A 115343-nucleotide genomic window follows, 5' to 3' on the forward strand; every position below is an offset into this window, starting at 1 on the left:
CTACAAGGTGATGCACTCGCAACCGCCTCATTCACAGCAACCCCATTCTCAACAGCCCAAAGAGGGAAAATAATCCTCTGACCACAGGCGGCAGTTCACACTGACCGCCTGTGCTGTTTTATGGTTCGCGACTGTGATTCCCGGGACAGGATGCACCAGTGTCCATGCCGGCCCTCCCTTATCCCCCCTGCCCCTTTCCCCGTTTTCTGTGCCGGTTGCGGCCGTTATAATGGCCCCCACTTTTTCTTATGGGGAGCCTGCCGTGTCTCATAACGACGAACTCTCGCTATTCATGAATGAAGTGGCCGACGTGCGGCCCATTCGCAGCGACAATATCCATCCCCATGCGGCCAAATCCGCCCCGACCGAGGCGCAGCTCGCTCGCCGTCAGGCTGCCACCGCCGAGCAACTCGCCCTCGACCACCTCACCATGGAGGCCATCGAGATGCGCGATCCGCACGAAATCGTCGGCTTCAAGCGTGATGGGGTGCAGGAGGGGGTCTACAAGAAGCTGCGGCTCGGCAAATACGAGCTGCAGGCGAGCCTGGACTTGCACCAGAAAACCCTCAACGAAGCGCGCCAGACGCTGGTGCAGTTCATTGCGGATTGTGAAGTCCGGGATATCCGCTGCCTGCTTATCCTGCATGGCAAGGGGGAGCGCAGCACCCCGCGCGCCCTGCTGAAAAGCTATGTCAGCGCCTGGTTGCCGCAACTGCCCGCCGTCATGGCGATCCACAGCGCCGAGCGTCGCCACGGCAGCAGCGGTGCTCTATACGTGCTGCTGCGTAAAAGCGAACGCAAAAAAGCAGAAAACCGCGAACGGCACCAGAAGCGGCTCGGCTAATCCGCCGCTCGCCACCACGCCTTTGGCCCACCTGCGCTAAGGTGGTCAACGATGCAGCGGCGGTGTTAGCATCGAACGGCCCCGATCATGCCAGGTACGGGGCGGCATACCATCAGGGACGATAACAAGGACAATCCCATGTCATATCAAAAGCTTGAACAACATCAGCAGCAGATCCACCGCTTTAGCCACCTCGCCGCCATCTGCGGCTGGGATCAGGCGGCCATGATGCCGGAAGGGGGCAACGATGCCCGCGCCGAAGCGATGGCCGAACTCGGTCTGCTGATCCACCAGAAGCGCACCGCTCCCGAGCTGGGCGACTGGATTGCCAAGGCCGAGAGTGAGCCGCTCGATGAAGTGCAACGTGCCAACCTCGGCGAGATCAAGCGCCAGTGGCAAGATGCCAGCCTGCTGCCCGGTGAGCTGGTCGAAGCGCTGTCGCTCGCCGGCAGCAAGTGCGAGCACGCCTGGCGCAGCCAGCGCAAGAACAACGACTGGGCCGGTTTTGCTCCCAATCTCGAGGAGGTGGTGAAACTCTCCCGTGAAGTAGCGCAGCTGCGGGCCGATGCGCTTGGCGTGCGCCCCTACGACGCCATGCTGGCCCTCTATGAGCCGGGCATGACCAGCACACGACTTGATCAAATCTTCGGCGATCTCGCCAGCTGGTTGCCGGATCTTATCCTGACCGTGAGTGAACAACAAAAGGGCGATGCCCTGCTGCTGCCGCAAGGCCCCTTCCCCATCCCGACCCAGCAAGCGCTCGGTCAGGAGGTGATGGGACTGCTCGGCTTTGATTTCGCCCACGGCCGGCTCGATGTGAGCAGTCACCCCTTCTGTGGCGGCGTGCCGACCGACGTGCGGATCACCACCCGCTATAACGAGCAGGAGTTTGTCTCCAGCCTGATGGGCATAGTGCACGAGACCGGTCACGCCCGTTACGAGCAGGGGCTGCCGCGCCATCTGCTGGGTCAGCCGGTGGCCGAAGCGCGCTCCATGGCGATCCACGAGAGCCAGAGCCTGTTTTGCGAGATGCAGCTGGGGCATCATCCGGCCTTCCTCGCGCTGCTGGCACCACGCATTCGTCACCACTTCGGCGAGCAGGCGGCGTTTGCGCCGGACAATCTGGCCAAGCTCTACAGCCGGGTCGAGCCGGGCTTTATCCGGGTCGATGCGGACGAGGTGACCTATCCGGCCCACGTTATCCTGCGCTACGAGCTGGAGCGCGATCTGGTGGAAGGGAAGATCGAGGTGGCCGACATCCCCGAGCTGTGGGACGCCAAGATGCAGCAGTGGCTGGGGCTCTCCACCAAGGGCAACTACCGCAATGGCTGCATGCAGGATATTCACTGGACCGACGGCTCGTTCGGCTACTTCCCGAGCTACACCCTGGGCGCCATGTATGCCGCCCAGCTGCGTTTTGCCCTCGAAAAAGAGCTGGGCAGCATGGGGGAGGTGATCGCGGCGGGTCGCTTGCCGGAGATCTTCGGCTGGCTCGGGCGCCAGATCTGGTCACAGGGGAGCCTGCACAGCACCGACGAGCTGGTGCGCCGCGCCACCGGTGAAGCGCTCAACCCGCACTGGCTGCGCCAGCATCTGGAACAGCGTTATCTGAAGTGATGCTTGCTACACGGGTAACAAAAGACGGGGCCCTTTTAGTTGACCACTACAGGGCCCCGTTTTTATGGCGGTGCATGGCACAGCACGCCGCCACAACCATGCTGTAAAAAGAGAAAATTCAGAGAGGATCAGGGGAACCCAGCAACTCGCGCAGTTGCAGGATATTGCCCTCAGGGTCGAAGGCGTTGCGCACCACAAAGCCGGGCCCCGTCCACTGCTGTGGCAGCAGGCCGCCGCCGAGATCCGCCGCCTTCGCTTCTGCCCAGGCGAGGCTGGAGACGGTGAAGAACAGCTTGATGGCCCCCTCTTCCCGCAATTCCGGCGGCCGCTTGATAACAACTTGCCCGGTATAAGGCTCGGGAATGGCGTGGATCAGCAGCTGGATATCGCTGTTTTCCAGCACCACCAACTGCTCATCCTGACTGCAGACCACCATCTGCAGCAATGTACGGTAAAAGTGGGTCAGCAGGCCCGGATCCTTGGCATAGATCAGGGCACCGGCACGAGCTGGGCCTGGCATGGAGCACTCCTCAACAGTGAACGACTGGGTGGACAGATCTCCACCTTCTCACAGTTGCGCGCCCCATTCGATCCTTTTTAGCGGCTCGCCAGCCTCACTGCACAAAGTGCCACTGCCGCAGTGCCAACGTCGGAGGCGGCCCCTGATCGTCCCCCAGATCTGCCATGCCCAGCGCCTCGTCATAGTGCACACCGCCCGCGCCACTCTCGGTCAAGTGTTTTGCCCGCACCGCCCCGTACAGACCGCCACTTCCGCTGATCTTCATCTCGGTGAGCGGGGCATAGAGAGCGGCATAGAGCGGCGTATTGCCCGACAGCTTGACCCCATCCTTGCCGCTATACGCGGAATAGATAGAGATAGCGGGCGTACCGCCAGCGGTCAGCCCCTGTTTGGCTGCCGTCACCTCGGCACCGGCCCCAAGATCGACCTTACCGCTGACGATCAGGGTCAGGCTGCTCCCCTCGCTCACCGTCAACTTGTTGCTGCCTGTCATGGTGAAATCCTTGTCGATCAGCAGCACCACATCCCCCTTGATGGTGAGACTGGCATCGGCCCCCATATTGAGGCTATCGAGCTTGTAAATGGTCTGTTCCTTGCCAAACAGCTCCCCCTTGCCGGGGAACGGCAGCCCGGGCTTTTGCTGGTTGCTGCTGGTGACCGAGCCGGTGGCAGGATCCGTGGTCAGCACCATCTGCTGGGTGGCCCCGAGCGTCAGCGGGCCATTGATGGGCAATGTTGCAGGGGGGAACGATTTGGGCAGCGCGGCCACATTGAGCGGGTCACACACCTGCCCGGCAACAGGCGGTAGCTTGGGATGAGTTCGGTATTGGGGCTCCAGATACTTCTGATGCTTGGCATCAAGGAATGCCCCGTTCCCACCATAGTTCAACTTGTCGCCAGCAATGCTGGTGCCATGACCCATAGAAACATCCCCATTGATCGCAACAGCTCCGGCAATATGCCCCCCTTGCAAGGCAAAATTTCCACTCCCGTTCACGCTGCCCTCAACCCTGACGACCCCATCAGAGGGAGAAATGGTGATATCGCCGCCAGCAAGTACATTACCCGCAACAGGTGAAGAACCTTTCAAGGTCACCGAGCCGGTCGCCCGCACATCACCCCAGATGGGGGAGTGCCCGGCGAGCACCACATTGGCCTTGTCGCTGACGGTCGCCACCTTGGCGTTCTGCCCCTGATTAAGGGTCCCGGAAACAGACTCCTTGTACGCTCCCTTGCGCGAATCATAGCTGTCGATAAAACCGCTACCGGAAAGGCTTAGCCCTTCGCATGCCACCACCGAATCCTGAAAGATCAGATTGCCGGGCTCGCGCTTGAGGGCAAACAGCGCGTTGAGACTGGCATTGCCCTCCAGATAACGGCCATGGCTCTGCAACGCCAGTTTGCTGCCTGTAGAAGCATCCAGCTGATCGATGCGAAAGCGGCTGCCCGCCATAGCCCCTTCCCCCTTGCCTGGCACCTTCTGCACCAGTTGATCCCACTCTATCCGTGGTTCGGCGCCGAGCGCCTGATGCAGGGCGCGATAACTGTCGTTCATCCCCTGCTCGGCACTGAGCTGTGCATTGATCTTCTTGTGAAAATTGCCGCTCAGGCGGGTTTGCAGCTGGTTCTCCTGAATGCTGGTAAACACCAGCAGGCTCGACAGCAGGCTCACCACCAGCACCACCAGCAATACGGCTCCTCGCTGCCCCTGCAATCCCTTGTTCATCCTGCTCCCCCTGCACCGGATGTGGCCAGCGCTGCCGCCCAGACCGCCTTGCGGCGTGCCACCTGCACCTCTACCCCAGGCGCCAGATAGCTCGGCAGCCCTTCGGGCAAGATGCGGATATTGACCAGCGCCCCCTGCTGGCCGAATTCAAGATCCTGAAGATGGGCCAGCAACAGGCGCGGGCCATCCCCGTCATCGCAACTGAGTACCGGCGGCGTGAAGCGGTACTGCTCGGTAAAATCGGCGGTTTTCTGGTTGCCAAGGCAGGAGAGCACCGGACTGCCCCCCTCTACCTTGAAAGCCAGCGTCAGGCGATCAGGGGTGACCGCTATCAGCTGATCCGCCTGCTTGACGCTGTTGGTAAAGGTGAGAGTGGCAAAGCGCAGCACTTCGTTCGCCTGCTCCAGCGCCTTGCTCTGCTCAACCGTGCTCTTGATAGGCACGTAACCGGCAAAAATAGCCAGCATCAGCATCAGACCGAGCACCATGGAGATCATCAGCTCGACGAGACTGACACCTCGCTGTCGGAAGGGAACGTTCAGCATAGTGGCGGAAACCCTGCGTTCAGCTCAACCCGCCTGGCACCGGAGATCCGCGCATCACGCCACTCGATGGCGACCACAAAGTGGTCGCTGTAGCGACTAGGCAGCACCAGCTGGTGGCCCTCGTGCAGGGTGAAGCGGGCAAGAAAATCGCCCTGGGTGAACCGCTCCGGCTTTCGCTGCACTTCGCACAGCGAACCCCAGATCTGCTCCACACTGTTGCTCGCCTCAATCGTGGCCAACGTACTCTGCAGGCTATAGTGCGCCTGCTGCAACGAGACCACCTGCCCCTTGGCGAGACCGAGAAACACCATCACCGCCAACACCATGGAGACCATGATCTCCACCAGATTGAAACCCTGCTGGCGAGCAGGCGCGGTGTGTCTCATGAGCAGCTCCCGTGCAGCAGCTGGCCGCTCGGCGCCACACAGAGCACGCGCTGATCTCCGAGGCGATTGGCCAGAGTGATCTCGGCGTGGCTGCTACTGCCGGTTGGCGCGATCTTGATGGGGTCAAACGGCTTGATCACCACGCCGCCAGCAGGTGCTGCCGCCTGACGCAGCAACTTGCTGTCAGCCATCACCTCCCAGCCACCGTTCTCGGTGCCCTGCAGTACCACCGGCAGGGTCAGCTTGACCGCTTCGCTGCGGGCAAAGCGGTAGGCTGACGCGAGCTCGGTCGCACTGCGATCGAGTCGTTCGGCCGCGAGGCGCTGACTCATGGAGGGCAACCCGACTAGCAGCAAAATAGCGGCGATGCCGACCGTGATCATCAACTCAATCAGAGTAAATCCGCGCACGTTCATCTTATGATCCCCAGCAGTCATGGCGATTGGCCGCGCGATAACCGGTCTGATCGAGGGTCAGAGTGCCGCATTCATCCTGTTGTCGCGTCGTTGGAATGGCTTTGAGCAGATAGTCGCCAGCATCTTGCTGGCTGTAGCTGAACTGGTAAAAATCCGTGTTGGAAGGGGTGGCAAACGTGTCGGGATAACGGCCCTGTTGGGTATAGATACGTTCGAGGGCGAGCGCCTGCGCCAGCAATTGCTGCTGTGCTTCGTAACGACGTCCCTGTTGCAGATAACCCTGATACGCAGGCAACGCGATGGCCGCGAGAATGCTGACAACCGTCATGGCAATCAACAACTCGATCAGACTAAACCCCCGGCAATGGGGCCATGCCTTACAGTCGTTCACTTATCATCCTTGGCAAGTGTTGTTATTGGTCGGCCTTGGGCCGCAGATGTGATGACTTAATAATCACAAAAAATTAACTGACTCAATTGAACAACACAAAATCACCACATTCAATGTAAAAAAGATAATTATGTGATCTGTTATTAATTTATAAGCAGTTTTCGCCGCTACTAATCTCGCTAAGCAAATAAAGCTAGGCCAATCGAGCCTCCGACCCCATCCGTTATGAGCTCTTCTGCCGAGCCTTGCCAAATGGACAACAACGGAGCGAAGAGTGAAACCCAACCGTGCAACGAAAGAGTAAAAAAACTTCGGCCAATTTTTGCTATCCCTGTCCGTTTCTGGCTAGTCATGGCCCCCGAGCCCCCTTACTCTCTTGCCATCTATTCCAGCAACGCCGCCAACACCATGAATGCAAAGCCAAGCCCTGAGTCGTCACCGGATGAGGTGATCAACACCCTCAGCCGCGAACAGTGTCACGCCGCACGGCTCGCCCGCGATGCTCGCTTCGATGGCCGCTTCTTTACCGGCGTGCTCTCGACCGGCATCTACTGCCGGCCTGTCTGCCCGGCACGGCCACCGCACGAGCACAATGTGCGCTACTTCCAAAGCGCCGCGGCCGCCGAGCAGTATGGGCTGCGACCCTGCCTGCGCTGCCGCCCTGAGCTGGCCCCCGCCGCCCGTGGCGATCTGCCGGTTGAACTGGCACGTCTGCTGGCACGCATCGATCGCGGAGAGCTGGCGGAGGGCACGCTCGCCAAACTGGCCACTGAGGCAGGGATCAGCGAACGCACCCTGCGCCGCCAGTTCGAGCAACATCTCGGCGCCTCACCAAAACAGGTGGAGCAGACGCGCCGCCTGCTGCTCGCGAAACGGCTGCTGACCGAAACAGGGCTGCCCATTACCGACATCGCGTTTGCCGCCGGCTTTGCCAGCATCCGCCGCTTCAATGATGCTTGGCTCAACGCCTACGGACTGGCCCCGCGCTCCCTGCGCCAGCAGGAGCAGCACGGTGACGCGCCAGAGCACATAGGCTCGGAGCCGCGCGGCGCAACGCTGACGCTGCAGTTGCCCTACCGCCCCCCATATGATGTGGCGGCCATGCTGGCGTTCTACCGGCTGCGTGCGATCCCCGGGCTGGAGCGGGTAGATGGCGAGGTGTATGAGCGGCGCTACCAGGTCGGTAATCAGGTCGCGCTGGTGCGCATCGCGCAGGGCAAGGGGCACAGCCTGCAACTCACCGTTCATAATCTGCCGCTCGCGGCGCTGCCCGATCTGCTCTATCGGGTGCGCAGGATGTGGGATCTCGATGCCGATATGCAGCGGATCGGCGATCTGCTCGCTCAGGATCCTCTGCTCTCCCGCTTGCTGGCGCGCTGGCCCGGCGTACGGCTGCCGGGTGGCTGGGACGAGTACGAGGTGATGCTGCGCGCCATCGTCGGCCAGCAGGTCTCGGTCAAGGGGGCCATCACCATACTCGGGCGGCTGGTGGCTCGCTCCGAGGCGCAATTCGGGATGGCGCAACTGCCGCCCCCCGCCCAGTTGTGCGAACTCGATCTCGACGGTATCGGCATGCCCGGCAGCCGCATTCGTACCCTGCGCGGCGTGGCACAGGCGCTGGCCAGCGGCGAGCTGACCCTCACGACAGCCAGTGACGAGCAGTTGCTGGCGCTGCCGGGCATAGGCCCGTGGACGGTCTCTTACTGGCGGCTGCGCTGCGGGCTGGATACCGATGCCTTCCCCGCTTCCGATCTGGTGCTGCAAAAGGCACTCGGCGGCGGCACCAAGCTGCCGGTAAAAGAGGTGTTGGCGCAAAGCGCAGCATGGCAGCCGTGGCGCAGCTATGCGGCCAGCTGGCTGTGGCATGCCATGAGTGAAGCGCCCGATTTGCTGCTCCATGCCACCAGCAATGAACAACAGCCAGATACCCAACAACAGGAGATAACCCCATGATCCGCTACGATATCCTGCCGACCCGCTGCGACGATCTGCTGGTCGCCATCAATGAATCCGGTCTGGTGCACGTGGACTTTGTGGCGGGCCTGCGGGCACTGCCCGATATGAGTGGCTGGCAGCAAGATCACGGGGCACTGGCCCCCTTCCTCGCCGAATTTGACGCCTATTTTGCCGGTCGCTTGCAGCGCTTCTCCCTGCCCCTTGCCGCCCGTGGTACCGCCTTTCAGCAGGCGGTGTGGCAAGCGTTGTGCGACATACCCTACGGCGAGACCCGCAGCTACGGCGATATCGCTCGCGCCATCGGCAAACCCGATGCGGTGCGGGCAGTAGGCGCAGCAAACGGCCGCAATCCGCTCTCGATCATCGTCCCCTGCCATCGGGTGATCGGCCAAAACGGCAGCCTGACCGGCTATGCGGGGGGATTGGAGATTAAAAAAACGCTGCTGGCGCTGGAGAGGGACAATTAAAGGAGGGTAGGCAGAGAACCTGCGATAAAAATTGCCCCTTTCCGGATGGAGAAAGGGGCTCATTGATCAGCGTTTCAGGCTGCCCATCACATGCATTTCGCAGCGGTTGCAGTCAAAGCGCAGGCGGAAGGTATCTTTACCCATCTTGAGCTCCAGCGGCTCGGCCTTGAGACCGGGCACCTCGTTCGGACAGAGGTTCTGGCTATAGCGGATGCAATGCTTGGTGATCATCAGCACCACTTCCCGCTCCTCCTTGTTCGCCTCATAGGCGGGAGCGATGCGCTCCACCCCGTGCTCGCGGAAGAACTGTTCGGCCGCGCTGTTCAGCACGTTGCCAAGGTAGGAGAGGCGGTGCTGGGGATAGTTGATATCCCGCAGGGCGATGCGTCGCTCGGGGCGCTGGTAGCTGGCCACCCGTGCCGCCTCCAGCGCGGCGATGCCGTCCCGGCGCAAACCGTTGAGCTGTGATGCGGCGATAAAGAGCGGGTGAGTGAATGCCAACTCAATCTTGCGCGCCACAAACAGGGTATTGCCGAGTTTACCAAGTTGATCCCGCGCCTGCTGCAGCGCCCGCTCCGGGTTGTCGGCAGGCTGTTTGTCGCAAGGCAGGGTCACCGTGGCACTAATGCCCTGCTCGTCGGTAAGCGTAAGGCACACGCCCTCATCGCACTCAGCCAGCACCATATCGACCCGGATGCGGCGATCCGCGCTCGCCTTCTCCAGCATCTTGCTGAACGCCTGATCGTGGTTGCGGTAGATTTCGGTCCCCACCTTCAGCCCCGGCATGCGTTCTGACAGGAGTAACTGCTTACCTTCGACCTTGTTGAGGCGCATCCCCACCAGCTCGTTGTTCGGCTTGAAGAAGCCCAGACCGTCACCGTTGTTGAGGGTGACCTGTTTGCCGTCAATCTCGATACCGTCACGGGTCACCTTGGTGACACGCCCGAGCGGTTCACCCACATATTTCGGGCTCTTGGTGGAGTCGATCCCCTGCTGGCGGCCATGGAGGAAGTAGTCTGTGCTGCCGCGGTTGAAACTTTTCTTGGGGTCAGGCGTGAAGCTGTAGCTGCAACGACCCGCCGAGGCGGCGACCAGATCGGAGCGGCTATCCAGAATGGCGTCCAGCTTCTGGCGATACCAGGCGGTAACGTTCTTGACGTAGTCGAGCCCCTTGAGGCGCCCTTCAATCTTGAAGGAGCGGATCCCCGCCTCGATCAAGGCCTCCAGGTTATCGGTCTGATCCATATCCTTGAGGGACAACAGGTGGCTGTCTGCCACCAGCACTTCGCCATCCGGCTTTTGCAGCGAGCAGGGCAGACGGCAGAGCTGGGCACACTCACCACGGTTGGCACTGCGGCCGGTACGGGCATGGCTGATGTTGCACTGGCCACTGTAGGAAACGCAGAGAGCGCCGTGGATAAAAAACTCCAGCTGCACATTGGTCGCCGCACTGATCTCGCGGATCTGCGCAAGAGACAGTTCGCGCGCCAGCACCACCTGAGAGAAACCCACATCCTGCAGAAACTTCACCTTCTCCGGCGTGCGGTTGTCGGTCTGGGTACTGGCATGGAGCGCGATGGGAGGCAAATCCAGCGCCAGCAGCCCCATGTCCTGGACGATGAGCGCATCTGCTCCAGCTTCATAGATTTGGTGGGTCAGCCGCCGCGCCAGCTCCAGCTCGTGATCGTGCAGCAGGGTGTTGAAGGCGACAAAGACTTGGGCGCCGAAGCGATGGGCGTGGCGCGCCAGCGCTTCGATATCTTCGATGGTGTTGCCCGCCGCGCTGCGGGCGCCAAAGGCAGGGCCGCCCATGTAGACGGCATCGGCACCATGGTTGATGGCTTCGATGCCGTAGGCGAGGTTCTTGGCCGGAGCCAGAAGCTCCAACCGGTTGTTGTGGCTTAACGGGTGCTTGTTCTGGTGCATGGTCTCGGGATCAGGGCGGACAGCAAATGGGCGCTACTCTAGCCCATTCACCGCCTGCGTGCCTTGATCCCGCTTAAGGTATCCGCAAAATGCAGGATTAGATAACCACCTTGAGTGCCAGCCCGAGCAGCACCAGGCCGCTCACCTTATCGATCACAAAGGATTTGGCTTTAAGCCACGCCAGCACCGGCCCGCGGGAGAGCACCAGCGCCACCAGCACGTACCAGACGGCATCGATCCCGCCCGCGGTGAGCATCATGATGCCCCCTTCGCTCCAGCCGGTATCGGCCCGCACAAACTGGCTGAACAGGGCGATGAAGAAAACCGCCAGCTGGGGGTTAAGGAAGGCAACCATAAAACCTTCAAAGGCCCCTTGCCGACCGCGCAACTGATGTACCTCTTCATTCCCTTCGTCACTGGCTGGTTTTGCCAGCAGGGCTTTCACCCCGAGCCAGGCAAGAAACGCGGCGCCGCCGTAGCGGATCAGATCAAACAGGATCGGTGTCTGGGTGATCAAAATGGAAAGGCCGAGCGCCGTGACCAGCGCATAGATACCAACCCCGAGGCCGTGGCCAAGCGCAGTAGCGACGCCATGCCCCTGCCCGCCCTGCACCGTGTTGCGGATGATCAGCGCCAGACTCGGCCCCGGGCTGATGGCCCCCATCACGCAGATTGCGGCCAGTGCCAGCCAACTCGTCAGTTCCATGCTTTTCCTCTTTTGTGCTCGATATGATGACCTGCACTCAGGGTACGGGCTGAGCCATTATGCCAGTAGTGAAAGTTATGAATAGATTCCATAACCCATGGCTATAACGCCACACAACCGACTGCGGCTAACCGCCGAGATCGAGCAGCTTGCGACTCTCGCCAACGGTGCGTTGCAGATGATCCCGCAGGAAGGGGTAGGCCAGCTCGCGAAACCAGCGGTGGGCTGGATCCTGATGGTGGCGCTGATGCCACAGCAGATGATACTGCTGGTCGCGGGTAGCAAAGGGCAGATCGACAAAGGTGAGCTCATGGCCACAGGAGAGCTGCCAGGCGATATGGGCCGGGGTGGTCATCAGGCAATCGGTGCGCAGCAACACCTCCACTGCCGCCTGAAAGAAGGGAACTCTGGCAAACCAGCGCCGACTCAGTCCCTGCGGCGCCAACACCTGCTCCACCGGGCTGTCCTTGTCGCCTCCCCCGCTCACCTGCAGGTGAGGCCAGGCGAGATAGTCATCGAGACTCAGCGCCTTGCCCGCCAGCGGGTGGTGACGTCCCATCAACACCGCCAGCCGATCTTCCCCCTGATGCAGACCACGGATCTGATCCGGTACCTGCTCGGTGATGGTGGAGACCAGATCCAGCTCGGACTGCCACAACTGCGGCAGCTGACGCTTGTCCCACAGGCTGTACTCCAGCGCCGCCAACGGCGCCTCTTTGGCGAGCGCGGCACAGATATCGGGCAGGATATGCTGGGCCACATAATCGGAGGAGGCGAGCCGAAATACCCGCTCGCAGCGGCTCGGGTCAAATCCGGGCGCCTCGTAGAGCCGCTCCAGCGCACCGAGAGAATCCGCCAGCTGGGCGGCCAACAGTTCGGCCCGTGGCGTCAGCAGCCAGCGTTGCCCCTCCCGCACCAGCAACTCGTCATCAAACTCGCTGCGCAACTGGGCAAGCTGCTTGCTGATGGAGGGCTGACTCAGGTGCAACAGCTCGGCGGCGCGGCTGATATTGCGGGTCTCCAGCAGCACCTTGAGGGTCGGCAACAAGTTGAGATTGGCTCTGAGCAAGGAGATACCCTCATCGGTGGTGAAACGCCTATCTTAGGGCAGATGAGTCCCGCGTTTTAAGCAAAATTTCCAGCCATGTTCCGCGCGTTGCAGCCCTTTGCGACCAGATGGCACAGCTGAGCCCCCTGCACATAACCATGACCACAAGATGACAGTGGTTGTCTCGTACGGCATAATTGCACGATTTTCCGCCCGCGGGCGATCCACTTGAGAAGCGGTAACAAGATGAAATACGCCAATATCACCGGCTGGGGCAAATGCCTGCCTCCCTCCGTGCTGACCAACGACGACCTCAGCACCATCATGGATACATCAGACGAGTGGATCTATCCGCGCACCGGCATCAAGGCCCGCCGGATCTCCCATGTCAGCACCTCGGATCTCGCCACCCTGGCCGGTCGCCGCGCACTGGCCTGCGCCGGTCTGGAAGCCAGCGATCTCGATGGCATCATCCTGGCCACCGCCACCCCGGACAACCTGCTGCCAAGTGCCGCCTCTGCGGTGCAAAAGAAGCTGGGCGCCGTCAACGCCGCCGTGTTTGACCTCAACGCGGCCTGCACCGGTTTCGTCTACTCCCTCTCCGTCGCTACCTCGCTGGTGCAGGCTGGCATGATGAAGAAGGTGCTGGTGATTGGCGCCGAGCGCCTCACCTACCTGCTGGACTGGGCACGCCGCGATACCGCCGTACTGTTTGGCGATGGTGCCGGTGCCGTGGTGATAGAGGCAAGCGAGCAGGAGTGTGGCCTGATCGCCAACAAGCTGGGTTGCGACAGCGAAGCGCGGGAGATCCTGCATGTACCGAACTTCGGTACCGACCGGGTGCGTTTTGCCGATATCGATGGCCTGTTCACCTTCAACTTCGAAGGGCCGGAGATCTTCAAACGTGCTGTGCGCGGCATGGGTGAGGCCACCAGCACTGTGCTGGCGCAGGCCGGTATTGCGCCGGAGCAGGTCGACCTGATCGTGCCGCACCAGGCCAATATCCGCATCATCGAGACCCTCGCCAAACGGATGAATGCGCCGATGGAGAAGGTGATGGTCAACATCGAAAACTACGGCAACACCTCCGCCGCTACCGTACCTATCGCCCTGTGCGAAGCGCTGGAGCAGGGGCGCGTCAAGCCGAATTCCTATCTGCTGACTGCCGCCTTCGGTGCCGGCCTGACCTGGGGCGCAGCCATCATCAAGTGGGGCGATCGTGTTACCCCTATCAACAAGTGCGAGGCCGAGTTGCCACCGTGCGACCAGAGCGCACTGGAACTGATTGCTCACGCCGTCGAAGGGTGTCAGAAGGCCCACGCCAACGAGGCCTGATCCTTATCAGGAGCCTGAATCCTCAGGCTCCTTTCTCCCACACCGCTCTCCCTCCCCCTTCGCAACACTTTTCTAACCTGACCTCTTGAGGCTCCGGCAATGCCCACCACATCCTGAGCAGAGAGCCAACTTCGGCGTGATGAGCCTGAGCGCATAAAAAAGTCCGGCGCCCCAAAGGGCGCCGGACTTTTTACTGCAACCGGAGAATCCGGTTCAGGAGGACAGATTACTCTGCGGCAGGCGCTTCGGCAGCAACCGGAGCATCAGCAGCCGGGGCTGCATCAGTCGGAGCGTTCGCTTCCTTGATGGAGAGACGTACGCGGCCCTGACGGTCCACTTCCAGTACCTTCACCTTGACCACGTCACCGATAGTCAGGTGGTCAGCCACGTTCTGAACGCGAGCATCGGTGATCTGGGAGATGTGTACCAGACCATCTTTGCCCGGCAGGATGTTGACGAATGCACCGAAATCGGCCAGACGGACAACTTTACCTTCATAGATGCGGTTCACTTCGATCTCGGCGGTGATGGCCTCAATGCGACGGATCGCTTCCATGGCAGCTTCGTTGGCCACAGCGGAGATACGTACAGTACCGTCATCATCCAACTCGATGTTGGTGCCGGTCTCTTCGGTCAGCGCACGGATCACGGAACCACCCTTACCGATCACGTCCTTGATCTTCTCAGGATTGATCTTGATGGTGTGGATACGCGGTGCGAAATCGGAGATCTGGGCACGGGGAGCCTGGATTGCTTCATCCATCACTTTCAGGATGTGCAGACGAGCACCACGAGCTTGCTTCAGCGCAATCTCCATGATCTCTTTGGTGATGCCTTCGATCTTGATGTCCATTTGCAGCGCGGTCACACCTTCGGTGGTACCGGCTACTTTGAAGTCCATGTCGCCCAGGTGATCTTCGTCACCCAGAATGTCGGACAGCACGACGAAACCTTCTTCTTCCTTCACCAGACCCATGGCGATACCGGCGACGGAAGCCTTGATCGGCACACCGGCATCCATCAGCGCCAGAGAGGAACCACAGACAGACGCCATGGAGGAGGAGCCGTTGGATTCAGTGATTTCAGACACCACGCGCACCACGTACGGGAACTCAGCAGCACTCGGCATCACGGCAGCAACGCCGCGCTTGGCCAGACGGCCGTGACCGATTTCACGACGCTTCGGGCTACCCATCATGCCGGTCTCACCGACGCAGTATGGCGGGAAGTTGTAGTGTAGCATGAAGCGATCGGCACGGTTGCCGGTCAGCTCGTCGATGTTCTGGGCGTCACGCTCGGTACCCAGGGTCGCAACGACCATAGCCTGGGTTTCACCACGAGTGAACAGGGCAGAACCGTGAGCACGGGGCAATACGCCGGTAGCGACAGACAGGGCACGGATCATTTCCGGATCGCGACCATCGATACGCGGCTCACCACGCACTACGCGGCCACGAACGATGCGGCTTTCCAGGCTGTGGAACTCTTCGCCGATCTTCTTGGCATCTTCTTCCACGCCGGAAGCGATAACTTGCTCAACCACACGACCCTTGATGGCCGCGATGGTTTCGTAACGAACAGCCTTCTCGGTGATGCGGTAGGCTTCACCCAGCTCGGCGCTCGCCAGCTCGGCAACCTTGGCTTTCAGCGCTTCGTTGACGACAGGCGGAGTCCAGTCCCACGGCTTGGTGCCGACGGCAGCGGCAAATTCGTTGATGGCGTTGATAACGGTCTGCATCTGCTCGTGACCGTATACCACGGCGCCCAGCATCACCTCTTCGGAGAGGATGGCCGCTTCGGACTCAACCATCAGTACGGCGTTGGCAGTACCGGCAACAACCAGATCCAGATCGCTCTGTGGCAGTTCGGTGGTGGTCGGGTTCAGCACATACTGACCGTTCATGTAACCCACGCGAGCAGCACCGATCGGGCCGCCAAACGGAATGCCGGAGATGGCCAGCGCAGCAGAGGCGCCGATCATGGCAACGATATCGGGGGAGACTGCCGGATTCACGGACATGACGGTGGCAACCACCTGAACCTCATTGAAGAAGCCTTCCGGGAACAACGGACGAATTGGACGGTCGATCAGACGGGAGATGAGGGTCTCGCCTTCGCTCGGACGGCCTTCACGACGGAAGAAACCACCCGGGATACGACCAGCAGCATAGGTACGCTCCTGGTAGTTGACGGTCAGCGGGAAGAAATCACGGCCATGATCGGCCTCTTTCTTGCCGACTACGGTCACAAATACGCAGGTATCGTCCATGCTGACCATAACGGCCGCAGTGGCTTGACGGGCCATCACACCGGTTTCCAGTGTGACGGTGTGTTGACCGTACTGGAATGACTTAACAATAGGATTCACGTGAATTTCCTTTTTACAATTTGGCTCTTTAAATTCGCGCACAAGTATACTTGATTCGATGCAAAAGGTAAGCGGCGACACAAATTCTGTGAGGATGGCAACAAGCCGCTAAAGAGCAATAAAAAAGGGGAACCCGGAGGTTCCCCTTTTCGCGAAATCTGATGGTCGATTAACGACGCAGACCCAGCTTGGCGATCAGAGCAGCATAACGCTCGGAATCTTTACGCTTCAGGTAGTCCAGCAGCTTACGACGCTGGGAAACCATGCGCAGCAGACCGCGACGACCGTGGTGGTCCTTGGAGTGCTCTTTGAAGTGACCTTGCAGATGGTTGATCTGGGCAGTCAGCAGGGCAACTTGCACTTCGGGGGAACCGGTGTCGTTGGCGCCACGAGCGTGCTCGGCAACGATTTGAGCTTTGATCTCAGCATTTAGAGACATGGTATTACTCCAGTAGAGTGTTTAAAGGTTCACAGCCAATCTCTAATTCAGCCGTGAAATGAGGGCGGTATGATAATCGTCCCTGCCCATTTTCGCAACGAGAAAGAAGCGAGAGAGGGAAAGAGCACGCCGATACCGCCTGAGGATCACTCCTCGTCGTGATAACGCACCAGTCGCTTGGGAGCGACGCGGCCATCATCATCAATCTCGCCAACCCCGATGAACTCGCGCTCCGGGCCGACCGTCATGCGAACCTGACCGCTTTGCGGCGCACCCGCCACCTGCACGGCCTGGCCCTGATTCACATAGGCAGCCACAACCGCCAGCATGTTCACCTCGGGCAAGCTTGCTACGGCGGTGTCCATCGGCAGCAACAGCGGATCCAGCTGCTCGCGCGGCGGGATGCTCTCGGCCTTGGCCTGCTCGAAGATGCACTCGAGTTGCTCCAGCGTCAGCATCCGCTCGTACGGATAGCTGGCCACCTGGGTACGACGCAACTGGGTCACGTGGGCGCCACAACCCAGCACTTCACCCAGATCATCCACCAGAGAGCGGATGTAGGTGCCTTTGCTGCAGTGCACTTCAAGGCGCACTTCATCACCTTCGAAGCTCAGCAGTTTGAGCTCGAATACGGTGATGGGACGGGCTTCACGCTCAATCTCGATGCCTTCGCGGGCATATTCGTAGAGCGGACGGCCGTTGTGCTTGAGCGCAGAGTACATGGAGGGCACCTGCATGATGGGGCCGCGGAACTGGTCCAGCGCCTCAATCAGGGTACCGACAGCCACGTTCACTGGACGGGTGGAGACCACCTCACCATCAGAGTCGCTGGTGTTGGTGCGCTCGCCCAGTTTGGCGGTCACCTCATAGCGCTTGTCCGCTTCCAGCAAATACTGGGAGAACTTGGTGGCCTCGCCGAGGCAGATCGGCAGCATGCCGGTCGCCAGCGGATCCAGTGCGCCGGTGTGACCGGCCTTGGCGGCGTTGTAGATGCGCTTGACCTTCTGCAACACATCGTTGGAGGTCAGGCCGGTCGGCTTGTCCAGCAGCAGAATGCCGTGCACATCACGGCCCTTGAAACGACGTCTTCGAGACATCTCAGGCTTTATCCTCAGTTGTGTCATCCGGTGCGGATTCAGCTTCTTCGTCACGGCCGGATTCGGCCATGCGACGCTTGTCTTCGCGCACAGTGTTGGTCACCAGGTTGGAGAGACGCATCCCCTCGACCAGGGTCTGGTCGTAGTAGAAACGCAGCTCGGGCACCACGCGCAGACGCATGGCACTGCCCAGCAGACTACGGATATATCCGGCTGCTTCGGTCAGACCCTGCAAGCCTTCCTTGATGCGCTCGGCATCATTTTCCAGCTGCAAGAAGGTGACGTAAATCTTGGCATAGTTGAGGTCACGGGACACTTCCACATCGGAAACAGTCACCATGCCGATGCGCGGGTCTTTCACCTCGCGCTGCAGGATCAGCGCGATTTCACGCTGGATCTGCTGTCCGACCCGACGGGTCCGGCTGAATTCTCTGGCCATATTCTATCCTGCGATAAAAGGGGGCCGCGGCCCCCTATTTTGTCTAACTCTCGGCTTACAGAGTCCGTTGGATTTCAACAGTCTCGTAAACTTCGATCTGGTCGCCTTCACGCACGTCGTTGTAGTTCTTGACCGCGATACCACACTCGTAGCCGTTGCGAACTTCGTTGACGTCATCCTTGAAGCGGCGCAGGGATTCCAGCTCGCCTTCATAGATAACCACGTTGTCACGCAGAACGCGGATACGGTTGGAACGCTTGACCACACCTTCGGTAACCATACAACCGGCAACTGCGCCGAACTTCGGAGACTTGAAGACGCTACGCACTTCGGCCAGACCGATGATCTCCTGACGATACTCAGGGGCCAGCTTGCCGCTCATGGCCTGCTTCACTTCGTCGATCAGGTCATAGATGACGGAGTAGTAACGCAGATCCAGGCTCTCGGATTCGATGACCTTGCGCGCAGACGCGTCGGCACGGACGTTGAAACCAACCAGGATGGCGCTGGAAGCAGCAGCCAGGGTCGCGTCGGTTTCGGTGATACCACCTACGCCGGAACCCACGATCTTCACCTTCACTTCGTCGGTGGAGAGTTTGACCAGCGCATCGCAGATCGCTTCCACAGAACCTTGTACGTCGGCCTTGATCACCACGTTTACTTCGGACACTTCGCCCTCGGTCATGTTGGCGAACATGTTTTCCAGCTTGGCCTTCTGCTGGCGAGCCAGCTTGACTTCGCGGAACTTGCCCTGACGATAGAGCGCCACTTCACGGGCTTTCTTCTCGTCACGGACAACAGTGGCTTCGTCACCGGCAGAGGGAACGCCGGAGAGACCCAGGATTTCCACCGGCAGGGACGGACCCGCTTCCTTGATCTCGCGACCCAGTTCGTCACGCATGGCGCGAACACGGCCGTACTCGAGACCACACAGAACGATGTCGCCCTGACGCAGAGTACCTTCTTGTACCAGTACGGTAGCAACCGGACCACGACCTTTATCCAGGAAGGATTCGATCACGACGCCGTTGGCCATACCGTCAACCACCGCTTTCAGCTCCAGTACTTCAGCCTGGATCAGGATGGCTTCCAGCAGATCGTCGATACCCTGACCGGACTTGGCAGATACGTGCACGAACTGGCAGTCTCCACCCCAATCTTCGGACATGACGTTGTAACGGGCCAGCTCGGTCTTGACGCGATCCGGATCCGCTTCAGGCTTGTCGATCTTGTTGACCGCAACAACCAGCGGCACACCGGCCGCCTTGGCGTGCTGGATTGCTTCGATGGTTTGCGGCATCACGCCGTCGTCAGCTGCAACAACCAGGACCACGATGTCGGTCGCCTTGGCACCACGAGCACGCATGGAGGTAAACGCCGCGTGACCCGGGGTATCCAGGAAGGTGATCATGCCACTGTCGGTCTGGACGTGGTAAGCACCGATATGCTGGGTAATACCACCGGCTTCGCCAGCAGCAACCTTGGCTTTACGAATGTAGTCGAGCAGCGAGGTCTTACCGTGGTCAACGTGACCCATGATGGTAACGACAGGTGCGCGCGGCTTGGCTTCGGAGGTCTCGTCACGATCGGACAGTACCGCCTCTTCCAGCTCATTCTCACGACGCAGCACAACCTTGTGACCCATCTCCTCGGCGACCAGCTGAGCGGTCTCCTGGTCGATCACTTGGTTGATGGTGGCCATGGCTCCCATCTTCATCATCGCCTTGATGACTTCAACGCCCTTGACGGCCATCTTGTTGGCTAGCTCGGCCACGGTGATGGTCTCACCGATGACAACGTCGCGGTTCACCACGGCAGCCGGCTTGTTGAAGCCATGCTTCATGGCGTTCGGGGTAGCGACCTTGCCACGTTTGCCTTTACGGGCACGCGGATCACGGGAGTTGCGATCATTGCGATCATCATCGCGACGACCCGCCTTTTTCGGTGCCTTGACCGCGGCAGCGGCAGTACGACGGCTGGTCTCTTCTTTGCGATCCAGCTCGTCTTCTGCAGCTTGCGCATGCTTGTTGGTTGTCAGGTGATAATCGCTGCTCTCTTTGGCACGAGCAGCTTCTTCTTCAGCCCAGCGGGCTGCGTTCTGTTCCGCCATGATGCGAGCCTCTTCGGCTTTCTTCGCGGCGAGTTCTTCAGCTTTTTTCAAAGCTGTCTGTTCCTGTTGGCGCTTCAGTTCTTCTGCTTCGCGCTTGGCCATCTTTTCTGCCTCTTGCTGAGCTGTGCTACTGGCTGCTTTGGCGGGCTGTTGAGCCTGTCGAGCCTTTTGTTGTGCCTCGATCCGCGCCTTTTCCTCAGCTTCACGACGAGCCTGCTCAGCCTCACGGCGAGCCTTCTCTTCAGCTTCGAGGCGAGCCTTCTCTTCGGCTTCGCGACGAGCTTTTTCTTCTGCTTCCAAACGCGCTTTTTCCTCGGCTTCCGCCTGACGCTGTTCTTCTTCCAGCGCCGAGCGTCTTACATAGGTGCGAGATTTGCGAACTTCCACCTGCACTTCTTTGTTCTTGCCGCCGGTTCCCTGAACACTGATGGTGCTCTTGGTCTTGCGCTGCAAAGTCATGCGGGCAGGAGCGGCGACCTCGTCACCTCCATGCTGTTTCTTCAGGTGTGCCAGCAGAGTCTGCTTTTCAGACTCGCTGACCATGTCGTCGGCCTTGCTCTTGCTGATACCGGCATCGACAAACTGCTGGAGAAGACGATCAACCGGTGTGTCGATGTCAGTGGCAAGTTGTTTGACTGATACTTCTGCCATTCATTTTCCTCCGTTTGATCTTACTTAAGACTGCTCTTCTCCGAACCAACAGATATTGCGAGCAGCCATAATGAGCTCACCCGCCTTCTCGGCAGTCAGCCCTTCAATACCAGCAAGGTCATCGATACCTTGCTCAGCCAAATCTTCCAGGGTACCCACGCCGCGGCCCGCCAGAGCGTATGCCAGTTCACGACTCAGACCGTTCAGATTGAGCAGCTCTTCGGACGGCTCGACGCCATCAAAAGACTCCTCTTTGGCCAGCGCCTGGGTAGTCAGGGCATCTTTGGCACGCTTGCGCAGCTCTTCGACCATGTCTTCATCCAGACCGTCGATAGCCAGCAACTCGTTAACCGGCACGAAGGCGATCTCTTCCAGAGTCGAGAAGCCCTCTTCCATCAGCAGACCGGCAAAATCGTCATCGATATCCAGGGTGCTGGTGAACAGGTTCATGATGCGGTCGTTCTCGGCCTGGTGCTTGGCACGCATGTCCTCGACGGTCATCACGTTCAGCTCCCAACCGGTCAGCTGGGAGGCCAGACGCACGTTCTGACCATTGCGACCGATGGCCTGGGCCAGGTTGGCAGCTTCCACGGCGATATCCATGGTGTGGTTGTCTTCATCAACGATGATGGAGGCCACATCGGCAGGTGCCATGGCATTGATCACGTACTGGGCCGGGTTGTCATCGTACAGCACGATGTCTGCACGCTCACCGCTCAGCTCTGCGGAGACAGCTTGCACACGGGCACCACGCATACCGATACAGGCACCGATCGGGTCGATACGACGATCGTTGGTCTTCACCGCAATCTTGGCGCGGGAACCCGGGTCACGGGCAGCGCCCATGATTTCGATCATCTCTTCGCCGATCTCCGGTACTTCGATACGGAACAGCTCTTTCAGGAAGTCCGGGCTGGAACGGCTGACAAACAGCTGGGAACCACGGGCTTCTGGACGTACTGCGTAGAGCAGGCCACGGACACGGTCGCCCGGGCGGAAGGTTTCACGCGGCAGCATGTCATCACGGAAGATCACGGCTTCAGCATTGCTGCCCAGATCCAGAATGACGTTGTCGCGGTTGCTCTTCTTGACGACACCACTGATGATGGTGCCTTCTTTATCTTTAAACTGATCAACTACTTGTGAACGCTCCGCTTCGCGCACTTTCTGCACGATAACCTGCTTGGCGGTCTGGGTAGTGATACGGTCGAAGGTGACAGAATCAATCTGGTCTTCAACATATTCACCGACCTGGATATCCGGCTGATCAATCTGAGCAGCTTCCAGGGTAATCTCGGCGTAAGGGTTCTCCATCGCGGCTTGATCTGCGATTACCAGCCAGCGACGATAGGTGTCGTAGTCACCAGTCTTGCGATCGATTTCGACCCGAACTTCAATCTCGCCTTCATATTTCTTCTTGGTCGCAGTCGCCAGCGCGGTTTCCAGAGCCTGGAAGATCTTCTCGCGGGGTACCGCTTTCTCGTTGGATACTGCGTCAACGACCAGCAAAATCTCTTTATTCATATCCGATAGCCTCGTTAACCAAAGTTCGGCACTATGTTCGCTTTTTGGATATTGGTGAAAGCCAACACGTCGTCCTTACCATCTACTGTCAGGGTGATCATGTCGCCTTGCACAGCTTTGATTACGCCTTTGAACTTGCGGCGGTTGTTTGTTGCCATCCGAAGCGTTACCGCCGCCTCTTGGCCAACGTATTTTTCGAACTGGGCAACCTTGAACAACGGACGATCCAGACCTGGGGAAGATACCTCGAGGTAGTACTCCTCGGTGATGGGATCTTCGACGTCCATGATGGCGCCAACCTGATGGCTGACCTCAGCACAGTTCTCGACAGTCACACCCTGCTCGCCGTCAATATAGACACGCAAGGTGGAGTGTTTACCCGCACGGATAAACTCAATACCCCAAAGTTCAAAACCCAAGGCAACGACCGGAGCCTCGAGCAGATCGGTCAAACGTTGTTCCAACGTAGCCAAAGTCACCCTCCGAAAAACAAAAAAAGGGCATAAAGCCCAGATAGAGATCGATTCAGAGTAAATTGCACATAACAAAAAGCCCCGATGTCAAATCGGGGCTTGGCGCTTTACCCTGATTGTCGCCTCGCAGCGACCGCCTTCCTGAGCGTAGGAAATGCGTGAAATTTGGTTGCGGGGGCCGGATTTGAACCGACGACCTTCGGGTTATGAGCCCGACGAGCTACCATGCTGCTCCACCCCGCGTCCGAAATCGTGCGAGATTATAGCCACTTCACTCTCTCGGTACAAGACTGACTGGCTATAATACACCCGGTCACCCGGGTCACTACTTAATTGGTGCCGTGGGCGGGACTCGAACCCGCACACCCTAGAGCACTACCCCCTCAAGATAGCGTGTCTACCAATTCCACCACCACGGCAAAACTCTTACTCGGGAACGTCAGTATCTTTCTTCACTGGCGCTTTGGTCTGCTCAACCTGTTGGGTTTGTTGCAGATTTTCCCATTCACTACCCTGTTTTACCTTGTTGCTGGACATAGAGCCGAGCACCAGGCTGATTACGAAAAACAGAGTAGCCAAAATCGCTGTTGTTCTGGTCAGGAAACTGCCTGAACCACTGGAGCCGAATACAGTATTCGATGCCCCTGCGCCGAACGAGGCGCCCATATCAGCCCCTTTACCTTGCTGAATCATCACCAGACCAATCAGAGCCAGTGAAACCAGCAGATAAACGACCAAAAGAATCTCGTACATTTAACTTGCACCCTTTGCCGCTTCAACAATTCCTAAAAACGCATCGCTATCAAGACTCGCTCTGCCAATCAAGCCGCCGTCTACGTCGGGTTGGGCAAACAAATCTCTCGCATTGCTCGGCGTTACGCTCCCACCATAGATGATCCTAACTTTCTCACCTATTACCGGAGTATCCTCCGCCAAGCGACCACGTATAAAGGAATGAACCTCTTGTGCCTGCTCGGGTGTGGCGCATTTACCTGTACCTACAGCCCAAATCGGCTCGTAGGCGATGATAGCATTATCGAAAGCCATCGCGCCATTTTTCTCTATGACGATATCCAGCTCTTCAGCGATCACCTCGAAGGTTCTTCTCGCCTGCCTAGCCGCCCCTGACTCACCTAAACAGAGGATGGGAATCAAGCCTGCCGCTCTGGCTGCCGCAAACTTCTCTGCGACGATAAAACTGGTCTCACCAAAGAGACGCCTGCGCTCGGAGTGTCCTACCAATACGTAACGACACCCTGCCTCAACCAGCATCTGACACGAGATTTCTCCGGTGTAAGCGCCAGTAGCGTGCTGACTCACATTCTGAGCCCCCAACTTTATCACCTTCTGCTCATTGAGCAGTGAAGCGCTAAAATCGAGATGCACATGGGAAGGACAGAGAACCACATCTACTTTTTCGTCAACACCGCTCAGGCACTGACTCGTAAACTGCTCTAACTGCGACCTACTACCGTGCAGCTTCCAGTTGGCTGCTACAAACGGCTTGCGATGTCCCATCGGCAACTCCCTTGCGAAAGCGGGGCTGATAATATCCAGAGGATGCTCAGCTGACAAGTGCTATTTTTAAATTTTCGAATCGTTTGAACAAGATACAACCAGAGCGGCTAAAAAGCCGCCCTATTTGTTCATTAAAACGCCGACTCGACCTGTTTGGCGATGCGTTGAGCCATGTCACGCACCTGCTGTTCATGTTCGCCTTCGACCATGACCCGGATCAGTGGTTCGGTACCGGATTTACGCAACAGTACGCGACCACGACCAGCCAGCTCCTGTTCCACCTTGGCAACCTCAGCCATGACAGCATCAGCGGCCAGCGGATCCTTGCCTTCGGCAAAACGAACATTGACCAGTACCTGCGGGAACTTGCTCATGCCGGAGCGCAGCTTGGCTAGCGGCATCTCGGCACTACGCATGGCAGTGAGCACCTGCAAAGCGGCCACGATGCCATCACCCGTGGTGGTCTGATCAAGACAGATGATGTGACCGGAGTTCTCGCCACCGATACGCCAGCCCTTCTCTTCCATCATCTCCAGCACGTAGCGGTCGCCTACCTTGGCACGGGCAAATGGGATACCCAGTGTCTGCAACGCCAGTTCCAGACCCATGTTGGCCATCAGGGTACCGACGACACCGCCCTTGAGACGACCGTTGCGCAAGGCATCCCGTGCGATGATATAGAGCACTTCATCACCGTCGATGAGATAGCCGGTATGGTCAACCATGATCAGACGGTCACCGTCACCATCAAAGGCAACCCCCAGATCAGCCTTGCACTCCAGCACCTTGGCAACCAGAGCGTCAGGCGCAGTCGAACCAACACCATCGTTGATATTGAGGCCATCCGGGGCACAGCCCATGGTGATCACTTCAGCACCCAGCTCGCGGAAAACCGACGGCGCAATGTGGTAAGTAGCGCCATGACCGCAGTCCACCACCATTTTCACCCCATCCAGATTCATGTGGGAGGGGAAGGTGCTCTTGCAGAATTCGATATAGCGACCGGCGGCATCATCAATGCGCACCGCTTTACCAAGTTCGGCCGACTCGACACACTTGAGCTCGTGATCCAACTCGGCTTCGATAGCCAGCTCGACATCATCAGGCAGCTTGGTGCCGTCGGCGGAGAAGAACTTGATGCCGTTGTCATAGAATGGATTGTGGGAGGCGCTGATGACGATGCCAGCTTCGGCACGGAAAGTGCGAGTCAGGTAGGCAACCGCCGGGGTGGGCATGGGCCCCATCAGAATGGCCTTAAGGCCTGCCGCAGAGAGGCCCGCCTCCAGCGCAGATTCCAGCATATAGCCAGAGATTCGCGTATCTTTGCCAATCAGCACCTTTTTGGTGCCCTTCTTGGAGAGCACTTTGCCTGCAGCCCAACCCAATTTCATCACGAAGTCAGGGGTGATCGGGTATTCGCCGACTTTGCCGCGCACACCATCTGTGCCGAAATACTTTCTTGCCATTGTCTGTTCTCTTTATTATCTGGAAATAAAATCTTGTCCCGTCATTGCCAGCCAACCGACGCGCAATGCGTCCATGGTCTCCCGTACATCGTGTACCCTGATGATGCGGGCCCCATGCTGCATGCCGATAAGGGCGCATGCCAGACTGCCCGCCAGACGCTCACCCACAGGGCGGTTCAGCAGGTTGCCTATCATAGACTTTCGCGACATCCCCACCAATAGCGGCAAGCCATAATCAAGCAGTTCCTTTTGGGCCGCCAACAGCTGATAGTTGTGTGCAAGGGTCTTGCCAAAGCCATATCCCGGATCCAGCAACAGATCTTCGCGTTGGATCCCGGCTGCCAGACAAGCGGCAATGCGCTGCTCAAAAAAGGCGCGCACCTCTCCGATCAGATCGTCATAATGGGGCTCGACCTGCATGGTTCTCGGCTGCCCCTGCATATGCATCAGGCAGACAGGCACAGCAGCCTCGGCCGCTGCCTGCAGTGCTCCAGGCTCCTGCAGTGCCCGCACATCGTTGATCAGATGGGCTCCCGCCTTGCAACCCTCCCGCATCACAGCAGCTTTGGAGGTATCAAGGGAGATCATCACATCCAGCTCACGGGCCATCTGCTCCACGACAGGAATGACCCTGTCCAGCTCCTCCTGCTCGCTCACATCGGGCGCGCCAGGGCGGGTAGACTCGCCACCGATGTCGATGAGGGTCGCACCGTCAGAGACCATCTGGCGCGCATGGGCCATTGCCCGTTCAAGCTGGTTGAAATTACCACCATCGGAGAAGGAGTCGGGCGTCACATTGAGGATCCCCATCACATGGGGACGATCGAGGGAGAGGCTAAGCCCCTTGCTGGTTAACTGCATTTTCACGTCCATCTGATAAAGAAAAACCCCGGGCAAGCCCGGGGTCTGGAGAGTCACGATTATTTGGCCGGCGCGTCGTTGGCTTTGTCGATAGTGACATCCGCCACCGGTGCAGCCTCATCGGCAGGCTTGGCCTCGGCAGCCACAGTGGAACCGCCTTGCGGGGTATCACCGTGCTCGTCATGCCAGTTGCTCGGAGCACGTACCTCGCGACGAGCCATCAGATCATCGATCTGTTTGGCGTCGATGGTCTCGTACTTCATCAGCGCATCTTTCATGCTGTGCAACACGTCCATGTTATCCAGCAGGATCTGCTTGGAACGGGCATAGTTGCGGTCGATGACCTGCTTGACCTCTGCATCGATAACGCGAGCGGTATCGTCGGACATGTGCTTGGCCTTGGCCATGCTGCGACCAAGGAACACTTCACCATCTTCTTCCGCATAGAGCATCGGGCCGAGACGCTCGGACATACCCCACTGGGTCACCATCTTGCGGGCAATTTCAGTCGCTCGCTCGATGTCGTTGGAAGCGCCAGTAGAAACCTTCTCGGCACCGTAGATCAGCTCTTCTGCCAGACGACCGCCATACAGACTGGAGATCATTGACTCCAGATGCTGCTTGGAGTGGCTCCAGCGATCCTGCTCCGGCAGATACATGGTCACACCAAGCGCACGACCGCGCGGAATGATGGAGACCTTGTAAACCGGGTCATGATCCGGAACCAGACGACCAATGATGGCGTGACCGGCTTCATGATACGCAGTCATCTCTTTTTCGGACTCTTTCATCACCATGGAGCGACGTTCCGCACCCATCATGATCTTGTCCTTGGCTTTCTCGAACTCGGCCATGGAGACCACTCGGCGGCTCTCACGGGCAGAGAAGAGTGCTGCTTCGTTGACCAGGTTGGCCAAGTCCGCACCGGAGAAACCGGGGGTACCACGGGCAATCAGCGCCGGATTTACGTCATCCGCCAACGGAACTTTGCGCATGTGCACTTTCAGGATCTGCTCGCGACCACGGACATCCGGCAGACCGACCACAACCTGACGGTCGAAACGGCCCGGACGCAGCAGTGCCGGATCCAGTACGTCAGGACGGTTGGTGGCAGCGATGACGATGATGCCTTCATTGCCTTCAAAGCCATCCATCTCGACCAGCATCTGGTTAAGGGTCTGCTCACGTTCATCGTGACCACCACCCAGACCGGCGCCACGCTGACGACCGACCGCATCAATTTCATCGATGAAGATGATGCAGGGGGATGATTTCTTGGCCTGTTCGAACATGTCACGCACTCGGGAGGCACCGACACCAACGAACATCTCCACAAAATCGGAACCGGAGATGGTGAAGAACGGCACCTTGGCCTCGCCCGCAATGGCCTTGGCCAGCAAGGTCTTACCGGTACCGGGAGGACCAACCAGCAGCACACCGGTCGGGATCTTGCCGCCCAGTTTCTGGAATTTACTCGGGTCGCGCAGATAGTCGACCAGCTCCTTCACCTCTTCCTTGGCTTCATCACAACCTGCAACGTCCGCAAAGGTGGTCTTGATCTGATCTTCGCTCATCAGGCGCGCCTTGCTCTTGCCAAACGACATGGCACCCTTGCCACCGCCGCCCTGCATCTGACGCATGAAGAAGACCCAGACACCGATCAGCAGCAGCATCGGGAACCAGGAGATAAAGATAGAGGTCAACAGAGACGGCTCTTCCGGCTTCTCGCCCATCACTTTGACATTGTGATTGAGCATGTCGTTGAGCAGCTGGGGATCCGGCGCAGGGATGATGGTGGTGAATCGTTCACCAGTACGCTTGACGCCATTAATGACCTTACCGTCCATCCGCACTTCACGGATCTGCTCTTGGGTCACCTCTTTAACGAAGCTGGAATAGTCCAGCTGGCGACTGGTGGTATCGCTGGGGCTGAAGCTATTGAACACCGACATCAAAACGACGGCGATGACCAGCCACAGGATTAAGTTTTTCGCCATGTCACTCAAATCAGTAACCTCGCAGACTGACAGTTAACGATGAAGGTTAGGGTACTACAGTTTAAAACCGGTAGCCACAATGTAGACTTCCCGTGAACGAGCGCGGGACGAGTCTGGTTTACGAATTTTGACAGTGGTGAAAAGTTGACGAATTTCATTGAGATAGGCATCAAACCCCTCCCCCTGAAACACTTTCACCACGAAACTGCCGTCAGCTCGTAATACCTGATTGCACATATCCAGCGCCAGTTCGACCAGATACATGGAACGTGCCTGATCCACCTGCTGGGTACCGCTCATGTTTGGCGCCATGTCGGACATGACGACATCCACCTTGTCCGGGCCGACCCGTTCCAGCAGCGCGCTCAGTACAGCTTCCTCCCGAAAGTCGCCCTGAAGGAAATCGACACCAGCGATGGAATCCATAGGCAGAATATCGCAAGCGATCACCCGGCCCTTGTCACCGACCTGGTCGATGGCGAACTGTGACCAGCCCCCTGGGGCCGCCCCCAGATCTACCACCGTCATGCCCGGCTTGAGCAGTTTGTCCTTGCCCTGGATCTCGTCGATCTTGAACACGGCACGGGATCTCAGTCCCAACTTCTGGGCTTTTTTGACGTATTGATCGTCAAAATGCTCTTTTAACCAGCGGGTTGAACTGGGGGAATGTTTTTTCTGGGTCATGATAATCGACTTTAAAAAACCACAAGGGTTATTAGTATTAAGGGCTAAGTGGGGGTAGAATACGCCCCTTTCAACCCTGACTTATGAAGAAATTGCGATGATTCTCAACAACAAACAGAAACAGTACCTCAAGGGCCTTGCCCACAGCCTCAAACCTGTCGTCCTGCTGGGTCAGCATGGTCTGACCGAAGGCGTACTGGCCGAGATCGATCTGGCACTGAACCATCACGAGCTGATCAAGGTTAAGGTTGCCTCTGAAGATCGCGAGATGAAACAACTGGTTATGGATGCCATTGTCCGTGAGACCGGTTCAGTCAAAGTACAGAGCATGGGCCATGTGCTGACCATTTATCGTCAGGCCAACGAACCCAAAATCCAGCTGCCCCGCAAGTAAAAGGAAAGAGCATTGCTCTTTCCTTATTCCACTTCTTCCCGAGTCGCTTGCCAAAGTAGTCGCAAAGCCCTTAACCTGCGATGAATACTTCCGGACACGCATTATGGCTCACCATCCTATTCTGACCGACGATGAGCTGGCCATGCTGCGGGACTTGGGGAGCAATCAGGACGCCCATGTTCTGAGTGGTCACCTCGATGCCCCCATGCTTGGCTTGTTGCAAAAAGCCGACCACCTTGTACTCGAAGCCCGCTTTGCAGGCCATCAGCTGAGATTTCCCCTGACCTTTACCCAAGGGGAAGATGGCTTCGTCGAGCCCCGGTTATCTGCACCGGTCATCAGGGAGCTGGGGTTTGCGCAACCGCGCGCCTGGCGTCTTGCCCAAAAAGCCAAGCTTTGCAGCGAGTTCGGCCTGTTTCAGGTACTCAGCCTCTCCCTTAATGGACTCATAGTGGAAAATTTGCCAATCGACATGGTGGCCGATACCCCCATCAACGGCGAGCTCTGTATCGAGCAAGAGGCCCCTCTTCCACTGCAGGGACGACTGGTAAGGCGCATCAAAGCCAATGCCGACCATGCCACTTGGGCGCTGAGCTTTCAAATGAGCGAGAGCAACATCGAACGGCTGCGCCACTGGCTGTTCCAGCGCCATCAAGACGCCTTTACCGAGGCGTATCTGTCCTGATTTTTATCAACAATCATATAGATAAAGACAAACAGGGGAGCTCCAGCCCCCCTGTTTCATCGTATGTAGCATTCGCTTAGATATAAGCGACTTCCAGTACTTCGTATTCCACATCGCCAGCAGGGGTCTTGACGATTGCGACATCGTCCACTTCCTTGCCAATCAGGGCTCGGGCAATGGGGGAGTTGACAGAGATGAGGTTCTGTTTGATATCAGCCTCATCGTCACCCACGATGCGGTAAACCACCTCTTCCTCTGTCTCGCTCTTGAGCAGAGTCACCGTCGCGCCAAAAATAACGCGGCCGTTGTTGGTCATCTTGGTGACATCGATCACTTGCGCATTGGAGAGCTTGGCTTCAATCTCCTGAATGCGACCTTCACAGAACCCCTGCTGCTCGCGAGCGGCATGGTATTCGGCGTTTTCCTTAAGATCGCCGTGCTCACGGGCATCGGCAATCGCTTCGATAATCTGGGGACGAAGCTCGGTCTTGAGATAATCGAGCTCTTCGCGCAGCTTCTCAGCGCCGCGAACAGTCATCGGAGTATGATTCATAGTCGAAACCTGGGTTGCTTGAAAATAGAAACTGCGGCCATCTGCAAGGATGGCCGCAGCAATCGGTTCGGATGAGGCATCTTAATATGAAGCCAACACAAAATCCACGTCAGCCCCTTGATGCAGATCCCACTTGCATCATCGACATTCCCCTCGCTTACTTCCCTTCCGGTACGGAAATTGGGGCCGAAACGGTCGGTTTGCCCTGCATGATGGCGATCTCGACCCGCCGGTTCATCCGACGATTTTCCGGGGTGGTATTGGGCACCAATGGCTGGGAATCCGCCATCCCCTGCACCACCAGTCGCCCCTGATCAAAACCGGGGACCTTCAGCATCTGGTGCGCCACCGCCACCGCCCGCTGCGATGACAACTCCCAGTTGGACTGGAACAGCTCATCTTCGGTCGCCACGTTGTCGGTGTGACCGGAGATGGTGATTTCACCCGGCACATCCTTGAGCAGGGTCGCGACCTTGCGAATGACTGGCCAGAACTGGGGTTGCAGAAATGCCGAACCGGCCGGGAACGACGCTTTTTCCCTGATCCGGATGATGATCTGCTGGCCCAGCGCCTCAATTTCGATGGCACCGTCCTGGATCTGATCTTTCATCTGCTCGGCGAGGGCTTTGGCCAGGGTATTGGACTGTTCTTGCGCCTTCTTCGCATCCTGCGCGGTATCGCCCCCCGTCTGTTTGCCATCACTCTTGTCCTGACCACCGGCCTGATCCGCCTCACCGGGCAGAAACTCCAGTTCGGTCTGGGTCATATCGATGGTCTGCTGCATCACGGTATCAATCGGCGTGGGCTCAGGGCGACCGGGCCTGAACTCCTGGGCAATCACCGAGGTTCCCTTGGGAATATCTTTCACCTCAAGGATGTTCTGCACTCCGAAAGCATTCTTCATAGAGCCCGCGATCTGCTTGAACTTGAGTACGTCCATCTCGGCAAAGGAGAGCAGCAGCACGAAGAAGCACATCAGCAGCGACATCAGGTCGGCAAAGGTGCCCATATAGGCAGGAAGACCGGGGGGGGGACATTTGCAATCAGACATGGTACCTACTCCGCGCCGGTATTGCGTTTGGACTGGCTCAGATAGTTCTGCAGCATGGACTGGATCACCCGCGGGTTCTGACCATCCTGAATCCCCATTATGGCATCAAGGATCAGGGTACGACTGAGCTTCTCCTCCCCGCTGCGCAGCTCCAGCTTGTCAGCAATAGGAATAGCGATCATGTTGGCCTCAATCGCTCCGTACAGGGTGGTCAGCAAGGCCACCGCCATCGCCGGACCGATCGACTTGGGGTCACTCATATTTGACAACATGGCCACCAGGCCCACCAACGTACCTATCATCCCCATCGCTGGGCCCAGATCCCCAAGGGTACGGAAGACCTTGATGGCAATGACATGGCGCTCGGCTGTCAGGTCGATATCCTTTTCCATCACGGCACGCACCACTTCGGCATCGTGACCATCAACCAGCATGTCGATCCCTTTTTTCATAAATGCATTGGGGATCTCTGCAGCCTCCAGTGCCAGAAAGCCACCTTTGCGAGCCGCGTCAGCCAGTTCAACGGCTTTGGCGATCAGGTCGTCGAGCTTGTCGCCCTTGTACATAAAGGCTTTGCCCGCCACCTTGAAAGCCAGAAAAAACTGCCCGATATTGAACTTCATCATGGCGATGAAGATTGAGCCAAGAATAGTGATATAGACCGATGGCATATCGATAAACATGCTCAACGAGCCACCAAGGATCATGCCGTAAATCACGACACCAAATCCTAAAACGATACCTAACAAGCTCCCTAGATCCACATCCCTACTCCTGTCACCGGTTCTTATGCCTAATTATAGTTTGTTGAATTTTCTGCTATTGCGACCCTAGCGGCAAGCATGCATCCACTGAGAATGATGGCTCATTATCGGCCAGTTTAGCGAGAGTTTGAGGGGGCAATGCTTTTCTGCCTCCCCCCTGTGGACGGTCGATGTTAATATAAGCCGATTTTTTCAATCCCCGAGGATGGACATGGCCAGTAAAAAAATCGACCGTCTGAGTTTTGATGCCACTCTGGAAGAGCTGGAAACCATCGTTCATCAGCTGGAACAAGGTTCCCTACCCCTGGAAGAGGCACTCAAGCAGTTCGAGCAGGGCGTTCATCTGGTTCGGGCCGGTCAGCAGAAGCTGGAACTGGCCGAACAGAAGATCCAGATCCTGCTCAGTCAAGCCGATGGCAGTGACCAGCTCGCCCCCTTCCAGCCAGAACAAGGAGAGGAGTGAGTGGCGCTGGACCATTTTTCCCGTCTGCATCGTCAGCGTATTGACGACTGTCTGTCAGCACAACTTGAATCCTTGCCCGCCATGGCGCCGCGCCTGCGCGATGCCATGAGTTATGGCTTGCTGCTGGGCGGCAAGCGGGTTCGCCCGTTTCTGGTCTACGCGGTCGGCGAGATGCTGGGCGTCAAGAGCGAACTGCTGGATGGCCCCGCGGCTGCCGTGGAGTGCATCCACGCCTACTCCCTGCTGCACGATGACCTGCCCGCCATGGATAACGACGACCTGCGTCGTGGTCAGCCAACCGTTCACAAGGCGTTTGACGAAGGAACCGCCATTCTGGCCGGTGATGCGCTGCAGACGCTGGCGTTCTCCATTCTGGCCGATCACCCCATGCCCGACTCCTTGATGGCCAACCGGGTGCGGATGCTGAGTACCCTCGCCCGCGCCTCCGGCTATCTGGGTATGTGTGGTGGTCAGGCACTGGACCTGCAGGCTGAAGGGCGCCAGATCACGCTTGCCGAACTGGAGCAGGTACACCGCCACAAGACCGGTGCGCTGATTGAGTGCGCCGTGGCGCTCGGCGCCCTGTGCAAAGCCGATGTCGATGACGCAACCCTGATTGCCCTGCAAACCTATGCCGCCGCGATTGGCCTCGCCTTTCAGGTGCAGGATGACATCCTCGACATCACAGGTGATACCGCCACCCTGGGCAAGCCGCAAGGTTCTGACCTGGCGCTGGAGAAAAGTACCTATCCGGCCCTGCTCGGACTCGAAAATGCCCGTGAGCTGGCTCGCGAACTGCATGGGAAAGCCTTAACAGCCCTGCAATCCTTGCCCTACAATACCGACATTCTGGAAGCGTTTGCCGATTACATCATCGAGCGAACCCACTAAACGCTGGATAACAGTAACAATATGAGCGTTGATATTAGCAATTTCCCCAACCTGGCCCTCGCGGACACTCCGGTCGAGCTGCGTTCCTTGCCCAAAGATCGGCTGCCGGTGCTGTGCAACGAGCTGCGCGAATATCTGCTGCGCTCTGTCAGCCGCTCCAGCGGACACTTTGCCTCCGGTCTCGGCACGGTCGAACTGACCGTGGCCCTGCACTACGTCTACAACACCCCGTTCGATCGGCTGATCTGGGATGTGGGCCATCAGGCCTATCCCCACAAGATCCTGACCGGGCGCCGTGACCAGATCCACACCATCCGGCAGAAAGATGGCCTGCACCCCTTCCCCTGGCGCGGCGAGAGCGAGTACGACGTGCTCTCCGTCGGCCACTCCAGCACCTCCATTGGTGCGGCGCTCGGTATGGCGGTCGCCGCCGAGAGTGAAGGGCTGGGTCGCAAGGTGGTAGCGGTAATTGGTGATGGTGCCATTACCGCAGGGATGGCCTTTGAAGCGCTCAACCACGCCGGCGATGTCCATAAAGACATGCTGGTGATCCTCAACGACAACGAGATGTCCATCTCCGAGAATGTCGGGGCGCTCAACAACCATCTGGCCCGGGTCATGTCCGGCAAGCTCTACACCACCATCCGCGAAGGCGGCAAGAAGGTGCTGGCCGGTCTGCCGCCGGTCAAGGAGCTGGCCAAGCGGGCCGAAGAGCACCTCAAGGGGATGGTGGTGCCCGGCACCCTGTTCGAGGAGTTCGGCTTCAACTACATCGGCCCCATCGACGGTCACGATATAGAAGCGCTGGTCGAGACCCTGCGCAACATGCGCAATCTCAAGGGTCCGCAGTTGCTGCACGTCAAAACCAAGAAGGGCAAGGGTTACGAGCCGGCGGAGAAAGACCCCATCGGTTATCACGCTGTGCCCAAGTTCAATCCTGACGAGTGTTCCCTGCCGAAAGCGAGCGCCGCCAAACCCACCTTCTCCGCCATCTTTGGCCAATGGCTGTGCGACATGGCCGCCAAAGACGAGAAGCTGGTCGGCATCACCCCTGCCATGCGCGAAGGCTCCGGTCTGGTGAAATTCAGCCAGCAGTATCCGGATCGCTACTTCGATGTGGCCATTGCCGAGCAACATGCAGTCACGTTCGCTGCCGGTCTTGCCATCGCCGACAAGAAGCCAGTGGTGGCCATCTATTCGAGCTTTCTGCAGCGCGCCTACGATCAGGTGATCCACGACGTGGCGCTGCAAGATCTGCCGGTGCTATTCGCCATCGACCGGGCCGGTCTGGTGGGCGCCGACGGCCCGACCCATCAGGGAGCGTTCGACATCAGCTTCCTGCGCACCGTGCCCAACATGGTGGTGATGACGCCATCTGACGAGAACGAGTGCCGCCAGATGCTCTATACCGGCTATCTTCAGCAAGGCCCTGTCGCCGTGCGTTACCCCCGCGGCAGCAGTCTGAGCGATTCCCCCATCTCGTCAGAGATGCAGGCACTGGAGCTCGGCAAGGGACGTATCCTGCGAGAGGGCAAAGGCACCGCTATTCTGGCCTTTGGTACCCTGCTGCACCACGCGAAAGCGGCCGCAGAGGCACTGGATGCCACCCTGGTGGACATGCGCTTCGTCAAACCGATAGATGAGGCGCTGGTGCTGTCGCTGGCAGCCAGCCACGATCAGTTTGTCACTCTGGAAGACAACGCCATCATGGGCGGCGCCGGTTCGGCTGTGAACGAACTGCTGATGCACAGCAAGCAGTGCAAGCCGGTGCTCAACCTCGGCCTGCCGGATCGCTTCGTCGAACAGGGCACCCAGCAGGAGATCTATGCCCTGCTCGGTCTGGACGATGCAGGCATCCAGCGCAGCATCGAAAGCTGGCTGCAAGCCTGATAACGCTTAAAGCTATCAAGCAAAAGAAGGGCGCCTCACTGGCGCCCTTTTTATTTTGTGTTTCTGACCTAGATTACCCTTTGTAGATCTTGGGGTTAAACACATCCCGCAGCCAGTCACCCAACAGGTTGATGACCAGCACCAACACCACCAGGCAGATGCCCGGGAAGGCGGTGATCCACCAAGAGCCGGAGAAGATGTAGTTGAAGCCGACGCTGATAAGCGAACCGAGCGAGGGCTGATCAACCGGCATTCCCAGACCGAGGAAGGAGAGTGCCGCCTCGCTCATGATGGCGTTGGCCACCTGCACGGTGGAGATCACCAGAATGGGCGACAAACAGTTGGGCAGAATGTGGCGGAACATGATGCGCGGGGCACGGAATCCCATCACCTTGGCTGCTTCCACATACTCCTTCTTCTTCTCCGCCAGCACAGAGGCGCGCACGGTACGGGCATACTGCGGCCACTCGGCGATACCGATGATCACCACCAGCATCATGATGGCGAACTTCGAGTAGAACTCGGAGCCAAAGGTTGCCTGAAATATGGCGGAGATGATGATCGCCACCATCATGGTGGAGAACGACAACTGCACATCGGCAAAGCGCATCAGCAGGTTGTCGATGCGGCCACCGAAGTAACCGGCAATCAGACCGATGACGATACCGAGCACCAGCTGCAGCGCCACCGCAAACAGACCGATAGTGAGGGAGATACGGGCGCCATAGAGGATGGTGCTCCAGATATCCCGCCCCTGGTTGTCGGTACCGAGCCAGAAGCGCTCCTCGCCGCCTTCGAGCCAGGAGGGGGGCAACTCGGCATCCATCAGATCAAAACTGGTCTGGTCATAGACGTTGTGCGGAGCGAGCCAGGGCGCCAGCAGCGCCGCCAGCACGAACACCACAAACACCGCAAAGCTGAACATGGCTACCTTGTCCCGCAGGAAGTAGTAGACGATGTCAGAGTTCTTGAATCGTGCCCAACGGCTTGGGCTTGCAGTTACAGCATTAGTCATGCGCTTACCCCTTGGCAGTCAGGTTAACGGTCGGGTTGATCAACCCGTAGAGCAGGTCGACCAGGGTATTGGTCACCACGAAGATCAATCCCACGAAGATGACGTAGGCGGTGATCAGCGGGGTATCGACCCTGTGGATCGCTTCAAGAAACAGGAAGCCGGTACCCGGCCACTGGAACACACTCTCGGTCAGAATGGTGTAGGCCACCATGGTGCCGATCTGCACCCCGCCGACGGTAATGACCGGCAGCATGGTGTTTTTGAGGGCGTGCTGATAGTAGACCTTGTTGTTATCCAGCCCTTTGGCGCGGGCGAATTTGACGTACTCGGAGGAGAGCTGCTCCAGCATCTCGGAGCGCACCAGCCGGATAAACAGCGGCAGCATGATGGAAGAGAGCGACACCGCCGGCAGGATCAGGTGCAGGATGCCGTCCCAGGTGAAGAAGCCCGACTCCCAGCCCAGCAGGTTACGGGTCTCGCCGCGGCCATAGGCCGGCAGCCAGCCCAGCTGGATGGAGAAGAGATACATCAGCATGATGGCGGTCAGGAACACCGGGATCGAAATGCCGATACTGCTCCCCGCCATGATGATCTTGGTGGGAATGCTGCGCGGGCGGATCGCCGAATAGACACCGAGTGGAATGGAGACCACCACGATGATGAGCGCGGCGGCAAACACCAGCTCAAGGGTAGCCACCAGCTTGTCGAGGATCACCTCGAGAGCGGGTCGCTTGAAGAAATAGGAGGTGCCCAAATCCCCATGCACCGCATTTTTCAAAAAGCGGCTGTATTTGATGAGGAAGGGATCGTTAAGGCCCATCTTCTCGCGCAACTCGTGACGCTGGGCTTCGGAGACGGATTGTCCCACCAGCTCGCGCAACGGGTCACCCAGGTTGTCCTGGATGGAGAAGGCGACCAGGCTGATGACGAACATCACTATCACGGCCTGATAGAACCGTTTCAGCAGGAATGTAAACATGCTTGTCCTTCTACGTGGCCTGTGTCGTGGCACAGGCTTCTGTTAGTGGGCGGAGTGGCCAGCTGACCACCCCGCCCCGTCCTTCCTTGCGACGTTCTCTTACTTGCTGACCACCAGGTCACCCAGGTAAGGGAAGTTCATCACGTTGACCACCGGCTTGATATCGACGTTCTTCTTGGCGCCATAGGCCAGATCTTCCCAGTGCAACGGCACATAGGCAGCATCTTCGATCACCATGGCCTCGACCTTCTTCAGCATCTCGGCACGCTTGGCCGGATCGGTCTCGGCGTTGGCATCCATCACCAGCTTGTCAGCTTCGGCGTTGGCATAACCGGCGCAGTTGTACTGGCCCATACCGGTCTTGGCATCCTTGGTGAAGGTCAGGAACTCGAAGAAGTTCGCAGTATCTTCGGTGTCGGAGTGCCAACCGATCATCTGCATGTCCGCGGCACACTTGTCAAACTCGGGCCAGTACTGGGCTACCGGCATGGTCTTCAGATCCACCTTGATGTTGATCTTGGCCAGCATGGCAGAGACCGCCTGGGCAATCTTGACGTCGTTGACGTAGCGGGCCGCGGGGGCAATGAAGGTCATCTTGAAGCCTTTCTCGTAACCGGCCTCTTTCATCAGCTCCTTGGCCTTGGCCAGATCATATTGGGGCACCAGCGCCTCGTTGTGACCGGCATAGCCTTTCGGGCTCAACTGGCCAGCAGGGGTACCGAAACCCTTGTTGATCTTCTCGACGATACCCACCTGGTTGATGGCGTAGTTGATCGCCTGACGCACGCGCTTGTCTTTCAGCGCCGGATTGGTGTTCTGGTTCAGCTCGATGATGATGGCACGGGTACCGGACAGGGTAACCAGCTGAGAGTCCTTGCCATTCTTCACGCGCTCCAGATCGTTCGGCGCAACCGGATAGATCATGTCCACGTCGCCACCCAGCAGGGCTGCAACACGGGTCGCATCTTCCTTGATCGGCACCACGGTCAGGTTCTCGACGTTACCCTTGGAGGCCTTGTCCCAGTAGTTGGCGTTGCGGGCATAATCGAGCTTCACACCCTGCTCGCGGAACTTGACGGTGAACGGGCCAGTACCGGAGACGTGGGTAGAGGCAAAGGAGTCGCCATTCTTGACGATCTCGGCCTTGTCTTTGCCCGCTTCGGTCTTGCCGGTGTAGAACTTGGAGTCCATCGGGAAGATGTAGGTGACGGTCTGCAGCACCAGCGGGAAGGGCTTCGCGGTAATCAGATCGACGGTGTAGTCATCGACCTTCTTCACTTCGCTGATGGGATCGAAGATCGCCTTGAAGTCGACGGAGGATTTCAGGCGGTTGACGGTCCACACCACGTCGTCAGCGGTGAAGTCGTTACCGGAGTGGAACTTGACCCCTTTGCGCAGGTGGAAGCGGACGGTCTTATCGTCAATACGCTCATACTTCTCGGCCAGACGGGGCTCGAACTGCAGGTCCTGGGTGTAACGCATCAGGGGATCGAATACCAGGTGCGACATCTCCAGGGTCTGACCGGAGAGCTGCTCCTGCGGATCCAGCGAAGTGGCGTCAGAGGCGACACCCACCTTGATATCAGCGGCTGAGACACTGAAGGCGAAACCGGCGGCAAACAGCGCCAGGGCAATCTTGGACAATCCTTTCTTCATCTTGTTCTCCATGCTTTTGGCTTTCTTATGACACTTTTTTTGACAAGCAGACCGGCGCACCGGCGCTCTCCTAGCTTGCGATTTCCAGCCCCTCGCGGGACATTCCCTTGAACTCCGGCATGAGGGAGATCAGCTTGCGGCTGTACTCATGCTCGGCATTGGTAAAGAGTTTCTCGGTCTCGGCCACTTCCACCAGATGACCGTGCTGCATCACCCCGATGCGGTCGCACATCTGGCGGATCACCGGCAGATCGTGGCTGATAAACAGCATGGTGAGCTTGAGCTCCTGCTGCAGATCCTTGAGCAGGTTGAGGATCTGGGCCTGCACCGACACATCCAGCGCCGAAGTCGGCTCGTCGCAGATGAGAAAGCGCGGGCGAGTGGCCAGGGCGCGGGCAATGGAGATGCGCTGGCGCTGACCGCCGGAGAACTCGTGGGGATACTTGACCCCGGCACCACGGCCGAGACCCACGTGATCCAGCAGATCGCCGACAATCCCCTCAATCTGGCTCTCGCTGCTCGCCAGCTGATGGAAGCGGATCGGCTCGGCAATGATGTCGCGCACCTTCATCCGCGGGTTCATCGACGAATAGGGGTTCTGGAACACCATCTGCATCTGGCGGCGCAGCGGGCGACGCTCGCGCTCGCTCTTGAGGGCGGTCAGATCGATCCCTTCGAAGAAGATTTTGCCGGTATCAGGCGGATAGAGACCGGTGATGGCGCGGGCAATGGTCGATTTACCGGAGCCCGACTCCCCCACCAGACCGAAGGTCTCCCCTTCGAAGATCTCGAAGCTGATGTTGTTGCAGGCGCGCACATACTGGCGGCGGCTCGGGAAGATGGAGTCCTTGGTGACGAACTTCAGATCGACGTTCTCCACCCGCAGCAGTGCCCCTTCATAGGCACGCTCGTCCTGACTCTGGCCGAGCCAGTGGGTCTTGAGGTCGATATTGGTATCCGGCGCACTGGCATCCTCGATATAGGAGACCAGCGGGAAACGCACCAGCTTCACATCGGAGCGGGGTACCGCCGAGATGAGGCTGCGGGTATAGGGGTGATTGGGGCTGCCCAGTACCTGTTCGGTCAGGCCGAACTCCACCAGATCGCCGCGATACATCACCGCCACCTTGTCGGTAACGTTGGAGACCACGCCCATGTCGTGGGTCACCAGCATGCAGCCCACCTGACGCTCTTTGCAGAGGGCGCGGATAAGCTGGAGGATCTGATCCTGAATGGAGACGTCGAGCGCCGTAGTCGGTTCATCGGCGATGATCAGCTCCGGATCGCAGGAGAGCGCAATGGCGATAACCACCCGCTGACGCATGCCACCGGAAAACTGGTGCGGATACTGTTTGATGCGCAGCTCCGGCTGCGGAATACCCACCGCCCCCATCAGCTCCAATGCCTTGGCAAAAGCGGCTTCGCGAGAGAGGTCGGTATTGGCCAGAATGGTCTCCACCAGCTGATGCTCAACGGTGAACAGCGGGTTGAGGGAGGTCATGGGGTCCTGGAAGATGAACCCGATACGGGAGCCACGGATGGCCCGCATCTCGTTTTGGCTCTTGCCGGAGATGAGCTCGCCATTGAGATAGATATCGCCACGGGCGATGCGACCCGGCGGGCTCAGGAGATCGATAACGGCGTTGCCGATGGTGGACTTGCCGGCGCCGGATTCACCGACCACTCCGACAATCTCACCCTTTTCGATAGAGAAAGAGAGATCCTTCACCGCGGCCAGCACCCCGTAGCGGGAGGGGTACTCGATCCGCAAGTTCTTTACTTCGAGCAAGGACATGTTTACCTCTGCGGGGGACATCCGTCCCAAATAATTCGTCCGTAAATCAGCCGCAGATGCCGGTTGTTACCTTGGGCAATATTTGCTCAATCCATGAGGCAGCGAAACCAGCGATCCGGGCGGGTTTTTTGCATTTTTTTGGAATAACCCGCGAGTAACTTAGACGGTTTGACCACGGGTGTAAATGATTGAGTTATACAATTCCGCAATGTTTTGTGCAGATAACCACCAATTCGGCAGAGATAAATGATGATTTTCATCACACAAATGGCCGGTGCGTCCGTACTTCTATTGGTATCATTACTTTAATTTCAACAACAACGCAACAAGCAGCATTTATCACTATTTCCAAAACAATCACCAGCCCCGAATGAGTAGTGAATATTTATGTGAAATGGATGATAAACGGCAGCATATGCCGATGAATGAAAATTAAGCAGATATAAATCGGGGGATGCCAGAACGGTCATCCCCCGGAAGGTGGCTTTCAACCGAGCCAGAATGCCAGTAATTGCATACAAAACAGGGCGAACAGGCCGGCGATCAGATCGTCCAGCATGATGCCCAGGCCACCGTGGATCCGGCGATCAAACCAGGAGATGGGCCAGGGCTTGAGCACATCAAACAACCGGAACAGCGCGAAGCCCGCCACCACCCACTCCCAACCGGCTGGCGCGGCGATCATGGTGACGCCAAAACCGATCACCTCGTCCCAGACGATGGCGCCGTGATCCGGCATGCCGATGGCATCGGTGGCGCTCTGGCAGATACGAATACCGACCACAAACCCAACCGCCAGCAAGGCGATAAACCAATAGGTCGGCAGACCGCTCACCAGCAGATAGAGCGGAATCGCCGCCAGGGTGCCCATGGTGCCCGGCGCCTTGGGGCTGAGACCGGAACCAAACCCCACCGCCAAAAAATGAAGCGGATTTTTCAGATCCAGTCGTGTCAGCTCGGGCTTTATCCTGAACAAACTCATGCGAAGTGATCCCACCCTTTCAGTTGCAGCTCGACCGCTTGGTCGCCACGCAGGTAGTCGATGCCCGGCTCGCCCGCCACGATGCGGCCGATGCGGCTGAACTTGACCCCGCTGTGGGCCAACGCCGTATCGAGCGCGCCGCGATGCTCCTCCGGTACGGTAAAGCAGAGCTCGTAGTCATCGCCACCGGCCAGCGCCAGTTGCCACGCCTCCTGCTCGCTCACCGCATCCTGCAGCACCGGCGAGAGTGGCAGCAGATCGAGATCGATCTGGGCCCGCACACCGGAGGCCTTGAGGATATGGCCGAGATCCGATGCCAGCCCGTCGGAGAGATCCAGTGCACTGCCCGCCAGCCCGCGCAGCGCCTGACCGGCCAGAATGCGGGGATGGGGGTGGTCGAGCCGTGGCAGCACGGCGGCCAACTGGTTCTCGTTGAGGGTGCGTTTGCCCAGCAGGTGGGAGAGCGCCAGCGCGGCATCACCCAGAGTGCCGGTCACATAGATGCCGTCACCGGCTTTGGCACCGCTGCGCATCAGGGCGCGACCGGCAGGCACCGACCCCTTCACCGAGATGGTGATGGAGAGCGGCCCGCGGGTCATGTCTCCGCCCACCAGCGCCACATTGTAGTACTCGGCCAGCTCCAGAAACCCTTCGGCAAAACCGGCGACCCAACCTTCGTTAATGGCAGGCAGGGTCAGCGCCAGCGACACCCAGCGCGGCTCGGCCCCCATGGCGGCGAGATCGGAGAGATTGACCGCCAGCGCCTTGTAGCCGAGATCCACCGGATCCATGTCGGGAAAGAAGTGTACGCCGCTCACCAGAGTGTCGGTGCTCACCGCCAGCTGGGTATCGGGGGGCAGGGTCAGCAGGGCACAGTCATCTCCAGGGCCCATCACCACGTCCTTGCGGGCGTGGGGGACCTTGAAGTACTTATCAATCAGCTCAAATTCACCCATACAGTAAAAAGCCAGCAATAAGCTGGCTCCTCTCTTAGATGCTGACGGACAGCAGGATCAACGCTTGTTCAGCGACTTGATCACCTTGTCCAGTACACCGTTGACAAACTTGTGGCTGTCATCGGCAGCAAAAGCTTTGGCCAGCTCGATCGCTTCGTTGATGACCACGCGCGGCGGTACATCATCACGACGGGTCAGCTCGTAGGTCGCCAGACGCAGGATCGCCTTGTCCACCATGTCCACTTCTTCCAGCGGACGGGAAAGGAAAGGTGCAAACACCTTGTCCAGCTCGCTGCAGTGGAGGGCTACCCCGAACAGCAGATCGCGGAAATAGTTCAGGTCTACACCCTTGGTGTCCTGATCGATCTTGAACTGCTCTTCGATGTCACCCACGTTAGCCTTGGTCATCTGCCACTGGTAGATGGCCTGGGTGGCGCAATGGCGGGCTTTACGGCGCTCAGACGGTTTCAATGTACTTCTCCTCGTTACACGTCCAGTTCTTTCAGGACGTTGATCATTTCGAGCGCTGCCAGTGCAGCCTCTGCACCCTTGTTACCCGCCTTGGTACCTGCACGCTCGATGGCTTGTTCAATGTTTTCAGTGGTCAGCACACCGAAGGCAACGGGAATTTCATATTCCATCATTACCTGGGCCATGCCCTTGCTGTTCTCGTTTGCCACCAGGTCGAAGTGGTAGGTACCGCCACGGATGACAGTACCGACCGCCACGATGGCGTCGTATTGACCACTCTTGGCCAGCTTCTTGATGACCAATGGCATTTCAACCGCGCCCGGCACTTTTACCAGTGTCAGGTTGCTGTCCTGCACTTGACCTTGACGCTTCAGTACGTCCACCGCGCCGTTCACCAGACTGTCGTTGATGAAGCTGTTGAAACGGGCAACAACAATAGCAATGCGCGCCTCAGGAGCGGCGATATTTCCTTCGATAACCTTCATTGGAAATCCTGTATCTGTGCAATCAAAAGGGCCGGAGTCAAAAGTGCGCACATTCTAGCACAACAGACCCACGACAAAAACCATGGCCGCAATAGACGGCCATGATCGCGATTTAACCAGTCCGGCGCGCTTACTCGCCGGTAAATTCCACGACTTCCAGACCGAAACCGCCCGGAAGGGGATGGTACTTCTCTGGTGGAGCTTTACTCGCCGACGTACTCAACCACTTCCAGACCGAAACCACCGAGGGCATGGTACTTCTTCGGCGAGCTCAACAGGCGCATCTTGCTCACGCCAAGGGCCTTGAGGATCTGGGAACCGACACCCACCCGGCGCGAGGTGCCCTGCCACTTGGCTCCTTCCGGTGCCAACCCCTTGTCAGCGGCTTCAAAGCCCTTGACCCGGGCCAGCAGCTCGGCGCCGTGTGCTTCCGCTCCCAAGATCACCAGCACGCCGCCTTCGTCAGCGATGCGGGCCATGGATTTAGGCAGCGGCCAGCTGCGTGCTGCATGGCGGTCGGTCAGCAGCAGATCGCTCAGCACATCGTGCAGGTGGACGCGCACCAGGGTCGGCTGATCAGCCTGCACCTCACCCTTTTTCAGGGCGAAGTGAACCTGATTGTCGATGGTGTCGCGGAAGGTGATGAGGTCAAACTCGCCAAACTCGGTGGGCAGCTTGCACTCGGCCACCTTCTCGACCGTGGTCTCGTGCTGGTTGCGGTACTCGATAAGGTCGGCGATGGTGCCAAGCTTGATGCCGTGCTCCTCGGCGAACAGCTCCAGATCCGGACGGCGCGCCATGGTGCCATCTTCGTTGAGGATCTCGACGATGACGGCGGCAGGCTCGAAACCGGCCAGACGGGCCAGATCGCAGCCCGCTTCGGTGTGGCCGGCACGGGTCAGCACGCCGCCATCCTGCGCCATCAGCGGGAAGATGTGGCCCGGCTGCACCAGATCGGCTGCCTTGGCATTGGGCGCCACTGCCGCCTGCACGGTCACCGCACGATCGGCGGCTGAGATACCAGTGGTCACCCCTTCCGCCGCCTCGATGGAGACGGTAAAAGCGGTGGAGAACTGGGCATTGTTGCGATCCACCATCAGCGGCAGCGCCAATTGCTTGCAGCGATCCCGGGTCAATGTCAGGCAGATGAGGCCACGGCCGTAGCGGGCCATGAAGTTGATATCCTCCGGACGGACGCAGGAGGCGGCCATGATGAGGTCCCCTTCGTTCTCCCTGTCCTCGTCATCCATCAGGATCACCATCTTGCCAGCCTTGATATCGGCAATGATTTCCTGGGTTGTGCTCAGCGCCATGGGCTACTCCATCAGTGTGCTTGGGGGTTGAGCCCGCAGGCTCAACGCAAATGCGTGTGTATGTTGCTCTAGATTGGGGCGCATGGCCCCATTTCAATCGGAGCGGGATCACAGAAAATCGTTTTGGTCGGGGCCAACACCCCGACCATCAGAGAAAACCGGCCTTGGCCAGCTTGTCCAGAGTCAGGGTGGAGGCGCTGCTCTCCTGACTCTTGCCCATCATCAGCCGCTCCAGATAACGGGCGATCTGATCGACCTCGAGGTTGACCTTGTGACCCGGCTTCCAGCTGGCGATGGTGGTCTCCTGCGCGGTGTGGGGCACGATAGTCAGGCGGAAAAGGTCCCCCTGCACCGCGTTGACGGTGAGGCTGATGCCATCCACCGCAATGGAGCCTTTCTCGGCGATGTAGCGGGAGTGTTCCCCCGGCGCCTTGATCCAGTACTCGATGGCGCGGCCGCTGCTGGAGACGCTTTTCACCTCCCCTACCCCATCCACATGGCCGGAGACCAGATGGCCGCCGAGGCGGGAGGTGGGCATCAGCGCCTTCTCGAGGTTGACCCGATCGCCCACTCTGGCGGCGGCAAAACCGGTACGGGAGAGGGTTTCCAGCGACACATCGGCGGTATAACTCTTGTCGCCCAGCGCCACGACGGTGAGGCAGACGCCGTTGGTGGCGATGGAGTCGCCCAGTTTGACGTCGCTAAAATCCAGACCTGGTGCGTGGACGGTGAGGGCCATGTCGTCGCCCTGACGGCGCAGCTCGGCCAGGGTTCCCACCGCTTCGATAATTCCGGTAAACATGCAGATCACCTTGCTGATGACGGGGGCTGATTATGCCCCCTTGAACATTGATAAATCAGGCTATTTTGGCGGTAATGCGAATATCCGGCCCCACCATGCGCACATCCTTGATGGCGAGCTTGGGCGCCTGGAACAGCCGGGTCAGGCCGGGCAGATGGAACAGGCCACGCCCCTCGTCACCCATCAATTTTGGAGCCTGATAGAGCACCAGCTCATCCACCAGCCCTTTTTCCAGCAGAGCGCCGCACAGCCGCGGGCCCGCCTCGACCAGCACCGAGTTGACGTTCTGTTTGGCCAGCAGCATGAAGAGGCTGACCAGATCCAGCTTGCCATCCAGCAGCGGCAGCTCCAGCTGCTGCACCCACTCGGGCCACTCGCCGGACGCCTTGTGACGGGCCAGCAGCACCGGACTCTCGCTCTGGAACAGCGGCAGATCCGAGGTAAGGCGGTTTTGCGAATCGACGATGACCCGCAGCGGCTGGCGCAGGGTCTCTTTGGGATAGCTCGCCTTGACCGAGGGGGGAAGCTCGTCCCAGCGCACGGTCAGGGAGGCACCGTCGGCCAGCACGGTTTCAGCGCTGGAGAGTACCGCATCGTGGCGGGCCCGCAGTCGTTGCACATCGCGGCGCGCATCGGGGGAGGTGATCCACTGGCTCTCGCCGCTCGCCATGGCGGTGCGGCCATCGAGGCTGGCTCCCAACTTGACGGTCACCCGCGGGAAGGCGGTACGCATCCGCTTGAAAAAGCCCGAGTTGAGCGCTTCGGCTTCGCTCGCCAGCAGGCCGAAATCGGTCTTGATGCCCGCTTCGGAGAGCATACGCAGGCCACGTCCGCCCACCTGGGGATTGGGATCGACCATGGCTGCTACCACCCGGGCCACGCCGGCGTTGATCAGCGCCTCGGCACAGGGGGGAGTACGACCGTGGTGGGAGCAGGGTTCGAGGGTCACATAGGCGGTAGCGCCACGGGCGTTGTCACCGGCGGCGCGCAGGGCGTAAACCTCGGCATGGGGCTCGCCCGCCTTCTGATGCCACCCTTCGCCAACCACCACGCCATCTTTCACCAGCACGGCGCCGACGCAGGGGTTGGGGGCCGTGGTGTAGCGGCCGCGGCGGGCCAGTTCGAGGGCCCGACTCATCCATTGGTAATCATCTTGACTAAACATTCGGGCTCCTTTGACAACACATCTCGGCTTTACGCAGTATCGTAGGTTCGATTAGCGCAGCGTAATCGGACGCGGCAACATGGGTGAGAATGGCGGTTTACTTCTCCAGCTTGGCAATCTCTTCGCCAAACTAGCGAATATCTTCGTGTCCTGAGGTAGAGAGGGGCGAAGTGGATATCCACTTGCCCATCCGATACCATCATTTCTCCAATTTGGCGATCTCTTCACCGAACTCGCGAATATCTTCGAAGCTGCGATAGACGGAGGCAAAGCGGATATAGGCCACCTTGTCCAGACTCTTGAGTTCATCCATCACCAGATTGCCCACCAGCTCGGAGGCGACTTCGCGCTCGCCGGTGGCACGCAGGCGGGATTTGATATGGTTGACCGCTTTTTCGATGGCCTCCATGCTCACCGGCCGCTTCTCCAGCGCCCGCAGGATGCCGGCGCGCAGCTTGTCTTCATTGAACGGCTCGCGGGAACCGTTGGACTTGATGACGCGGGGCATCACCAGCTCGGCCATCTCGAAGGTGGTAAAACGCTCGTGACAGAGCAGACACTCACGACGGCGGCGCACTTGATGGCCTTCGGCCACCAGACGGGAATCGATCACCTTGGTATCAACCGCACTACAGAATGGGCAATGCATCGGACCTCCGGCGTTAATGGAACAGGGACCGGCCCGGCGGGCCAGGATCTAGGTCGGCCAGTGTAGCACGGCCATCCAAAACCGGTAAAAGCCAGAAAAAACAATGCCACCCGCAGGTGGCATTGGTCTCAAACCGGATGGTCTGACTTATCAGCCATAGACCGGGAAGCGGCGGCAGATATCCAGCACCTTCTCGCGTACGGTGGCCAGCACGGCATCGTTGTCGTGGTTGTCCAGTACGTCACAGATCCAGTGGGTCAGCTCGATGGACTCGGCTTCCTTGAAACCGCGGCGGGTGATGGCCGGGGTACCGATCCGCACACCGGAGGTGACGAACGGGGAGCGCGGGTCATTGGGCACGGAGTTCTTGTTGACGGTGATGTTGGCTTTGCCCAGCGCAGCGTCAGCGTCCTTACCGGTCAGCTCGCGACCGATCAGATCAACCAGCATCAGGTGGTTGTCGGTACCGCCGGAGACGATCTTGTAACCGCGCTCGATGAAGGTCGCAGCCATCGCCTTGGCGTTTTTCACGACCTGAGCCTGATAGGTCTTGAACTCCGGCTCCAGCGCCTCTTTGAAGGCAACGGCTTTACCGGCGATGACGTGCATCAGCGGGCCACCCTGACCCCCCGGGAAGACGGCAGAGTTGAGCTTCTTGTAGAGCTCCTCGTCGTCAGCGGCGGAGAGGATCAGACCACCGCGCGGACCAGCCAGGGTCTTGTGGGTGGTGGAGGTGACCACGTGAGCGTGGGGAACCGGGTTCGGGTAGACGCCAGCGGCAATCAGACCCGCCACGTGGGCCATGTCGACGAACAGGTAGGCACCGACCTTGTCGGCGATTTCGCGCATGCGGGCCCAGTCAACGATGCCGGAGTAGGCGGAGAAGCCACCGATCATCATCTTCGGCTTGTGCTCGACAGCCTGACGTTCCATGTCGTCGTAGTCGATCTTGCCGGACTCATCGATACCGTAAGGCACGATGTTGTAAAGCTTGCCGGAGAAGTTGACCGGAGAGCCGTGGGTCAGGTGACCGCCGTGTGCCAGGTTCATGCCCAGTACGGTGTCGCCCGGCTGCAGCAGAGCCATGTAAACGGCGCTGTTGGCCTGAGAGCCGGAGTGCGGCTGCACGTTGGCGTAAGTGGCACCGAACAGCTCTTTGGCGCGCTCGATAGCCAGGGTTTCGACCACATCCACATACTCGCAACCACCGTAGTAACGCTTGGAGGGGTAACCTTCAGCGTACTTGTTGGTCAGCTGGGAGCCCTGGGCTTCCATGACACGGGGGCTGGTGTAGTTCTCAGACGCAATCAGCTCGATATGCTCTTCCTGACGACGGGTTTCGTCTGTGATGGCCTGCCACAATTGCGGATCATAATTGGCGATGGTCATGTCACGTTTCAACATCCGTTTCTCTCCTGAAAATCGTTTGCGCGTTAGGTGAAGTGGGCGCGGGCATTGTAACGTGAGCTGGATCAAAGAGACAGTCCAACCACCTAAAAAAATGTTGAATTTATGTTGTAAAAAGCAAGATTCCCTCCCCGTTCAATCCCCTGGCCGCTCCGCCAAACGATACATTTTTCATCCCGCGGCGGGCGGGCAAAACCCGAAGGGGATCACAACGCCCTCTTTATCCATCCTGTAACATATTCATTCGAAACAAATTTAATGATGATGGAGCTGATTGCAGCCATGCATCCGAGGGGCTGCACCTAACCGAAGGAGTTCAAGATGGACCATCTGCTGACATTCGTGATCCTGGCTGTCTTTTTTCTGTTCTACTGGGTCTACTACACCAGCCAACGCAAGCATGTCCCCACCACCTCGTGGGAGCAGCTCCCCACCAAAGCCGACTATCTGGCGGCCCACCCTGAATCAGTCGATGGCGACATCATCTTCTGTTATCACTGCGGCCACCACGAGTTGCTGGAGGTGGGCATGGTGCACCTGACCGATTTTCGCCGGGAATGGGTCTGTGCCAAGTGCAAGCAGGTGCTGTTTCGCGAGAGCGAATAACGGCGCAGTGGCTGGCCACCCTCCCTAAACGCCGTACATCGCCAGCAGGGATCAGAACGGCGCATCCCTGTTGGCCGCCAGCCACTGCTGCAACCCGCTCACCGCCGCGTCAAATTGCCCGCCGATTGCCGCAGCCTCACCGCCCCCCGCCTCAAGGGCCGCGCAATGGCTGGCAAATTCGGTCAACCCCAGCGCCAGCGCACTCCCCTTGAGCTTGTGCGCCAGCTGACGTTGCTCACTTCCCTCCCCCTGAGTCAACTTATCCACCAACACCCGCCCTTGCGACTCAAACAGCGCGACCAGCTGGCGGATCCGCGCCATGCCGAGCAGGGGCAGATCGGCATCCAGCACCGGATTGGCCCACCTGGGCTGGTTAGTTGGGGGCACGGCTACTGATAACTGCACCTGCGGCTCGATAGAGGCTCCTTCTTGCCGAAACAGCTGATCGATAGCGTTCGCCAGCACCGCCAGCCGCACCGGCTTGCCGACAAAATCGACAAAGCCGGCGGCAAGGCAGTGGCGGATATCCTCCGGATACATCTGGGCCGAGATGGCGATGGCGGGCAGCGGCCGCTCATGCATCTCCTCGCTGATGGCGGCCAGATCCTCGCGCAGAGTCATGCCGTCCATATCGGGCAGATTGATATCGAGCAGCGCCAGCTCGAAGGGATGCTCGGTCACCAGCGCCAGTGCGCTGCGACCATCCTCCGCCAGGGTGACGCGATGGCCGAGGCGGGTCAGCATGCCGTGCGCCACCAACCGGTTGATCTCGTTATCCTCCACCAACAGGATGTCGCGGGACTGACCAAGATGCAGCGGCTGTGCCTCGGCAGGCAGCTGGGCGCTCGAGCGTTGCAAGGGCAGGCTGAAGCTGAATTCACACCCCTTGCCCGGTTCGCTGACAAGGATCAGCTCGCCCCCCATGGCGGCCACCAGCTTGCGGCTGATCGCCAGACCCAGCCCGGTGCCGCCCTGATGGCCTATATCACGTTTGCGCTGGCGAAACGCCTCGAACACCGCCTCCTGCTCATCGGCCGGAATGCCGGGGCCGGTATCGCGCACCACGAAGCGGATGCAGGGCTCGGCGCAAGGGCCTTGGCAGGCAAGGGGCGCCACCGTCAGGGTAATCTGGCCACGGGCGGTAAACTTGACCGCATTGCCGAGCAAGTTGCCGAGCACCTGCCGCAGCTTGCCTAGATCCCCCTCGACCACAGGCGCCAGCCCGGGCGCATATTCCAGCGCCAGGGTGACCCCCTTGGCCGCTGCCTTTGGCCGAAACAACGCGCTCAGCTCATCCACCAGCTGGAACAGGGGGAAGGGTTCGCGGCGCGCCTCCACATGGCCCGCCTCGATCTTGGAGTAGTCGAGAATGTCGTTGAGGATCTCCAGCAGGGATTCACCGCTGTGCTCGATGGCGGCCAGATAGTGCTGCTGGGTATCGCTGAGGTGGGTATCTTCCAGCAGCGTCAGGCCCCCGAGAATGCCGTTCATGGGGGTGCGGATCTCGTGGCTCATGGTGGCGAGAAACACCGACTTGGCGCGGTTGGCCTGCTCTGCCTCGGCGCGGGCCTGCCGCTGCTTCTCCACCTCCTCATTGAGCCGCTCGTTGGCGTGGCTGAGCTGGCCGGTGCGCTCCTCGACCCGCGACTCAAGCTCGCGCTGATAGCGGCCCAGCTCCACCGCATTGTCACGAAACACCTGTAAAGCTCGGCCCAGCTCCGCCAGCTCATCGTGCCCGGTGCTGGCGATCGGCTCAAGAGGTGCCAGATCCCCGCGCGCCAACCGGCTCATCCCCGCCACCGCCCGTTGCAGCGGCCAGACGATCCGGCCGTAGACCATGCGCCACATCAGCAGCATCAGTAGTAGCAGCGTGAGCAGGCCAATGCCCATCAACGCCTGCTCCAGCAGCCTGAGGCGCTGGCTTAGCGCCTGCTGGCTCTGCCCCAGCGAATCGCGAGCACGGCTGACCAGCTCTCCGACCTGCTGGTTGAGGCTGCTCATCAGGGCTTCATTGGCATTGGCCAGCACCCGCAGCGCCTCCCCCTTGCCGAGCCAGTCGCTGCGCAACTGCACCAGCTTGTCGCTCTGCGTCAGCACGGTCAGCGCCTGCTCCACCGCCTGACGGCGAGCCGGATCGGTCACCGCCCCGGCCCGCAGTTGCAAGATGGCCAGCTCCCGCTGCCCCTCTTGCAATAGCGTTTGCAACTGTTCCTGTCGTTCGCTGCGCCACATCTCTTCGATGCGCTGCTGCTGCATCAGGGTGCGATGACGCAGCTCGGTCATCTGCTCCAGCCAGTCGAGATCCTGTTCTAGCAGGCGGTCCAGCGTCCGGGCCACCTGCGTACTTTGCTGTTGGTAGAGGGAACCCAACCCCGCCACCATCACGGTTTCGGCGTTCTCCATCTGGCTGCGCGCCAGCTCGGCGATCTGCCCGGCCGCCGCCACCAGACGGGCCCGCTGCGCCTCGCCCTGCGCCATCAGGGTCAGTCGCTCTCCCACCAGCCAGCCCTGCTGACCCAGATTGCCGATGATGCTCTGACTGAGCTGATCGAGGCTTGTTGAACCCTGCCCACGGCCGAGTTGCGCCAGTACCTGTTGTAGCTGTTGCCCCTGCAGGGTGAGCAAGCGTCCCTGATGCTCCCGCTCCTGCTCGCTGGTTGCGGTGGCCAGCAGCCGTGACGCGCTCTGGATCTCGCCGCTGAGGCGAGAGAGTGTGCGGGCCAGCTCCTGATCGGCCAGAGTCTGCTGCACCCCTTGCTCCAGCTGGCGCAGATGGCTAAGCCCCACCCAGCCCAGCAGGGAGGCACTCAGGGTCAGCAACGCCATCAGGGAGAAGGCCAGCAGCAACTTGCCACCCAGGCCGGAAAAGATTCTCACGGGAAGTCCCTTGGTTGTGGTCGACTTTGACCGGATAATATGGCCCCACACTTTAACAAAACCCCCGGCCATGCGAAGCGTCTGTCTCTCCCTGTTGCTCCTGCTGCTCCCGGCCTGCGCCCTCGCCTTCGAGGTGGATCACTGGCCGGACGGCGCCTTCGGCGGCAAGCCGGCCCGTCTGAACTGGCAGGGGCCTGCCCCCGTCACGCGCCCCCTGACCCTGTGCGCCCTCTACCCCCACCTGCGCGACGCCTACTGGCTGTCGGTCAATCAGGGCATGGTGGAGGAGGCCAAGCGACTCGGCGTGAAGCTGCGTATCCACGAGGCGGGGGGCTACGGCGCCCTTGCCGAACAGCGCCGCCAGTTGCAGCAGTGCGTGAGCGAGGGGAGCGATGCCATCCTGCTCGGCGCGGTGAGCTACGACGGGCTCGGCGAGGCGATCGTCGCCAGCCCGCTGCCGGTGTTCGGCCTGGTCAACGATCTGCCCGCCGGTCTGGTCAAGGCCAAGGTGGGGGTCTCCTGGTATCAGATGGGCTGGCGCATGGGCCACTGGCTGGCGCAGCATCACCCCGCCGGCAGCAAGCCGGTCTCGGTCGCCCTCTTCCCAGGCCCGCAGGCAAGCGGCGGCAACAACTTCGTCGAGCCGGGCTTTGCCGATGCCATCAAGGGGAGCGCCATCAAGCTGGTCACCACCGAGCGCGGCGACAACAGCCGGGAAATCCAGCGCACGCTGGTGCAGCAGACGCTGGCCCGCTATCCCGACCTCGACTATCTGGTGGGCGGCGCCATCGCCGCCGAAGTAGCGGTCAACGAGCTGGCACAGCGCCATCTCGACAGGCCTCAGGTGCTGAGCACCTACTTCAGCCACGGGGTACAGCGGGGCCTGCGCCGGGGCAAGATCCTGGCCGCCAACAGCGATCAGATGCGGCTGCAGGGGCGCCTTGCGGTCGCTCAGGCGGTCTGCCTGCTGCAACACCCTGATGCCAAGGCCGAGCAGTGCCCGCGGGTGATGGGGCCACCCATTCTGACGCTGTCTGCGCCGCTGGCCGACCCCGCCGATTCCCTCTCGGATGGCGCTTTTCGTCCCGTCTATCGGGTCGAATAGCCGTTCCAAATCCGATCAGCACACTCAAGGAGAAGAGATGAAAGAGTTACATGCCAGCTGCCTGTGCGGCGCCGTCGCCCTGACCCTGCCGGATCAGTTCGACTATATGGGGAACTGCCACTGCAGCGAATGCCGCAAATTTTCAGGGGGAGATTACGCCTCGGTCGGCGGACTGGATGGTGACAAGGTGACCATCGCGAAGGGGAGCGAGGCCATCGGCCGCTACCAGAAATCGGACGAGACCAGCCTCGCCTTCTGCCGCCACTGCGGCTCCAGCCTGTTCAGCCAGAAGAGCAGCAGCGGCAAGATCAACCTGCGCCTCGGGGTACTGGACGATGTGCCGAGCCAGCGGCCCGCGTTTCACATCTTTGTCGGCTCCAAGGCGCCCTGGCACCAGATTGGCGACGACTGCCCGCAATTTGATACCCGCCCGCCGGTCTGACACCCGGTCAAACAGGTCAAGGCCACCGCAACGGGATCAGGAGGCTATCTCACCGGCAAACAGATAGCCTTCACCATGGACGGTGACAAACAGCTGGGGATCCCGCGGATCCGCTTCCATCTTGCCGCGCAGCCGCCGGATCAGCACGTCTATGGTGCGATCGCTCGGGCCATCGCCGCGATGGCTGATGAGGGTCAGGATCCGCTCCCGACTGAGCACCCGTCCGGCATGGGCGACAAAGGCCACCAGCACTTCATATTCGGCCTTGGTCAGACGCACCGGCACTCCGTCCTTGCTGAGCTGGCGGCGGGGAATATCAAAACGCCAGGGGCCAAAGCGCACCGCATCGTCAGCCACCGCAGGCTCGCTCGGCGCGGCGGCCGCCAGCGAGATCCGCCACAGCAGATTCTTGACCCGCACCAGCAGTTCCCTGAGCTCGAACGGCTTGGTGACATAGTCATCGGCCCCCATCTCGAGGCCGACAATCCGGTCCACCGCATCGCTGCGGCCGGTGACCAGAATGATCCCCACCGTGCTGCGCGCCCGTAGTTCACGGGTCAGCAGCAGACCATCTTCCCCCGGCAGGTTGATATCCAGCATCACCAGATCGACCGTCTGTTCCGCCAGCACGGCGCGCATCTCCTGGCCATTTTCGACCGCCGTCACCCGATAGCCCTCCCGCTCGAAATAGCCGGTCAGCTTCTCGCGGGTAACCGCATCATCTTCAACAACCAGAATGTGGTAACTCATGGGCAGGGTTCACGATGGTCGACAAGGGAGAATTATTCTATTCACATTTTGTCATAAATACCCCTATTTCATTAATTTGTGGCGGCAGCCCTGTTCACAACGCCTCCCTATCATGGCTCCCATCAAAAAAGTGATGTGAGAGAGCATGATGAAAAAACTGTGGCACTTCCTGCGCACCCCCAGCCGTCGCTGGTCGGTACTGGCGCTGCTTCTGGTGGGCGTCGGCGTCACCCTCGCGGGCACCGTCGGCCTGCACTATGGCTTTGAGAAAACCAGCAGCCTCGAATTCTGTATCTCCTGCCACTCCATGAAAGACACCGTCTATCCGGAGTACAAGGAGTCCATCCACTTCAAGAATGCCTCAGGGGTACAGGCGGTCTGTACCGACTGTCACCAGCCGAAGGATTTTGTCGGCAAGGTGGCCCGCAAGATGGAGGCAGCCAACGACCTCTATCAGGAGTACATAGGCCACAGCATCGACACCCAGGAGAAGTTCGAGGACCGGCGCCTGCATCTGGCCGAGAAGGTTTGGGCACGGATGAGCAGCCAGAACTCCAAGACCTGCAAGTCCTGCCACAGCTACGACAACATGGATCACGCCAAACAGTCCCCGGCGGCAGCGCTGGCGATGAAAGACGCGGCGGCGAAGAACATGAACTGCATCGAGTGCCACAAGGGCATCGCCCACGAACTGCCCAACATGGCGGGCGGCTTCCGGGCCACTTACGCCACTCTGGTCAACGACGCGCAAGAGGCGCCAGCCACCGAGACCCTCTACAACCTGGGTGAAAAAGATCTCTATGCCAGCGAACAGAGCAGCGACCCGGTCGGCAAACTGCTGCCCGCCTCCCGTATCGACGTGGTGGACCGCAGCGGCGATCGCCTCAAGGTGACCATCGAAGGGTGGCGCGAGAGCGATGGCAAGGGCCGGGTGCTGAGCGAATACATGGGCAAGCGGGTCTTCGTCGCCACCATCCGTGACGAACTGAAAGCGAGCGAGAAAGTGCTCAAACAGGAGACCGACAGCGCCACCCATATCAAGTGGGAACAGGTTCAGGTGCAGGCCTGGGTCGATGGCAAGGGCTTTGAGTCCTCGCTCAAGCCGATCTGGGATTACGCCGGCGAGATGTACAAATCCACCTGCAACTCCTGCCACGGCGCGCCGGATCCCGCTCACTTCACTGCCAACGGCTGGATCTCGGGGCTCAAGGCGATGTCTGCCTACTATCGCCTGAGCAAGGAAGAGGAGCGCACCCTGCTCAAATACCTGCAAAACCATGCCGCCGATACCGGTGGTCAGGGCAGCCACTAAGTCCGGATTCGAAAGAGGAATAACAAGATGATCAATATTTCCCGTCGTGGTTTTCTGGGTGGCTTGCTGGCCAGCGGTGCCTCTGCCCTGATCGGCCCTTCCCTGCTCGGTCGCGCCGTGATGGCTGCCGAGTCTGGCGACAAGCTGGTGCAGTCCGGCTCCCACTGGGGCGCCTTCCGTGCCCGGGTGGTCGATGGCCGCTGGGTCGAGACCCTGCCGTTCGAGCACGACAAGCACCCTACCGACATGCTCAAGGCCTTGAGTGAAGTGGTCTACAACCCCTCCCGTATCCGCTACCCCATGGTGCGGCTGGACTGGTTGCGCAAGGGCCACCAGTCCGACACCAGCGAGCGCGGCCAGAACCGCTTCGTGCGGGTGACCTGGTCCCAGGCGCTGGACTTCTTCTATCACGAGTTGGAGCGGGTGCAGAAGACCTATGGCCCGAGCGCCCTCTATGCCGGCCACTCCGGCTGGCAGTCGGTGGGCAAGCTGCACTCCGCTGGCGCCATGCTGGGACGCGCCATGAACCTGCACGGCACCTATCTGGCCAAGGCCGGTGACTACTCCACCGGCGCCGCCCAGGTGATCCTGCCCCACGTGGCGGGCGCCATGGAGGTGTATGAACAGCAGACCTCCTGGCCGCTGGTGCTGGAGCACAGCAAAACCATCGTTATCTGGGGCTCCGATCCCATCAAGAATCTGCAGGTGGGCTGGCTGGTGCCGGATCACTGCGTCTACGACTACTGGGCGCAGCTCAAAGAGAAGGTGGCCAAGGGCGAGATCCGGGTGATCAGTGTCGATCCGGTCAAATCCAAGACCCAGAAGTACCTCAATTGCGATCAGGTGACCCTGAATCCGCAAACCGATGTACCGCTGATGCTGGGCATCGCCCACACCCTCTACAGCGAGAAGCGCCACGACGAAGCGTTCCTGAAGAACTACACCACCGGCTTTGACAAGTTCCTACCCTACCTGCTGGGCACCAGCGATGGTCAGGTGAAGGACGCCGAGTGGGCCGCCGCCATCTGCGGCGTACCAGCCGAGACCATCCGCGAGCTGGCCCGCGCCATGAGCAGCGGCCGCACCCAGCTTATCGGCGGCTGGTGCGTGCAGCGCATGCACCACGGCGAGCAGTACGCCTGGATGCTGGTGGTACTGGCCTCGATGATTGGCCAGATCGGCCTGCCGGGGGGCGGTTACGGCTTTGGCTGGCACTACAACGGGGCGGGTACCATCACCTCCAGCGGCCCCATCATGTCCGGTTTCAGCTCGGTCATTCCCGGGGTCAAGCCGCTCCATGACGGCGACTGGAAGGGCTACTCCAAATTCATTCCGGTGGCCCGTTTCGTCGACTGCATCCTCAATCCGGGCAAGCAGATCGCCTTCAACGGCCAGACCATCACCTACCCCCACATGAAGATGGCGGTGTTCTGCGGCAACAACCCGTTCCACCACCAGCAGGATCGCAACAAGATGGTCGCCGCCTGGCGCAAGCTGGAAACCGTGGTCAGCATCGATCACCAGTGGACCGCCAGCTGCCGCTTCGCCGATATCGTGCTGCCCGCCACCACCACTTATGAGCGCGATGACATCGAGCAGTGGGGCTCCCACTCCAACGCGGGCATTCTGGCCATGTACAAGGTGGTAGAGCCGCTGTTCGAGGCGCGCGATGACTACGACATCTTCGCCGATCTTTGCCGTCGCTTCGGTCGTGAGGCCGAGTTCACCGGCGGCAAGAGCAAGCTGGAATGGATCCAGAGCATCTATGACGACGCCCGCCTGCAGGGTCGCGGCATCGGCATTCGACTGCCCCGTTTCAGCCAGTTCTGGCACGGCGAGGGCTTCGTCACCTTCCCGGCGGGCCAGCCCTGGGTGCGCCACGAGTCGTTCCGTCAGGAGCCGGACCTGGAACCCCTCGGTACCCCGTCTGGCCTTATCGAGATCTACTCCAAGACCATCGCCGACTACGGCTATGGGGACTGCCCGGGCCACCCGGTCTGGATCGAACCCTACGAGCGCTCTCACGGCGGGCCGGGCAGCAAACAGTACCCGCTGCACCTGCAATCCTGCCACCCGGACAAACGGCTGCACAGCCAGCTCTGCTCCTCCGACAACTACCGCGCCACCTACACGGTGCAGGGTCGCGAACCTGTCTACATGAATCCGCAGGATGCCAAATCCCGCGGCCTCAAAGACGGCGATCTGGTGCGGGTGTTCAACGGCCGCGGTCAGGTATTGGCTGGTCTAGTGGTGAGTGATGACTACGCCCCCGGCGTGGTGCGCATTCAGGAAGGAGCCTGGTATGGTCCACAAGAGGGTGGCAAGGTAGGGACTCTCTGTACCTACGGCGATCCCAACGTGCTGACCGCCGACATCGGCTCCTCCAGCCTGGCGCAGGCCACCACGGCCCATACCGCGCTGGTGGAGATCGAGAAGTTCCGCGGGCAGGCACCTGCCGTCACTGCCTTCGGCGCGCCGGAATCGGCCAAGGGCATCGACCCCATGTTCCCGGCACTCTGACCTCGGGGGGACGAAAGCGCCCCCTTGAGTTTCCTTTATTTTTAAAGTCGTTAGAATCGGGAGCCATCAAGGCTCCCGATTGCCATCCACGGAGGAAAAATGCAGGAATTTATGGCTACCAGCGAACGCCGGGCCGAACTCTACTGGTGGTTCTCCACCCTGTTCGCCGCCGAACTCAGTGATGAGCAGATCGCCGAATATGACACCTATGACGTGCGAAGCTTCCTGAAAAGCCTCTCCACCCTGGATCCGATGCGTGAAGCCGTGGCCGAGCTCAACGATGCCATCGCCCGCCTGCTGGTGCGCCCGGATCGCCAGCTGGAACTGGCCGCCGACTTCGCCGGCCTGTTTCTGGTGGATCCCAAACAGGGCGCCCTGCCCTACGAATCGCTCTATCGTGGCGATGCCAAGCTGCTGATGCAGGCCCCGATGGCCGAGATGCAGGCCCGCCTCGATCGCCTTGGTATCAATGTCAGCGACAAATACAAGGAGCCTGCGGATCATCTGGCCATCGAGCTGGATCTGATGGGCAATCTCATCATCCGCGCGGCGGAAGCCAAGAGCGCAGCCGAGCGGGAACGCTGGCTCGACGAGCAGGAAGCACTGCTGCACGGCCATCTGCTGGGCTGGTTTGACAAGTTCGAAAGCGCCTGTCGCGCCGCCGACCGGTTTGGCTTCTACGGCGCCAGTGCCCGTCTGCTGGGGGTCTTCCTCAAGATGGATGCCAACTACCTCTCTCTGGTCAAACCGGCACCGTCCGCCGACTGAGGCCGCGATGAAGACAGCCCTGCTTCTGATTGCATGCTGGCTGCTGGCCCTGATCCCGCTGGATCAGGGCATTACTCCCCTGATCGCGCTGCTGTTTAACCCGGATCGCGAGCTCTACGGCACCGCCCAGCTCACCGGATTTGCCGGCATCCTGCTCACCCTCTACCTTGCCAATCTCGGCGTCGAGGTGGTGTTGCGCCGCCGCTTCCAGATTGCCGGCATGCTGGCGCTGCTGGCCGCCTGGATCGACTTCATCAACAGCAGTGGCAGCGAGTCACACTTCCTGCTGCTCTATCTGCTTGCCCTCCCGTTCCATCTGCTCGGCTGGCTGGTGCTGGTGCGCGGTATTCAGGCGTTTGGCCGAGAGAAAGGCTAAAAAATAGCCAATAATATTGCAAATCATGACAGCCAGGTCAGGCACTTCCCAGTCATTACAAGCACATCGGTACAGCTCCCCGTAATATTTGCTTACATTCAGCTCCCGTTCAGTTTTAAAAAAGCCTATATAGTGCCGCTCCTTTCGCCACACTACACAGGAGCAATCGTATGCCTCCACAGGATGCGCGCATCACAGGCCTCGATCTGTTGCGCGGGCTTGTCATCTTCATGGCCGTCTTCGAGCACTACACCGGTTACCTCAACTACTGGTACATCGATTTCTTCAATCGGGAACATGCCTTGTGGGACAGCTTCTATGTATCACACAAGGCAATGGCGGGACACCTGCTCCCCATGGATCAGCTGACAGCACACGCATCAGCCTGGTTAATCCCCTGGGTCAGCCAGATCTACCTGGCCTTGGCCGCATTCAACCTGAGCCGCCGCGATCAGGCCAGCTTCAAGCCGCAGCTGGGCAGCAAGCTGGCCCTGTTTGCCAGCATCATACTGATGCTCTATGTCGAAGGGTTGGTCATCGCCCCCAACTTCGGCGAGGCCATCTCGTTCTACCCGGTCATGCTCTGGATGTGCCTGCTGGCGCTCTTCTCCATGGTGTATGCCTGGTTCGGCATCCGCGGCATGCTCCTGCTGACCCTTCTAAGCCTGCTACTGGATCAACTCGGCGTACAGGATCTGCTCGGCCATATCGACAGCTGGATGAAGCTGCACGTTCACCCCGACTATGAGCTGGATGCCCGTCTCGACCTCTTCATGGCCAGTGGCTGTTTCGGCTTTCTCTATGGCTGGTGCTGGCATCAGCGCCCACAATGGCGAGATCGCCTCAACCGTCTGGTACTGACGCTGTCGCTGGTGGCGCTGGCCATCTATCTCATGTTCGGCGAGACAAGCACGGTCGAGCTCAACGACATCTACGCCAATGAACACGAACTGGCGCTGGACATGATCGGCCGAGCCGGGATCTGGGGTATGGAGTTTCTGGTGATCGGTACCGTGCTCTGGCTACACCAACACAATATCCGTCTCTGCTGGCGACCACTCAACTGGATCGGTATGTACTCGCTGACCGTATTCATCTTCCACAAGAGCATCTTCGTCCATCTGTGGGGCCCCTTGCTACTGTGGTGGACTGCCCGTCAGGGCACCATACTGCCCAACAGTTTTGGCCTTATCATGTTGCTCTGCACTGCCAGCGTACTGCTTATTTATGCTTTCCAGCGCTCCGGCATCATCTGTCATCTGATGGGAATGCATCAGGATCGGGACTGGCAGAGACTGTATGGCAAATAAGAGCGGGTTACTGCTGCTCATTCCCCTGATGCTGCCTTTCTCGGCCAGGGCGCTGGTTGTGGGTAGCCAATGGCAACTCGACAGCAGCAACGCGGGAGCGGGGGCCGACTCCACGGTACAGCTCTGGCTCGGCTATGAACGGGAAACACAGATGGGGCTTGTCTTTATTGATGGCCAAAGCGCAGGCGTTGCGTTACCCCTTTATAAACAGAGCTTTATCGCCTTAGGGATCAGTCCGATGGTGGTGGCGGATCACTCCCGCTTTGGTGCGTTATGGCGCATGGGCTGGCAACTGGATGACGAACACCAGCTCAGCATTGGCCAGCTTTATGATGTAACCGGTCGCTATGGCCAGCTGTGGTATATGGAACATTCGCTTCCGCTGCCTGCCAGCGTATCCTTCAATCTATGGCTGACAAGAGGCGACCAGGCATACATGTCCGCATATGAGAGCGAAGAGGGATGGCGCGAATGGGGAATGACGCTGGAACGTAGCTGGACATGGAATCTGTGGAAGCTTGGCTTGGAAGCGGGCGCGAAACAGTGGCTGATGAAAGAGCGTGACTGGCAACCCACCATCAGCCTGACCCTGCGCTATCAATTAAGCCTTTAATACATCTTGAGCGGAAATCGCGCCGCTGTGATTGCCTTTCACACCTCACCGCCTCCAAATGGATTTCATCACCAAGACTTACCATATATAACAATGAGATAAGGTTATTCCTCCCCCCCAAAAAAAGGTTCGTGCCATACTTAAAACCGTTAAATGATAAATAAATCAATGCCGGGAGCCATCATGGATGGAATGCTTTTCAAGGCCGATACCGAAACAATTCTGCCCACGCTGTCAGATCAGAGCATACTCGAACAACTACTGAATACAGCCCCCTTGGGTATAGGTGTCTTTGACTGCCATTTCCGTTATTGCAAAGTCAATCAGGTACTGGCTGATATCAATGGCAAGACCATAGAGGAACACAAGGGCAAACATCTGAGAGAGATTGTGCCCAAGCTGGCTCCAGTACTGGAGCCCATGTTCCGGCAAATCCTGCGCCACGGTAGGCCCTACGTGAATATCGCCATCACGGGGCAAACAGCGGCACATGGCAGCAGCGCAAGACGGTGGCAGGCAACCTATAGTCCGATGTGGAACGACAGTGGCAAGCCGAGCGGTATCCTCGCCATAGTGCGCGATATTACCGAACAGTACGAAACAGAGCAGCGGCTGCAACTGGCTATGAGAGCGGCACAAATTGGCGTGTGGGAGTGGTATGTTGCAGAGGATAGATTGCTGTTTAATGGAGAAATTGAACCACTGCTTGGCATACCAGCTCACCAGTTCAAGGGAGGGCTGCAGGCTTTCATTGACTGCTTTGAACCTGAATCAGGCCAGCAGCTCAGGACAGTTCTGCAAGGGAAAGAGCCCATCCATCTCACCCTGAGCTTCATCACTCCCTTAAATGAACGTCACTGGGTTGATATTCATGCCGATCATGTTGCAGCCACGGAATCCATCGGCCACAGAGTGATGGGCGTGATCCACAACGCGACGGCCCGGCGGCGTCAGGAGGAGCGACTCCATCAGGCCAACGTGGTTTTCGATACTACGGCCGAGGGAATTATTATTCTGGACAACAATCACCGTATCATTTCGGTCAACCCGGCTTTCACCATGCTGACGCAATATGATGCCGAGGAGGTAATAGGCCAAGATCCTGGAATCGTTATACATCCGAGACGCTATACCGACCTCGACTCACCATGGCATCAACTGCATCCGGACAATAATGCCTGGCATGGCGAAATGGCCTGTTTACGCAAAGATGGCAGCTACTTCTCTTCATGGCAGCAGATTAGTGCCGTCTACGACAACTTCAACAACACCACTCACTATGTAATTGCCCTCTCCGACATCAGCGCCATTCGCAAGGTGGAAGCCGAGCTGAATCATCTCGCTTATCACGATCCCCTGACCGAACTCGGCAATCGCCATCTGCTGCAGGAGCGACTGACTCTTGAACTGAAAACCGCACAACTCAACAACAAGCGGTTGGGACTACTCTTTATCGATCTGGATGGTTTCAAACTGATCAACGACAGTCTGGGGCACGGGGTGGGCGATGAACTGCTCAAGCGACTGGCAGAACGGATCCGAAATTGCCTGCAACCGAATGAGCTGGCTACCCGCTTGGGTGGGGACGAATTTCTGGTGCTCATCCCCTATCTGGAAGCACCTGACGAGCTGATAACACTCGCCAATACCTTGCTGACTGCGCTGCGTGAACCGGTCGAACTGTCCCATGAGCAGGTTGCTATCTCGGCGAGCATCGGCATCGCTATCTATCCGGACCACGCAACCACCCCTGAGACACTGATCAGTGCCGCCGACAACGCCATGTATGAAGCGAAGAGCCAGGGTCGTAACGGCTTCCAGTTCTACACCCCATACATGGCGGAACAGGCTCGAGAACGAATGCAAATTGAACAGGGATTACTCAAAGCTCTTGAGCTTGAACAGCTTTGTATTCTCTATCAGCCCATGACTCATCTTGCCGGCGGTCATCTGAGTGGGCTGGAGGCACTCTTGCGCTGGAAGCACCCCAATGAGGGACTGATCAATCCAGCCCGTTTTATTCCGGTTGCAGAAGAGTGCGGCCTCATCGAAAAAATTGGCGAATGGGTAATGCGCAATGCCTGTGCACAGGGAAGAAACTGGCTGGCCGCCGGCCTGCCGGTGCCCCGCTTGTCAGTTAATGTATCGGTGCGAGAGATGCGCTCACCCGGCTATGTGGAACAGGTCGCAACTATTCTGGCCGAAACAGGGTTTCCGCCTGAGCGACTGGAGATTGAAGTAACGGAAAGCATCATACAACGGGTTGATCAGAGCCTGGATCTCTTTACCCGGCTGAAAAATCTGGGGGTTCAAATTGCCATCGACGACTTTGGCACCGGATTTTCGTCGCTGAGCCTGCTCAAGACTCTGCCGATTGATCGCATCAAGATCGACCGGGCATTCGTGCAGGCTTTACCGGAGGACAAGAATAGCAGGGAGCTCTGCCGCACCATCATCAGTCTGGCAGACAGTCTGGAGATGGAGGTTACGGCAGAGGGTATTGAAACTCGAGCACAATATACCTTCTTGCAGTCACTTAACTGTGGTGAGGGGCAGGGCTACCTGTTCAGTAAACCGCTGCATGTAGAACAGATGCACGAACGCTTGCATTGCCAAAGCGTTCAGCAGTAGCAATATCAGGGAAACGAACGGCCAACGACTGGACAATCAAACTATTTTCCAAACGTCAGGGTAGGAACACCACCGTTATCCCGGTCATTGGCCATGCGAGTGAGCGGTGAGTCACCCGAGTAACGGGAGCCTGGCTCACTGAGGGAAAACCTGGCTCCCGGCTTTTTGTCCTGCCATGCATGACCAAGCTGCTCAGCAACCCGATCCCGTACAGTCTGTGACGGCTCCTGGTGTGTAATAGCAAACTCTTTGGGAGGCTTGTCTGCAAGAACAGGCGCATCAAACTGCCACAGGGATGCACAGAGCAACAGAGAGAACATAACAACCTCTATCAATCAAAAACACCTTTTTACCCACTCACCGCGTGAGTGTCACCCATTACCCTGTAACCAAATGTTGCTGTCTATCCAAAAGTCTAATTGTCCCCCTCGACCAAAGGTATAAGTTGTTACTTAATTATTAAAAGTATGTATTCAAAGGAGTGACAGATGAGCGAGAGCAAGGTCTACCCGGTCAAACCCCACATCAGCAGCAATGCACTGCTAGACAAGGGCGACTACGCCGCCATGTATCAGGCCTCCGTCGAGGATCCCGAGACCTTCTGGGGAGAGCAGGGAAAAATCCTCGACTGGATGAAACCCTATAGCAAGGTCAAAAACACCTCCTACGATCCGGGCCATGTCTCCATCAAATGGTTTGAAGATGGCCAGCTCAACGTCTCCGCCAACTGCCTCGATCGCCATCTCGCCGAACGGGGCGACAAGGTTGCCATCATCTGGGAAGGGGACAACCCCGCCGAAGATCGCAAACTCACTTACCGCGAGCTGCACGCCGAAGTGTGCAAATTTGCCAACGTATTGAAAGCTCAGGGGGTACACCGCGGCGATGTGGTCTGCCTCTACATGCCCATGGTACCGGAAGCAGCTATCGCCATGCTGGCCTGTACCCGCATCGGCGCGGTACACAGCATAGTATTCGGCGGCTTCTCGCCGGAAGCGCTGGCTGGTCGCATCATCGACTCGGGCTCCCGCATCGTGATCACCGCCGACGAAGGGCTGCGTGGTGGCCGCCCGGTGCCACTCAAGAAGAATGTGGATGAAGCGCTCACCAACCCGGATACCCAGGTCAACAAGGTGATCGTGCTCAAGCGCACCGGTGGTAATATCGCCTGGCACAGCCACCGCGACATCTGGTGGCACGAAGCAACCGCAGCCGTCAGCAGCGACTGCCCACCCGAAGCGATGAATGCCGAAGATCCGCTCTTTATCCTCTATACCTCCGGCTCCACCGGCAAACCCAAAGGGGTGCTGCACACCACCGGCGGTTATCTGGTCTATGCCACCCTCACCTTCAAATATGTGTTCGACTACCACGAAGAGGATATCTACTGGTGTACCGCCGACGTGGGCTGGGTCACCGGTCACTCCTATCTGGTCTACGGGCCGCTCGCCAACGGCGCCACCACCATCATGTTCGAAGGGGTGCCCAACTACCCGGCCACCAACCGCATGAGTCAGGTGGTGGACAAGCATCAGGTCACCATCCTCTATACCGCACCGACCGCCATCCGTGCCCTGATGGCCAAGGGCAACGAAGCGGTCACCGGCACCTCCCGCCAGAGCCTGCGCATCATGGGGTCAGTGGGTGAACCCATCAACCCAGAAGCCTGGGAGTGGTACTACCGCACCATTGGCGACGAGCGCTGCCCCATCGTCGATACCTGGTGGCAGACCGAGACTGGCGGCATCCTCATCACCCCGCTGCCCGGCGTCACCGACCTGAAACCGGGTTCGGCTACCAAACCGTTCTTCGGCGTACAGCCTGCGCTGGTCGACAACATGGGCGAACCGCTGGAGGGAGCCACCGAGGGCAACCTGGTGATCACCGACTCCTGGCCGGGTCAGATGCGCACCGTGTTCGGGGATCACGAACGCTTCGAGCAGACCTACTTCTCCACCTTCCCGGGCCGCTACTTCACCGGCGATGGTGCCCGTCGCGACGAGGACGGCTACTACTGGATCACCGGTCGGGTGGATGATGTACTGAACGTCTCCGGCCACCGCATGGGTACCGCCGAAATTGAATCGGCGCTGGTGGCCCATCCCAAGATCGCCGAAGCGGCGGTGGTAGGGGTTCCTCACGAGATCAAGGGTCAGGGCATCTACGCCTATGTCACCCTGATCGCCGGGGAAGAGCCGAGCCGCGAGCTGCACAAAGAGGTGAAGGAGTGGGTGCGCAAGGAGATTGGCGCCATCGCCACGCCAGATGTCATTCACTGGGCGGAGGGGCTGCCGAAGACCCGCTCCGGCAAGATCATGCGCCGGATCTTGCGCAAGATCGCCACCGGCGAAACCGACAGTTTGGGGGATATCTCCACCCTGGCGGATCCGGGTGTGGTGGACAAGCTGATCCGCGAGAAGTCGGAAGCAGCCTGATCTCCTGCCAACTCTTGTTCAAAGCCGGCCTTGTGCCGGCTTTGTTGCTTCTACAGCGGTACAAACAGCCTGAGCCGCTGAAACTGGACGCACAGGGAGGGGAGTTCAATAAATAGTCAGATGTAGAGATTAGACCAGTAAAATGCTGCTAATTTTCACGAAATCAATATAATTGCGAAATCTGTGTGCCAGGGCACACCGATTTGCGCAGAAAATGGCTAGATTTCTGGTAGTCCACAAGATAGCTGACAGATAGCAGCATTATCATCGAGGATGCACTCAATATGTCGCAAAATCACCGTATTCTCCTGCTCAACGGACCAAACCTGAATCTGCTGGGCAAACGGGAACCGGGCATCTACGGCAGCAAGACGCTTGATGAGATCGTCGCCGATCTGAAGCTCAACGCCAGCGAACTCGGTGTCACTCTGGAACATCTGCAATCCAACGCCGAACATGAGTTGGTCAGCCGCATCCATCAGGCCATGGGTCAGGTGGATTTCATCATCATCAATCCAGCCGCCTTCACTCACACCAGCGTCGCCATCCGCGATGCGCTGCTGGGTGTCGCCATCCCCTTTATCGAGGTTCACCTGTCAAACGTTCATGCCAGGGAGCCATTCCGTCATCACTCCTATCTGTCTGATGTCGCCAAAGGGGTCATTTGTGGTCTGGGGGCCGATGGCTATCAATTCGCTTTAACCGCGGCCGTGCGCCATCTGCACGCGGCTTGATAATCACTGATCAGATAAAGAAGAAAGAGAATGCTAATGGATATCCGCAAAATCAAGAAGCTGATTGAACTGGTTGAAGAGTCCGGCATCGCCGAACTGGAGATCTCCGAAGGTGAAGAGTCCGTTCGCATCAGCCGCAACTTCGCAGGCCAGGTCACTGCCGCACCGCAGATGATCATGCAGCAAGCAGCCGCTCCGGTTGCCGCTCCAGCCGCCGCCCCGGTTTCCGCTGCGCCGGCCGCAGATGCCGCACCGAGCGGTCACCTGATGCGCTCTCCCATGGTTGGCTCCTTCTACCGCTCCTCCAGCCCGGAAGCCAAGCCGTTCGTGGAAGTGGGTCAGCAAGTCAATGTCGGCGATACCCTGTGCATCGTCGAAGCCATGAAAATGATGAACCAAATCGAGTCTGACAAGGCCGGTGTGATCAAAGCGATCCTGGTTGAAAATGGTCAGGCCGTCGAATTTGACGAGCCGCTGTTCATCATCGAATAAGGGAAATCGCCACCCATGTTGGACAAAGTAGTCATCGCCAACCGCGGTGAAATTGCCCTGCGGATCCTGCGCGCCTGCAAAGAGCTCGGGATCAAGACAGTGGCCGTTCACTCCACCGCCGACCGGGAGCTCAAACATGTGCTGCTGGCCGACGAATCCATCTGTATCGGCAAACCAGCCAGTACCGACTCCTACCTCAACGTTCCGGCTATCATCGCCGCCGCCGAGGTGACCGGTGCCGTGGCCATCCACCCGGGTTACGGCTTCCTCTCCGAGAACGCCGATTTTGCCGAAGTGGTCGAAAAATCCGGCTTCATCTTCATCGGCCCGCGCGCCGAGACCATCCGCCTGATGGGTGACAAAGTCTCCGCCATCGAAGCGATGAAGAAGGCAGGCGTACCGTGTGTACCGGGCTCTGACGGTCCGGTGGACAACGACACCAAGCGCAACGCCGCCATTGCCAAGCGCATCGGCTATCCGGTGATCATCAAGGCCGCCGGTGGCGGCGGTGGTCGTGGCATGCGCGTGGTACGCAGCGAGGCCGAGCTAGCCTCCGCCATTGCCCTAACCAAATCCGAAGCAGGCCAGTTCTTCAAGAACGACATGGTCTACATGGAGAAGTACCTGGAAAACCCGCGCCACATCGAAATTCAGGTGTTGGCAGACGGCCAGGGCAACGCCCTCTATCTGGGCGAGCGTGACTGCTCCATGCAGCGTCGCCACCAGAAAGTGGTGGAAGAGGCGCCGGCACCCGGCATCACCGCCGAAATGCGCAAGTTCATCGGCGAGCGCTGTGTGCGCGCCTGTATCGAGATCGGCTACCGCGGTGCGGGTACTTTCGAGTTCCTGTACGAGAACGGCGAGTTCTATTTCATCGAAATGAACACCCGTATCCAGGTTGAGCATCCGGTCACCGAGATGGTCACCGGTATCGATCTGATCAAGGAGCAGCTGCGCATCGCCGCCGGTCAGCCCCTGTCGATCACCCAGCAGGATATCCGCATCCGTGGTCATGCCATCGAGTGCCGGATCAACGCCGAAGATCCGGCCACCTTCATGCCCTCTCCGGGTCTGGTGCAGCGCTTCCACGCGCCGGGTGGTCTGGGCGTGCGTTGGGACTCCCACATCTATGCCGGTTACAAGGTACCGCCCCACTATGATTCGATGATCGGCAAGCTGATCTGCTACGGCGAGAATCGTGACATTGCCATCGCCCGCATGCGCCATGCGCTGGACGAGCTGGTAGTGGAAGGGATCAAGACCAACGTACCGCTGCAAAAAGAGATCATGAAAGACGAAAACTTCCAGCACGGTGGCACCAATATCCACTACCTGCACAAGAAGTTAGGTCTGTAAGGATCGCTGATAGAGACCCGATGACATTGCACGGTGGCAGTACCAACGCCCACTATCTGCACAAGAAGTTGGGTCTGTAAGGATCTCTGATAGAGACCGGACTTCCGGTGGAAGTCTGCTCCGCAAGGAGCCTCTGCTGAAAAAGGGCCATGGCGACATGGCCCTTTTTTGTTATCCTTGCGCCCCTCAAAATTGTCGGAGGCCAAGGTGAACCGTTTTGCTCTCGCCCGCCGGGAAGCAGCTTTCTGCCTGCTGCTGACCCTACTCTATTTTCTTGCCTGGTATGGCACGGCTTATCTGATCCCGGAAGAGATCGAATGCTGGGACATTCCCCTTTGGTTCCTGCTCAGTTGCGTGGCGATGCCACTGCTGTTCATCGCACTATGTGCCCTGATGGTGGATCGACTGTTTGTGGATATCCCCCTCGATACCCCAGCCCCTTCCGGCAAGGAGTCATCCCATGAATCTTGAGCTGATGCTGCCGCTCTTCATCTATCTGGTGCTGGTGCTGGGGGTGGGTTTCTGGGCCAGCCGTCATAGAGCTGAAGGCAACTTCGTGCAGGAGTACTTCATCGGCAACCGCAGCATGGGCGGGCTGGTGCTGGCGATGACGCTAGTGGCCACCTACACCTCGGCCTCCTCCTTTATCGGTGGGCCGGGCGCGGCCTACAAGATCGGTCTGGGCTGGGTGTTGCTGGCGATGATCCAGCTGCCCACCGTCTGGCTCACTCTGGGAGTACTGGGCAAGAAGTTCGCCATCATCGCCCGCCGGGTCAATGCGGTGACCATCAACGACATGCTGTGGGCCCGCTATCAGAGCAAGGCAGTGGTGATCCTCGGCTCCGTTACTATCATCCTCGCCTTTATCGCGACCATGGTGGTGCAGTTTATCGGCGGTGCCCGCCTGCTGGAGACCGCCACCGGGCTCTCCTACCAGCAGGGGTTGATGCTGTTTGCCAGCTGTGTGCTGCTCTACACCATCATCGGCGGCTTCCGCGCCGTGGTGATGACTGATGCCCTGCAGGGGATCATCATGCTGATCGGCACCGGCGCCCTGCTGGCAGGAATTCTGATTGCCGGTGACGGCCTGCCGAACCTTATCCACCAGCTCAGGGAGATCGATCCCAAGCTGGTAAGCCCGCAAGGGGCCGGCGACATGCTGACCCAGCCCTTTATGCTGAGCTTCTGGATCCTGGTCTGTGTCGGGGTGGTGGGGCTGCCCCACTCGGCATTGCGCTGTTTTGGCTATCGCGACAGCAAGGCGCTCCATCGTGGCATTCTGATCGGCACCGTGGTCAGCGCCCTGCTGATGTTCGGCATGCATCTGGCTGGCGCCCTCGGCCGCGCCATCCTGCCCGGCATGGACAGCCCGGACAAGATCATGCCCTCCCTGATGATGGAAGTGCTGCCCCCCTGGCTGGCCGGGGTCTTCCTGGCTGCGCCGATGGCGGCCATCATGTCCACCATCGACTCCCAGCTGATCCAGGCTTCCGCCACTCTGGTGAAGGATCTCTACCTCAACTATCTGAGTCCAAAGCAGGAGAAGCTGGAAGTGCGCATTCCCCGCCTCTCTCTGCTCTGCACCCTGATCTTGGGCACTCTGGTGCTGCTAGCGGCGTTGCAACCGCCCGAGATGATCATCTGGCTCAACCTGCTCGCCTTTGGCGGCCTGCAGGCGGTGTTCCTCTGGCCGCTGGTGCTCGGTCTCTACTGGTCACGGGCCAACGGCCCGGGCGCGCTGGCCAGCATGGTCAGCGGCATCGTCTGCTATGGGGTACTCAGTCAGTGGGGGATCAAGCTGGCTGGCCTGCACGCCATAGTGCCAAGCCTCACGCTGGCACTGGTGGTCTTTATCACGGTCAGCCTGCTGACGGCACCGCCCTCGCGGGAAGTGCGCGAGCTTTTCGGGCAGAAATAATAAAAATATAAATTAGGGGTTCCAAAACTATCCCCAAATAGGTGTTTTCCGGTTAAACTGTGCGCCAAGTCACAGAACGTAGCCGCTGTATGCCCGTTAAAGCCACTCGACAAGTCGTTACTCAAGCCCTGCAGCGGCTCGGTTATGCCCTGCTGCTGCCCGTCTCCATCCTGCCGATGGCGGCGTTGATCTACCGGCTTGGACAACCCGACGTGCTCGATTTGGCGGTGCTCTCCCTCACCGGTCAGGCGATCTTCAGCCAGATGCCGCTCATCTATGCGGTGGCGATCGCCTTTGGTCTGAGTCGGCAGGAGCTGGGCGGACAGACGCTGGCGGGGGCGGTCAACTTCCTGCTGCTCAGCACAGCTTTCAATACTCTGGCCCCCAACCTGCACGCCGACATGATCTGCGGCCTGCTGGCGGGGCTCACCACCGCCATCATCTACCCCTGGGTTCACCAGCAAACCCTGCCCCGCTGGCTGCAGATCGCCAGGGGAGAGTTTCCCAGCCTGCTGGTGTCGGCCTTGGCCTGCTTGCTGATCGCCATCCCCCTCTCGCTGCTGTGGCCGCCACTGGAGCGCGGGCTGACCATGCTCACCTCCGAGCTGCTTACCACGCCGTTTGGCGCCTTCTGCTACGGCACCCTCAACCGCTTGCTGATCCCGCTTGGGCTCCATCAGGTGCTGGGCAGCGTCATCGGCCTTGGCGAGAGCAACCTGCAGGCGCTGGCCACCGCCCAACCCCTTCATGAAGGGTATGTGGCCGGTCTTTACCCCATCATCATGTTCGGCCTGCCGGGCGCCTGTTTTGCCATCTGGCTGCACCGCCAGCGGATGCAGCGGCTGCCGCAGGGCGGGCTGCTGCTCACCCTGGCGCTCACCTCGGCACTGGTGGGTATCACAGAGCCTATCGAATTTCTGTTCGCCTTTACCGCCCCCTGGCTGTTTCTCGCCCACGCCCTGCTGACCGGACTGTCGCTCGCTGTCTGTAGCGGGCTGGGGATCAAGGTGGGCAGTTACTTCTCCGCCGGTCTGCTGGATCTGGTGCTGAGCTATCAGGCTGGGGAGCACAGCTTCTGGCTCATCCCGGTCGGTATCCTGTTTTTCGTCGCCTACACCCTGCTGTTCTATCAACTGCTGGAGCACGCCCCCCTCAGCATGCCGAGCAAGCCCATCGCGGTGGAGCATCCGCGCCTTGCCAGCGTTGCCCCCTCAGACCCGCAGATGCTGGCGATCCAGTACCTCAAGGTGCTGGGCGGGATGGACAATCTGGTGGCGATGAGTGTCTGTATCACCCGCCTCAGCCTGCGGGTGCGCGATATTTCACTGGTGGATGAATCCCGCCTGCTGGGTCTGGGCTGCCTCTCCTGGATCCAGCTCAACGACCACCAGCTGGTGCTGGTGCTGGGCCCCAGCGCCAGCCTGATTGAAGGGCAGATCCGCATGCTGGCGGAGCGCCAGTCGGTCCCCCTCGGCCTCAAACCCAATCAGGAGTCGGCCAGCCAGAGCAGCTGGTAACTCAGGCGAACGGCAACCGCTCGGCCACGAAATCCATCAGGGTGCGCAGAGCGGGGGCCAGATGCTCCCGACTCGGATAGATTAGGTAGAACGGGTTGGCCGGAATGGGCTGATCCGGCAACACCTTCTGCAGCCGCCCCGCCGCCAAATCCCCTTCACAGACATGGTGGGGCAACAGGGCAATCCCCCCGTCATGAAGCGCCATCTCCCGCAGCGCCAGCAAGCTGTTGCTGACACAGGCCCCCTGCGGCCGCCAGCCCCCCTCCTGCAATGGCCACACCGGCATGGCCGAGTGCACCAGACAGGCATAACGGCCCAGCTCGCTCAACTGCTGCGGCATGCCGTGGGCCGCCAGATAGGCGGGCGCAGCCACCAGATGACGCGCCACCTGACCGATACGCCGACAGATGAGGCTGGAGTCTTTCAGCGGCGCCGCCCGCAGCGCCAAATCATAACCTTCCCCCACCAGATCGAGCTGTTCATCGCTCAGGGTCAGTTCCAGCACCACCTCGGGATAGAGGGCGCGAAACTCGGCGAGGATCCGGCCAAGCAATAGAGTACCGGTCGCCTCGGGGGCAGTGATCCGCACCCGCCCCGCCGGGGCAGATCGCAGCCGTGCCATCGCCAGATTGGCGCTGCGGGCCAGTGCCAGCAGCCCCTGACAGTGCTCCACATAGAGCTCCCCCTGCGGGGTCAGGCTCAACCTGCGGGTGGTGCGCTGCAACAGCCGCACCCCGAGCTGGGATTCGAGCCGCGAGATCTTCTGGCTCACCGATGACTTGGGCATACCGAGCAGCTCGGCGGCCCGGGTAAAGCTCCCCTGCTCCACCACGGTGGCAAACAGCCCCATCAACGCCAGATCGACATTGTTCATATATTCAAACAGTCTTTACCTATTACCCATCTTAATATTGATAATCAACCAGACTAGAGTGAGTGGCAATCCCGAAAACAGCGATTTGAAAGGAAAAACCATGAAAGCCATTGCCCTGACTCACTATCTGCCAAGCCACCACCCCGACTGCTTTATCGCCGCCAACCTGCCCGATCCGGTTCCGGGTTCGCGGGATCTGCTGGTGCGGGTCACCGCCACCTCCGTCAATCCGGTGGATACCAAGGTGCGTTCCCCCAAGGCCAAAATTGAAAGCTCGCCCCGGGTACTGGGCTGGGATGCGGTGGGGGAAGTGATCGCCACCGGCAGCGAAGTGACCCTGTTCAAGGCGGGCGACCGGGTGTGGTATGCCGGCGATATCAGCCGTCCGGGCAGCAACAGCGCCCTGCAACTGGTGGATGAGCGCATCGCCGCCATCGCCCCCACCAGCTTGAGCGATGTGGAGGCCGCCGCCCTGCCGCTGACCGCCATCACCGCCTGGGAGACCCTGTTCGAGCGCTTTGCCCTCACCCGCGAGAGCCGTGGCAAACTGCTGATCATCGGCGGCGCCGGTGGCGTAGGCTCCATCGCCATCCAGCTGGCCCGCCAACTCACAGGCATGGAGGTAATTGCTACCGCCTCCCGCCCCGAGAGCCGCGAGTGGTGCCTCGAAATGGGCGCCCATCAGGTTGTGAACCACCACAAGTTGCAGGAGGAGCTGACCGCCCTTGGCATCACTCAGGTCGATGCTATCTTCTGCACCAACGCCACCGCCGAACACTGGGCCACCATGGCGGGGTTGATCCGCCCGTTTGGCCATATCTGCACCATCGCCGAATCGAGCGAGCCGTGGGATCTCTCCCTGCTCAAGAGCAAGAGCGTCACCTTCAGCCAGGAGTTCATGTTCACCCGCTCCCTGTTCCAGACGCCGGACATGATCGAACAGCACCGCCTGCTCGGCCGGGTGGCGGCACTGGTCGATGAAGGAGTACTGCAGACCACCCTGACCAGAACCATCCCCTCGCTGACCCCGATCACGCTGGCTCAGGCCCATGCCGAGGTGGAAGCGGGCCGTATGGTTGGCAAGCTGGTGATCGACATGAGCAGCTTTGCCAACTAAGCCCTCAAACGCACCATGATGGGATAAGTTCACCAAGGAGATGCCCCAAACGGGCACAACCAGCGGCACTCATGACAGCCAGTAGCAGGCCAACGTCCAACAATCAGCCAAAAAAGAGGCCATTTCGCGAGAAATGGCCTGAATACCTGAACATTGGGGTAACAATCACACACATATCCTTATGCAGGACATATTAGTCTTTGCATCTGGCGTGCCAACAGCAGCATGAATGCGCCAAAACGGCGTCAGCCCGTCCTTGAGCAAGGTGCCGACCTTGCTCTTTTTTTGTCTGGCAGACTGTTTACCAGGCAAACAAGTGCAGATAAAAAAATGCCACCCGAGGGTGGCAGTGAAAGATGACGGAACTTGAGCAAAGCGTTCAGCGAAAACCGGTCGTCTTCGCCTGCATAGAGCAATACAGGAACCGTGCCAATCCGGCAAAAGCCCCCGTATCCCTCCACGTCATGGGCAAACCACGACAGCACTGCCCCATGATGGTAGAATCTCGCGGTTTCACATTTATGAAGAGTCGACGCCATGCCCTGGATACAAATTCGAATCAACGCCACTGCCAAGACCGCAGACAAGGTGAGCAACATGCTGCTGGGGCGTGGAGCCCAGGCGGTGACCTTTATGGATGCCAAGGATGTGCCCGTCTATGAACCCATGCCCGGTGAAACCCCGCTCTGGGGCGAGACCGAAGTGATGGGGCTGTTCGATGCCGAAACCGATCCGGCCCCCACCATCGCCTTCTTCCAGCAGATCTTCGGCGAAAACGTCGGCTACAAGGTCGAGCAGCTGGAGGACAAGGACTGGGTGCGCGAGTGGATGGATCACTTCCACCCCATGCAGTTTGGCGAGCGCCTCTGGATCTGCCCGAGCTGGCGCGATGTGCCGAACCCCGATGCGGTCAACGTGATGCTGGATCCGGGTCTGGCCTTCGGTACAGGTACCCACCCCACCACCGCACTGTGCCTGCAGTGGCTGGACAGCCTCGATCTGACCGGTAAAACCGTGGTCGACTTTGGTTGCGGCTCCGGCATTCTCGGCATCGCCGCCCTGAAACTGGGTGCTGCCCGCGTCATCGGCATCGACATCGACCCGCAGGCCATTCAGGCCAGCCGCGACAACGCCGCGCGCAACGGTGTCGCCGACCAGATTGAGCTCTACCTGCCAGCAGACCAGCCACAAGACGTCGAAGCGGACGTAGTGGTCGCCAACATCCTGGCCGGCCCGCTGCGCGAACTGGCTCCACTTATCGCCGGCCACGGCAAGCCGGGCAGCCTGATGGCCCTCTCCGGCGTGCTGGAGAGCCAGGCTCCGGAGCTGGAAACCATCTACGGTCAGTGGTTCGAGATGGACCCGACCGCCGTCAAGGAGGAGTGGTGCCGCCTCTCCGGCCGCAAGCACGGCTAAGCGCGGGCAACATAGACGCCAACCTCATGCCATCAGGGCTCCCGTTCGGGGGCCCTGATTGTTTTGGCCTGTCAGGCTCTTCCCGGTCCGTGGACATGGGCTTGATCGCCCTCCCTTCTGATTGTGTTCGTTTGAAAACAACAGACACCTTTAATTCCGGTAAGATAGCGGTCCGAGCCAACGCAACCGAGAAGGATTTCTTATGCGGATTGCCATTCTGGATGACTATCAGGATCAGGTGCGCCACCTCCCCTGCTTTGCCCTGCTGGCGGGTCATGACGTCACAATCCTCAACCAGAGCGAACCAGATCCAACGCGCCTTGCCGCCCTGCTGGAAGGAATGGAAGCACTGGTGCTCATCCGCGAGCGTACCCGCATCGACGAACAGCTGTTGATACAGCTTCCCACCCTTAAACTCATCAGCCAGACCGGCAAAGTCAGCCGGCATATCGACCCGGCACTATGCCAGCAGTACGGCGTTGCCGTGGCAGAAGGGATCGGCAGCCCTATTGCTCCCGCCGAGCTCTGCTGGGCGCTCATCATGGCAGCCTCCCGCCATATACCTGTTTACAGCAAGGCGTTAAGCCAAGGCCAATGGCAGCAATCTGGTGACCTCGGTTTGGGACGCACGCTGCATGGGCTGACGCTCGGCGTCTGGGGCTACGGCAAGATAGGCCAGCGGATCGCCCGCTATGGCAAGGCATTTGGCATGTCGGTACTGATATGGGGCAGTGAGGCTTCGCGCAGGCAGGCCGAGCTGGATGGCTATGCCTGCGCCTCCAGCAAGGAGGCGCTCTTCAGTCAAGCCGATATCCTCACGCTGCATCTGCGCCTGAGCGAGGCAACCTGCGGCGCTGTTACCCGCGCAGATCTGGCCCGCATGAAAGTTGACTCTCTGCTGGTCAATACCAGCCGTGCCGAACTTATCGAGCCGGGCGCCCTCTATGCAGAGCTCAGTAACCATCCTGAGAAACGAGCCGCGCTCGATGTATTTGACATCGAGCCGGCGACACAGGAAAGCGAGCCCCTGCTGCGCCTGCCCAATGTACTGGCGACGCCTCATCTCGGCTATGTGGAGCAAAACAGCTACGAACTCTACTTTCGCGTGGCGTTCGAGAATGTGCTGGACTTTGCCGAAGGCAGACCTGCCAACCTGGTTCTGCCCGTATCGGGTGGATGATCACGTTACTTCTGCCGTATTGGCGCCAATATCCAAATCCCTGGCAGATAAAGGAAAGCAACCTTCATGAGCGAATACCAGAAGATGATTAGCAGCCAACCGTACAACTGCATGGCACCCGAGCTGGCCCAGTTGCGCCGGGAGGCGGCCCAGCACTATCGCCGTTTCAATCAGGCGGAAGATGAGGCTGAGCAGCGGGCACTACTGGCGGAGCTGATTGGCGAACTGGCAGAGAACGCCTTTATCTGCCCGCCCCTCTACTGCACCTATGGCCGCCACATCCACCTGGGCAAGGACTCCTACATCAATATGGGAGCGACCCTGCTGGACAATGCCCCCATCCGCATCGGAGCCAACGTGATGATTGGGCCAAACGTGCAGATCTATACCGCAGCCCATGCACTGGAGGCCGACGAACGGATTCAGGGCACAGAGACGGCACTGCCGGTCACCATTGAAGACAAGGTCTGGATTGGGGGCGGTGCCATCTTGCTGCCCGGCGTCACCATAGGGCGGGAGGCGATCGTCGGCGCGGGCGCTGTAGTCACCAAAGATGTACCGGCCGGTGCTCGGGTAGTCGGCAACCCGGCCCGGATCCTGCCAGCCAAAAACAGGTCATAAGGCTGCCAACCGGGCTGCATCTTGATGCCGCCATCAACTCACAACAACCCCGACACCCCATAAAAAAATAAAGCCCAATGTCACGAAGACGTTGGGCTGTTAAAAGGTGCTACGGAATTGCGACTCTCATCGCAGAAAAATTAGAAGGAGTGCCCTTCTAAACTGGCAGGGAGATATTAGCGAACGCGCAAACGTTTTACATAGTGAAATACCACAGGATTGCGAGGTACATCGCACTATTTAAATAATTACCTGCTATGGCGCGCGAAGCCTCTTTGAGCCATTTATTTTCCCCAATCACTCTGGTTACTATTCAGGGTTAAACAGAAAAGCCCCGATTTCTCGAGGCTTTGCTTCTCTCAACCGCAACGTGGCCAAAAAGTCAGAAACGGCGGACAAACTCATCGATGGGCAGCTCGCGCAGTTTACGCGCTTCCAACATGGGGGTACCGAGATAGAGGAAACCCACCAGCTGATCCTCTGCCGCCAGTCCCAATCCTTTGTTGATCTGCTCATCGAAGATAAACCAGCCGGAGCGCCAGATACCGTTGAAGCCCTGCGCCTGCGCCGCCATCTGCATCGCCATCAGGGCACAACCGGCAGAGAGCTCCTGCTCCAGTTTCGGCACCTTGGGGTGATCCTGATAACGGGTTGCCACGGCGACGACCAAGGGTGCCCGCAGCGGCGCTTCGTTGCACTTCTTGATGCTCTCTTCATCTTCGCCACGGGCACGGGCGGCGTCCGCCAACAGCTTGCCCAGCCGCTCGCGCCCCTCTCCTTCAAACAGAATGAACTGCCAAGGGGTCAGGGTGCCGTGATCCGGCGCGCGCAGGCCCGCCTTGAGGATATTGTCGAGCACCTCACCGCTCGGAGCGGGATCGGCGAGACGGCCACAGGAGTGGCGATTGAGCAACAGGGTGAGGGCATCCATGGGCAATTCCTTCTCTGGGGCAATGATGGCGCTACCTTAGCACAGCACCGAATGAAGAAAACCCCTGAGGCTCAGGGGTTTATCGCACTATAAAGGGCAGGATGGCACAGTTGGCTAGATGACCGCAGCCAGTTCGGCGCCCTGTCTGATCGCTCGCTTGGCATCCAGCTCGGCAGCCACGTCGGCTCCGCCTATGATATGCACCGGCTTGCCTGCCGCCTGCAACCCGGCCTGCAGTTCTTTAAGGGGCTCCTGCCCGGCGCAGACGATAACCTGATCCACCGGCAGACACTGCTTGGTCTCGCCCACCTGAATGTGCAAGCCCTCGTCATCGATCCCCAGATATTGCACCCCGGAGAGCATCTGCACCTTGCGGTTCTTGAGCACGGTTCTGTGGATCCAGCCGGTGGTCTTGCCAAGTCCGTCACCCACCTTGCTCTCCTTGCGCTGGAGCAGCCAGATCTGGCGCTCGGGGGCGTCGATTTCAGGAGCCGTGAGGCCACCGCGCTCGCCAAGCTGTTTGTCGATGCCCCACTCCTTGAGCCAGTGATCACGGTGCCCATCGGCATCCATCTCCACTTTCTTCTCTACCAGATACTCAGCTACATCGAAGCCGATGCCGCCGGCACCGATCACCGCCACCTTCTGGCCGACCGGTTTGTGATCCCGCAATACATCGAGATAACTCATCACCTTGGGATGCTCGATCCCCGGAATATTGGGGGTGCGCGGACGAATACCGGTAGCGAGGATCACCTCGTCAAAACCGCCGCCGAGCAGGCTCTCGGCACTCTGGCGCTGGCCCAGATAGAGCTCGACGCCGCACTTCTCCAGCCGTTTGGCGAAATAGCGCAGGGTTTCGTGAAACTCCTCCTTGCCCGGGATCTGCTTGGCGAAGTTGAACTGGCCGCCGATTTCGCTGGCTTGATCGAACAGGCTCACCTGATGACCGCGCTCGGCAGCGTAGCAGGCAAACGCCAGCCCGGCCGGGCCCGCCCCCACCACCGCCAGCTTCTTGGGCTGGGGCACGCGGCCAAACGTCAATTCGGTCTCGAAACAGGCTCGAGGATTGACCAGACAGGAGGCCCGCTTCTGCTTGAACACATGGTCAAGGCAGGCCTGGTTGCAGGCGATGCAGGTGTTGATCTCGTCCGCCCGATTTTCGGCCGCCTTGATGACAAATTCGGGATCAGCCAGGAAAGGGCGCGCCATGGAGACCATATCCGCCTCGCCCCCCGCCAGAATCCGCTCTGCCACCTCCGGGGTGTTAATCCGGTTGGTGGTGATAAGCGGCACCTTGAGATGCTTTTTCAGCTCGGCGGTCACCCAGCTGAAGGCGCCGCGCGGCACGCTGGTGGCGATGGTGGGAATGCGCGCCTCGTGCCAACCGATACCGGTGTTGATCAAGGTCACCCCCACCGCTTCCAGCGCTTTGCCAAGGGCGATCACCTCTTCCAGGGTCGAGCCCTGCTCCACCAGATCCAGCATGGAGAGGCGGAAGATAATGATGAAGTCGGTGCCGACCCGCTCGCGGATGGCGCGGACAATCTCCACCGGGAAGAGCATCCGGTTTTCGCTGCTGCCACCCCAGCCATCGGTGCGTTTGTTGGTGCGCTCGCAGATGAACTGGTTGATGAGATAGCCTTCCGAGCCCATCACCTCGACGCCGTCATAACCGGCCGCCTTGGCAAGCGCAGCTGTAGCCGCGAAGTCGCGAATGGTGCCGCGGATCTGCCGCTCGCTCATGGCGCGTGGCTTGAACGGGGAGATGGGGGCCTTGAGGGCGCTCGGCGCCAGACTGAACGGATGATAGGCATAACGACCGGCATGGAGGATCTGCAGCGCAATCTTGCCCCCCTCCTGATGCACGGCGCTGGTCACCTTCTTGTGCTTGCTCACCTGCCAGGGGAAGCTCAGCTGCGAGCCGTGAGGCACTAGCCGACCGCGCAGGTTGGGGGCAATGCCGCCGGTGACGATAAGGCCAACACCACCACGGGCGCGCTCGGCATAAAAGGCGGCCAGCTTGTCAAAACCGCCCTTCTCCTCTTCGAGGCCGGTATGCATGGAGCCCATCAACACGCGATTGCGCAGCTGGGTAAAACCGAGGTCAAGGGGCTTCAGCAGATGGGGATAGCGACTCATGATGCCTTCCTCTTTAAGGCCAGGGTGCATGGAACAACGCCCAACACCCGGTTGCGCAGCTGGGTAAAACCAAGGTCGAGCGGGGTCAGCAGGGTCGGATAGCGGCTCACAATGCCTCCAGTTAATTTTTTGTTATCAAACTGAGGCTAGAGTAAAGAATCGAAAATTCTTTTTCAAACAAATGTTTGGACAATTTTTCAGCGAACAGCCGTGCCCTGAACGAAGATAGGCGGGATCCGCCAGTCGGAAATGGCAATTTCGCCCGCAACTGGTTAATAATGGCTCTTCTCTACCCATTAACAGGGCGATAACGCGACTATGTCTATTTTCAAAGGTCTGGGTTGGTTGTTCCGCAGCCTGTGGCGCCTGCTCAATTTCACCCGGCTGATGCTGGTCAATCTGCTGTTTCTCATCGTAGTGCTGGTCATCGTCTTCAGCGTCAGCCAGAAAGAGGCGCCCAAGGCGCCCATCGAGGGGGCGCTAACCCTCAATCTCAACGGCGTGCTGGTGGAGCAACGATCCCAGACAGATCCCACCGTACAACTGCTGCGCCAGATGGACAGCAGCGACGAGCAGCCAAGCGAGATCGTTCTCTCCGACCTGCTGTGGGCCATCAAGAGTGCCAAGGATGACGAGCGCATCAAGGCGCTGGTGATCAAGCCGCAAGGGCTGCAGGGAGCCAACTTCACCAAACTGCAGGAGGTGGCGAGTGCCATCGACTCCTTCCGGGAGAGCGGCAAACCGGTGATCGCCATGGCTGACTTCTACACTCAGGGGCAATACCTGCTGGCGGCCCACGCCGATCACGTGCTGCTCAACCAGAGCGGCGCCGTGGTGATCGAGGGGCTTGGGGTCTACCAGACCTACTTCAAGTCGGCGCTGGAGAAGCTCAACATAACCCCGCATGTATTCAAGGTCGGCACCTACAAGTCCTTCGTCGAGCCCTATACCCGCGACGAGATGTCTCCCGAGAGCAAAGAAGCGAACCAGCGCTGGCTGGATCAGCTGTGGCAATCCTATGTGGTTGACGTAGCCGAGCAACGGGAGATCGAACCCGATGCGGTCGCGCCGGGCAAGGAGCGCTTCCTCGAGCTGCTGCGCAAGGCCGGTGGCAATGCTGCCAACTACGCCCTCGACAACGGTCTGGTGGATCAGCTGGCAACCCGCGACGAGATGACCCAGGCGGTCATTAAAGAGGTGGGTGAAGCGGACGACCACGGCTGGAAAGGGGTCGGCCTGAAAGAGTATCTGGCTGCCATTCCGGAACAATATCCCCAGAGCGGCAAGGATGAGGTGGGTCTGGTGGTCGCCAGCGGCGCCATCATGGATGGCGTCCAGCCTGCCGGTACCATAGGCGGTGATAGTCTCTCCGACCTGCTGGCAGATGCCCGCCGCGATGACAAGGTCAAAGCAGTGGTCCTGCGGGTCGACAGCCCGGGCGGCAGCGCCTTCGCCGCCGAGCAGATCCGCGCCGAGCTGCTAGCCCTGAAACAGGCAGGCAAACCGGTAGTGGTCTCCATGGGCAGCTATGCCGCCTCCGGTGGCTACTGGATCTCCGCCGATGCGGACAAGATCTTCGCCTCCCCCACCACCCTCACCGGCTCCATCGGGGTATTCGGCATGTTCGCCACCATCGACAAGGCGTTGGCCCAGTTCGGCGTCCATACCGACGGGGTTGGCACCACAGATTACGTCGGCGTCGGCCCGACCCGCGCCCTGCCGGATCACGTCGGTCAGGCAATCCAGCTGAGCGTGGAAGATACCTACCAGCGCTTCATCGGTCTGGTCAGCAAGGGCCGCGGCCTGAGCCCGGAAGAGGCCGAGAAAGCGGCCGAAGGTCGGGTCTGGACCGGCGAAGATGCCAAGGCCCTGGGGCTGGTGGACGAGTTCGGCAATCTGGATGACGCCATCAAGGCCGCCGCCGAGCTGGCCAACCTCAAAGAGTGGCAGGTGACCCCCATCGAGCAGGAGGAGTCCACCAAGGACAAGTTCCTGCGCCAGCTGTTTGACAGCAGTGCCCAAGTGCTGGCCCCCCAGTTGCAAAGCTGGCTGCCGGCTGGATTTGGCAAGGCCTTGGTGGAAGTGAACCGCAGTCTCGACCCGCTCACCCGCTTCAACGACCCACAAGGCACCTACGCCTTCTGCCCGGTCTGCGTGCAGTAAGCAAGCTGCGAATGCCCCATAAAGAAAACGGCAACCATCTGGTCGCCGTTTTCTTTATTCAGCCAGTGCGCGCGGCACCGCCAACTTGCTCAATCAGGGATTGAGACGGGTCGGCATACCGGTACGCTGTTCCAGCACCTGCTTGACCACGTTGGAGTCAGACTCGGCGTGGGCGATGAAGCGGGTGATGGCCGGTGTCATCGGGAGCGGCACGGAGGCGGTGGAGTTGAACTCCTCCTCGGTGCGCGACAGCGGCTCATGTACTTCCATGTAGCGACCGCCATCCGGCTCGACCGTGGTCTTGACCGGCTGGTTGACGAACTGGACGCGGGTACCGACCGGCACGTTGTCGAACAGATACTTGATGTCGTCGGCACGCAGACGTACGCAGCCGCTGCTCACCCGCAGACCGATGCCGAAGGTGGCGTTGGTTCCGTGGATGGCATAGAGGTTGCCGATGTAGAGGGCGTGCAGGCCCATGGGGTTGTCCGGGCCGGCTGGCCAGACCGCAGGCAGTGTGATTCCCTTCGCGGCGTAGCGACGACGAATGTTTTCGGTCGGGGTCCAGGTCGGGTTGGCGCGCTTGCGCTCTACCTTGGTGATCCAGTTCTCCGGGGTGTTCACCCCCAGCTGACCGATGCCGATGGGCAATACCTGTACCACGTTCTTCCCTTTCGGATAGTAGTAGAGGCGCATCTCGGCAACGTTGATGACGATCCCTTCGCGGGGCGCGTTGGGCAGGATCAACTGGTGAGGGATGATCAGGGTGCTGCCCGCTTTGGGCAGATAGGGATCAACGCCCGGGTTGGCTTCCATGATATTGGTCAAACCCAACTGAAACTCGGAGGCAATCTGCTCCAGCGGACGATTGTCCGCAGGCACCACATATTCCAGATTCTCACCGATCAGACGGCTGTTGGCCGCAGGCAGACGGTACTCGACGGCGGCAGCCTGCTGGCTGATCAGCGCAAGTGTGCATAAAAGGGCCGAAGCGGCAGTGCGAAGGGGGTTCATAAAATTCCTGTGTGGTTTCCTGTACCAAATGGGCCGGAGGCCATCTTATCTTCGGTCTGCCGGTGGCGGGTCAACCTGCACCACGGCGCCAAATAACCGAGCGCGCATTCTTTCCCGAGTCGGCCAAAATTTCAACTTCCATATGTTGCTTTTCTTGTTAAAAGTAGCCGTTTTCGGAGTGACGCTTATCAACAGAGCAAAAGCCACACTGGCAAGTCGCAGCTGAGTGAAAGATGAATGGCACTGCCAGCCTGTCAGCGAGCCACCCGAGCCCCCGTCAACCACTGCGCAGCGCCACCTTGCTTCACGGTTGCAGCCCTAGCCGAAACGTTTGTCACATCCGGGGAGATAGACCAATGTCGAGGGAGGCTCTTTATTGGCATGAAGAGGGATAAAACCGCGCATCGGCCACCAGCCGGTGCCGGTTTCAGCTATAAAAAAACCGCTCCGAAGAGCGGTTAATGGAGCCACCAGGCAACCATAAAAGGGACTACAGGTAGTTGTCATTGGAATTACTGGACGGCGGCCTCCCCTCCACCACTCTGCTCCTTGAGGAAGCTGATCCACGGAGATGCCCGACCGCTGACGTTGCCATTCTGAGCCGCCTGGGTGAAGGCGTTGAGGGCCTCCTTCGGCTTTTGTTGCTCAAAATAGGCGACCCCGGTCAAGAACTTGAGATCCGCACGTTGTTCACCATTGGCATTGGCTGCCGGTTTGGCGGCCAGCGCCACCAGATCCTGATAGCGCTTGCTCTGGATCATCATGCGCGCCATTTTCAGCTGCAATTCGGCGCTCGGGGCCAGCTGGTAGGACTTGGCCAGGGTGTCGATGGCCGGATCCAGCTCCTTGGCCTGATGCCAGTAGTTGGCCAGGGTCTTGTAGTTGCTGGCGCTCTGCTCAATCACCCCGTCCTTCATCCCCTTCTCCATCACCCGGGCGGCGCGATGGGGAATACCGGTGAAGGCGAGGTAGTTGGCGAGGCGCTGCAGCTCGGCGGCCTCGGTCAACATGCCGAGGTTATAGGCAGACTCCAGCGCAGCCAGCGCCTTGGTATCGTTGCCTGCCTGCATATGCATGGCCGACAGCTGGGTCCAGTACTTCTTCTTCTCCGGGAACATGTTGACCAGAGAGGTCAGCACCTCGGTCGCCGGTTTGTACTGTTTCAGCTCGTAGTGAGCGCCCATCTTCAGCAGATACCAGGACTCCGGCGCTTTACCTGCCGACAGCTTGATCGCCTGATCCACCGCCGGGATCGCGTCACGGTACTGCTTGAGCTGCACGTGGGCGTTGGCCAGCGTGATATAGGCATGGGAGTTGGGCTTGTCATCCTTGCCCTGGTTGGCAAACCACTCCTTCATGGTCTTGATCGAGCCTTGATAATTACCCTCCGCCATATAGAGCTGGGCCAGGTTGTAGCGCACCTGCTGGGCCACCGGTGGCGGCAGGCCGCCTGTCGCGATGGCATCGGCAAAGTACTTGGTCGCCTGACCGTATTTCTCCTGCTGGGCGGCTACGAAACCGAGAGTCTGCAATATGACCCCCTTGTCGTAGACCCGCTCGCCCGCGCCGGAGAGCGCATCTTGCAGCTTGGCATTGGCCTCACCGTATTTCTTCTCGGTGATCAGCTCCTGCGCCTTGTTGACCGCCCGATAGGCCCGATCCGACAGGGCCGGCTGCTCGGCGGCCCAACTGGCGGTGCTAAGCAGCACCGCCATGGCGACCGGGGCGAGGATCATCTTGTGTAACTTGTTCATCGCCACCTTCCTTAGTTGACCGCAAACTCGATCTCTTGCTGCATACGGCTCGCCTGCGGCTTGCCATCCACCATGGCCGGTTTGAACGTCCACTTGGCGATGGTTTTGCGCGCCTCTTTGCCGAGGTCATAACTGCGCGGCTCTTCCTTGACGATCCGCACGTTGCTGACGGTACCGCGCTCGGTGACGGTGAACTCCACCAGCACCTTGCCGGAGGCCAGCCCCGCCAGTGCCGCCTTGCGGGGCATCATGGGCTCGAAGGTTGCCAGCGGAATGGCGCCGTTGTTGCCACCGACGCCGCCACCACCGCCGCCGGTGCTGTAGGCACCCAGCGCGTTGCCACCACCGATGTTGACCGGGATGTCGAGCTTGGGCATGTCCATCGGCGCGCTCTCCATCTTCGGCCGATCCGTGCTGGCCACCTCCATCTCGGGAGGCGGCGGCGGACGCTTGGGCGGCGGCGGTTTGGGCAGCTCCCGCTGTTTCTCTTGCAGGGTCTCCTGGGGCTTGAGGCGGATGAAATCGGTCATGGTGACGTCATCCTTCTCCACCAGCTCCCGGTGATCCGGCGTGATGAGCTTGTTCATTCCCAGGAACAGGAAGAACACCACCACGCAGGAGACCGCCAACGATATCAGGTATCTCATAGGGCTCGCTCCGGCATCAGCTGCTCTTGCTTGCCGCGATGGAGATGTTCTGGACACCGGCCATGCGGATCTGATCCATGACCTGGACCACCAGCCCGGAACGGGACTCGGTATCGGCCTGGATCACCACGGCGCTCTCCGGGTTCTCGGCCCGCAGCCGCTCGATGTTGGCGCGCACCGCGCCCACCTCGACGACCCGTTTGTCGACCCAGACCTGACCGTTCTCGCGGACCGCGACCATGATGTTCCCCTTCTTCACCGTCTCGGCCGTGCTGGCACTGGGACGGTTGATCTCGACACCGGACTCCTTGACGAAGGAGGTGGTGACGATGAAGAAGATCAGCATGATGAACACTATGTCCAGCATGGGGGTCAAATCGATAGCCGCCTCGTCAGCACCGCTGTCGCTGTAACGTTTTCTCATAGCAGAAACTCCTTGCTTGTTCTGTGCCCCCGACAGGCCATGCCTCGCCGGGGGTATGCATCCTGCATCAACCGTGTTTCAGGTTGTCTTCCAGCTTTTGCACCGCCAGTTTGGCCTTGTGATCGAGCTGGTTGACAAAAAACAGGCCGGAAAGGGCGGCGATCATGCCCGCCATGGTCGGTACCGTTGCTTTGGAGATCCCCGATGCCATCGCCCGCGGCGAACCGGTGCCGGTGATGGCCAGGGTGTCAAACACCTGCACCATCCCCACCACGGTCCCGAGCAGCCCCATCAACGGGCAGAGAGCGATCAACACCTTGATGACCGGCATCCCCTTGTCCACCGCCATGGCAACCCGTGAGACCAGCTCGCGCCGGATCTGCTTGGCAGACCAGGAGAGGTGATCGGTACGGGCCAGCCAGGTAGCCTTGGTCTGCTTCACCTGCTTGGGGTAGACCGCCATGAAGTAGAACCAGCGCTCCAGCAACAGGGCCCACATCATCAGGGTCAGGAAGAACAGGGCGACCAGTACATCGCCCCCCAATCCCAAAAACCGGCGGACCGACTCGACTTCTTCAATCAACCAGAACCACATGGGTGACTCCTTACGCTGCGGCTTTGGAGGCGTGCAGACGTTCCTGATAACGGGCGACGAAACCGGCGCTCTGCTCTTCCAGCACCTGGATCAGACGACGGCTCTGGGTCTGCACTATGGTGTAGAGGAACAGCATGGGCACCGCGACGACCAGACCCTGCATGGTGGTCACCAGCGCCTCGGAGATACCGCCCGCCATCAGCTTGGGATCGCCGGTACCGAACAATGTGATGGCCTGGAAGGTAGCAATCATCCCCACCACGGTACCGAGCAGGCCCAGCAGCGGCGCGACGGAGGCGATCAGCTTGATGAGGCTGATGCCCTTCTCGAACTTGGGCACGTTGCGCAGGATGATCTCGTCGAGCTTGGACTCCAGATCCTCGATGTTGTCACCGCGATGGTTCTGGTAGGCCCCCAGCATGTCACCAATGGGGTTGCCCTTGATGATCTGATCGGATTTCAGCTGCTTGCGCATGGACGAGCCGATCAGCGACAGGCGGATACCGCAGAAGATGGCCAGCAGGGTACCGATGACCCCCAATGCCAGGATCACATAACCCACGGAACCACCCTGATCGATACGCTCCTTGAGGGTCGGTGACTGCACCAGCAGGGAGAGGATCACGCCGCGAGACGGGTCGATAAAGATGGGCTTGACCCCGCCACCGCCCTGTTCAAACTCGGCGATGGGAGCGAGCACACTCTTCTCCGGTTGCCGGGAGAGCTGCTCGAACTTGCCGGTCTCCGGCACGAAGGTGAGGTACTTGCCTTCGGAGACGGTATTGAACTCGCCGATCTGGGTGACGGTCTTCTCGGCCTGGTTGCCTTCGCCATAGACCACGGTCGCCGGGATCTGGCTCACCTTGCCACCGTCCACCATGCGGCTGAGGGTGGTGGTCCAGAACGCTTCCAGATCATCGCTGGAGGGGAGCTCTTTACTCTCGGCCAGACGGGTTAGCAGGGCGGATTGCTCCGGATGCTCGACCCGACGAGCGGAGGCGTTGAAGATCCCCTTGAACTCCCCGGCAAACTGACGCAGCACACCAAACATTTCGCCCATGTTGCCGGAACGCTGGCGCAGGGTTTCGGTCAGTTCGGTCAGCTGCTTGTCGTTGGCATCAAAGGTCGCCTTGAGCTGCTCGCCCTTGGCTGTTTCGGCAGCCAGCTCGGCCTTGGCCTTGGCCAGCAGCGCCCCCTGCTCGTTCTTGTCAGCCAGGAAGCGGGCTTCCCGCTCCTTGTTGAGTTGGGATTCGCTCAGGCTGGAGGCCTTGACCTGGTTCAGCAGCGCATTGAGATCCACCGGTTTTTCGGCGGCGGTCACCGGCAGGGTGACCAGGGTTGCTCCCGCAATCAGGGAGGCAATAGCAAGTTTGATTCCTTTCATGATGCTTTCTCCGCAGTTTGAACCGGCAGCTTGATCAGCGCGGGAGGCGCCTGCTTCTTGGCGATGCGAAGGCCCTGTTCAACCGCACTGCGATACTCCTGGGGCAACTCTTCCCACTGGCGAGTCTGCTTGTTCCACATCCCGGTTTCATTGCCATCCGGGGATTGATAAAGCAGCGCGATGCGGCCAACGCGCAGGAACTCGTAGGTCTTCTCGCTGCCATCCTTGTCCAGGCTCGCCTTGTAGGCCTCAATGGTGCGGCTGAAGCCCTCCTCGATCTGGTAGGCCTCCAGGATCTTGCGGTATTTCTCGGAGATGGTGACATCGGCCCGGTTCATCAGGTCGGTCAGAGCCGCCACGCGGTCCTCGCGCTCGACCTTCTGGAACGGCAGATCCAGTGACACAAACTGCTCAAGGGAGTCGATCATCTTGAGCATCAAGGGCACCACTTCGGTGCTGGTCTGATCAATCTGGGCGATCTGCTTTTGCATCGACGCCAGCTCGGCGCTCTGGGACTCGACCATCTTGCTCACCTGCTCGTTGTAGGTGCGCAGACTGTCGACCTGACGCAGGGCAGCCTTGTACTGGGCCAGTGCGGATTCGGCAGATTCGGCATAGCTGTCGATTTTCTGCTGGGAAACTTTGGATGCGTTGTCGGTGGCGGCTTGAGCGTCCACGGCCTGACCGGCAGTGGCGGCACTCAGATTGAAGCTGGTCAACAAGGCGGCCGAAACCAGGCTGCCAAGGAGCGCTTTCTTCATTGTAATGGTCCTTGTCTTCATAGGATTACCCTATCTCCGTAACTTCCTTGGACGTTGGGCACAGCCGACCCGACCGGGCCGGCTGAGGTTGTATATCAACAGGGTTGATTAGAACTTCTGGGTGTAGTCGATGTAGTAGATGCGACCGTCGATGCTGTAGAGGTCTTCATCGTAAGTGAAGCCATCGTTGGACAAGGAGGGGCCACGGTTGAACATGTTCTTCACACCGGTCTGGATCTTGCCATTCCAGCTGGTATCGACCGCCACGTTCAGGTTCCAGACGGTGTTGGAAGCGATATGACCCTCTTCCTGACCATCAACATAGTCCTGGCTCTGGGAATCGATATAGTTGGCGCTCAGGTAGGTATCCAGATTCCACAGCTGCGGGAAGTTGGCACCGATCCCGGAGTTGAGGCGCAAGTCGGGTTTACCATTCCAGCCCTTCTTGTCGATCATCGGACCACCGGCAAACAGCCCCTCTTCGTACTGCAGGATGTAAGTACCACCGAAGTCATAACGCAGGGTGAAGGTGTTGAAGTCGTACTTGTAATCGGCTTTAAAATCTACACCACTGGTCTTGAGTTGCCCCAAATTGACCATGCCAGCCTTGATCTCCTTGATGGTACCGTTGGGGAGACGAATTACGTTCGGGTTGCTGCCACTGTTCAGTTCCTGATAAATCTGGGTCTGTGCCGTGGCTAGCTGGATCACATCATCAATCTTGATGTAGTAGTAATCGAGTGACAGATTCAAGTTGTCCAGCGGGTTGTAAGCAGCCCCGATAGTGAAGGTATCAGCTGTCTCCTCCTTCAGATTTTTATTGGACTGACGGGTAACGTCATACTGTTTCTCAGGACAGTTAGCTGTGCCGGTAGCATTGCAGCGTACATAGTCCTTGGCATAGTCAGCAGAGAATGAGTCTGCGGCATAGAGATCATCCAGCCCCGGCGCCCGGAACGACTGGGACCAGGAGGTCCGGAACATCAGGTTGTCTAGCGGCTGGTAACGCAGGCTCGCTTTGGGCGAGAAGGCGCTGCCAAAGTCGCTGTACTTGTCATAACGACCCGCCAGGTTCAGCTCGACCTGCTCGGTGATGGGGATCAGGCTCTCGATGTAGGTGGCAAACACATCGCGCACACCACCACCGGAGTTGCCAGATGAACCTATGACGTTGCCTGCTTCAGACTGACTGTCATAGGTATCGGAGTAAGTCCAGTCGTTATACTCGGAGCCCCAGTACCAACCGATTGGACCGGCAGGCAGTTCGCCCATTTCCCAACCCAAACCGCCATACCACTGGAAAAAGTCCATCTTGGAAGTACGCGAGGTATCGTAGGACAACAGATCATTTACTGACTTATCAAACTCACCATTGGTGAACTTGCCATCTTTGATTGCATTACGGGCAGCACTTTTGAGGATATAACCGCTACCATCGCTGGTATTGTCAGTCTTGGAGTACATGTAACCGGCGTTCCATTCAACATCCCCAACGGCCTCGGTAGGTAGTACACCGTCAAAGCCCAGGTTCATGCTGCCGGTAAAGTCAGTCACATCGTTATCACGGGGACCAATATTGTTAAATCGATAGAAAATTGCAGCCTGACCGCCAGTGATTCCGTTCGCAGCCAACAACGCAGGATCATCACTCACAAACGAGCCCGCAGCAGGGGCAAAGCGGCCAAAACTGGTCACCCGAGAGCCGATAAACTGAGGAACAAAATCCACGCTGTCATTGATGTGATAGCGACCATTCACATAGACAGTATCGCGAGAACGAGAGGCTGTTTTAGCTGCGACCTTGGCGAAATCAAAGTTGCACAAACCATCCTGCTCAACAAAGCCGGTCCCGACATTGGCACAGTTGATACCTGCAAGCTGCTTCAGATCTCCTGTATCTAAATCCATGATGTTACGGCCAGCAACGCTGGGGGACATTGCACCTTGTAAAGCCAGATAGTCACGGTCACGATAGTAGATCACGTCCTTCTCATCGTGCTCGTAAACCATCATCAGGGACCCTTTCTCCCCATTGACGCCCGCAACCACAGAGCCACTCTTCTCATCACCGCCCTCTTCGGTTGGTGAGCCAAGACGCCCTTGGAATGTCAACCCTTCGAAACCCTCCTTGAGGATCACGTTGATAACACCGCCGATGGCATCAGAACCATAGAGTGCGGAGCCGCCGTCCAGGTTAACTTCCACCCGCTCAACAGCAGCCATGGGGATGGTGTTAAGGTTGATGGAAGTGCCCCCCATGGAGGGGGATCCAGCAACACGTTTGCCATTGAGAAGCACCAGGGTACGTTCTGAGCCCAAGCCACGCAGCCCTACTGTGGCTTGTGACTGGGCAGAACTACCGGAGGATGGGGAGAAACCACCAAAGGAGTTGTAGGAGGCCTGTTTCAGATAATCCGCCACAGTCTGCTGACCAGACTGTTCAATTTGAGCCTTGCTGACAGAGACAACCGGAGTCGCCCCCTCAACATCAACACGGGAGATACGGGAGCCAGTGACTTTGATTTTCTGCAGTTTTTCGACGTTCTGCCCTTCTTCGGCAGATACGGATGGGGCCGCCGCAAGGCTCGCCAAGGCGAACGCAATCGCAGCAGAGATTCTGCTCTTCCTAAGCATCGCTTATATCCTTCCTGGTTGTTTATTGTTTGCTTCCTGATACCGCCCTCTTTGGAGCGATGCGTAAGGCTTATCAATCTTTGACTAGCGGCGTCAATGGAGCCGGGGGGGTGGCGAGGTCAGGCGTAGAATAAGCGAAGTGTATTAATTTTGACCGGCATAATTAGTGAATAATTCTACTAAAAACAACCAGTGCAATGTAAAAACATTGTTAAATGACATAAATGGCGCTGAATTAAAATTTGATGAACTTATTAGTTAACGTGCTGTCCGTTTATATCTTATTTTGATTTATCGGCATTAATAAGAATAAAACACTAACTTCATGAGAGTTTCACCTGACCGTTCTCATGGGGATAACAGATAAAATCGTCGAGATGATATCGTTTTCCTTCAATTTCACCCACCAAACAAAAACATTATTAATCAACAACTTAAAAGCAAGTGAAGCTCAAACAAACAGCTGTTTATATTTTTTAAAATAATGTTGAACAGTAGCGTTTTGTTTTGATTTTCACTTTTCAGATAAAAAACGTCATTTTTCGGTGCTTTTGGTCTCAGCAGGTCATTTGTCCCAGTTTTCCATTTCCTTGTACTTGATTTTTGTTGCAGAGCTTTTACAGTGGCCAAGCGGATTGTCTGCTGTTTGGCAACCAATCCAGCGCGTAATGCCAGGAAGGAAAGGCCCGTCACCGGATTTGACTGGCCGTAAAAAAGAACAACAAGGACGAGGTTCCACCATGCTGTCGTATTTCCTACGCCGGATGCTTCTGATCATCCCGACGTTTCTCGGTATCACCCTGCTCGTCTTCACCATCACCCGTTTCGTGCCGGGCGGACCGGTTGAACGCATGCTGCTGCAAGCCCAGGTTTCCCAGAATGAATCTGGCCGCTCCAGTGGCAGCAAGGGGGCACAGGCCCTCTCAGATGAGCAGATCGAGGAGCTCAAGGCCTTCTATGGTCTCGACAAGCCCATGCTGGTCGCCTACTGGGAGTGGCTGCAGAAGCTGGCGGTGCTGGATCTGGGCGAATCAACCCGCTACTACGAGCCGGTGTGGGATCTCATCAAGGATCGACTCCCCGTCACCGCCTTCTTCGGGCTGGCGACCTTTCTGCTGAGCTATGCGGTCTCCATCCCGCTGGGGGTGGCGAAGGCGCTCAGGCACAACAGCCGCTTCGACTCGTTAAGCTCCATGCTTATCTACATGGCCTATGCCCTGCCCGCCTACGTGGTGGGGATCTTCCTCATCACCGTCTTCGCCTTCCATCTGGAGTGGCTGCCGATGGGCGGTTTTCCGGGGGATGATTTTGAGTACATGGAGAGCAGTTGGGATCAGATCCGCACCGTCTTTGCCCATGCCCTGCTGCCGCTTATCGCCTACGCCATCGGCGATTTCGCCATCCTCACCATGACCATGAAAAACAGCCTGATGGAGAACCTGTCGGCCGATTATGTGCGTACCGCCGTGGCCAAGGGACTGCCGTTTCGCAAGGCGGTCACCGACCACGCCATGCGCAACAGCCTGATCCCCATCGCCAGTCACTTGGGGTCTGTGCTCACCGTTTTCTTTGGCGGCTCCTTCCTCATCGAGACCATCTTCAACATCGACGGCATCGGCCTGCTCGGTTACGAGGCGATCGTCGAGCGGGATTACCCCACCGTTATGGGCATTCTGGCCATCACCTCCATGCTGATGCTGATTGGCAATATCCTCTCCGATATCTGCGTGGCCCTGGTTGATCCGCGCGTACGGTTTGGAGACTGACCATGAACCAGACCTCTATTGCCATGCCGATGCTGATATCACGCCATATCGTCTCCGATATCTGCGTTGCGCCTCCTGTTGATCCCCGAGTGCGGTTTGGAGACTGACCATGAACCAGACCTCTATTGCCATGCCGATGCTGATATCACGCCATATCGTCTCCGATATCTGCGTTGCACCTCCTGTTGATCCCCGCGTGCGGTTTGGAGACTGACCATGAAGCTCAATCCGGTTACCTTGAAAAAACTCAAGCGCTTCAAGTCGATCAAGCGCGGTTACTACTCCTTCATCATCTTCACCACCCTGGTGCTGCTCTCCCTGCTGGCGGAGCTGCTGGTCAACAGCCGGGCGCTGATAGTGAGCTATCAGGGCCAGTTGCACTTCCCCACCTATGGCGATGTGATCCCCGGCCAGCAGTTCGGGCTCGATTACGAGTACGAAACCAACTACCGCCAGCTCAAGGCCAAGTTTGCCGCAGAGGGCCAGGGCGACTGGGTGCTGCTGCCGCCGGTCCCCTGGAACCCCTACGAGCAGGACTTCAAGGAGGATGCCTACCCGCCATACGCCCCCAGCGCGGCCGAGCGCCACTTCCTCGGCACCGACACCAGCGGCCGCGACGTACTGGCGCGACTGGTCTACGGCTTTCGCATCGCCATCGGCTTTGCCTTTATCGCGCTGGCGGCCAGTTACGCCATCGGGGTCACCATCGGCTGTCTGATGGGCTTTCTCGGCGGCCGCTTTGACCTCATTCTGCAACGCTTTATCGAGATCTGGTCCCAGGTGCCGTTTCTCTACGTCATCATGATCCTGGTGTCGCTGGCCAAGCCCAACTTCGGCTTGTTTGTCGCCATCAACGTGCTGTTCGGCTGGATGGGGATCACCTGGTATATGCGCACCCTCACCTACAAGGAACGGGCACGGGACTATGTGATGGCGGCGCGGGCGCAAGGAGCGACCACCGGGCGGATCATCTTCAACCACATCCTGCCCAACACCCTGATGATGATCGTCACCCTGGCGCCGTTTGCCGTGGTGGGCAATATCTCGACCCTGACGGCGCTCGACTATCTGGGCTTCGGGCTGGCTCCGCCGACCCCGAGCTGGGGAGAGCTGCTCTCCCAGGGCATCAACAATCTGGATGCCATCTGGATCGTCAGCTCGGTGGTGGCCGCGGTGAGTCTGGTGCTGATCATGGTCTCCTTTATCGGCGAGGCGATCCGCGAGGCGTTCGATCCGCGCAAATTTACCCGTTACCAATAAGCCAGCCGATGCCAGCGCATCGGCAGGCGTCGGGTAACGAACAGTGATTAATGAAGGACGGGCCGCAGCCATCGGCGGTCCCAGGAGCAAGGGATAATCCCGTTATCAATCAAGACCCCCAGTGCAGGGGCCAGACCTGGAAGTCAAACATGAAAAATAAAATCAAATGGATAGGTGCTCTCTTTGTGCTGGTAAACGGATCCTGGGTCTGGGCGGCCAGCCTGCCCGCGGATCTCAAATGGGAGACCAATGAGACGGATCCTGTGTTCGCCTCCCCCAAGGCACTGCCGGGCGGCAGTCTCAATATGTTTGTGGAGAGCTTTCCGCTGACGTTCCGCACCGTGGGGCCTGACTCCAACGGATCGTTCCGCTCCTTTATTCTCGATAACCAGTTGCGACTCATCAGCTTCCACCCCAATACCGGCAACCCCATTCCGTCGCTCGCGACCCACTGGGCCATCGCGCCAGACAGCCAGACCGTCTACTTCAAGCTGGATCCCCGCGCCAAATGGTCGGATGGCAAGCCGGTCAATGCTGACGACTACACCTTCGGCTACGAGATGATGCGCTCCAAACACATCAAGGGGCCCTGGTTCAACAACTACTACACCACTGAAGTGGTAGCGGTAGAGAAGATCGATGATCACACCATTATGGTCAAAGCGGGCAACCGCAAGGCCAAGATGGACCTGCTCAACACCACCGAGCTGTGGCCCCAGCCCAAGCACTACTACAAGCTGACCCCCAACTGGGTGAAGCAGTACAACTGGGCCGTGGTGCCCACCACCGGCCCCTACGTGATCAGCGACGTCAAGAAGGGCAAGTCGGTCACCTTCAGCAAACAGAAGGATTGGTGGGCAAAAGACGATCGCTACAACCAGCACAGATTCAACATCGACACCATCAAGGTGCAGGTGATCCGCGACCACAACATCGCCTTTCGCCACTTCCTGAAAGGGGAGATCGATACCTTCGAGATGATCCTGCCCAACTGGTGGCATGAAAAAGCGGTCACCCCGGAGTACAAAAAAGGCTACGTGCAGAAGGTAATGGCCATGACCGACACCAAACAGGGCGGTCAGGGGGTGCACCTCAATGTGGCCAACCCCAAGCTGGCGGACGTGAACGTGCGCCTCGGCATCCAGCACGCCTTCAACATCGACAAGATGATCGAGACCGTGCTGCGCGGCGATTACGACAGAGCCACCACCTTCGACTCGGGCTTTGGCGAGTTCACTGACATCACGCTGCCGGAGCGGGCTTATGACATCGGCAAGGCGCGGGAGTACTTTGCCAAGGGCGGCTACAACAAGCCGGGGCCGGACGGCATCCTGCAAAATGAGAAGGGTGAGCGGCTGACGCTGGCGCTCACCTACACCAGTCAGGAGCACTCCAAGCGACTGACCGTGCTGAAAGAAGAGGCCAAGAAAGCGGGTCTGGATCTGGAGCTTAACCTAGTGGATGGCGCCACCGGCTTCAAGGTGATGCTGGAGAAGAAACACGAAGCGGCCTGGCTTGGCTGGGGCGGCGGCGGTCTCTATCCGCAATATTGGGAGTTTTTCCACTCCGCCAACGCCAACAAACCGCAGACCAACAACCTGTTCAACGTGGCTGACAAGGAGCTCGACGCGCTGATCGACGCCTACAACGTCGAATTCGACATGGCCAAGCGGGCCAAGCTCTCCCAGCAGATCCAGCAGCGCATCTATGATCTCGCCATCTTCGTGCCCGGGGTGCAGCTCAACTATGTACGGGCCAGCAGCTGGCGTTATGTGATGCTGCCGGAGGTGCCTGCCACCAAGAACACGCCGGATCTGCTCTACTGGCCGATGGACGGTTATCCTCATAGTAGTGGCGGTTTGCTCTGGCTCGATCCCAAGGTGAAGGAAGAGACCCGCAACGCCAAGGAGGCAGGGGAGGCGCTGGCGCCCATCAACCTGCTCGACAAGACCTATGCACGTCATTGATATTCAGGCCATTGCGAAGGGAGCAGCCGTTATGCCCAACACCCAGGCCTCCATTCTTGACGTACCGGATAACGGGGGGGAGTTCGCCGTTGATAGCGGCCAGCACCCAGCCCCAATCCTCGAAGTACGCGATCTCGAAGTGGAGTTCGCCGTCGACGACGGCAAGATCAAGGTGCTCGACGGGGTCAGCTTCAAGGTGGCCCCGGGTCAGACTCTGGGGATCGTCGGCGAGTCCGGCTGTGGCAAGAGTGTCACTTCACTCGCCATCATGGGGCTCTTGCCCAAACCCCATGGTCAGGTGGTAGCCGGCTCCATCCGCTTTCAGGGGGAAGAGCTGCTGTCGCTTGCGCCGGATCAGATGTACAAGGTGCGCGGCAACCGCATCTCGATGATCTTTCAGGAGCCGATGACGGCCCTCAACCCGGTGCAGACGGTGGGGGAGCAGCTGATGGAGGTGTTTCGCCTCCACCGCCCCGAGTATGACAAGGCCCAGCGCAAAGCCGCGGCCATTGCCATGCTGCAGAAGGTGGGGATCCCGGAACCGGCCCAGCGCTTTGCCGTTTACCCTCACAACCTCTCCGGCGGTATGCGCCAGCGGGTGATGATCGCCATGGCGCTCTCCTGCGAGCCAGACCTGCTTATCTGCGACGAACCGACCACGGCGCTGGATGTCACCATTCAGGCCCAGATCCTCGAACTGATGAAAGAGCTGCAGGCCCAGACCGGGATGGCCATCATCTTTATCACTCACGATCTGGGGGTAGTGGCGGAGCTGTGCGACGAAGTGGTGGTGATGTACGCCGGGCGGGCGGTAGAGCAGGCCGACGTGTTCGAGCTGTTTGACCACCCCCGTCACCCCTATACCCACGGCTTGATGAGCTCGATCCCGCGACTCGAGGATGAGCCCAAGAGCCTGCTCAAGACCATCAAGGGACAGGTGCCAGCCCTGCACGAGATGCCCGCTGGCTGCCGCTTCTCCAACCGCTGCCCCCATGCGACCGATCTCTGCATCAGCGCCATTCCGGCGGTGGAGCAACTCAATCCGCGCCACCATGTCGCCTGTCACTACTGGAAGGAGTTGACCCCATGAGCACTCTGTTATCGGTCAGGGATCTGAAACAGCACTTCCGGCTGGGAGGCGGGTTCCTGCGCAAGCAATATACGGTTCACGCGGTGGATGGCATCAGCTTCGACCTGAAACAGGGGGAGACGCTGGGGCTGGTGGGTGAGTCGGGCTGCGGCAAGTCCACCCTCGGGCGCAGCCTGCTCAAGCTGTTCGAGCCGACCGCGGGCACCATCACTTTCGAGGGGCGCGATATCACCGCCCTCAGCCCGAAGGAGATGCGCTCCCTGCGTCAGGAGATGCAGATGGTGTTTCAGGATCCTGCAGAATCCCTCAACAGCCGCCACACCGTGGGCCAGATCCTAGAGGAGCCCTTTATCATCCACGGTAAAGGCAACACTGAGCAGCGGCGCGGGTGGGTGCAAGAGCTGCTGGCAAAAGTGGGCCTGCCGGGCAGCGCGGTGGATCGCTACCCCCACGAGTTTTCCGGCGGTCAGCGCCAGCGGATCGGCATCGCCCGCGCCATCGCCCTCAAGCCCAAGCTGCTGGTATGCGACGAGGCGGTCTCGGCCCTCGATGTCTCGGTGCAGTCGCAGATCGTCAACCTGCTGCTCAGCCTGCAGCGGGAGATGAACCTCTCCATCATCTTCATCGCCCACGATCTGTCGGTGGTCAAACACATCTCGGATCGGATTGCAGTGATGTATCTGGGACGGATCGTCGAACTGGCGGATGCCCAGTCGCTCTATCTGGCGCCGCGCCACCCTTACACCCAGGCGCTGATCTCCGCCATTCCGGTACCGGACCCGCGCAGGCGCAGCCAGCGCATTCTGCTGACCGGCGATGTGCCCTCCCCCATCTCGCCGCCAAGCGGCTGCCACTTCCACCAGCGCTGCCCCCATGCGACCGAGTTGTGCAAAAGCAAGGCGCCCAAGCTTGAGGTGTGTGATGAGGCCCATCATCAGGTGGCCTGCCACACCCCGCTCGCCGTCGGTGGTCACGCTATCAGCGGCAACGCCATGAGCGGCGACAGCAGGCTGGAGCAGGCGAGCTAGGCGCAGCGAACAAACCCGAGGGTAGAAACAGACGAGGCGGCCATCAGGCCGCCTCGTGCTATCGGGTCACGCTTGTCTTATCGAGCCACTGCCGCAGCTTGTCAGGCAATCTGGTAACGGCCGGGCTTGTGGTTGAGTGTCAACACCAGATTACAGATAACCGCCGCCACGATGGAGAGCGCCAGGATCCAGGGCTGCACCACGAAAAACGAGGCGACAACAATGGCGCAATCAAGCCCCATCTGCAGCTTGCCCGCCCGGATGCCAAAACGATCCTGAATAAAGAGCGCCAGAATGTTGAAGCCCCCCAGACTCGACTTGTGACGGAACATGATGAGCAGCCCCATGCCAATCAGGGTGCCGCCGATCAGCGCCGCATAGAGAGGCTCTATCTTGCCGATCTGCAACACCCCGTTGAGGTGATCGGTCATGTAGGAGACCGCCGCCACCGAGACAAAGGTGTTGAAGGTAAAACGTGGCCCCATCCGCAGCCATGCCAGCGCATAGAAGGGCAGGTTGATGCCGAAAAACAGCAGGCCGAAGCTGATGCCGGTCACCTTTTGCAGCAGCAGCGCCAGCCCGGCAGTCCCGCCGGTGAGCAGGCCAACCTGATGAAACAGAAAGATGCCGAGGGAAACAAAGCCGGCCGCCGTCAGCAGGGCCAGCACATCCTCATAAATAGGATGAGCAGTGCGAATCGAGGTGTTGTCCATAACCTGTATCCAAGCGAAGTAAAGAGAGAGTGTCTGTCGCCTGCCGTTGCGGGCGGGCTGCGAGCCCTGTCCACAGGGCTTCGTTATGGGGTCCAGTCTATTTTTTGTGAAAAGGATCACAACAGTCAGGCTGAACGCCCCATTCTGGTGCCTGTCATCTGGCATTGACACCTGCTGCACCAAGATGCAGCATGCCGCGCCGACAGAGGCGGTTTGCCATGGCGCAAACGCGCCGGCTCTGCTACAAAGCGCGCAACCCCCTTTTCTCATCACTGTCAGGAGCCCCATGATCTGCACAGGACCCCAACCATGACCTATCTGGTCACCGGTGTTGCCGGCTTTATCGGTTTTCATGTGGCCAGCCGGCTCTGCGCGGCGGGTCATCAGGTGGTGGGCATCGACAACCTTAACGACTACTACGAGGTGAGTCTGAAAGAGGCGCGGCTGGCCCAACTGGCCAGTTTCCCCCATTTTCAATTCGAGCGGCTGGATCTGGCGGATCGCGAGGCGATGGCGGCTCTCTTTGCCAGCCACCGTTTCGAGCGGGTGATCCATCTGGGGGCGCAGGCGGGGGTGCGTTACTCCATCGAAAATCCGTTCGCCTATGCCGACAGTAACCTCACCGGCATGCTGACGGTGCTGGAGGGATGCCGTCACCACGGGATTCAGCACCTCATCTACGCCTCCTCCAGCTCGGTCTATGGCATGGGGGATCAGATGCCCTACTCCACCGCGCAGCAGGCGGATCACCCGGTCTCCCTCTACGCCGCCACCAAGAAGAGTGGCGAGCTGATGGCTCACGCCTATTCCACGCTCTATGGCCTGCCCACCACAGGGCTGCGCTTATTTACCGTCTACGGCCCCTGGGGGCGGCCCGACATGGCCATCATCAAGTTCACCCGCGCCATCCTCGCGGGCGAGCCTATCGACGTCTATAACCACGGCGATATCAGCCGCGACTTCACCTTTATCGACGACATCGTCGAAGGGATCCTCGCCGTGGCCGACCAGCCGCCCCGCCCCAATCCCGATTGGCACGCCAGCGAGCAAAGCCCGGCCGAGAGCGCCGCGCCCTACCGCATCCTCAACATCGGTCATGGTCAGCCGGTACGGCTGCTCGACTTTATCGAGGCGCTGGAAGAGGCCCTCGGCAAACCCGCCATCAAGCGAATGCTGCCGATGCAGGCGGGCGACATGCACGCCACCTGGGCCGACAGCGAGCCCCTCCACACCCTCACCGGCCTGCGCCCCACCACTTCCATCAAGGAGGGGGTCGCCGCGTTCGTCCGCTGGTATCTCGACTACTACCAACCCGGCGCGTGAAATTGTCGCGCTGCAGCCCTTGGTCGCCGATGAGTTAATCCGGTACCACTGGCTTGCCACGCGTTTTAGGATGGCTGAACGCACTGTCTGCGCACTATAGCGAGGATTTGAGATGCAATCACAGGAACAGGGTCTGATCGATGGACTGTTCGACCGCCTCAAGCAAGCGCAAGCCAGGGATAGCAAGCGAGACCCACAAGCGGATCAGCTGATCCGCCAGCATCTGGCCCAGCAGCCCGATGCCCCCTACTACATGGCCCAGGCGCTGCTGATCCAGCAGGCAGCCCTTACTCGCCTCAACGAGCGGGTCAAGGAGCTGGAAGCCAGCCAGAGCGCCCCGAGCAGCGGCAGTTTTCTCTCCGGCCTGTTTGGTAGCGAAAGCAGCCCGCCCCCGCGCTTTACGCCTCCACCGGCAACTGCGCCTGCCCAGCCCGCGTCCCGTGCCAGCTCATTTTTAGGGGGCGCCCTGCAAACCGCCGCGGGTGTGGCCGGTGGCGTCATGTTGGCCGATATGATCGGCGGACTGTTTCATAGCAACCGACCCGAGGAGATCATCGACATCATAGAGCCTGCCCCCATCGCCAATCCGGTCGATGCGGAACCGGTTCGCTGGGACGGCTGGGATTCACCTCCCGATGCTGGCAGCCGTTTTCTCGACGACGATAGCCAGAGTGGCGGCTGGACCGACAGTGACGATAACAACGGCGGTTTCTTCTGACCGTCAAACCATTACTGGCCCCGCATCTGGCGGGGCCCAACTCGATACGAAACCCATGACTATGGAAAGTGTGATGACACCACGGATCGGCAGCGGCATGACGCGATATACTCAGCGCGCTTCGTGCCACCCGGGAACAACTCCCGACCCCAGGCGCTCTGTCCGTGGCCACGCAACCCCCCCATGACGACAAGGAGCCACCTCATGATCCGAACCCTGCTTTTGACCGGTGCCGCCATTGCGGCCTATGCCCTGACCCAGAGCCACTCTCTGCTTCCCCTGCTCAGCCTGCTGGCCCTGCTTTCGATCTGGGTTGTCAGCGAAATTGGCAGCTTCTATCGCACGCTTCCGCCTGCCGTGCTGGATGAGCATGAGTATCACCACGACTTCTAACCCGATGAAAATGGTGTGAAACTGTCGACAGACCGTTAGTTCCATACCGTTTTGCTCTCTGAAATAAACCGGCTATAACAACAGGATCCACTGGGTTCGTGGCGATAGCTACCATGTTCCTCTATATCTTCTGTACTCAAGCAGGAGATCACCCATGGGGAACATCAGTGAAAACGGTCTGTTTTTGCTGCTTTTTTTGTCGTTGTTACTGGCAGGTACGCCGCAGGCGATGGCACAAGGCAGGGATTTCAGACAGGCCCCCAAGGCACTGACGGCGATCAAGCAGGGTCAACTGGCCCAGCAACACGGCAATCTGCAACAGGCCATCGCCCTCTACTGTGTCGCGGCCAGCACCGGCAACCCCGAAGGTTACTTCCGGATCGGTCGTCTGCTTGCCATCGGCCCCGCCTCGGTGCGCAGCGCCAAGCTGGCCAACAGCTACCTCGCCATGGCGATGCGCCTTGGTAACCGACAGGCTGCCCGTTACTACAACGCCCGTATCGGCAATGCCCCCATGGGGGATCAGTGCGGTGTCGGGATCCGTGGCGGACAGGGTGGCTATCTGGCACAATTCCCCTCCACCCCCTTCAATGTCGACACCTGGATTGCCCACCAGCCACCCGCAAAGCAAAAACTGGTCATCATGCTGCGCCACGCAGCCAAACACCATAAGGTGGATGCCAGGCTGGTACTGGCCATCGCCATTGCCGAATCCAACCTCGAAAGCCGCGCAGTTTCACCCAAGAATGCCCAGGGGCTGATGCAGCTTATTCCCGAGACCCAGCAGCGATTCGGGGTAACTCGTCCATTTGATCCGGCACAGAACATCAAGGGTGGCGTCAGTTATCTCAAGTGGCTGGATCGCCGCTTCAATGGCGACTGGGTGCGGATCTCGGCGGCCTACAATGCCGGGGAAAAAGCGGTGGAACGCTATGGTGGGATCCCCCCCTATGACGAGACCCGGGAGTATGTCAAACGGGTGCTCTACTTCGCTGGCCATAAACAGCCCTGAACCTGTTCGACTAGCTGCACGCTATTGACAAAAAACGTACCACCATTTGCGCAATCGTTTTCCTTTCGGTAGGATCCGGCGCTTTCTTGCCAGACCAACAGGTATCCCATGAATTTCATCAAACGTTGCTCGCGCCTGCTCACGCTGTTTGCACTCTTTTCCTCCTCCATCATGGCGGCCACTCCGGCGCCAGCACCCATCCTGATCCAGGGAGCGATGGACGTCGAAGTCGAGACGCTGGTGGCCGCCCTCAAGGACAAGCAGGAGCTGACCGTCGGCGCCTGGACCTACTGGCAGGGTACCCTCTCGGGTTATCCGGTAGTTGTCTCTCGCACCGAAGTGGGGCTGGCCAATGCCGCTGCTGCCACCACTCTCGCCATGGAGCGCTTTCATCCGCGCCTCGTCATCAATCAGGGCACGGCAGGCGGCCATGATCCGGCGCTACACCGGGGCGATATCGTTATCGGTACCAAAAGCTTCAACATGGGGGCCTATCGCAGTGATCTGACGTCGGCCGAGCAGGGTGTCGACCCAAGCAAATGGCACAACTTCGAGGTCACCATGCGCCTGCGTGACAAAGGCAAGCTGGTAGAGCACTCCTCCTTTGGCGGCGATCCCGAGCTGGTTGGCCGCGCCCTTGGCATGGCCGACCGTTATCGCCACGGCCGCGTAGTTGCCGGCATCATAGGCACTGCCGATGAGTGGAACCGCCAGGTGGCCCGCATCAACTGGCTGCATCAGACCTACAACACTGCAGCAGAAGAGATGGAGACCTCCTCCGCAGCGCTGGTCGCCGAGGCCTACAAGGTGCCCTTTGTCGGCATCCGGGTGCTCTCCAATACCGATCTGCATGGCGAGGAGTTCGATCCGCAGACCGCCATCCACTGCCAGCAGTTCGTCATTGATTACGCAAAAGCACTCATCAACAGCTTCAACAAAGCCTGATGAGCCAGAGAGGCCGCCACTATGGCGGCCTCTCTGCGTTGTAAGCTCTATCAGACAGGACTTACCCCGCGCTCTCTTCCACAGCCGATATCAACCCCCCGGACATGCCCTGCGCCCATAGTGGCGGTAGTAGCCCACCAGATTGCTGACCAGAAACAGCCCCTCCATCAGTGCGGCGACCGGAGAGCCCACCAGCAGGTTATTGCCAAGCCAGCAGAGGGTGCCGAGCAGCATCCAGCGCCGCAGTTGGTGATCATCCGGGCAAAACGCGGCCCGGGTTTGCAGCAGGCTGGCCAGCAGCCCGATCAATGAGAGTTCGCCCTGATAGGTCGCCAGCGCAGCCGCACAGGCCAACCCCATGAAAAACCACATCAAGATGCGGCGAACCAGCCAGATACTCACCAGAAAGCGCACGCTGGCCAGCAGCAACAGGCAGGCGGCCGACCACTGCCCGAGCAGGGCAAAGTGACCGGCATTGAGCGCGCAGGAGAGGGCCAGGCAGGCCAGGATCCTGCGACGATCCCGCAACTGAAACGACAACAGATCGAGCAACAAGGCCAGGCTCACCACCAGTTGCGACCACAGAAACAGCGACATCATCCACCCCTCGTCCGTCATTTGGATGGCGCAGCATGAGGGGATGGCCGGAGAGCGGCATTAACCCGTGTTAATGCGCCTGCGGATCCGTGACAAGGTGACCGGGCTGATGCCGATGTAGTTGGCGAGCTGTACTTGGGTCAGTCGTGCAGGCCAGTGGGGGAAGGTGTGGCAGAGCTCCCGATAACGCTCTTCGGGGGAGTGGAGCAGCAAAAACGCCTCCTTGCGCTCCTTGTAACCGAGCTGCTGGCGCAGCAGGGCCATGCAGACCGGCTGCCAGATGGGCTCATCCAGCAGGGCGATCGGCACCCGCACCACCTGCAGCTCCGTCAGCGCCTCCAGCTGATAGCGGGCGGGCAACCCCGTAAGCCAGCTGTCATAGAGCAGGCAGAGCTCCCCTTCGAAGTAGAACTCCTTGCAGCGCTCCTGCCCGTCCTGATTGTAGTGGCAGGCACGGGCGATGCCCGTTTCGATATAGAAGGCCCCCTCCTGTTCGGCCCCTTGCGCCAACAGTGCCTGACCGGCGCGCAGCGTCTGCCGTGGCAAACGCTGACAGAGGGCTTCGCTCAGGGCGGCATCCAATCCCATGGAGCAGAGAAAGGTGGCCAGTGAGGGAACTTGAGGAGATGGGATCATGACGGCTCCTGGACAAAACAGCAGCCCACATCATGCCCAAATTGCACGGCTGATGCAGCAAGGCGTGACCCTGTTGGCAAAGGGAGGACATAGCCGGGTGCCGCCTTTGCCCCCCCTCGTCCGTTGGTTTACAATCGACGGGTTTTTTGGAACCCGGTTGACGGCGTGTCGACCTGGCCCCACCACGACATCAGTCTGTTAATGCCAAGACATTAACCTGCTGAAAAGGAAGAGAATTAGCCAATGGCTCAATTTATTTACACCATGAACCGGGTCGGCAAGGTAGTGCCGCCCAAGCGTCATATTCTCAAGAACATCTCCTTGAGCTTCTTCCCGGGCGCCAAGATCGGCGTGCTGGGTCTGAACGGCGCCGGTAAATCGACCCTGCTGCGCATCATGGCGGGCATCGACACCGAGATCGAAGGGGAAGCCCGCCCGCAACCCGGCATCAAGATTGGCTACCTGCCGCAGGAGCCGAAGCTGGATCCGGAGCAGACAGTACGCGAAGCGGTCGAAGAGGCCGTTGGCGAAGTGAAGCGCGCCATGGCCCGGCTGGACGAGGTCTATGCGGCCTACGCCGACCCGGATGCCGACTTTGACAAGCTGGCCCGCGAACAGGGCGAGCTGGAAGCCATCATCCAGGCTCAGGGCGGCCACAACATGGAAAACCAGCTGGAGCGGGCGGCCGATGCCCTGCGCCTGCCGGCATGGGATGCCAAGATCAAGCACCTCTCCGGTGGTGAGCGCCGCCGTGTGGCACTGTGCCGTCTGCTGCTGGAAAAGCCGGACATGCTGCTGCTGGACGAACCGACCAACCACCTGGATGCGGAATCCGTGGCCTGGCTGGAGCGCTTCCTGCACGACTACGAAGGCACTGTAGTGGCCATCACCCACGACCGTTACTTCCTCGACAACGTGGCGGGCTGGATCCTGGAACTGGACCGCGGCGAAGGTATCCCGTGGGAAGGCAACTACTCCTCCTGGCTGGAGCAGAAGGACGCCCGTCTGGCGCAGGAAGCAAGTTCTGAAGCTGCCCGTCGCAAGTCCATCGAGAAAGAGCTGGAGTGGGTTCGTCAAAACCCGAAAGGGCGTCAGGCCAAGTCAAAGGCCCGTATGGCTCGCTTCGAAGAGCTCAACACCAACGACTACCAGAAGCGCAACGAGACCAACGAGCTGTTCATTCCGCCCGGACCGCGCCTCGGCGACAAGGTGGTGGAAGTGGCCAACCTGCGCAAATCTTACGGTGATCGGGTGCTGATCGACGATCTCTCCTTCTCCATTCCGAAGGGTGCCATCGTCGGCATCATCGGCCCGAACGGTGCCGGTAAGTCGACCCTGTTCCGCATGATGTCGGGTCAGGAGCAGCCGGATTCCGGCACCATCACCCTGGGTGACACCGTGGTGCTGGCCTCTGTGGATCAGTTCCGCGACAGCATGGATGACAAGAAGACGGTATTCGAAGAGGTCGCTGACGGTCAGGATATCCTGCGCATCGGCAACTACGAGTTCCCGAGCCGGGCTTATATCGGCCGCTTCAACTTCAAGGGTTCCGACCAGCAGAAGCGGGTTGGCGAACTCTCCGGTGGTGAGCGCGGTCGTCTGCATCTGGCCAAGCTGCTGCAGACCGGCGGCAACGTGCTGCTGCTGGATGAACCGACCAACGATCTGGATATCGAAACACTGCGCGCCCTCGAGAACGCCCTGCTGGAGTTCCCGGGTTGCGCCATGGTCATCTCCCACGACCGCTGGTTCCTCGACCGCATCGCCACCCACATCCTGGACTATCAGGACGAGGGCAAGATCGAATTCTTCGAAGGCAACTTCACCGAATACGAAGAGTGGAAGAAGAAGACCTACGGCGCCGAGGCCATCCAGCCGCACCGCGCCAAGTACAAGCGCATCGCCAAGTAAGCTGTCAGTCGGTACAAGCCGTACCATCGCAGCTGCGACCAACGTCACAAGGGGAGCTCCGGCTCCCCTTTCTGTTGTCTTTTGGCTTACAATCCTAGACGGATGCCTTTGCATGGATGTAGCACGATGACGACCCCCATAGAGAAAAAACTCACCATCCAGATCCGGGTTGAACCGGGTTGCCTCGGGCCGGATGGCAAGGAGCACATAGAGACCTTCTGTGCCGCTGCCGCCAAGATTTTTGCCGCCGTGGATCCAGAGCTGGTGAGCTGGGTGCTGATCCCCCGCTACGACAAGCAACTGCCGGAGCAGGAGTTCTTTATCGAGGGGCGCAAGCTGACCGAAGAGCAGGCCATCCTCTTTCTGCGCCGCTTCGGCCGCGAACTGGGTGAGGTACAAGACCGACTCGACTCGGTGCTGGCCCAGCTGGTCGAGCGCTACTTCAAAACCCTGTAAGCCCCCAATTTTCGATAAAAGGTTCTCTGCTGAGAACCTTTTTTCATGCTCAAAAAGCAAACGTTTGAATTTTTGCTCTATTCATTGATCTGCTTCGCAGATCCGGGGTTTGTAAACGGCGCCGCCTGTGTAAAAATGTGCGCGCTGTCACGGTATCAGGATGAGTCTGGTTACTTAACCGCCAGAAACAGGGCAATTTACCCCGCATGGATGGGATAGCCCGTTCCCCTGCTGCTTATTTCACGTCACCTATTGGAATCCAACATGAATCAACAACACCAAGCTGCCAATCAGGCCGCCGGGCAAGGATTGCTTGAGCGCCTGTTTGCCCTGCAAGGCCATGGCACTACCGCCCGTACCGAAGTGATTGCCGGTATCACCACCTTCCTGACCATGGTCTATATCGTGTTCGTCAACCCGCAGATCCTCTCTGCGGCGGGCATGGACACCCAGGCCGTGTTCGTCACCACCTGCCTCATCGCCGGTATCGGCAGCATCCTGATGGGCCTGTTGGCCAACCTGCCGATCGCGCTGGCCCCCGCCATGGGCCTCAACGCCTTCTTCGCCTTCGTGGTGGTCGCGGGTATGGGCTACTCCTGGCAAGTGGGCATGGGCACCATCTTCTGGGGTGCCATGGGTCTGTTGATCCTCACCCTGCTGCGGGTGCGTTATTGGCTGATCGGCAACATCCCGCTCACCCTGCGGGTCGGCATCACCGCCGGTATCGGTCTGCTGATCGCCCTGCTCGGCCTGCACAACGCAGGGATCGTCGTGGCCAGCCCTGCGACTATGGTGACCGTGGGCAACCTCACCTCCCTGCCCTGCCTGCTGGGTCTGCTCGGTTTCTTCCTGATCTGCATCTTCTCCGCTCGCGGCGTCCACTCCGCCGTGCTGATCGCCATTGTGGTCACCACGGGTCTGGGCTGGCTGTTTGGCGATGTCACCTTCAAGGGCTTTGTCTCCATGCCCCCCAGCATCGAACCGGTGTTCGGCAAGCTGGATCTGATGGGCTCGCTCGATATCAGCCTCGCCGGGATCATCTTCTCCTTTATGCTGGTCAACCTGTTCGACTCCTCCGGCACCCTGATCGGCGTCACCAACCGCGCCAAGCTGGCCGATGACAAGGGCCACTTCCCGCGCATGAAACAGGCGCTGATGGTTGATAGCGTGAGCTCCGTCGGCGGCGCCTTCATGGGCACCTCCTCGGTTACCGCCTTTATCGAGAGCAGCTCCGGCGTCGCCGTCGGCGGCCGTACCGGTCTAACCGCCATCGTGGTCGGCCTGCTGTTCCTGCTGGCGATCTTCTTCTCCCCGGTCGCCGCCATGGTGCCGGCCTATGCCGCCGCTGGCGCCCTTATCTATGTGGGCGTGCTGATGTGCTCCGAGCTGACCCGAGTGAAGTGGGAAGATCTGACCGAAGCGGTACCGGCCTTTATGACCGCCGTCATGATGCCGTTCAGCTTCTCCATCACCGAGGGGATCGCAGTTGGCTTTATCTCCTACTGCGTGATGAAGGCGGGCACCGGCCGCTGGCGCGAAATCAACCCCTGCGTGCTGGTGGTTGCCCTGCTGTTCGTCCTCAAGTTCTTCTGGGTCGATAGCCACTGATAATGACCAGCGCAATCCGATGGGCTCCCGACAGGGAGCCCATTTTTATTTGCCGGATCATGCTTCTCGCCCCTGCGCTGTGACGCGGGGGCCCGACAGTGCTAGATTGGCAGCCAGCGTTTTATCCGGCAGTTTCGTTAATCACAAGGACGGCAACCGTGGCCCAGCACTCTCCCTCTCTCTCCGCCTTCTCTCCCCTGCTGCAAGAGCTGGCCCAGCGCCATTGGCAACGGCTGATTGAACTGGCCCCCGACTACGGCACGCTGCCCGAGTCGGTGCACCAGACCCTGTTGACCCTGCTTGGCCTCTCCGATTTTGTCGCCGATTCCCTCTTCAAACAGCCTGAGTTGCTGACCGAGCTGCTCGCCTCCGGAGAGCTGGAGCGCTCCGAACGCTGGCCCACCTACCAGCATGATCTGGCCGCCATGCTCGCCGAGGTGGACGACGAAGAGGTGCTCAAGCGCATCCTGCGCCAGTTCCGTCGCAGCCGCATGCTGGTGATCGCCTGGCGCGAGCTGCTGGGTCACGCGGCGGTGGAAGAGAGCTTTATCCACCTCACCAGACTGGCGGATGCGCTTATCTGCGCCGCCCGCGACTGGCTCTACGCCAAGCAGTGCGGCGAGCTGGGCACCCCGATGGACGGCAACGGCAACCCGCAGCCGCTGCTCATTCTCGGCATGGGCAAGCTGGGGGGCGGCGAGCTCAACTTCTCCTCGGACATCGACCTTATCTTCACCTTCCCCGAGAACGGCTACACGGTCGGCGGGCGACGCGAGCTCGCCAACCAGCAATTCTTCATCAAGCTGGGCCAGCGCATCATCAACGCCCTGCACCAGAGCACGGTCGACGGTCAGGTGTTTCGGGTCGATATGCGCTTACGCCCCTTTGGTGACGCGGGGCCGCTGGCCATCTCGTTTGCCGCCATGGAGGATTACTACCAGCACCACGGCCGCAACTGGGAGCGCTACGCCATGGTCAAGGCGCGGGTGCTGGGGCCCCAGTGCGAACATGCGGTGGAGCTGGCCGAGATGCTGCGCCCCTTCGTGTTTCGCCGCTATATCGACTTCGGCGTCATCGACGGCCTGCGCCAGATGAAGGCGATGATCGCCGCCGAGGTGCGCCGCAAGGGGCTGGAGGGCAACATCAAGCTGGGGGCTGGCGGCATTCGCGAGGTGGAGTTCATCGCCCAGGCGCTGCAACTTATTCGCGGCGGGCGTGAGCCGGCGCTGCGGGTGCGCCATCTGCCAGAGGCGCTGGCCGCCATCGCCCAGTGCGGCGCCCTCGAATCCACCCATTGCAACCGCCTGCTGACGGCCTACCGCTTCCTGCGCCGGGTCGAGAACATCTTGCAGGAGATCGGCGATCAGCAGACCCAGACCCTGCCCACCGAGGAGCGGGATCGCCAGCGGCTCGTCGCCGCCCTCGGCTTTGCTGACTGGGGCGCCTTCATGGCTCATCTGGACGAGGAGATGGCGGCCGTCCATCAGGAGTTTGCCGCCGTGGTGGGGGAAGAGAAAGAGGCCCCCGCCCATCTGGAGCAACTCTGGCTCGATCTCTGGCGCACCGAGCTCGACGCCGCCGAGTTGGAGCAGCTGCTGACCGCGCAGGGGGTGGCCGAGCCCGTTCCGCTCTGCGGTGCCCTGCTGCGCTTCAAGGAGGAGTACAAGCGACGTCAGGTAGGGCCGCAGGGGCGCATCGCGCTGGACTGGCTGATGCCGGAGCTGCTGCGACTGGTGGTCGCCAGCGAGCAACCTGCCCGCCTGTTCGAACGGGTGTGCGAACTGCTGACCCGCATCTTCACCCGCAGCGCCTATCTGCAGCTGCTGGCGGAGAACCCGGGCGCCCTGCGCCAGCTGGTGCGGCTGTGCGACGCCAGCCATCTGGTGAGCGAGCAGCTGGCCCGCTACCCCATCCTGCTGGACGAGCTGCTCGATCCCCAGCACCTCTATCACCCCACCCCGCTCGATCAGTACAAACCCCAGCTGCGCCAGTTCCTGCTGCGCATCCCCGAAGAGGATGTGGAGCAGCAGATGGAGGCACTGCGCCAGTTCAAGCAGGTGCAGCTGCTGCGCATCGTGGCGGCCGACATCGCCGGCGCCCTGCCGCTGATGAAGGTGAGCGACCACCTCACCTGGCTGGCGGAGGCGATCACCGAGGAGGTGGTCAATCAGGCATGGGCCCAGATGAGCGAGCGCTACGGGGTACCGCCCGAGGTGGCGGTGAGCGGTCAGCGCGGCTTTGCGGTAGTGGCCTACGGCAAGCTCGGCGGCATCGAGCTCGGTTACGGCTCGGATCTCGATCTGGTGTTCCTGCACGGCGGCGACCCCAACAGCTACACCGACGGGCGCAAACCCATCGACAGCCGCCAGTTCTACCTGCGCCTGGCACAGCGGATCCTGCACCTGTTCAGCACCCGCACCCCCTCCGGCATTCTCTACGAGATCGACATGCGGCTGCGCCCCTCCGGCGACTCCGGCCTGCTGGTCTCGTCCCTCTCGGCCTATGAGCAGTATCAGCAAAACGAGGCCTGGACCTGGGAGCATCAGGCACTGGTGCGGGCCCGCCCCATCTATGGCGATGACGCCATCGTTGCCGAGTTTGCCCGCATCCGCCGCGCCGTGCTGGCCAAGGAGCGCGAACTGCCGACCCTGGCCCGCGAGGTGCGCGAGATGCGCCACAAGATGCGGGATCACCTGCTCAAGGCGGGCGCCGGCGAGTTCGACCTCAAGCAGTCCCCCGGTGGCATGGTGGACATCGAGTTCATCGCCCAGTACCTGGTGCTGGCCCACGCCTGCGGTGAACCCGAGGCGCTCACCCGCTGGTCCGATAACGTGCGCATCTTCGATGAGTGCGTGCTGGCGGGGGTACTCACGCTGGAGCAGGCGGAGGGGCTCAAGCACGCCTATCTGGAAATCCGCAACCTCGGCCATCGCCTCAACCTCTCGGAGATCTCCCGCAAGGTGAGCGACGACCAGTTACTGACCGAACGAGGCCATGTGCTGGCAGTCTGGCAACTGCTGCTGGGGGAGTAATTCCCGCTAGCGGCAATGAAAAAGGGCCCGCACGAGGCGGGCTCTACATGGAGATAAAACGAAAGGCTGGGGCTATTTGAACAAGCCCTTGAGCAGCTGGTCGGCCACCCCTTTGACGGCCTCGTTGTCGGCCTTGTCCCCCAGCAGCTTCTTGAGGCCGCGTTCGGCCTCCTTGCGCGCCTTCTCCTCCAGCAGCTTGTTGTTGCTGAGCAGCGCCTTTACGTCGAGCTGGTAGCTGGGCGCCTGCCAGTGGCCGCCGATCCGCACCGGAATGGTGATCTCCTTCAGCTCGTCCACGTCCTTGCCTCCCTGCCCCTTGCTGCTCTCGACGATGGAGGTGAGGAACAGGAAGTCGAGGCTCTCCGGCACCAGCGCCGTCTGCCCCTCGCCCTTGACCCGCAAGGCCGGGGCAAAGAGCTGGATGTCGTTGCTGCGGGCGATGCCATCGGCAATAAGGAAGCTGGCGGTCAGGGCGCTGAAGTCGGTCTTGCGCGCCTCCTTCACCTGCTCGGCTCCCTTGCCGGTGAGGGTGGCCCGCGCCTCGCGGATCATCTCCGGCAGGTTGATGCCGTGCAGGGCGCCGTCACTCAGCTTCAATGTCACCTTACCCTGCATCCCGTTGCGCAGCGCCAGCGCGGAGAGACCACGGCCCTGCACCTGCACATCGAGATCGCCCTTGCCCTCCAGCAGATCGCTCTGAGCCAGAGTCTGAAGCAAGGGACGGATGTTCACTCCGGCCACCTGCTTGTGCACCTTGTAGGTGGCGGGTTGCTGGCGTGCATCGAGAACTCCGTTAGCGTTTACCTGACCGCCAGCTACGGTCGCGCTGAACTGTTTGAGCGTCAGCAGTCCCTTAGCCAGAGCCACCTGCAGATCGACTGCGCCAAGATCCAGCCCTTTCAGACGCAGGCTGCCGAGTTGCAGCCGACCATCCAGATCCACCCCTTTGAGCGCGCCCAGATCCGGTTCGACAGTGGAGAGGGCTTCGCTCTTACCGCTTACCGCTTTATTGCCACTTGTAGCGGCATTGGAGGCTCCGGCCGCCGGTTTGCTCTCTTTCGCCTGCGCAGGTGTGGTCGGTGTCGCTTTGGCGAGCCATTTGTCGAGATCCAGCTTCTCCCCCTTGAGATCGAAAGTGATCGCGGGAACAGTACCAAGCTGCACGGATCCATCACCACTCAGCAGCGCCTCATCGGCACTCATCACCAGCTTGCTCAGGGTAATCAACTGCTTGTCGAGCTCGGCGCGGGCAAACCCGGCCAGTTTCAGCTTCATCTGCGGGCGCGGCAGCGTACCACCTTCCAGCGCAGCCGTCAGCAGCACATCGGAGAGCTCGGCCAGCTTCATCTCTTTATCGAGCCGTCCCTTGAGCGTTCCTTCCAGCGAACCTGCCAGTAAAGCTTGCTGCCCCTCGACCTTGGCTCCTTTCAGCGCCAACGTGAGATTGCTCCACTCACCAAGGGCCAGTCGGTCTCCCTTGATGGAGAAACTGTCGAGTCGCAGGGACGGGGCACTCAGGCTGCCACTGAGGCTCAGATCTTTCAGTTCACTGGCCATCACCTCCTGCGCCAGCTTGATCTGGGTCTGCCCTTT

At 59.4% G+C, this 115343-nt stretch carries 102 protein-coding genes and 2 tRNA genes (2 of these 104 cut by a window edge); 47 read left to right on the forward strand and 57 right to left on the reverse strand.

Translation table 11 applies throughout. The features are described 5' to 3' along the window. The 3 genes from I6L35_RS01610 to I6L35_RS01620 form a co-directional block, all read left to right on the forward strand. Positions 1-73: the end of a DUF3149 domain-containing protein gene (locus I6L35_RS01610; RefSeq protein ID WP_005338733.1), read on the forward strand. Its footprint begins 107 nt before the window's first position; the window shows 73 of its 180 coding nt (coding positions 108-180); its start codon lies beyond the left edge, outside the window; the stop codon is at positions 71-73. 189 nt (positions 74-262) lie between these two features. Then, entirely contained in the window at positions 263-844 is a 582-nt protein-coding gene (gene smrA, locus I6L35_RS01615; RefSeq protein WP_216979364.1) for a DNA endonuclease SmrA, read from the forward strand. Positions 845-982: 138 nt separating this feature from the next. Further along, positions 983-2461, forward strand: coding sequence for a carboxypeptidase M32 (locus tag I6L35_RS01620; RefSeq protein ID WP_201944365.1), 1479 nt, complete (start codon positions 983-985; stop codon positions 2459-2461). Between the two features lie 118 nt (positions 2462-2579). On the opposite strand, the gene I6L35_RS01625 is transcribed toward I6L35_RS01620, so the two are convergent. The 6 genes from I6L35_RS01625 to I6L35_RS01650 form a co-directional block, all read right to left on the reverse strand. Then, positions 2580-2981: a VOC family protein gene (locus tag I6L35_RS01625; RefSeq protein WP_159143128.1), complete on the reverse strand. Its 402-nt coding sequence runs from the start codon at positions 2979-2981 to the stop codon at positions 2580-2582. A 94-nt stretch (positions 2982-3075) separates the two neighbouring features. Continuing rightward, complete coding sequence (locus I6L35_RS01630) at positions 3076-4707, reverse strand: hypothetical protein (RefSeq protein WP_216979365.1); 1632 nt, start codon at positions 4705-4707, stop codon at positions 3076-3078. Further along, on the reverse strand, positions 4704-5252 hold the full coding sequence (locus I6L35_RS01635; RefSeq protein WP_216979366.1) for a PilW family protein: 549 nt from the start codon (positions 5250-5252) through the stop codon (positions 4704-4706). The genes I6L35_RS01630 and I6L35_RS01635 overlap by 4 nt, the downstream gene beginning before the upstream one ends. After that, positions 5246-5638: a prepilin-type N-terminal cleavage/methylation domain-containing protein gene (locus tag I6L35_RS01640; RefSeq protein WP_159143122.1), complete on the reverse strand. Its 393-nt coding sequence runs from the start codon at positions 5636-5638 to the stop codon at positions 5246-5248. The genes I6L35_RS01635 and I6L35_RS01640 overlap by 7 nt, the downstream gene beginning before the upstream one ends. Further along, the gene (locus I6L35_RS01645) at positions 5635-6054 is read right to left on the reverse strand and encodes a GspH/FimT family pseudopilin (protein WP_204385147.1); all 420 of its coding nucleotides are present in this window, start codon (positions 6052-6054) and stop codon (positions 5635-5637) included. The genes I6L35_RS01640 and I6L35_RS01645 overlap by 4 nt, the downstream gene beginning before the upstream one ends. Position 6055: 1 nt before the next feature. Continuing rightward, complete coding sequence (locus I6L35_RS01650) at positions 6056-6445, reverse strand: type IV pilin protein (protein WP_204385146.1); 390 nt, start codon at positions 6443-6445, stop codon at positions 6056-6058. 408 nt (positions 6446-6853) lie between these two features. On the opposite strand from I6L35_RS01650, the gene I6L35_RS01655 reads away from it, so the two are divergent. Next, positions 6854-8398 (forward strand): AlkA N-terminal domain-containing protein, encoded by a 1545-nt coding sequence (locus I6L35_RS01655; RefSeq protein ID WP_216980229.1) that lies wholly within the window; start codon positions 6854-6856, stop codon positions 8396-8398. Then, positions 8395-8868, forward strand: a complete 474-nt coding sequence (locus I6L35_RS01660; RefSeq protein WP_216979367.1) for a methylated-DNA--[protein]-cysteine S-methyltransferase — start codon at positions 8395-8397, stop codon at positions 8866-8868. The genes I6L35_RS01655 and I6L35_RS01660 overlap by 4 nt, the downstream gene beginning before the upstream one ends. Positions 8869-8934: 66 nt before the next feature. Here I6L35_RS01660 and I6L35_RS01665 read toward each other — a convergent pair whose 3' ends face one another. The 3 genes from I6L35_RS01665 to I6L35_RS01675 form a co-directional block, all read right to left on the reverse strand. Next, the gene (locus I6L35_RS01665) at positions 8935-10794 is read right to left on the reverse strand and encodes a U32 family peptidase (protein WP_216979368.1); all 1860 of its coding nucleotides are present in this window, start codon (positions 10792-10794) and stop codon (positions 8935-8937) included. 97 nt (positions 10795-10891) lie between these two features. Then, complete coding sequence (locus tag I6L35_RS01670; protein ID WP_058057313.1) at positions 10892-11500, reverse strand: LysE family translocator; 609 nt, start codon at positions 11498-11500, stop codon at positions 10892-10894. A 127-nt stretch (positions 11501-11627) separates the two neighbouring features. Next, positions 11628-12569 (reverse strand): LysR family transcriptional regulator, encoded by a 942-nt coding sequence (locus I6L35_RS01675; protein WP_115522808.1) that lies wholly within the window; start codon positions 12567-12569, stop codon positions 11628-11630. A 225-nt stretch (positions 12570-12794) separates the two neighbouring features. Between I6L35_RS01675 and I6L35_RS01680 the strand changes: the two genes are divergently transcribed. Next, on the forward strand, positions 12795-13883 hold the full coding sequence (locus tag I6L35_RS01680; protein ID WP_216979369.1) for a ketoacyl-ACP synthase III: 1089 nt from the start codon (positions 12795-12797) through the stop codon (positions 13881-13883). Between the two features lie 226 nt (positions 13884-14109). On the opposite strand, the gene pnp is transcribed toward I6L35_RS01680, so the two are convergent. From pnp to rlmE, 15 genes are all read right to left on the reverse strand, one after another. Next, positions 14110-16251, reverse strand: a complete 2142-nt coding sequence (pnp, locus tag I6L35_RS01685) for a polyribonucleotide nucleotidyltransferase (protein WP_216979370.1) — start codon at positions 16249-16251, stop codon at positions 14110-14112. A 169-nt stretch (positions 16252-16420) separates the two neighbouring features. Then, the gene (rpsO, locus tag I6L35_RS01690) at positions 16421-16690 is read right to left on the reverse strand and encodes a 30S ribosomal protein S15 (protein ID WP_216979371.1); all 270 of its coding nucleotides are present in this window, start codon (positions 16688-16690) and stop codon (positions 16421-16423) included. A 146-nt stretch (positions 16691-16836) separates the two neighbouring features. Further along, positions 16837-17787 carry a tRNA pseudouridine(55) synthase TruB gene (truB, locus tag I6L35_RS01695; RefSeq protein ID WP_005343551.1) on the reverse strand — a complete coding sequence of 317 codons (951 nt, stop codon included), beginning with the start codon at positions 17785-17787 and terminating at the stop codon, positions 16837-16839. Between the two features lies 1 nt (position 17788). Further along, positions 17789-18226: a 30S ribosome-binding factor RbfA gene (gene rbfA, locus I6L35_RS01700; protein WP_005338799.1), complete on the reverse strand. Its 438-nt coding sequence runs from the start codon at positions 18224-18226 to the stop codon at positions 17789-17791. A gap of 55 nt (positions 18227-18281) precedes the next feature. Next, positions 18282-20987 carry a translation initiation factor IF-2 gene (gene infB, locus I6L35_RS01705; protein WP_005343549.1) on the reverse strand — a complete coding sequence of 902 codons (2706 nt, stop codon included), beginning with the start codon at positions 20985-20987 and terminating at the stop codon, positions 18282-18284. Positions 20988-21011: 24 nt separating this feature from the next. Next, positions 21012-22511: a transcription termination factor NusA gene (gene nusA, locus I6L35_RS01710; RefSeq protein ID WP_216979372.1), complete on the reverse strand. Its 1500-nt coding sequence runs from the start codon at positions 22509-22511 to the stop codon at positions 21012-21014. 14 nt (positions 22512-22525) lie between these two features. Beyond that, the gene (gene rimP, locus I6L35_RS01715) at positions 22526-22984 is read right to left on the reverse strand and encodes a ribosome maturation factor RimP (RefSeq protein WP_033137779.1); all 459 of its coding nucleotides are present in this window, start codon (positions 22982-22984) and stop codon (positions 22526-22528) included. 166 nt (positions 22985-23150) lie between these two features. Further along, a tRNA-Met gene (locus I6L35_RS01720) sits at positions 23151-23227 on the reverse strand. Between the two features lie 91 nt (positions 23228-23318). Next, a tRNA-Leu gene (locus I6L35_RS01725) sits at positions 23319-23403 on the reverse strand. 7 nt (positions 23404-23410) lie between these two features. Further along, a complete protein-coding gene (secG, locus tag I6L35_RS01730) occupies positions 23411-23737 on the reverse strand; it encodes a preprotein translocase subunit SecG (protein ID WP_005343541.1) in 327 nt (108 codons plus the stop codon). Beyond that, complete coding sequence (gene tpiA, locus I6L35_RS01735; protein WP_216979373.1) at positions 23738-24502, reverse strand: triose-phosphate isomerase; 765 nt, start codon at positions 24500-24502, stop codon at positions 23738-23740. Positions 24503-24633: 131 nt separating this feature from the next. After that, positions 24634-25968, reverse strand: coding sequence for a phosphoglucosamine mutase (gene glmM / locus I6L35_RS01740; RefSeq protein WP_005338823.1), 1335 nt, complete (start codon positions 25966-25968; stop codon positions 24634-24636). Positions 25969-25983: 15 nt separating this feature from the next. Continuing rightward, positions 25984-26829 carry a dihydropteroate synthase gene (gene folP, locus I6L35_RS01745; protein ID WP_216979374.1) on the reverse strand — a complete coding sequence of 282 codons (846 nt, stop codon included), beginning with the start codon at positions 26827-26829 and terminating at the stop codon, positions 25984-25986. A gap of 59 nt (positions 26830-26888) precedes the next feature. Beyond that, positions 26889-28835, reverse strand: a complete 1947-nt coding sequence (ftsH, locus tag I6L35_RS01750) for an ATP-dependent zinc metalloprotease FtsH (protein ID WP_042060094.1) — start codon at positions 28833-28835, stop codon at positions 26889-26891. A gap of 45 nt (positions 28836-28880) precedes the next feature. Next, positions 28881-29510, reverse strand: coding sequence for a 23S rRNA (uridine(2552)-2'-O)-methyltransferase RlmE (gene rlmE / locus I6L35_RS01755; RefSeq protein WP_216979375.1), 630 nt, complete (start codon positions 29508-29510; stop codon positions 28881-28883). A gap of 97 nt (positions 29511-29607) precedes the next feature. On the opposite strand from rlmE, the gene yhbY reads away from it, so the two are divergent. After that, positions 29608-29904 (forward strand): ribosome assembly RNA-binding protein YhbY, encoded by a 297-nt coding sequence (yhbY, locus tag I6L35_RS01760; protein WP_033114153.1) that lies wholly within the window; start codon positions 29608-29610, stop codon positions 29902-29904. A 103-nt stretch (positions 29905-30007) separates the two neighbouring features. Further along, a complete protein-coding gene (locus I6L35_RS01765) occupies positions 30008-30589 on the forward strand; it encodes a PilZ domain-containing protein (RefSeq protein WP_216979376.1) in 582 nt (193 codons plus the stop codon). 76 nt (positions 30590-30665) lie between these two features. On the opposite strand, the gene greA is transcribed toward I6L35_RS01765, so the two are convergent. From greA to pomA, 3 genes are all read right to left on the reverse strand, one after another. Beyond that, positions 30666-31142 (reverse strand): transcription elongation factor GreA, encoded by a 477-nt coding sequence (gene greA, locus I6L35_RS01770; RefSeq protein WP_005343528.1) that lies wholly within the window; start codon positions 31140-31142, stop codon positions 30666-30668. A 157-nt stretch (positions 31143-31299) separates the two neighbouring features. After that, positions 31300-32193 (reverse strand): flagellar motor protein MotB, encoded by an 894-nt coding sequence (locus tag I6L35_RS01775; RefSeq protein WP_031227624.1) that lies wholly within the window; start codon positions 32191-32193, stop codon positions 31300-31302. Positions 32194-32198: 5 nt separating this feature from the next. Next, entirely contained in the window at positions 32199-32957 is a 759-nt protein-coding gene (pomA, locus tag I6L35_RS01780; RefSeq protein WP_005338837.1) for a flagellar motor protein PomA, read from the reverse strand. Positions 32958-33168: 211 nt separating this feature from the next. Between pomA and xseB the strand changes: the two genes are divergently transcribed. Genes xseB through dxs form a run of 3 tightly spaced genes read left to right on the forward strand, consistent with a single transcriptional unit; the run spans position 33169 to position 36201 of the window. Further along, positions 33169-33420 carry an exodeoxyribonuclease VII small subunit gene (xseB, locus tag I6L35_RS01785; RefSeq protein ID WP_005338838.1) on the forward strand — a complete coding sequence of 84 codons (252 nt, stop codon included), beginning with the start codon at positions 33169-33171 and terminating at the stop codon, positions 33418-33420. After that, a complete protein-coding gene (gene ispA, locus I6L35_RS01790) occupies positions 33421-34311 on the forward strand; it encodes a (2E,6E)-farnesyl diphosphate synthase (protein WP_216979377.1) in 891 nt (296 codons plus the stop codon). Positions 34312-34332: 21 nt separating this feature from the next. Next, positions 34333-36201, forward strand: a complete 1869-nt coding sequence (dxs, locus tag I6L35_RS01795) for a 1-deoxy-D-xylulose-5-phosphate synthase (protein ID WP_216979378.1) — start codon at positions 34333-34335, stop codon at positions 36199-36201. A 73-nt stretch (positions 36202-36274) separates the two neighbouring features. Here the strand turns inward: dxs and I6L35_RS01800 are convergent, their stop codons facing one another. The 13 genes from I6L35_RS01800 to glyA form a co-directional block, all read right to left on the reverse strand. Then, positions 36275-37216, reverse strand: coding sequence for an ABC transporter permease (locus I6L35_RS01800; protein WP_019445927.1), 942 nt, complete (start codon positions 37214-37216; stop codon positions 36275-36277). A 4-nt stretch (positions 37217-37220) separates the two neighbouring features. Then, complete coding sequence (locus I6L35_RS01805) at positions 37221-38195, reverse strand: ABC transporter permease (protein ID WP_005349514.1); 975 nt, start codon at positions 38193-38195, stop codon at positions 37221-37223. A gap of 99 nt (positions 38196-38294) precedes the next feature. Next, entirely contained in the window at positions 38295-39851 is a 1557-nt protein-coding gene (locus I6L35_RS01810; protein ID WP_164536188.1) for an ABC transporter substrate-binding protein, read from the reverse strand. Between the two features lie 70 nt (positions 39852-39921). Then, positions 39922-41646, reverse strand: coding sequence for an ABC transporter ATP-binding protein (locus tag I6L35_RS01815; RefSeq protein WP_005358467.1), 1725 nt, complete (start codon positions 41644-41646; stop codon positions 39922-39924). A 487-nt stretch (positions 41647-42133) separates the two neighbouring features. After that, positions 42134-42628 (reverse strand): phosphatidylglycerophosphatase A, encoded by a 495-nt coding sequence (locus I6L35_RS01820; protein ID WP_021230380.1) that lies wholly within the window; start codon positions 42626-42628, stop codon positions 42134-42136. Continuing rightward, a complete protein-coding gene (thiL, locus tag I6L35_RS01825; protein ID WP_026034998.1) occupies positions 42625-43584 on the reverse strand; it encodes a thiamine-phosphate kinase in 960 nt (319 codons plus the stop codon). Before thiL ends, I6L35_RS01820 begins: the two co-directional genes overlap by 4 nt. Positions 43585-43641: 57 nt before the next feature. Further along, positions 43642-44055, reverse strand: a complete 414-nt coding sequence (nusB, locus tag I6L35_RS01830) for a transcription antitermination factor NusB (protein ID WP_005343514.1) — start codon at positions 44053-44055, stop codon at positions 43642-43644. Positions 44056-44069: 14 nt separating this feature from the next. Then, complete coding sequence (gene ribE / locus I6L35_RS01835) at positions 44070-44540, reverse strand: 6,7-dimethyl-8-ribityllumazine synthase (protein WP_019445931.1); 471 nt, start codon at positions 44538-44540, stop codon at positions 44070-44072. Positions 44541-44743: 203 nt separating this feature from the next. After that, positions 44744-45853, reverse strand: a complete 1110-nt coding sequence (ribBA, locus tag I6L35_RS01840; protein ID WP_216979379.1) for a bifunctional 3,4-dihydroxy-2-butanone-4-phosphate synthase/GTP cyclohydrolase II — start codon at positions 45851-45853, stop codon at positions 44744-44746. 148 nt (positions 45854-46001) lie between these two features. Beyond that, a complete protein-coding gene (locus I6L35_RS01845; protein ID WP_216979380.1) occupies positions 46002-46655 on the reverse strand; it encodes a riboflavin synthase in 654 nt (217 codons plus the stop codon). Positions 46656-46710: 55 nt separating this feature from the next. Then, complete coding sequence (ribD, locus tag I6L35_RS01850) at positions 46711-47820, reverse strand: bifunctional diaminohydroxyphosphoribosylaminopyrimidine deaminase/5-amino-6-(5-phosphoribosylamino)uracil reductase RibD (RefSeq protein ID WP_216979381.1); 1110 nt, start codon at positions 47818-47820, stop codon at positions 46711-46713. A 199-nt stretch (positions 47821-48019) separates the two neighbouring features. Next, a complete protein-coding gene (nrdR, locus tag I6L35_RS01855; RefSeq protein ID WP_005338880.1) occupies positions 48020-48469 on the reverse strand; it encodes a transcriptional regulator NrdR in 450 nt (149 codons plus the stop codon). Between the two features lie 150 nt (positions 48470-48619). Continuing rightward, positions 48620-49873, reverse strand: coding sequence for a serine hydroxymethyltransferase (gene glyA, locus I6L35_RS01860; protein WP_005338884.1), 1254 nt, complete (start codon positions 49871-49873; stop codon positions 48620-48622). Between the two features lie 324 nt (positions 49874-50197). Here glyA and I6L35_RS01865 point away from each other — a divergent pair, with 324 nt between their 5' ends. Beyond that, positions 50198-50482 carry a hypothetical protein gene (locus I6L35_RS01865; RefSeq protein ID WP_201938297.1) on the forward strand — a complete coding sequence of 95 codons (285 nt, stop codon included), beginning with the start codon at positions 50198-50200 and terminating at the stop codon, positions 50480-50482. Positions 50483-50533: 51 nt separating this feature from the next. On the opposite strand, the gene torS is transcribed toward I6L35_RS01865, so the two are convergent. Continuing rightward, on the reverse strand, positions 50534-53359 hold the full coding sequence (torS, locus tag I6L35_RS01870) for a TMAO reductase system sensor histidine kinase/response regulator TorS (protein WP_216979382.1): 2826 nt from the start codon (positions 53357-53359) through the stop codon (positions 50534-50536). Positions 53360-53429: 70 nt separating this feature from the next. Here torS and torT point away from each other — a divergent pair, with 70 nt between their 5' ends. After that, positions 53430-54464, forward strand: a complete 1035-nt coding sequence (gene torT, locus I6L35_RS01875) for a TMAO reductase system periplasmic protein TorT (RefSeq protein ID WP_216979383.1) — start codon at positions 53430-53432, stop codon at positions 54462-54464. 37 nt (positions 54465-54501) lie between these two features. Beyond that, positions 54502-54906 carry a GFA family protein gene (locus I6L35_RS01880; RefSeq protein ID WP_216979384.1) on the forward strand — a complete coding sequence of 135 codons (405 nt, stop codon included), beginning with the start codon at positions 54502-54504 and terminating at the stop codon, positions 54904-54906. 36 nt (positions 54907-54942) lie between these two features. Here I6L35_RS01880 and torR read toward each other — a convergent pair whose 3' ends face one another. Further along, complete coding sequence (gene torR / locus I6L35_RS01885; RefSeq protein ID WP_042080622.1) at positions 54943-55656, reverse strand: two-component system response regulator TorR; 714 nt, start codon at positions 55654-55656, stop codon at positions 54943-54945. 145 nt (positions 55657-55801) lie between these two features. Here torR and torC point away from each other — a divergent pair, with 145 nt between their 5' ends. From torC to I6L35_RS01955, 14 genes are all read left to right on the forward strand, one after another. Next, positions 55802-56968: a pentaheme c-type cytochrome TorC gene (gene torC, locus I6L35_RS01890; RefSeq protein WP_083243727.1), complete on the forward strand. Its 1167-nt coding sequence runs from the start codon at positions 55802-55804 to the stop codon at positions 56966-56968. A 27-nt stretch (positions 56969-56995) separates the two neighbouring features. Beyond that, positions 56996-59488 carry a trimethylamine-N-oxide reductase TorA gene (torA, locus tag I6L35_RS01895; RefSeq protein WP_216979385.1) on the forward strand — a complete coding sequence of 831 codons (2493 nt, stop codon included), beginning with the start codon at positions 56996-56998 and terminating at the stop codon, positions 59486-59488. A 99-nt stretch (positions 59489-59587) separates the two neighbouring features. After that, positions 59588-60256, forward strand: a complete 669-nt coding sequence (gene torD / locus I6L35_RS01900; RefSeq protein WP_005358423.1) for a molecular chaperone TorD — start codon at positions 59588-59590, stop codon at positions 60254-60256. Positions 60257-60263: 7 nt separating this feature from the next. Further along, positions 60264-60632 (forward strand): hypothetical protein, encoded by a 369-nt coding sequence (locus I6L35_RS01905; protein ID WP_216951965.1) that lies wholly within the window; start codon positions 60264-60266, stop codon positions 60630-60632. 170 nt (positions 60633-60802) lie between these two features. Beyond that, positions 60803-61942, forward strand: coding sequence for a hypothetical protein (locus tag I6L35_RS01910; RefSeq protein ID WP_216979386.1), 1140 nt, complete (start codon positions 60803-60805; stop codon positions 61940-61942). Then, a complete protein-coding gene (locus I6L35_RS01915) occupies positions 61932-62555 on the forward strand; it encodes a hypothetical protein (protein WP_216979387.1) in 624 nt (207 codons plus the stop codon). Before I6L35_RS01910 ends, I6L35_RS01915 begins: the two co-directional genes overlap by 11 nt. A gap of 183 nt (positions 62556-62738) precedes the next feature. Then, complete coding sequence (locus tag I6L35_RS01920) at positions 62739-65186, forward strand: EAL domain-containing protein (RefSeq protein WP_216979388.1); 2448 nt, start codon at positions 62739-62741, stop codon at positions 65184-65186. Positions 65187-65674: 488 nt separating this feature from the next. Further along, positions 65675-67621 carry an acetate--CoA ligase gene (gene acs / locus I6L35_RS01925; RefSeq protein ID WP_216979389.1) on the forward strand — a complete coding sequence of 649 codons (1947 nt, stop codon included), beginning with the start codon at positions 65675-65677 and terminating at the stop codon, positions 67619-67621. A gap of 284 nt (positions 67622-67905) precedes the next feature. Then, entirely contained in the window at positions 67906-68355 is a 450-nt protein-coding gene (aroQ, locus tag I6L35_RS01930; RefSeq protein ID WP_216979390.1) for a type II 3-dehydroquinate dehydratase, read from the forward strand. A gap of 36 nt (positions 68356-68391) precedes the next feature. Beyond that, a complete protein-coding gene (gene accB / locus I6L35_RS01935) occupies positions 68392-68847 on the forward strand; it encodes an acetyl-CoA carboxylase biotin carboxyl carrier protein (protein ID WP_216979391.1) in 456 nt (151 codons plus the stop codon). A 15-nt stretch (positions 68848-68862) separates the two neighbouring features. Further along, positions 68863-70203, forward strand: a complete 1341-nt coding sequence (gene accC, locus I6L35_RS01940) for an acetyl-CoA carboxylase biotin carboxylase subunit (RefSeq protein ID WP_216951972.1) — start codon at positions 68863-68865, stop codon at positions 70201-70203. Between the two features lie 207 nt (positions 70204-70410). Next, on the forward strand, positions 70411-70674 hold the full coding sequence (locus tag I6L35_RS01945) for a DUF997 family protein (RefSeq protein ID WP_254204220.1): 264 nt from the start codon (positions 70411-70413) through the stop codon (positions 70672-70674). Beyond that, a complete protein-coding gene (gene panF / locus I6L35_RS01950) occupies positions 70664-72121 on the forward strand; it encodes a sodium/pantothenate symporter (protein ID WP_216979392.1) in 1458 nt (485 codons plus the stop codon). Before I6L35_RS01945 ends, panF begins: the two co-directional genes overlap by 11 nt. An 89-nt stretch (positions 72122-72210) precedes the next feature. Further along, entirely contained in the window at positions 72211-73638 is a 1428-nt protein-coding gene (locus I6L35_RS01955; protein WP_216979393.1) for a PTS transporter subunit EIIC, read from the forward strand. A 1-nt stretch (position 73639) separates the two neighbouring features. Here I6L35_RS01955 and I6L35_RS01960 read toward each other — a convergent pair whose 3' ends face one another. Next, positions 73640-74512, reverse strand: a complete 873-nt coding sequence (locus I6L35_RS01960) for a LysR family transcriptional regulator (protein ID WP_216979394.1) — start codon at positions 74510-74512, stop codon at positions 73640-73642. Between the two features lie 100 nt (positions 74513-74612). Between I6L35_RS01960 and I6L35_RS01965 the strand changes: the two genes are divergently transcribed. The 4 genes from I6L35_RS01965 to I6L35_RS01980 all read left to right on the forward strand — a co-directional run bounded on the left by I6L35_RS01965 (position 74613) and on the right by I6L35_RS01980 (position 78846). After that, positions 74613-75629 carry a zinc-binding alcohol dehydrogenase family protein gene (locus I6L35_RS01965; RefSeq protein WP_216979395.1) on the forward strand — a complete coding sequence of 339 codons (1017 nt, stop codon included), beginning with the start codon at positions 74613-74615 and terminating at the stop codon, positions 75627-75629. Between the two features lie 537 nt (positions 75630-76166). After that, the gene (gene prmA / locus I6L35_RS01970) at positions 76167-77045 is read left to right on the forward strand and encodes a 50S ribosomal protein L11 methyltransferase (protein WP_159157543.1); all 879 of its coding nucleotides are present in this window, start codon (positions 76167-76169) and stop codon (positions 77043-77045) included. A 202-nt stretch (positions 77046-77247) separates the two neighbouring features. Beyond that, positions 77248-78225, forward strand: a complete 978-nt coding sequence (locus tag I6L35_RS01975; RefSeq protein ID WP_216979396.1) for a D-2-hydroxyacid dehydrogenase family protein — start codon at positions 77248-77250, stop codon at positions 78223-78225. A gap of 66 nt (positions 78226-78291) precedes the next feature. Beyond that, a complete protein-coding gene (locus tag I6L35_RS01980) occupies positions 78292-78846 on the forward strand; it encodes a sugar O-acetyltransferase (protein ID WP_216979397.1) in 555 nt (184 codons plus the stop codon). A gap of 382 nt (positions 78847-79228) precedes the next feature. On the opposite strand, the gene I6L35_RS01985 is transcribed toward I6L35_RS01980, so the two are convergent. Both I6L35_RS01985 and I6L35_RS01990 read right to left on the reverse strand, forming a co-directional pair. After that, the gene (locus I6L35_RS01985) at positions 79229-79777 is read right to left on the reverse strand and encodes an NAD(P)H nitroreductase (RefSeq protein ID WP_216979398.1); all 549 of its coding nucleotides are present in this window, start codon (positions 79775-79777) and stop codon (positions 79229-79231) included. Positions 79778-79891: 114 nt separating this feature from the next. Continuing rightward, the gene (locus I6L35_RS01990) at positions 79892-81919 is read right to left on the reverse strand and encodes an NADPH-dependent 2,4-dienoyl-CoA reductase (RefSeq protein ID WP_216979399.1); all 2028 of its coding nucleotides are present in this window, start codon (positions 81917-81919) and stop codon (positions 79892-79894) included. Between the two features lie 318 nt (positions 81920-82237). On the opposite strand from I6L35_RS01990, the gene sppA reads away from it, so the two are divergent. Further along, positions 82238-84082, forward strand: a complete 1845-nt coding sequence (sppA, locus tag I6L35_RS01995; RefSeq protein WP_216979400.1) for a signal peptide peptidase SppA — start codon at positions 82238-82240, stop codon at positions 84080-84082. A 93-nt stretch (positions 84083-84175) separates the two neighbouring features. Here sppA and I6L35_RS02000 read toward each other — a convergent pair whose 3' ends face one another. From I6L35_RS02000 to I6L35_RS02035, 8 genes are all read right to left on the reverse strand, one after another. After that, the gene (locus tag I6L35_RS02000) at positions 84176-85096 is read right to left on the reverse strand and encodes a L,D-transpeptidase family protein (RefSeq protein ID WP_216979401.1); all 921 of its coding nucleotides are present in this window, start codon (positions 85094-85096) and stop codon (positions 84176-84178) included. 512 nt (positions 85097-85608) lie between these two features. Further along, positions 85609-86850, reverse strand: a complete 1242-nt coding sequence (locus tag I6L35_RS02005) for a lipopolysaccharide assembly protein LapB (RefSeq protein WP_216979402.1) — start codon at positions 86848-86850, stop codon at positions 85609-85611. Between the two features lie 11 nt (positions 86851-86861). Next, positions 86862-87497, reverse strand: coding sequence for an energy transducer TonB (locus I6L35_RS02010; RefSeq protein ID WP_005343441.1), 636 nt, complete (start codon positions 87495-87497; stop codon positions 86862-86864). 16 nt (positions 87498-87513) lie between these two features. Continuing rightward, positions 87514-87921 carry a biopolymer transporter ExbD gene (locus tag I6L35_RS02015; protein ID WP_216979403.1) on the reverse strand — a complete coding sequence of 136 codons (408 nt, stop codon included), beginning with the start codon at positions 87919-87921 and terminating at the stop codon, positions 87514-87516. A gap of 67 nt (positions 87922-87988) precedes the next feature. Continuing rightward, the gene (locus tag I6L35_RS02020; RefSeq protein ID WP_005338936.1) at positions 87989-88516 is read right to left on the reverse strand and encodes a MotA/TolQ/ExbB proton channel family protein; all 528 of its coding nucleotides are present in this window, start codon (positions 88514-88516) and stop codon (positions 87989-87991) included. 10 nt (positions 88517-88526) lie between these two features. Beyond that, positions 88527-89900 carry a MotA/TolQ/ExbB proton channel family protein gene (locus I6L35_RS02025; RefSeq protein WP_216979404.1) on the reverse strand — a complete coding sequence of 458 codons (1374 nt, stop codon included), beginning with the start codon at positions 89898-89900 and terminating at the stop codon, positions 88527-88529. Beyond that, entirely contained in the window at positions 89897-90661 is a 765-nt protein-coding gene (locus I6L35_RS02030) for a DUF3450 domain-containing protein (protein ID WP_115522840.1), read from the reverse strand. Before I6L35_RS02030 ends, I6L35_RS02025 begins: the two co-directional genes overlap by 4 nt. Before the next feature lie 108 nt (positions 90662-90769). Continuing rightward, positions 90770-93295: a TonB-dependent receptor gene (locus I6L35_RS02035; RefSeq protein WP_058057271.1), complete on the reverse strand. Its 2526-nt coding sequence runs from the start codon at positions 93293-93295 to the stop codon at positions 90770-90772. A gap of 740 nt (positions 93296-94035) precedes the next feature. On the opposite strand from I6L35_RS02035, the gene I6L35_RS02040 reads away from it, so the two are divergent. The 5 genes from I6L35_RS02040 (at position 94036) to I6L35_RS02060 (ending at position 100406) form a co-directional block, all read left to right on the forward strand. Further along, positions 94036-95061, forward strand: coding sequence for an ABC transporter permease subunit (locus tag I6L35_RS02040; RefSeq protein ID WP_216979405.1), 1026 nt, complete (start codon positions 94036-94038; stop codon positions 95059-95061). A 216-nt stretch (positions 95062-95277) separates the two neighbouring features. Continuing rightward, a complete protein-coding gene (locus I6L35_RS02045; RefSeq protein ID WP_005343430.1) occupies positions 95278-96321 on the forward strand; it encodes an ABC transporter permease in 1044 nt (347 codons plus the stop codon). Between the two features lie 149 nt (positions 96322-96470). After that, positions 96471-98288 carry an extracellular solute-binding protein gene (locus tag I6L35_RS02050; protein WP_216979406.1) on the forward strand — a complete coding sequence of 606 codons (1818 nt, stop codon included), beginning with the start codon at positions 96471-96473 and terminating at the stop codon, positions 98286-98288. Positions 98289-98319: 31 nt separating this feature from the next. After that, positions 98320-99378: an ABC transporter ATP-binding protein gene (locus tag I6L35_RS02055; protein ID WP_216979407.1), complete on the forward strand. Its 1059-nt coding sequence runs from the start codon at positions 98320-98322 to the stop codon at positions 99376-99378. Further along, complete coding sequence (locus tag I6L35_RS02060) at positions 99375-100406, forward strand: ABC transporter ATP-binding protein (RefSeq protein ID WP_216979408.1); 1032 nt, start codon at positions 99375-99377, stop codon at positions 100404-100406. Before I6L35_RS02055 ends, I6L35_RS02060 begins: the two co-directional genes overlap by 4 nt. A gap of 101 nt (positions 100407-100507) precedes the next feature. Here I6L35_RS02060 and I6L35_RS02065 read toward each other — a convergent pair whose 3' ends face one another. Then, positions 100508-101119 (reverse strand): YitT family protein, encoded by a 612-nt coding sequence (locus I6L35_RS02065; RefSeq protein ID WP_005349421.1) that lies wholly within the window; start codon positions 101117-101119, stop codon positions 100508-100510. Positions 101120-101428: 309 nt separating this feature from the next. On the opposite strand from I6L35_RS02065, the gene I6L35_RS02070 reads away from it, so the two are divergent. The 5 genes from I6L35_RS02070 to mtnN all read left to right on the forward strand — a co-directional run bounded on the left by I6L35_RS02070 (position 101429) and on the right by mtnN (position 105510). Beyond that, positions 101429-102442, forward strand: coding sequence for an NAD-dependent epimerase (locus tag I6L35_RS02070; protein ID WP_216979409.1), 1014 nt, complete (start codon positions 101429-101431; stop codon positions 102440-102442). A gap of 112 nt (positions 102443-102554) precedes the next feature. After that, positions 102555-103160, forward strand: coding sequence for a DUF2076 domain-containing protein (locus I6L35_RS02075; RefSeq protein WP_216979410.1), 606 nt, complete (start codon positions 102555-102557; stop codon positions 103158-103160). Positions 103161-103364: 204 nt separating this feature from the next. Beyond that, positions 103365-103553 (forward strand): hypothetical protein, encoded by a 189-nt coding sequence (locus I6L35_RS02080; RefSeq protein WP_216979411.1) that lies wholly within the window; start codon positions 103365-103367, stop codon positions 103551-103553. Positions 103554-103707: 154 nt separating this feature from the next. Next, a complete protein-coding gene (locus I6L35_RS02085; protein WP_216979412.1) occupies positions 103708-104565 on the forward strand; it encodes a lytic transglycosylase domain-containing protein in 858 nt (285 codons plus the stop codon). A 108-nt stretch (positions 104566-104673) separates the two neighbouring features. Further along, positions 104674-105510 (forward strand): 5'-methylthioadenosine/S-adenosylhomocysteine nucleosidase, encoded by an 837-nt coding sequence (mtnN, locus tag I6L35_RS02090; RefSeq protein ID WP_216979413.1) that lies wholly within the window; start codon positions 104674-104676, stop codon positions 105508-105510. A 90-nt stretch (positions 105511-105600) separates the two neighbouring features. Here the strand turns inward: mtnN and I6L35_RS02095 are convergent, their stop codons facing one another. After that, the gene (locus I6L35_RS02095; protein WP_216979414.1) at positions 105601-106110 is read right to left on the reverse strand and encodes a YgjV family protein; all 510 of its coding nucleotides are present in this window, start codon (positions 106108-106110) and stop codon (positions 105601-105603) included. A gap of 57 nt (positions 106111-106167) precedes the next feature. Next, the gene (locus I6L35_RS02100) at positions 106168-106743 is read right to left on the reverse strand and encodes a Crp/Fnr family transcriptional regulator (RefSeq protein WP_216979415.1); all 576 of its coding nucleotides are present in this window, start codon (positions 106741-106743) and stop codon (positions 106168-106170) included. Between the two features lie 243 nt (positions 106744-106986). Here I6L35_RS02100 and ettA point away from each other — a divergent pair, with 243 nt between their 5' ends. The 4 genes from ettA to glnE all read left to right on the forward strand — a co-directional run bounded on the left by ettA (position 106987) and on the right by glnE (position 113750). Beyond that, positions 106987-108654: an energy-dependent translational throttle protein EttA gene (gene ettA / locus I6L35_RS02105; protein WP_216979416.1), complete on the forward strand. Its 1668-nt coding sequence runs from the start codon at positions 106987-106989 to the stop codon at positions 108652-108654. A 126-nt stretch (positions 108655-108780) separates the two neighbouring features. Beyond that, the gene (locus I6L35_RS02110) at positions 108781-109110 is read left to right on the forward strand and encodes a hypothetical protein (RefSeq protein WP_216979417.1); all 330 of its coding nucleotides are present in this window, start codon (positions 108781-108783) and stop codon (positions 109108-109110) included. Between the two features lie 264 nt (positions 109111-109374). Then, positions 109375-110718: an NCS2 family permease gene (locus tag I6L35_RS02115; protein WP_216979418.1), complete on the forward strand. Its 1344-nt coding sequence runs from the start codon at positions 109375-109377 to the stop codon at positions 110716-110718. Between the two features lie 158 nt (positions 110719-110876). Next, a complete protein-coding gene (gene glnE / locus I6L35_RS02120; RefSeq protein WP_216979419.1) occupies positions 110877-113750 on the forward strand; it encodes a bifunctional [glutamate--ammonia ligase]-adenylyl-L-tyrosine phosphorylase/[glutamate--ammonia-ligase] adenylyltransferase in 2874 nt (957 codons plus the stop codon). Between the two features lie 72 nt (positions 113751-113822). On the opposite strand, the gene I6L35_RS02125 is transcribed toward glnE, so the two are convergent. After that, positions 113823-115343, reverse strand: partial view of an AsmA family protein gene (locus I6L35_RS02125; RefSeq protein ID WP_216979420.1) — the 3' portion only. Its footprint extends 642 nt past the window's final position; only the last 1521 of its 2163 coding nucleotides appear in the window; its start codon lies off the right edge, out of view; it ends in the stop codon at positions 113823-113825.

Origin of the sequence: Aeromonas sp. FDAARGOS 1405 (genome assembly GCF_019048265.1) — a bacterium.
GTDB lineage: Bacteria > Pseudomonadota > Gammaproteobacteria > Enterobacterales > Aeromonadaceae > Aeromonas > Aeromonas veronii_A.

Coding starts and splice junctions, on each gene's coding strand:
- aroQ (WP_216979390.1), top strand. CDS start 67,906: ATGTCGCAAAATCACCGTATTCTCCTGCTCAACGGACCAAACCTGAAT.
- I6L35_RS01655 (WP_216980229.1), top strand. CDS start 6,854: ATGAATGCAAAGCCAAGCCCTGAGTCGTCACCGGATGAGGTGATCAAC.
- I6L35_RS01990 (WP_216979399.1), bottom strand. CDS start 81,919: ATGAGTCGCTATCCCCATCTGCTGAAGCCCCTTGACCTCGGTTTTACC.
- I6L35_RS02095 (WP_216979414.1), bottom strand. CDS start 106,110: ATGATGTCGCTGTTTCTGTGGTCGCAACTGGTGGTGAGCCTGGCCTTG.
- thiL (WP_026034998.1), bottom strand. CDS start 43,584: ATGGGTGAATTTGAGCTGATTGATAAGTACTTCAAGGTCCCCCACGCC.
- I6L35_RS02110 (WP_216979417.1), top strand. CDS start 108,781: ATGACGACCCCCATAGAGAAAAAACTCACCATCCAGATCCGGGTTGAA.
- I6L35_RS02060 (WP_216979408.1), top strand. CDS start 99,375: ATGAGCACTCTGTTATCGGTCAGGGATCTGAAACAGCACTTCCGGCTG.
- panF (WP_216979392.1), top strand. CDS start 70,664: ATGAATCTTGAGCTGATGCTGCCGCTCTTCATCTATCTGGTGCTGGTG.
- I6L35_RS01915 (WP_216979387.1), top strand. CDS start 61,932: ATGGCAAATAAGAGCGGGTTACTGCTGCTCATTCCCCTGATGCTGCCT.
- I6L35_RS02040 (WP_216979405.1), top strand. CDS start 94,036: ATGCTGTCGTATTTCCTACGCCGGATGCTTCTGATCATCCCGACGTTT.
- yhbY (WP_033114153.1), top strand. CDS start 29,608: ATGATTCTCAACAACAAACAGAAACAGTACCTCAAGGGCCTTGCCCAC.
- torD (WP_005358423.1), top strand. CDS start 59,588: ATGCAGGAATTTATGGCTACCAGCGAACGCCGGGCCGAACTCTACTGG.
- I6L35_RS02015 (WP_216979403.1), bottom strand. CDS start 87,921: ATGAGAAAACGTTACAGCGACAGCGGTGCTGACGAGGCGGCTATCGAT.
- I6L35_RS01920 (WP_216979388.1), top strand. CDS start 62,739: ATGGATGGAATGCTTTTCAAGGCCGATACCGAAACAATTCTGCCCACG.
- prmA (WP_159157543.1), top strand. CDS start 76,167: ATGCCCTGGATACAAATTCGAATCAACGCCACTGCCAAGACCGCAGAC.
- I6L35_RS01800 (WP_019445927.1), bottom strand. CDS start 37,216: ATGACTAATGCTGTAACTGCAAGCCCAAGCCGTTGGGCACGATTCAAG.
- ribE (WP_019445931.1), bottom strand. CDS start 44,540: ATGAAGGTTATCGAAGGAAATATCGCCGCTCCTGAGGCGCGCATTGCT.
- I6L35_RS01670 (WP_058057313.1), bottom strand. CDS start 11,500: ATGGAACTGACGAGTTGGCTGGCACTGGCCGCAATCTGCGTGATGGGG.
- torT (WP_216979383.1), top strand. CDS start 53,430: ATGCGAAGCGTCTGTCTCTCCCTGTTGCTCCTGCTGCTCCCGGCCTGC.
- I6L35_RS01630 (WP_216979365.1), bottom strand. CDS start 4,707: ATGAACAAGGGATTGCAGGGGCAGCGAGGAGCCGTATTGCTGGTGGTG.
- I6L35_RS01910 (WP_216979386.1), top strand. CDS start 60,803: ATGCCTCCACAGGATGCGCGCATCACAGGCCTCGATCTGTTGCGCGGG.
- glmM (WP_005338823.1), bottom strand. CDS start 25,968: ATGGCAAGAAAGTATTTCGGCACAGATGGTGTGCGCGGCAAAGTCGGC.
- I6L35_RS01905 (WP_216951965.1), top strand. CDS start 60,264: ATGAAGACAGCCCTGCTTCTGATTGCATGCTGGCTGCTGGCCCTGATC.
- rlmE (WP_216979375.1), bottom strand. CDS start 29,510: ATGACCCAGAAAAAACATTCCCCCAGTTCAACCCGCTGGTTAAAAGAG.
- I6L35_RS01980 (WP_216979397.1), top strand. CDS start 78,292: ATGAGCGAATACCAGAAGATGATTAGCAGCCAACCGTACAACTGCATG.
- acs (WP_216979389.1), top strand. CDS start 65,675: ATGAGCGAGAGCAAGGTCTACCCGGTCAAACCCCACATCAGCAGCAAT.
- I6L35_RS01625 (WP_159143128.1), bottom strand. CDS start 2,981: ATGCCAGGCCCAGCTCGTGCCGGTGCCCTGATCTATGCCAAGGATCCG.
- sppA (WP_216979400.1), top strand. CDS start 82,238: ATGTCTATTTTCAAAGGTCTGGGTTGGTTGTTCCGCAGCCTGTGGCGC.
- xseB (WP_005338838.1), top strand. CDS start 33,169: ATGGCCAGTAAAAAAATCGACCGTCTGAGTTTTGATGCCACTCTGGAA.
- torA (WP_216979385.1), top strand. CDS start 56,996: ATGATCAATATTTCCCGTCGTGGTTTTCTGGGTGGCTTGCTGGCCAGC.
- I6L35_RS02055 (WP_216979407.1), top strand. CDS start 98,320: ATGCCCAACACCCAGGCCTCCATTCTTGACGTACCGGATAACGGGGGG.
- I6L35_RS02010 (WP_005343441.1), bottom strand. CDS start 87,497: ATGAGATACCTGATATCGTTGGCGGTCTCCTGCGTGGTGGTGTTCTTC.
- I6L35_RS02020 (WP_005338936.1), bottom strand. CDS start 88,516: ATGTGGTTCTGGTTGATTGAAGAAGTCGAGTCGGTCCGCCGGTTTTTG.
- I6L35_RS01640 (WP_159143122.1), bottom strand. CDS start 5,638: ATGAGACACACCGCGCCTGCTCGCCAGCAGGGTTTCAATCTGGTGGAG.
- I6L35_RS01960 (WP_216979394.1), bottom strand. CDS start 74,512: ATGAACAATGTCGATCTGGCGTTGATGGGGCTGTTTGCCACCGTGGTG.
- tpiA (WP_216979373.1), bottom strand. CDS start 24,502: ATGGGACATCGCAAGCCGTTTGTAGCAGCCAACTGGAAGCTGCACGGT.
- truB (WP_005343551.1), bottom strand. CDS start 17,787: ATGTCTCGAAGACGTCGTTTCAAGGGCCGTGATGTGCACGGCATTCTG.
- I6L35_RS01985 (WP_216979398.1), bottom strand. CDS start 79,777: ATGGATGCCCTCACCCTGTTGCTCAATCGCCACTCCTGTGGCCGTCTC.
- I6L35_RS01765 (WP_216979376.1), top strand. CDS start 30,008: ATGGCTCACCATCCTATTCTGACCGACGATGAGCTGGCCATGCTGCGG.
- accC (WP_216951972.1), top strand. CDS start 68,863: ATGTTGGACAAAGTAGTCATCGCCAACCGCGGTGAAATTGCCCTGCGG.
- I6L35_RS01975 (WP_216979396.1), top strand. CDS start 77,248: ATGCGGATTGCCATTCTGGATGACTATCAGGATCAGGTGCGCCACCTC.
- I6L35_RS01660 (WP_216979367.1), top strand. CDS start 8,395: ATGATCCGCTACGATATCCTGCCGACCCGCTGCGACGATCTGCTGGTC.
- ettA (WP_216979416.1), top strand. CDS start 106,987: ATGGCTCAATTTATTTACACCATGAACCGGGTCGGCAAGGTAGTGCCG.
- I6L35_RS02030 (WP_115522840.1), bottom strand. CDS start 90,661: ATGAAGAAAGCGCTCCTTGGCAGCCTGGTTTCGGCCGCCTTGTTGACC.
- I6L35_RS01665 (WP_216979368.1), bottom strand. CDS start 10,794: ATGCACCAGAACAAGCACCCGTTAAGCCACAACAACCGGTTGGAGCTT.
- infB (WP_005343549.1), bottom strand. CDS start 20,987: ATGGCAGAAGTATCAGTCAAACAACTTGCCACTGACATCGACACACCG.
- secG (WP_005343541.1), bottom strand. CDS start 23,737: ATGTACGAGATTCTTTTGGTCGTTTATCTGCTGGTTTCACTGGCTCTG.
- I6L35_RS02080 (WP_216979411.1), top strand. CDS start 103,365: ATGATCCGAACCCTGCTTTTGACCGGTGCCGCCATTGCGGCCTATGCC.
- greA (WP_005343528.1), bottom strand. CDS start 31,142: ATGAATCATACTCCGATGACTGTTCGCGGCGCTGAGAAGCTGCGCGAA.
- torR (WP_042080622.1), bottom strand. CDS start 55,656: ATGAGTTACCACATTCTGGTTGTTGAAGATGATGCGGTTACCCGCGAG.
- I6L35_RS01680 (WP_216979369.1), top strand. CDS start 12,795: ATGAAATACGCCAATATCACCGGCTGGGGCAAATGCCTGCCTCCCTCC.
- I6L35_RS01820 (WP_021230380.1), bottom strand. CDS start 42,628: ATGAGTTTGTTCAGGATAAAGCCCGAGCTGACACGACTGGATCTGAAA.
- I6L35_RS01810 (WP_164536188.1), bottom strand. CDS start 39,851: ATGAAGAAAGGATTGTCCAAGATTGCCCTGGCGCTGTTTGCCGCCGGT.
- I6L35_RS01865 (WP_201938297.1), top strand. CDS start 50,198: ATGGACCATCTGCTGACATTCGTGATCCTGGCTGTCTTTTTTCTGTTC.
- accB (WP_216979391.1), top strand. CDS start 68,392: ATGGATATCCGCAAAATCAAGAAGCTGATTGAACTGGTTGAAGAGTCC.
- I6L35_RS02025 (WP_216979404.1), bottom strand. CDS start 89,900: ATGAAAGGAATCAAACTTGCTATTGCCTCCCTGATTGCGGGAGCAACC.
- dxs (WP_216979378.1), top strand. CDS start 34,333: ATGAGCGTTGATATTAGCAATTTCCCCAACCTGGCCCTCGCGGACACT.
- nusA (WP_216979372.1), bottom strand. CDS start 22,511: ATGAATAAAGAGATTTTGCTGGTCGTTGACGCAGTATCCAACGAGAAA.
- rbfA (WP_005338799.1), bottom strand. CDS start 18,226: ATGGCCAGAGAATTCAGCCGGACCCGTCGGGTCGGACAGCAGATCCAG.
- ribD (WP_216979381.1), bottom strand. CDS start 47,820: ATGTTTAGTCAAGATGATTACCAATGGATGAGTCGGGCCCTCGAACTG.
- I6L35_RS02035 (WP_058057271.1), bottom strand. CDS start 93,295: ATGCTTAGGAAGAGCAGAATCTCTGCTGCGATTGCGTTCGCCTTGGCG.
- I6L35_RS01880 (WP_216979384.1), top strand. CDS start 54,502: ATGAAAGAGTTACATGCCAGCTGCCTGTGCGGCGCCGTCGCCCTGACC.
- I6L35_RS01955 (WP_216979393.1), top strand. CDS start 72,211: ATGCCCGTTAAAGCCACTCGACAAGTCGTTACTCAAGCCCTGCAGCGG.
- mtnN (WP_216979413.1), top strand. CDS start 104,674: ATGAATTTCATCAAACGTTGCTCGCGCCTGCTCACGCTGTTTGCACTC.
- folP (WP_216979374.1), bottom strand. CDS start 26,829: ATGCAGTTAACCAGCAAGGGGCTTAGCCTCTCCCTCGATCGTCCCCAT.
- I6L35_RS01635 (WP_216979366.1), bottom strand. CDS start 5,252: ATGCTGAACGTTCCCTTCCGACAGCGAGGTGTCAGTCTCGTCGAGCTG.
- torC (WP_083243727.1), top strand. CDS start 55,802: ATGATGAAAAAACTGTGGCACTTCCTGCGCACCCCCAGCCGTCGCTGG.
- rpsO (WP_216979371.1), bottom strand. CDS start 16,690: ATGTCTCTAAATGCTGAGATCAAAGCTCAAATCGTTGCCGAGCACGCT.
- I6L35_RS02000 (WP_216979401.1), bottom strand. CDS start 85,096: ATGAACCCCCTTCGCACTGCCGCTTCGGCCCTTTTATGCACACTTGCG.
- I6L35_RS02085 (WP_216979412.1), top strand. CDS start 103,708: ATGGGGAACATCAGTGAAAACGGTCTGTTTTTGCTGCTTTTTTTGTCG.
- ribBA (WP_216979379.1), bottom strand. CDS start 45,853: ATGGCGCTGAGCACAACCCAGGAAATCATTGCCGATATCAAGGCTGGC.
- I6L35_RS01815 (WP_005358467.1), bottom strand. CDS start 41,646: ATGTCCTTGCTCGAAGTAAAGAACTTGCGGATCGAGTACCCCTCCCGC.
- I6L35_RS02075 (WP_216979410.1), top strand. CDS start 102,555: ATGCAATCACAGGAACAGGGTCTGATCGATGGACTGTTCGACCGCCTC.
- I6L35_RS02050 (WP_216979406.1), top strand. CDS start 96,471: ATGAAAAATAAAATCAAATGGATAGGTGCTCTCTTTGTGCTGGTAAAC.
- I6L35_RS01845 (WP_216979380.1), bottom strand. CDS start 46,655: ATGTTTACCGGAATTATCGAAGCGGTGGGAACCCTGGCCGAGCTGCGC.
- glyA (WP_005338884.1), bottom strand. CDS start 49,873: ATGTTGAAACGTGACATGACCATCGCCAATTATGATCCGCAATTGTGG.
- I6L35_RS01965 (WP_216979395.1), top strand. CDS start 74,613: ATGAAAGCCATTGCCCTGACTCACTATCTGCCAAGCCACCACCCCGAC.
- I6L35_RS02045 (WP_005343430.1), top strand. CDS start 95,278: ATGAAGCTCAATCCGGTTACCTTGAAAAAACTCAAGCGCTTCAAGTCG.
- I6L35_RS02100 (WP_216979415.1), bottom strand. CDS start 106,743: ATGATCCCATCTCCTCAAGTTCCCTCACTGGCCACCTTTCTCTGCTCC.
- nrdR (WP_005338880.1), bottom strand. CDS start 48,469: ATGCATTGCCCATTCTGTAGTGCGGTTGATACCAAGGTGATCGATTCC.
- I6L35_RS01775 (WP_031227624.1), bottom strand. CDS start 32,193: ATGTCTGATTGCAAATGTCCCCCCCCCGGTCTTCCTGCCTATATGGGC.
- I6L35_RS02115 (WP_216979418.1), top strand. CDS start 109,375: ATGAATCAACAACACCAAGCTGCCAATCAGGCCGCCGGGCAAGGATTG.
- I6L35_RS01620 (WP_201944365.1), top strand. CDS start 983: ATGTCATATCAAAAGCTTGAACAACATCAGCAGCAGATCCACCGCTTT.
- I6L35_RS01805 (WP_005349514.1), bottom strand. CDS start 38,195: ATGTTTACATTCCTGCTGAAACGGTTCTATCAGGCCGTGATAGTGATG.
- I6L35_RS02070 (WP_216979409.1), top strand. CDS start 101,429: ATGACCTATCTGGTCACCGGTGTTGCCGGCTTTATCGGTTTTCATGTG.
- I6L35_RS02005 (WP_216979402.1), bottom strand. CDS start 86,850: ATGAACAAGTTACACAAGATGATCCTCGCCCCGGTCGCCATGGCGGTG.
- I6L35_RS02065 (WP_005349421.1), bottom strand. CDS start 101,119: ATGGACAACACCTCGATTCGCACTGCTCATCCTATTTATGAGGATGTG.
- I6L35_RS01645 (WP_204385147.1), bottom strand. CDS start 6,054: ATGAACGTGCGCGGATTTACTCTGATTGAGTTGATGATCACGGTCGGC.